Here is an 81,947-nt window from a genome sequence, read left to right on the forward strand (position 1 = left end):
GTTTCAACACGGCCAGTTACAACTGTACCACGACCTGAAATTGAGAATACATCTTCAATAGGCATCAAGAAGTCTTTGTCGATTGCACGCTCTGGCTCTGGGATATAAGAGTCAAGAGCTTCAACCAATGAAAGTACAGCTGGAACGCCGTATTGGTTGTCTTCGCCGTTTAACGCAGCAAGAGCAGAACCACGGATAACTGGAGTGTCATCACCTGGGAAGTCATAAGTAGATAGAAGTTCACGAACTTCCATTTCTACTAATTCGATCAACTCTTCGTCATCAACGATATCGCATTTGTTCAAGAATACGATGATGTAAGGTACACCAACCTGACGTGAAAGCAAGATGTGCTCACGAGTTTGTGGCATAGGGCCGTCAGTTGCTGAACAAACAAGGATCGCACCGTCCATTTGCGCAGCACCAGTGATCATGTTTTTAACATAATCGGCGTGACCTGGGCAGTCTACGTGAGCGTAGTGACGAGTTGGAGAATCGTATTCTACGTGTGAAGTATTAATTGTAATACCACGTGCTTTTTCTTCTGGTGCAGAGTCGATTGCAGAGTAATCTTTCGCTTCACCACCGAATGCTTTTGCACAAACAGTTGCAATTGCAGCTGTTAAAGTTGTTTTACCATGGTCAACGTGACCAATTGTACCCACGTTAACGTGTGGTTTATTACGTTCAAACTTGGCTTTAGCCATGATGATCTTCCTCGTTTACGTCGAACACGGTCAATACAACTCAGCATCGACATTAAGTCTAAAAAAACAGACACCCAATACTTAAAAAGCAGACTAATAAGCCTGCTTTCATAAATCATGTAGATCAAGTCTACCAAACTGTATCTGGAGCTCTTATCGAGATTTGAACTCGAGACCTCTCCCTTACCAAGGGAGTGCTCTACCACTGAGCTATAAGAGCGATTTTTTCTTCGATTGGAGCGGGAGACGAGGGTCGAACTCGCGACATGCAGCTTGGAAGGCTGCCGCTCTACCAACTGAGCTACTCCCGCATTGCGTTGGTATACATACCGTCTTATCGAAGTTAATGGTGGTGGGAGAAGGATTCGAACCTTCGAAACTTACGTGGCAGAGTTACAGTCTGCTCCCTTTGACCGCTCGGGAATCCCACCTATCACACTTAACTAACAGTGCTGTTCTTTTTGCGAAACATTCTTAAAAGTGGTGCCGACACACGGATTCGAACTGTGGACCTACTGATTACAAGTCAGTTGCTCTACCAACTGAGCTATGTCGGCGTTTCTTTTGTTTTCGATGTTTCGCATCGGAACGGTGTGCAGTTTAGCAAAACTTTCAAAGCTTGCAAGTGCTTTTTAAAAAAAAATCGTCAAAAACTCATAAAATCAATCCGTTTGACGATAATTCAACCGCATTGATCACTGCGCGAGCTTTAATTTGGGTTTCATTCCACTCAGAATCAGCAATTGAGTCAGCAACTACACCTGCACCAGCCTGTACAAAGACCTTGTTTTCACGAATCACACAAGTACGAATCGCAATAGACATGTCCATTTCACCATGCCAGCCTAAATATCCAACAGCACCACCAAATATTCCACGCTTAACAGGCTCAACTTCGTCAATAATTTCCATCGCTCGAATTTTAGGTGCACCTGAAAGCGTACCTGCTGGGAATGTTGCTTTAAATACATCGAGTGCATCTACCCCATCAAGCACCTCACCCTGCACATTAGATACAATATGCATAACGTGTGAATAACGCTCGATCACCATTTGATCAGTCACTTGAACTTTACCAATTTTCGAAACTCGTCCGATATCATTACGTCCCAAATCAATCAACATTAGATGTTCAGCAATTTCTTTTTCATCAGAAAGTAAATCTTGCTCTAGTGCTAAATCTTCTTCTTTATTTTTGCCGCGTGGTCGGGTTCCTGCCAAAGGTCGTACAGTTGCAATCCCCTGTTCTAGACGCGATAAAATTTCAGGTGATGAACCCACTACATGAAACGGCTTCTGATCCTCTAAAGTCTGACCTTGTAACAAAAATAAATAAGGCGATGGATTGAGATGACGCAAAGCACGATAAACCTGAAGTGGCTCACCATCAAAATCAGACACCATTCGATGCCCAGGTACAACCTGCATAACATCCCCAGCACGAATGTATTCTTTTACTTTCTCCACCGTTTCAACAAACTTATCTTTACCTGTGAGCGAAACAAAATGGGGAGTCGTGTGTTGCTTAGCAGTCAAACTCACTGGCGTTGCCAGTAGTTGCTCTAAAGCATCAAGTTGCTGTTCGGCCTGCTGGTAGGCATTAGGCTGGTTAGCATCTGCATGTACAATCAAAAACAACGTATCTTTAAGATTATCAAACACAATAACTGTCTTAGATAACATCATCCACAAATCTGGAATACCAACAGGGTCCTCTTGGCAAGCCATTCCCAAACGTGGCTCAATATAACGCACACTGTCATAACCTAAATAACCAACCAAACCACCTGTAAATTTAGGTAATTCTGGAATGACATGATGATCTGGCACATTAAACTGAGCCTGAAAATCACGTATATATTGAAATGGGTCTGCACAAGGCAAAGTTTGTAATTCAGTATTTGGCTGTTGAATACTCAAAACCCCTTGATTACAAGAGAAAACCGTCGTTTCACCCAAACCAATAATTGAGTAGCGTGCCCAGTTTTCCCCACCCTCTACCGACTCAAACAAATAAGCATTTGCATGTTGTTGTAAGCGTGCAAATACTGATAATGGTGTATCTGTATCAGCTAAACGCTGACGATAAATAGGAATAAGGTTATAACCTTGGGCTTTTAACTGTTCAAATTGCTGTATGCTGCTCATAGAAATGCTCATATATTTTCGATAGATCTAAATGATCAAATGGTGTTTTGGCTTACTGAGATACAATTGAGCATCGCCATCGAAAATGTTTGATTTGTTCCATTTCTATACCTTACTTTTCAGCTTAATGAAGCTATTGATTGAGTAATTCAGTTAAATTTGCCACGACTTGTTGTGGCTGACAATCTCGAATATCTTCGCCATGATTATAGCCATAGCTCACCGCAATACAATCCATACCTGCGCGACGTGCAGCTTCAATATCATTGATCGAATCACCGATCATTAGACACTCAGTTATATTTTCTGCAAATTGCCCTGCACAATAAAGTAATTGTATCGGATCCGGTTTACGCAGCTCAAAACGATCTCCCCCAATAACGTCAACAAAATACTCACTCATAGCCAAATCATCCAAGATCTGTCTAGCAGGTAGTTCAGGTTTATTGGTCACACAGATCATTATTTTTTCTTGTTGTTGTCCCCACTGTAAGAACTCCATAATTCCTGGGAATGGTTTTGAATCTACACAAGGATCAGCATTATAAATCTCTAAAAAAGTCGCCAATAATTGTTGTTGTAATAATGGATCAACCTCACCCTTAATGTGCTTCAATACACTCTGACAAAAAATTGCAGTACCTTTTCCAATCCAGACACGGACCTGTGCTTCAGTAACTTGCGGCAAAGCCAAACGTTCTAAACTTAAATTCATTGCACGATATAAATCACCTGCAGAGTCAACTAAAGTTCCATCCAAATCAAATAGTATGACCTTACGCTGTGCTAAATTTGCAATACACATGAACAACTCCACAATCAGATTAGAAGCTACAACAATAAAAATCAGCTGTTTTATTTACAGATAAAAAAGACATGCTATAGCATGTCTTGATTGTACACAGTTCTTTGCTTGATTGATGAACAATTCTATACTTTCCAGTATGTTCACACCAAATAGATCAGTACCTTACTTTAAGAAAAACCAAGCCAATACAGCTAAAATCACCAAAGCAATAATGGTAATTAACCCTACAGAAGTATTTTTCTTTTCTTCTTCAGCTTGTTTCACATCAGATACAGGCTCGGGAATAGCAACAACAGTCGGCTCAGCTTTAACATTAATATCAACACCTTCTGGAATAGGTGCTGGTTTAGGCACAGCAACACGCGTTGGCATTCCTTCATGACTTAATGCAACATCTTGGGCGCGCTCTTGAACACTCGGCATCCCTTGCTCGTTCATTTGTGCCGCAGCACGCTGCACCTCACCATCATGAGTTGCTGATGTTGCTACTGCCTCAGAAGGCTGAACAATGACTTCTTCTAATGCAGTATCTACTGTGTTTGACTCTACATCTTGATGCACCTCAAATTGAAGGCTCGCAAAGACAACTACATCACCTGATTTTAAGGCGACCTCTGTCGTGCTAATCCGCTCACCATTCAGAAAAGTACCATTCGAGGAATTTAAATCTTGTAAATACAGTGCAGCATCTTTTAATAAGAAGGCAGCATGACGGCGAGAAATTTCTGCAGACTGCAACAAAATATTAGCATCTTGATGTCGACCAACAAGCATATCTTGATCAATCTTAATCGACTTTCCAGCAAACTCACCTGTGGTTGCTTGAATTTTCCAAGTCATAATTCATTACCCATGTTCATTTCAGTCATCTTAGCATGGACAACATCATGCGCAATATCATTGATGATTACTTAATCAACATCATATCCCAACAAAATGTTAGGTTAAATAAGGAATGAATGACTCTCCTCACACAATTAAAACCCCAACCAGACATTGTGTTTCTACGGCTCTCTACACACCAATAGACCATGCTTTTACATGGTCTATTGGTCGAGCTCTCAGACTAATTGCACCTGATTTGTTACTTTCCACTTATTAAGGTGCAGGTCGAGTGGTCGTCGTTGTGGTCGTTGATTTGGTTTTTTCCACCTCAGGAGCAGCTGGTATAGCTGGAGAAATCGCTTCCGTAGGCTCAATCGCAACAGGTGTTGCAATTGTTGTAGATGGAGTTGCACCACCTGACGGTAGCTTCTGATAAGTACTATTATTGATTGGTGCTGCTGGGGAACGAATAGGTAATCGTTGTTGATAAATATCCTCAACATGCTCAGGAAGCTTCGAGAAGTTACCATCTTTATCCATAGCCAATTGCAGACTATACAACTGATCATAGCGGCGCTGTGACATGCGACGAACATCTTCACTGTCTCCCACTATAGTAGGATGAATAAATACCAGTAAATTACGCTTTTCACCACTATGATTATCTGATCTAAATAAACGACCAATACCAGGTATAGCCCCCAAACCAGGTACACTTTGTCGGCTTGTCACATTGTTATCCGCAATTAAACCACCTAACACAATAGTTTGACCGTGATCTGCCAATACAGAGGTTTTAATTGCACGTTTACTCGTGACCAAATCAGTTGCTTGTCCCTTACTCGCTTGCACAGCCGATACCTCTTGCTGTACTTCTAATCGAACTGACCCACCTTCACCAATGTGAGGTACAACTTTAAGTGTTACCCCCACATCCTTACGCTCTACTGTTGTATAAGGATTAATTCCCGTGGAACTAGAGGTCACAGATCCTGTAATAAAGGGCACATTCTGCCCCACTACAATATAAGCCTCTTCATTATCTAGAGTCACAATTGAAGGTGTGGAAAGTAAGTTTGTTTTTGTATTACTTTTCAATGCTTGAATTAAAGCACCATAAAACTCACGGGAACCATTAGCACCTTCACGATATTTCCCTATACCAAATGCACCACCAGCACCTTTATTCTCATTTCCAACCAACGCCCCGCCAAGCCCTGCACCCCCACCTGTTAAATAGCCAGAGACCAACCCTGCCAAACTAGACCCAACATTGGTAAAGTTAAGTAACCCAACACCACTACTAATATCGCCCAGTGCCCACTGCACCCCGAGCTGATCTGCATCATCACCTGATATCTCAATAATTGCTGCTTCAATAAGCACTTGTTGACGACGCACATCCAACTGTTGAATAGCAGCATCAATCTCTCGCATTAATTGTGGTTCCGCTTTTACCATTAATGCATTTTGAGAAGTATCTGCAATAATACTCACACCATTAGCATTAAAACTACTAATGCTATTTGAGCTATTACGATTTGAACTACTTCCTAAATTAATACTTGGTGTAGAAATACTGCCATTACTTCCAGTAGTTGAACTACCAGAATTATTATTCACTAGATTATTAATATTATTTGCAGACTGTTGCCCTGATGATGAATCATTAGTCCCCTCAACAGCTTGGCCTGTAACCAGCCCTTGTAAAATCTTCGCTAAATTATCTGCGCTTGCATAACGCAATTTATAAACTTTCAGACCACCCAAACGATCAGCAGAAGGTACATCTAACATCTCGATCATTTGTCGTAGCCGCTTGCGTGAAGTCGTATCGCCTTTAATTAAGATACGATTGGTTCGTGCATCGGCAATAATACGAACCCGTGAACCAATTTGATCTTTCACAGCACCAGTTGCAGACATTGTTTCCAATAAACCGATAAGTTCTTCAGCCTGACTGGAGCGAAGTTCAATTGCTTCAATATCATTTTGACCAGTACCATCTAGATTACGAATAATCACTTCCAGTTGTGCAATATTTGCAGCACGATCCGAAACAATGAGTGCATTCGTACCCTGCACTGCAGCCATGTGTGCAAATTGTGGCATCAGTGGTCGCAGTGCTGGAATCAAATCATTGGGATTGGTGTTTTCCAACCAAATTACACGTGTAACAACCTGATCCCCTTGTGCATTTCGACGTGCATCATAAGGAACACCAGCATTTTTCACATTACTATCTGGCACCAAGCGAATCGTATTGCCCGCTGGAATTGCAACTACGCCATTAACATTCAATACACCCAAGAACAAATCATAAACTTCATTTTTATTCAAAGGCTTATTAGAAATAACTGTTACGTTACCACGTACACGCGGATCCACAGCAAAATTTTTACCTGTGATATCAGCAACTTCATTAATAAATGCTGTTAAATCAGCATCTCGCAAATTTATTTTCCACGTCTGTGCTTGTACAGATGTGCTCATGACAGCCAAAACAGGTGCCGCTGCGACTAGTGCCCACATTGACCGCTGATGATTCAAAAATGCCATAACTTATTGTCTATCCTAATTCTAATCTTAACCTAGCACTCATAAACTTTGTTGAAAGGTCATTACTTGATCACCACGTTGAATCTCAATTTTGACCTGACCTTCACGTTTTGCCTGTTCCAACAATTGAACATCGCTTTGTCCTTGACCCACACTCTTACCATTTAGAGATAAGATCCGATCACCAGGACGTAGCCCTAATTTATTACGAAGTGCTGCAGGTGTTTGCTCAGTTACCTCATAACCTTGCCCACCACCTGTGTTTACACCCATTTTTTTCAAATACTCTTCGCGGTCATCTGACATCTGTTCAATTGCCTGTCCAATTGCACTTTTAGAACCTGGCTCCGCAACAATTGGTGGAGGATTACTAGATTGTGTTTGCGTTTCCTGATTTGGTTGTGGCTGGTATAAATTAGTAATGCCACTAAATTTCAGCACCTTTGTTGAACCACTATTATTTTTTAAGACTACATTATCCCAATATACAGCAGCTAGACGATATGCTGTTCCATCCACCAATTGCCCAATGATATATCGCTCTGCTGTTTCTCCAACTTTAATCACAGCAGTAGAGTTTCGACTTAGTGAAGCCACCATAACACCTTGCAGATGCATATCAATATTGTCATTTGAACTGTTTGTATCTGCTCCAGCTTCATAAAATAAAGCAAAGCTGGAAATATTAGGGACTTGTAGTTGTTTTGAACCCATAATGACTTGTTCTGGCTGCATAAGTTGAGGAGGAGCAATAACCCACCATAACATTGCGGCCAACTTCCAACACAACACTAAAATGAATAATAATAAAACCAATGGAGCAGTACGATCTATTTTTTGCCATTGGATTTTTTCCAATTGTTCACGAATATTCATCTTCAAGAACCACCTTGCATCAGGGGCTTTCTTGTACTAACGACAAAAGTATCTAAACCAGCTTTACCGTCATAACTCGGCACATTCATTAATAATCGTTGTGTGAGTTGAACATCCAACATCATGTTCGGGTCCAACATAATATTCGCCATTTTTTGTTTGCGTTGATCCTGAATATTAAATTGCAACTTACCATCAACATCCTGCAATTGTCCATTTAATGACGGCATATTCATCTGATCTTGCCTATCAGCAAAAGTATAGACTAACTCACCACCCGCCCATTGCAACTCACCTTGAACCGAAGAAAATCCTTGCTGTTTCTTAAAATCAAGTTGCACATCTTTTAATTGAATTTGGTTTGCTGGCCACTGCCAGTTAATTATAGCTTTTAACGTTTCTGGAGATATTTGGCCTTGTAAATCCCTTACAATAACTTTTTTATTTATTCCATATCCCATTATGGCTTTTAACTGTGTTTTACCACTAAAAATTTCGATATTTGCTGCCGCACGAAGTAAAATTAAATCTAACGGCCTGGTCTTCCAAATAATCGAACCTCGCATTTCTCCTTTACGCCAATCTGCTTGTCCTTGCCAAATATTACCACTCACATTTTGCAGCACTTGATTATCTTTATAAAATTTTGAAATTAACCAAGAAGCCGGAACTTGTAACAACACAAAGACCAAGAAAGAGATGACTGCAATCACCAACCACTTCATATTTTTTGGTTTTTTATTCATCGGGGTCATACCACATTAATCACTTATACTTCTCCGCATGATCATACCTGTTGTATATAACCGATTCACCATATTTCTTCCACACCAGCATTGTACATTTATAAAAAAACCAAGCACACGGCTTGGTTTCAAAAATACTAATGCCAACTAATGACAAAATGATGAAATTAGATTAGGAAGTCTTCTAATTTTGCACCTTTTTCAATTTCAGCAACTAACCAACGTGGTTGTTTACCACGACCAGTCCAAGTTTCTGCTGTATTCGATTTATTACGGTAACGCGGCTCTACTGCTTTACGTGTTGTCTTCTTGCGTTTCTGAGCACCATATTCAATAAACTGCTCTAGAGTTAATCCAGCAATATTTGCAATTTCAATAATCTGATTATATGCATCTTCAATTGCTTGATCTTTTTTAGTTTCAATTAAAGCTTCAGCTTCAGCGGTTAAACGCTTTAATTCTTCAACTGATAATTTACTAATATCCGGCATTACATTTACTCCAAAACCATATATTCGTTATTTGAATAATTTCGAGTCCATGATATTTTCATTAACAATAACAATCAATACTTTCATCTCATTTAAATACATAACTCAACAAAAAAAATATGTATAACTTTAAATATTATTGCCAAGATTTAAATCATGATTAACATTTTGTTCAAATCGAATAATATCTTCTCTAATCTGTTTTGGTATTAAAGTCTTTTTCATTTCAACTGGATCAACAAATACCACCACAGCTTCTGCTGTTGCTACAACTTGCTGTTGTTGTTCACTGTATAAAACATAATGCATGCGCACTGCACTATTCCGAATTTCCTCTACACGAGCAGCGACTTTCAATACGTCCGGATAAAATACTGGTTTTAAATATTTACACTGATTTGATGCAATAACAGTTAATACATCATGACCATATGTACCTAACTCATGAAAATACAAAATACGTGAACTTTCAATATACCGATAATACATAACATTATTGACATGCCCATAAGCATCCATGTCACCCCATGCCACGGTTTGCTTTAGTATTACAGGATATTGATCTAACATAATCTAATTCTCACTTAAATCTTAAATTGAACAAATTTAGCATCATTTTCAAATACTAATTTCAACTCATCCAACAAATCATCCTGTCCTTTTAAACTAGACTTAATACGTAAATAACTCATAAATATATTATTTGGAAAATGTGTTAATAATTCATCTGCTTCATTAAACCTTTGAGTTTCCGTATAAATATACCATTGAGCAAAACTTAATACTGGTAAGCTCGGATACTTTTCACCCAACTTATCAATATATAATTCAACTTCTTCATATTGAGGATCTTTTTGCAATAACTGTTGTTGAAACCAAATATAAAAAACATCTTGATCAAATTTAACTTCTAATAAATGTGTCGCTAATACTGCAACATACTGATCCATATTCTGAATACGTAATAACAGCTTCAACCATAAAACTTGTAAAGCATAGTCTAATTTTTTAATATTTTTTTCATTTTCTATATAGTTATTTGCTAACTCTAAAATATTTTCTTCACTTGCTTGATCATAATGCTCTAAAAGTTGAATTAACCACTTTTCCATTGCATCAGTATTTAGATCAATATCAATAGACTGAGCTAAATATAACCATGGATAATTAAAAGCAAAACTTGCCCAAAGTATATCAAGACGCTTATTAAAGCATTCTTCCACGGGTAACAACCAAGGAGACAGCAATTGACTGCTTAAAAACTGCAAATGAGATAAAGCTAGATCAGGTTTTTTTTGCGCCAAGTAAATTTCAATACGTTGAATTTCAGACAACTCAAAAGTTGCTGTTGGGCATCCTTCTAAACATAAAAGTGCAGTCTCATAGTTTTGTTGCAAAGACTCATACTTAGATTGGAAAATTTGCTGCAATAGTCCAGAGTGTTGAAAAATACGCTGCACAAAATCTTGGTTTGCGTCATTGTCTTGTAAAATCCAAATTACCCCTAGTTGTTCATAAGGATGTAATTGTGAAAAATCATGGATATATTTCAGTTTGCGCTTTTCACTATTAATATAGCTTTTAAAACCATACCAAGATAAATGAGTAAGGAAACTGAGTAACACACTAAAAAATATTACAATAGTTAAATTGGACTGAAACTGTATGCCAGACCATAAGATGTAAACATAGCCAGCGCCAGTAAGGTAAAACAACACACTGAATACAGCAAACAAGATCAAAGCAATAAATAAATATAATTGTATAATTTGCTTCATAACTTTAACCCAAAATTGTTCTACTGATTAATTTCGGCACAGGTAATGTAGGAATATTCTTCAGCTGTAAAATTTGCTGCCGCACGTTTTTACTGACAGGATCAGGTAATAGACCCAAACGCTCAACAACTTCATTCAGCATTGCCTGATATACCGACACATCCCCACGTAATAGCGCCTGCTCGGCAAGTAACAGCCTAAATTGAGCTTCTTTAAGCACTAAACTACGCTGATTCAAAGCAACATTGACATGATCCACACGTTCTATTTGAAACCATTTTTGCCAAAAATGTTCTGTCTGCGTTTTAACAGAACTCATTTGTTGATTATTAGATTCAAGCTGAAGACGTTGATCCAACTGACCAATCAAACTGGTCAACCGCTGTTGCTGAGCAGCTTGAGCAGCTACAAATTTTTGAATCGCTTGTTGATCCTGTGCAATTGCCTGATGAAGACTTTGACTTAGGCTGCTCGCAATTTCATATTGCTCCAAATTACGATCTAACTCAGCTAATTTCTCCATTGCATAACTATACTGTTGTTGCTCAAGAGCAAACTGCACCAGATCAAGTTGAGATTCGATCAAATGCTGAGTATTAAACAAGGATGGGGTTGAGGTGGGGCTTGGAGCTACATGTTCAGTTAATGGGGTTTGTTGTTTTCGCTGTAGTGCAACAAGCTGGTCATTTAAATTATCACCGCGTTGCTCATTTTGATATAAGCTTTGCTGTAATACGCTAATCTGTTGATTTACTCGAATATTATCATAGCCAAGTTTTGCTAGGCTCCCAAATACCACAGTAACCAATACTAAAGTAGTTTTTTTCATTGGACTTTAAATATGCAATTGTTGGAGAGTATTCAATACAGTAGGCTCATCTAGTGACTCAACTTGAGTTATATTAAAACAATTCCCTTTTTTTAGGTGGAATTTTTGCAGAATTTGATACAATCGCTCCCCCAAAACCAAATAATGTCCTTGCTCTAGAAACGCTACATGTTGCTCGCACAGTTGACACCAATTATGCCAACTTGCCTCACTACTTATACAGACCACGTAAGGCTGTGGATTAAGTAGATGTTGTTGTAATAAATGCTGAAATTGTTGTAATGCGTTATCAGGACAATGACGTTGATATAACAGCATATTTAATATCTCAAAGCCTTGCTGTTTGCATTGCTGCATCATAAATTGGCGTCCGCCAAGACCACGCCAAAATGCAATCCTTTTAAGATCTTGTCGTTGATTAAATATAGGTAATGCAAGCATCCCTTCCGATGTTTCAAGCTTTGGTACACTCGCATTAATTCCATATTGAACCAATGTATCGGCTGTCTTTCGACCAACAGCAATCCACTCCACCTGATCTAAATCACTTATAGTAAGCTGACTACGCTGCAAATAATCCATTCCAATTTCAACAGCAGTAGGACTCACCGCAACGATTGCTTGGACAAACGGCAATTGCTGAAACTGTTGCTCCAAGTCCACGGTATATGGATATGATTGTAAGGCCAATAAAGGCAACTCAAATACAGTTACACCTGCTTGAGTCAAGCACTGAGTTAGTTCTCTTGCTCGACTTGCAGGTCGTGTATTGATAAATAACATTTAATGTAGTGCTGCCAAAAGTTCTGTCGCCCCTTGGCGAATTAAATCTTGTGCCAATAAAACACCTAATTGTTCAGCTTCGGCTATATCACCTTGCAACTTACTAACTAATAATGTTTGACCATCAACACTGCCAACTCGCCCCTCAATACTTACACGATCACCTTCAAGTGTTGCAAAGCCAGCAATAGGAACCTGACAGCCACCTTCCAGATAAGCATTAAAAGCACGCTCAGCCCGTACACAAGCATCTGTTTCTGCATGCAATAGAGGTTGAATCAAAGCAAGAGTATCTGTATCTAATGTACGACACTCTAGGCCTAGAGCACCCTGACCTACCGCAGGCAAGCTTAATTCAGCAGTTAAATGATGTCTAATCCGATGCGTTAAACCCAAACGCTTTAATCCAGCACTAGCCAAAATAATTGCGTCATATAAACCTTCATCAAGTTTAGCCAAACGTGTTCCAACATTACCTCTTAAATCAATAACATCTAAGTCAGGACGTTGCTTTAAAATTTGGCATTTACGTCTTAAGCTCGATGTACCTAATTTTGCTCCAAGTGGCAATTGGTCAAAGTTTTCATATTGATTAGAAACAAAAGCATCAAAAGGATCTTCGCGTTCACAAATCACAGCTAAACTTAAACCTTCTGGTAAAGCCATAGGTACATCCTTCATAGAATGTACAGCAAGATCTGCACGCCCATCTAACAAAGCAGCCTCTAACTCTTTAACAAAAAGACCTTTACCACCTATTTTAGCTAGCGGTGTATCTAAAATTTTATCGCCCTGAGTGACAAAAGTAACCAATTCAACCTGTAAGCCAGAATGCAGTTTCATCAATTGATTTTGAATATATTCAGCTTGCCAAAGTGCAAGAGGGCTTTGACGTGTCGCAATTTTCAAATTTTTTTTCATTGTATAGAGAGTTAAACCTTAAACACCCTAAACTTAACCTGATCAATTTAAAAAGCAAGTAAATTATTATCATTGAGTAAAGATTGATAATAATACTTGAAGTAACACGATTTATCGTTATTGAAAATATATGCCCTTCAATCTCTAATCAAAAACTAAAAAAATCTAGTCTATTAGCAGTTATAAATGATAAATTCTATTTCTTAGGCTAGATAAATGTCTTCGACTCACAGCTAAGCGCTCATCGATTTCTCGACAACGTACCTGATATTGCCCAGCAGAAACAAGCTCTAATCCATCTAAGTAATCTAATGCTATAAGCGCATTACGATGAATTCGAATAAACCTATTTCCAAATTCCTGTTCCAACTCTTTTAACGTTTCATCAATCAGTACGCTGCCATTTTTATGACGCACTGATACATATTTTTGGTCAGCTAAAAAGTAATAAATATTTTCTGTCGGAATTAACTCGACTCCACGATAAGTCTTTGCAGCAATCTGCTGCCTTTGAATTACTTTATCCATAGTTTCTTTTTTTTCTTAGTTTGGTAACTGCACTCAAGTCAGTTAAGTTAATTTAATTGAATAAATACTGTAAAAGGTTCAATACAACTGATTTCAGCAAATATTCAGTTGGCTTTATTTCATATCAACGAGATTACTTATTAGGTTCTAATATATTCTCCCACTAACTTCACAGTGACTTTCGTAAACATTGTCTAAATTCTATGTAATGTAACGATCACGATTTAATAACTGTGTCAGAGAGAGCCGATTCACCAGAAAAACAATGAAGACATCTTAAGCAAACTGAGGAGAGTATTTTTCCTCCTTGTTTAGACATCACTGTTTTTTTAATAAATTAACTCATCAGAGACAAGACCTTTTGACATTAACTCTATAAAAAAAACACTTCATAAAATTTTAGAATTATTTTTTTACATGAATTATCAATCACTTAAAAAATATCTTTGTTTAAATTTCAGCTCAACATCAGCTAAAATAGATCCCAAAACATTCGTATTTTGATTGCTTATTTTCATTTTATGGTTGTAATGTAAGATATATAATGACTGTAGCGACACACTTTCTAAAATTTTATACAATTGTATAACTAAAATTCTAAATCCATTTTCATTCACCATTACTATTAAACACTTCTCACATCACACAACCCAGCACACAATTAATCGTTTAATTCTTGTGAAATCATAGTTTTTTCTCCCAACACAAGTTCACTGGTGTAATATCCAATGTGCCACTCGACTTTTATTGTCTGACTTCAGCAAATTATGTTGAGTTTGCTATACTCTTTTTTATTTTCCCGAGCTGACATGACTACATCTTCTCACTCTTCTCAATCCTCCACTCAAAACCAAACATCTGGTATGTGGGGCGGTCGTTTTACCGAGGCTACAGATTCTTTCGTAGCTGAATTTACAGCCTCTGTTCAATTTGACCAACGCTTCTATCAACAAGATATCGCAGGCTCAATTGCACATGCTACTATGCTTGCAAAAGTTGGTGTTCTCACTGAACAAGAGCGTGATGACATCATTCAAGGGCTCACCGAAATTCGACAAGAAATCGAAGAAAATCGCTTTGAATGGCGTGTAGATCTTGAAGATGTACATATGAATATCGAAGCACGACTAACAGATCGAATCGGGATCACAGGTAAAAAACTACATACTGGTCGTAGTCGTAATGATCAGGTTGCTACTGACATTCGTCTTTATGTTCGTGATGAAATTGATGTAATTCTTAATCTATTGAATAAATTACAAAAAGGTATTCTTTCACTCGCAGAGCAACACACGGCAACAATTATGCCTGGCTTTACACACTTACAAACAGCGCAACCTGTTACATTTGGCCACCATCTTATGGCTTGGTTTGAAATGTTATTCCGTGATAGTGAGCGTCTAATTGATTGTCGTAAACGGGTAAATCGCATGCCACTTGGTTCTGCTGCACTTGCAGGCACAACCTATCCAATTGACAGAGCTTATACAGCTCAATTGCTTGGTTTTGACGCAGCAACTGAAAACTCACTTGATGCCGTATCTGACCGAGATTTTGCAATTGAGTTTAATGCAGCAGCTTCACTCATCATGATGCATTTATCACGCATGTCAGAAGAACTTATTTTATGGACATCTGCACAGTTTAAATTCGTCAATATTCCTGATCGTTTCTGTACTGGCTCTTCTATTATGCCGCAGAAAAAGAACCCTGATGTACCTGAACTTGTTCGTGGTAAAACGGGTCGTGTTTATGGTGATTTAATTAGCCTACTTACCCTTATGAAGGGTCAACCATTAGCCTACAATAAAGACAATCAAGAAGATAAAGAACCTTTATTCGATGCAATTGATACTGTACGTGGCTCGTTAATGGCCTTTGCAGATATGATCCCAGCTTTAGTACCTAATCAAGCAGAAATGCGTGAAGCAGCTTTACGAGGTTTCTCAACTGCAACAGATCTAGCTGATTATCTTGTTAAAAAAGGGATTGCTTTTCGTGATGCACATGAAATTGTAGGTAAAGCTGTTGCTCTTGGCGTTCAAGAAGCGAAAGACCTGTCAGAACTCAAATTAGAACAGTTACAGCAATTCTCTGCACTTATTGATGCAGATGTATTTGATAAGGCACTCACTTTAGAAGCATCTGTTAGCGCACGTGACCACCTGGGTGGGACTGCACCTAAACAAGTACAAGCTGCGATTGTACGAGCACATCAACGACTTGAACAACTCTATGCTTAAGGAGCATATCTATGACAAAACTTGTATTTTGCCGTAAATATCAACAAGAGCTTGAAGCTTTAGATTTTGCACCATTTCCTGGACCTAAAGGTGAGGAATTACTCAACTCTGTTTCAAAACAGGCTTGGCAAGAGTGGCTAAAACATCAAACAACATTAATCAATGAAAAACGTTTAAATGTTTTTGAAGTTGAAGCAAAAAAGTTCTTAGAAGAACAGCGTGAAAAGTTCTTTAATAATGATGCTGATGTAGAACATGCAGAAGGCTGGAAACCAGAAGCTTAAATAAAGAGGCCTCGTATAATTGCAACAAGGGTAATACGGGGCTTTCTTATTATAATATCAGCCAATTAAAATCTAAGCTTGAAGCAGCTTATTTAAAATCAAAATAAACAAGGCTATGACAATTTAATCGCCATTTTAAAATCTACCATTTTTAGCTAAGAATCAACAATTAAGCACAAAAAATCCAAATGACTCAAGCAAACTTGGATCACGCTATCTTGATGTTGTTTACTTTTTCTTTGGAATGATACCTAGCCGTTTCAAAGCCTTTTGTATACCAGACTTTGAACAATTCAAGCGAACTGCGCGTTGATATTGAAAATCGTTAGGGTAATCTTTGACATCACGCAAAATCAAATCATCGTGTAATTTACGTGGTTTATAATCATGCGATGTCTTCGGCTCTAACTTTTTTTTCCATCTTTGAATGGTTGTCGGACTCAACTCAAACTTAGCTGCAGCCTCTTGAAATGTCATTCCCTGCTCTAGTTTTGCAAGGATCTTTTTACGGAAGTGTACTGGATAAGTCATGTTGCAATTGCGGTACTTTTAAAGAGTTGTAATATAATTTCTTTTTAAAAAAAAGACTACTAATTTAGTCAAGATTAATAAATAAAAAATGTAAACCAATTTATACTACACAGCGCATTTCTATTGGTTATTTTAAATAATTAAATTAATTTATTTACATTACAATTAGTTAATTAATACCACTCAAATAAAGTGAAAATTGCACCAGGGGTCGTCTCTATATTCCTCAAGACCACTACAACTTATCCAAAGTGCAAATTCACCTAGAATTTTAAACAGTAGTATTTACTACACTTCACTTTCAAGTTGCTTATTTTTACGCACAACAAACACCTTTTTTGCTGGAGACCAACTCAAGCGCTTTAATGTACGTCTTATGACCTCATATGCAACAGGATACCCAAAGGTCTTTTCAAATAAAGGAACCAATTCATGTATATTGGTAAAGTTCGATTGTTCAACAAAAGTCTTAAAAGCACCAAGGTCTTTTATACTACTTGGCCGCCCTCCTTTATTTTTTCTGTTTTTAGGATCAAACTCTTCTGTATGTTCGAGTTCAATCCAACGATCTAATGTAGGTCTTGAAATACCAAAAATTTCACAAACCTGAGATTTGTTACCCATTTTTTTCCAAGCCATTAGAGCCCGCTGCCGTAGATCCAAAGAATGAATTTTCATTAATACCGTCATCCAAAATTTGATTTATAAAATATTTTATTTTTAATTCGCCAATATAAATCGCTGTCCTATTCAATGTATTTTCCATCACTAATAAGTATAGAACTATACAAACCAGTAATTAGGCCAACTATATACCATTGAATTTCAATTAAATTCCTGAGAAGCTTTTTCCAAAAGCCGATTGATTACGGTACGAGTCACCGAGTATTCCTTTGCAAGTGAATAAACGCTGTGCCCCTTTTTGAATTTATTAATAACTTCTTTTTTCTGTTCTGGTGTTAAAATTTCAGGACGACCTACTTTCTTAACAAAATTATTAGTTGGATAATTTTTATTAATTTTTTTAAATTTACCCTCAAACTCAAAACATATTTTCAGAAAATGTAGAAAAAAAACCTTCAAATCTCCACTAATCTCATTTTTGGAATAATCAAAACAGACCAATCTGATTTTCTTTTGGTCAACCCTATTGACGATATTAAAAATTTCCTCAAAATTTCGCCCTAAACAATCAATTCCTTTCACGAGTAACAAATCATCTGCTTCTAAACCATAGTTTATTAAATTAATAAATTTATCTCTATATATTATAGAGGTATCTACTGTTACCTCTTCAAATATCAATCTTTGTTTTGGTATCTGATATCCATTTTTATAGAAATAAGAAATATAGTTTATATCATCACACTCATTACCAGGATCATTTCTAACATAAGCATATGTACGCATAAAATCTAAATCCAATGCTAAATTTAAAACAACTATAATTAAATTATATACAATTAAACCCTAAACACAAATTATTGAAATTTAAACAATATGTATTAATTCGTGTTTTAAATCATATTGCTTAAGGTAATATTTCTAATACTTACAACCAGCAACCCAATATTATAAAGTTTAATTTAATAGTATTAATTATAAGCACTCCTTAATTTCCCAATCATTTTAGGAACTAACATGTTTTTGCTATTAAGCACTCCATAATCATTTTCTATTCTATACAGTGAAAAATTATTTAAAAAGCGTATTAAATATATATTAAAAATAATAGATCGATTTCTCATATACAAATTAAACACACCCAAAAGAATAATTTAAACCTACAAATACTTTACATTCTTTTAGCCGATCACACCCTATATCTAAAGTTTTACTTAATTATTGAATGTATCGAATGCGCAGACATTATAATTAAATTTTTTGTAAAAAAAACACAACTCTTAAAATAAATTGAGGTTTTAAGCATACTTAATTTTTCCTCAAGACAAATGCATGGAATTTCAACAAAATAGAACTCATGCAAATAATGAAAAATATAAGCATATAAAAATGAATTATAAATAAAATAAAGTTATGATTCTATTTATTTACCTCAATTATATTAACTCAAGGAGATATATTTGCGAATCATTATCAACAAAAAATATAAACAAAACTCTAATAAATAAAAAAATCAATTAAAATAAATACCTTTCAAGTCACTAATTACAAATTTCATCCAAGGATTAAATACACATAGATCAATTCACTTAAAAAAAATAATAGCTAAAAACTATTACCATACATGTTAAGCTTTCAATCATCACCCCATCATAAATAATAAAAATATTGATCTAGAGTTAGAATTTATTTAACTAAACAACAAAAAGCCACTAAATTAATTTTACATACAACATTAATAGAGTCTAAAACTAAAACTCCTAAAAAGTTAAAACTATTTTTATTTAAAAAAATACTATCTGCGTTCTATTTATTTAATGATCATTTCAATCCACGTTATTTATGTCACCAACGTAAGAGTCTTTTTAAATATTTTTACCAATTGATAAAATTTAGACATTAGAAATAAGAATTATCATTATCAATAATAAATTTTATTTGAACATGAAAATATTTTTGCTCTAAGTTACCATTTCAATATGCAAATAATTTTTGTTTTAAATCATTAAGAAGTAACGGTTAGGTCAAATATCTAGTTATAGTAATGCAATTGTCATTCAAGTATTAAGCAATGGAGTATGACTTTTTTCAGGTTAGATCGACTGAAACAAAAAATAGTATGTGATAACAAGCAGTTTGCTTTTATATATTCGTAGCATGACTTAAGTTTTCCTATTACCATAAGCGAACATTGATTATCCAACATAACCAACAATTTCAATTTCATCGGACCGCATATGAAGTATAAACTGATCAGTTTACTCTCAGCCCTCACCTTTAGTCCCTTAATTTATGCAGACAATAATACTGATCATACTTGGGAGGGGCCCGTTAAGGTTAACCTCAACTTGTATGCCTTTGCTGCTGATGCCAATGGAGAAATTCAAAAAGGAAAAGTGCATTATGATGTTGACCAACCTTTTAAAGACAGTTTGGACTATCTAGATGAAACCTATATGGCCCACCTTGACATTAGTAAGGGCCGCTGGGGAGTATTTTATGATACACAAATGGCTAAACTCAGCACTGAAGAAAGTCTAGCCCATATACCAATTGCTGCTTTTGTAAAACAAAAACGACAAAGCTTAGGTGCGTATTATCAAGCCTACGTTTCTGAAAGAAATGCCAACAACAATTATCCTCGCTTTATTGTTGAACCGATGATTGGTATCCATCGCACAGAACTAAAGTCACAATTAAGTGCCCTTAATCACTCCAGTCAAGTGAATGCAGACTGGGATGAGGTATTTTGGGGAAGCCGCTTCAAATATAACTTTGACTCACCTGTCAATCTTGCTGCTGAAATGAGCTTTGGTGCTGAAGACACTCGTTCAGTACAAATGTATGCTGGGTACCGTCAAGAAATTTTTAAACGTCCTGTTAACTTTCGAATCGGTTATCGCTATTTTGAACAAGATCATCATAGTGGTGATTTTAAATGGCATATCACACAACACGGCCCTGTTATTGGGGTAAACCTTCCTATCTTTTAAAAAATAAGTGAATAGCATGAAAAAAATTATTTGCCAAAGTTTAATTGCGTCAAGTTTTTTACTAACAAGTATTGCGGATGCCTGTACTCGCGCTGTTTATATCGGTAAAAATGAGGTCATGACCGCACGTAGTATGGATTGGAAAAGCGACGTTGGTACAAATATTTGGATTTTACCAAATAAAGTTACACGCCACGGCGTAGCAGGTCCAAACTCCATCAAATGGACTTCAAAATACGGCAGTGTCATTGCGAGTGGTTACGATATATCAAGTACGGATGGTGTTAATGAAAAGGGACTCTCAGCAAACCTACTCTGGTTAGTTGAATCCCAATATCCAAATGTCGAAAAAAATAAAAAACCGACACTCAGTATTTCTCTATGGGCACAATATGTACTCGATAATTTTGCCACTGTAAATGAAGCTGTAACTGCCCTTGAGAAGGAACCATTTATAGTCGTCACCGATATGGTTCCTGGAGAAAAACGCCTCACAACTTTACACCTATCTATTTCAGATAGTAGTGGTGACAGTGCAATCGTAGAATATATTAATGGCAAACAAGTAATTCATCACAATAAAGAATATCAAGTCATGACGAACTCGCCTACATTTGATAAACAGCTTGCTTTGGATGACTACTGGCAGTTAATTGGTGGCACAACCATGCTCCCAGGCACGAACCGTGCTGCTGATCGTTTTGCACGTGCTTCATTCTATATTAATGCCATTCCTAAAGATGCATCGCCAGAACACTCACTAGCAAGCGTATTTAGTGTCATTCGTAATGTGTCTGTACCTTTTGGTTTAAATACTGAAGAACAACCAAATATCTCTTCTACACGCTGGAGAACTGTAGTCGATCATAAGCGTGTACGTTATTATTTTGAATCTGCAGTTTCACCAAATTTATTTTGGGTTGATCTAAAAGATATTAACTTTAACGATGGTAAGACACGAAAACTTGACCTAGGGGCAGATCAAGCGACAATTTATGCAGGCAAAGCCAATGCTGCATTTGTTGAAACAAAACCCTTCCCTTTCCTAGGTATCCAATGAAAATAACGTGATATTACTTGCCATACTTAAGAGGACTTGTATGAAAAAAATCGCTTTACTTTTAGGTAGTTCACTCATACTTAGTGCCTGTGCCAATCCACAGATAACACCAACAACACAAAATGCCACTAAAGGTATTTTACTGTGTGAGTTAGGTGAAATATGCCCAGTTGTTAAAGTAAACTGGAATACTCAAGACAAAAGTCAGGTTCAACTCGACATTTATCTTGATCATCCTGCTAGCTATTATGATATCAAAGCCATTGTGTTTAATAATGGTCAAATATCTTATGCTTATAAGCCAAGTTCAACTAACCAAGAGTTTAGACTTGGCTCTTATCGCTCTGCTGTTAGTATTGACACTCCCTTAGACTTAATGACCAAACTCAAAGGGACAACAGCGCTAAGCATGAATGTTATAACGGATAAAGGTGAAATTAAGCGTTATATCTATAAAGATGGCAAGGAGTCTTCAGCTTATTTACAGTTTGTTCAAGCTTATAGTCAGTAACAGAACTTAAATACAAAAAAAGACGCACTTTAAAGTGCGTCTTTTTTTACTTTCACGACTTAGCGCTTTACCACGATTGAATCAATGCCGCTATTTTGCAAAGTCTTTTGGGCAATCACTGCCGCACTTTGTGACTCATAAGGACCAGAAATTACGCGATACCAAACTTTACCATTATCTGTAGTCTTAATCACATCAGCAGATAAACCATTCAGTAAAATCTCTGCACGACGTGCATCTGCACTATCAGGATCAGCATAGCTACGCACTTGTAAAATATAAGATGGCTTCGTCTCAGCAGGTGCTGTAGATGTCACCTCCGTCGGCTCTTCACCTGTTGTAGGCTGTGGTGCCTGAGGAGCTTCTACTATCGTAGGTTGTGCATTCACAGGTGCTTCTGGCACAGCTTGTTGAGGGATCGGTGTCACTTGCTGCTGAGGCAACAAATCATAGAACCGATAGTCCTTGTTGGTTTCTTCTTTATAGTGCTCTGAACGCACTTCATTACTGTTCGCAGGAACAGGTGCCCATGGCTTCCATAAAATGACTGCAACAGCAGCTGCAATCACGAGCAAAATAACCACCAACATACCTAACCACTTTGGAACCAAAGATGGTTTGGGCTTATTACTGCGCTCTGTCACACCACGTTGTGTTTTACCGAACACGGACTACCCTCTCGTATTACATTTCTGTTGGTGCAGACACACCTAACAATGTTAGACCATTTCTCAAAACTTGCTGTACATTGCTAGACAAGAGTAAACGTGCCTGTGATAACTCAATATTTTGCTCATCAAGCACTTTCACACCATCTAACGCATACCAGCCATGAAATAAGGCTGCCAACTCTTTTAAATAATTCCCGACTTGATGCGGTTCATGTGCGTTTGCTGCACGTAAAACAATTTCGGGATAAGCTGCAAGTTTAGCCAAAATTTCAACTTCAGCCCCTAATTGTAATTGAATAGCAAGTGGACGTGCTGCAATTGCATCAAATGTAATACCAATCTTTCCAGCTTTCTGCAAAACACGTTGAATACGCGCATGTGCATATTGAATGTAATACACTGCATTATCTTTACTTTGCGAAACAGCAAGATCTAAATCAAAGTCAATATGTTGCTCTGACTTACGCATTACATAATAGAAACGTGCTGCATCATTACCAACCTCTTTACGTAAATCACGCAAAGTAACGTACTGCCCTGAACGTGAGGACATTTGCACCATCTCTCCACCACGCCATAAACTCACAAACTGTACTAATAACACCGTAAGCTTCGAAGAGTCATAACCCATTGCATCAATTGCTGCTTTAACACGTGCAATATAACCATGGTGATCTGATCCCCAAACATCAATGAGATCTGTAAATCCACGTTGCAGCTTATTTAGATGATATGCAATGTCGGATGCAAAATATGTTGTTTGGCCATTACGTCGTTTAACAACTCGGTCTTTTTCGTCACCAAACTCTGTCGATTTAAACCAAATATTGCCATCTTTTTCGTACAAATAACCACGTTGATCAAGAGTTTGTAAGGCTTCTTCAATTTTATCTGTAAGTGTTGCCTCACTAAACCACTGATTAAATGTTACACCAAACTCACCTAAATCCTGTTTGATATCTTGTAGGATCGCATGCAAAGCAGCTTGATGGAATACACGATAATCTGCACCAATTAATTGTTGTGCATTAAAAATTAATCCATCAATGTGTTTCTCTTTATCACCAGAAACAACAATCTTATTACCCTCTGCATCTAATTCAGCAGCATATTCGACATCTGCTGGAACATCTTTATAAACATCAGCCACAGCTTGTACATAAGCATCACCATCTTGGTTAATAATGCCTTGTGCAATTTCTTTGACGTATTCGCCTTGATATGCATTTTTAGGGAAAATAAGATCTTGCCCTAATATTTCTAAATAGCGTAAATAAGTTGATGTCGCCAAAATATCCATCTGACGGCCAGCATCATTGACATAATATTCTCGTTCAACACTTGCACCTGTTGCCTCAAGTAAGTTGGCAACAGTCATGCCGTACGCGGCACCACGACCATGACCTACGTGTAGGCTTGATGTCGGATTTGCAGAAACAAATTCTACTTGTACTTTTTTATTCGCATTCGTGGTGGTAAAACCAAATTTTTCTTGTTGTTGCTGAATGTGATCTAAAACTGCAAAACGTTGATCTGCATTTAAAAAGAAGTTGATAAAACCAGGGCCAGCAATTTCAGCCTTACTAATTTCACTCACTGCAGGAAGATGTGCCAAAAATTGTTCAGCGAGATCACGAGGTTTCATTGCTGCAGCTTTTGCTGCAATCATGGCAATATTGGAAGCAAAATCTCCGTGACTTCGATCCTTAGTTCGCGTCAAACTACTGGTGTTTTTCCAATCTGCGGGAAGAACGCCTTGTGACTGTAAAGCTTGAGTTGCGTGATCGAGTGCTGCTTGTATGGCGGTATTCATAATCTATCGAAAATGTAAGTCGTAGAAAAACAGCAAATATAGCAAATTTCACTCGCTTTAGGTGAGGAGATTTCAACATTAAGGTGTATGTTCTGTTTAAAACAGACCAATCTAATCTGCATAAATTTCAAACTTTGCCAACACTAACCTGAATTTTTCAATAAAAGCTATTGAACTTATCATTTCTTTGATATAGAGCCACCACCATTATCACGCAAATAAATACCTATTTAGTCCAAAATAGGCTTAAGCTTGGGTGTATCTGCCCTGATGTGCATATTGAACTTATCATTTTTTGATATCGCACAATCCACGCTTGAGATTGAAAATGACCACTGAAAATATAGAAAACCAACACCCTTTATATACACCTTATGCCGGCTACACCTTATTGGAGCTACCTTTACTTAATAAGGGCTCTGCTTTTTGCGAACAAGAGCGTAATGATTTCAACTTGCATGGGCTCATTCCACAAGTCATCGAAACAATAGAAGAACAGCACCAACGCTCATATCAGCAGTATATTTCTTTCAATGAAGACATCAATAAGCATATTTATTTACGAAATATTCAAGATACAAATGAAACTTTGTTCTATCACCTCATCAGTAAACACCTGTCTGAAATGATGCCAATCATTTATACCCCAACTGTTGGCGAAGCATGTCAGCGTTTTTCTGATATCTATCGACGTCATCGTGGAGTATTTATTTCCTATCCTGACCGCAATCGTATTGATGATATTTTACAAAATGTTAACCGTAAAAATGTCAAAGTCATCGTCATCACTGACGGAGAGCGTATTCTGGGCCTAGGTGATTTAGGCATTGGCGGAATGGGCATCCCAATCGGTAAACTTTCACTTTATACAGCCTGTGGTGGTATCAGCCCTGCTTACACTTTACCTATCACTATTGATGTTGGAACCAACAATCAACAGTTACTCAATGATCCAATCTATATGGGCTGGAGACAACCCCGAGTCGTAGGTGAAGATTATGATAACTTTGTTGAAGATATCTTCAGTGCAATTAAACGTCGTTGGCCAAAAGCGCTTATTCAATTTGAAGATTTCGCACAAAATAATGCAATGCCATTACTTGAAAAATATCGTGATAAATACTGTTGCTTTAATGATGATATTCAAGGTACTGCTGCTGTAGTTGTGGGCAGTTTAATTGCAGCAAGTCGTGCCGCTGGTAAACAGCTCAAAGATCAAACTATTGCTTTTTTAGGAGCTGGTTCAGCAGGATGCGGTATTGCAGAACAAATTATTGCTCAAATGGTTGAAGATGGTCTTAGCGATGCAGATGCACGTAGTCGTGTATATATGGTTGATCGTTTTGGATTAATTACTGAAAACATGCCTACTCTGCGTAGTTTCCAACGTGCATTAGCACAAAAGACTGAAAAAGTTTCAAGCTGGGGAAATGCTGAAGGCATGATTTCTTTACTAGATGTCGTACAATCGGCCAAGCCAAGTATTTTAATTGGTGTTTCTGGGCAAGCTGGTTTATTCAATGAACAAATCATTAAAAGCTTACATAAAAACTGTGCCAATCCTATTGTACTGCCACTTAGCAACCCCACTTCACATGTTGAAGCATTACCTGCTGATATCATTCGCTGGACTGATGGGCAAGCCTTGATCGCTACAGGGAGTCCTTTTTCTCCTGTAAATTATCAGGGTAAAATTCATAACATTTCACAGTGTAATAATGCCTACATTTTCCCAGGCATTGGCCTAGGCGTAATTTCGGTTCATGCAACCCGAGTGACAAACCGAATGATGATTGCTTCTAGTGCAGCACTTGCTGACTGTTCACCTAAACTGCATGACCCTGAAGCTGATCTCTTACCTAATCTAGATGAGCTACAAAGTGTGTCGAAGAAAATTGCTTTTCGTGTTGCAAAAGCGGCTATTGAAGATGGTGTTGCCCCTGCTTTAACTGATGAAGAATTGATTTCTCGTATCGAAGCTAACTTTTGGCAACCAGAATATCGCCACTATAAACGCGTTTCATTTTAAGTCGACTCACTCAACTTTAAGCACTACAACAACATCGCTGTAGTGCTTAATTTATGCTATAACAGACCCTTTCTTATCTTTGATCAAATAACTAGACTCATGACCATGCTGACTTGTTTTAAAGCCTACGATATTCGAGGAAAACTTGGTACAGAACTCAATGAAGAGATTGCCTATAAAATTGGTCGAGCCTATGGGCAGATCTATCAACCGAAACGTGTTGTCATTGGCTGTGATGTACGTTTAAGCAGTGAAGCACTTAAACAAGCCACCATTCGTGGTCTCAATGATGCTGGTGTTGATGTTTTAGACTTAGGTATGACAGGTACCGAAGAGGTTTATTTTGGTGCCTTCCATTTAGATGTACAAGGTGGAATTGAGATTACCGCTAGCCATAATCCAATGGACTACAACGGCATGAAATTGGTTCGTGAAAATTCACGTCCAATTAGTGCCGATACAGGATTAAAAGACATACAAGCATTGGCTGAAAGTGCTGACTTTACAGCAGTAGAACAACAAGGTCATTGTCAAACTTACAATATATTACCAGAATTTATTGAGCATTTATTAAGCTATATTGATCCTGCAAAAATCCGCCCATTAAAGTTAGTAATGAATGCTGGTAATGGTGCAGCAGGACACGTTATAGATGCACTTGAACAAAAGTTTCAACAACTCAATATTCCTGTAGAGTTCATCAAAATTCATAATGAAGCAGATGGTACTTTCCCTAACGGAATTCCTAACCCAATTTTACCTGAAAACCGCGACAGCACACGTCAAGCAGTACTCCTTCACAAAGCAGATATGGGGATTGCGTGGGATGGTGACTTTGATCGTTGCTTTTTATTTGACGAGAAAGGTCAATTTATTGAAGGTTATTATATCGTTGGATTATTAGCGCAAGCTTTTCTGCTCAAGCAAAAAGGTGAGAAAGTAGTACATGATCCACGTTTAGTATGGAATACCTTAGATATTTTGGAACAATATCAAGGGATAGCCGTACAATCCAAATCAGGTCATGCCTTTATCAAAGATGTAATGCGTGAACACAATGCTGTATATGGTGGTGAAATGAGTGCACACCACTATTTTCGCGATTTTGCTTATTGTGACAGTGGTATGATTCCATGGTTATTAGTCATCGCTGTACTTTCTGAAACCAAACTTTCACTCTCTACACTAGTAGAAGACATGATTGCTAAATTCCCTTGTAGTGGGGAAATCAATTTTAAAGTGCAAAATACTGCTAACACAATTCAGAAAATTTTTGACTATTATCAAGCTCAGCATCCTGAAATTGATCATACTGATGGTATTAGTCTAGATTTTGGTGCATGGCGTTTAAACGTTCGTGCCTCAAATACAGAACCTTTGCTTCGCCTGAATATTGAAAGTCGACGTGACCGCCATCCTCAACCTATGCAGCACTATATTGATGAACTAACAAGGATCATCCAAGCTTAAAGATTCGGTATATTTTAGAACAAACCAACCTCCGGTTGGTTTGTTCTTATTTACTGTTATATTAATTTAACGATAGCCCTTTGGATTTGTCTTTTGCCAATTCCAACTGTCTAGAAGCATATCTTCCAACGTATACTGTGGTTTCCATCCCAACTCAGTTATTGCCCTACGATTATCTGAGAATGAGGTAGCAACATCGCCTTCCCGCCGAGGAACAAACTGATATGGAATGTTAATTCCATTAACTTTTTCAAAAGCCTGCACCACTTGTAAAACTGATGATCCAGTTCCTGTGCCAATATTCCAAGCACGACAACCAGTGCTAAGCAAACGATTTTTTAGCGCGCATAAGTGAGCACTTGCTAAATCAACGACATGAATATAATCACGTACCCCTGTCCCATCTACGGTATCGTAGTCATTACCATAAATCGACAACTGCTCACGGCGCCCTACAGCAACCTGAGTCACATATGGCATTAAATTATTAGGGGTACCTTGTGGGTCTTCTCCCATACAACCACTTTTATGTGCCCCAACGGGGTTAAAATAACGCAATAATGCAATTGACCACTTTGGCTCAGCTATAGCTAATTTCTCTAAAAGCTGCTCAATAATTAACTTGGTATAGCCATAATTATTACTTGGCATTCCTGTTGGCATATCTTCATTTAACGGTGAAATATTACTTTCATCATATACTGTTGCAGACGAGCTAAATACCAATTTAAAGACTTGGGCACGCTGCATGGCATTAAATAATGCAATACTGCCAGCAATATTATGTTCAAAATACGTTAAAGGTATTTGTTGACTCTCACCTACGGCTTTAAGTCCAGCAAAATGAATCACTGCATCAATATTATATTTTGCAAATAATTGATCTAAAGTTGCCGCATCACGAATATCACCACGTATAAAAGTTAAGGTTTTATTACTTAAACTTTGTACGCGATGTAAAGACTGTTCAGAGCTATTTGAAAGATTATCTAAAACAATAACCTCATGTCCTGCGTCTAAAAGCTGTACACATGTATGTGAGCCAATATATCCTGCACCACCGGTGACTAGAACTGTAGCCATATTAACGAACCCAATTTATTTATGACATTTGCCATTGATAGTCTTTAAGAAATATCTTCTTGTTTAGCCAATAAAATTTGAATCAAACCTTGAGTTGAAGAATCCAATTGCACTGATGATTGCCCAGTACCATTTAAAATTGGCAAAAGCTGATTTGCAATTTCTTTGCCTTTTTCCACACCCCACTGATCAAATGGATTAATGTTCCATATCACAGATTGCACAAATACTTTATGTTCATATAAGGCAATTAACATCCCTAAGCTATATGGATTTAACTCCGATAACAATATTGTAGTACTTGGCTGATTACCAACATACTGTTTGTATCTAGGCAGTTGTTCAAGCTCATTTGGATCTAATGCTTGATTACCAAATGCAAGTAATCTTGATTGTGCTAAACAATTGGAAAGTGCCAAATGATGCTGTGCAATCAACGTTTCTGCATTTTTAGCATAAGTAAATTGATTTGCATTGTAACGATGTACAGGGGCAATAAAATCACAACTTACTGAATGCGTTCCCTGATGTAACAATTGATAAAATGCATGCTGTGCATTTGGCCCGACTTCTCCCCATACAATTGGACAAGTATTTAAACGCGTCGCCTGTCCATCACGTTGGATAGATTTACCGTTGGATTCCATCTCTAATTGTTGTAAGTATGCTGCAAAATACTTAAGCCGCCCATCATAAGGCAGTACTGCATGCGTTTGGATATTAAGAAAGTTATTATTCCAAATACCCAGTAACCCCATTAGTACTGGAATATTTTTATCAAAATCTGCACTTTGAAAATGCTGATCTATTTGATGTGCACCAGCCAACAGTTGTTTAAAACCTTGAACGCCAATTGTTAAAGCAATGGGTAAACCAATACAAGACCATAAAGAGTAACGACCACCAACCCATTCCCATAATAGGAACTGATTTTCAGCAGCAATACCCCATTGCGTCATTCTCTCTGGTTTGGTTGAAACTGCAACGAAATGACATTTAAGTACTGTCGGTGTTTTACCTAAACTATTTTCTAACCAACAACGAGCTGTTTGGGCATTAGACAAGGTATCAATCGTACCAAATGACTTCGATGAGATAATAAATAATGTCGTTTCTGGTCTAAAAGTATGTAATAAATCAGATAACTGACTACCATCAATAGTAGAAACAAAATGAACCCGTATTGGCTTTTCAGTGTTCACCTGAAAATCTGAAAGCGCGTGGCTGACCATCAATGGCCCAAGGTCTGACCCACCAACACCAATGTTAACCACATCACAAATGACTTCACCCGTTGCACCACGGTATTGGCCTGCATGGATTTTTTCAACTAATGCATACATCCGGTCTAATTGTTGATGTACATCATGAGCGACCATATGCTCTGATTGCAACTGTGGCAAACGCAGTGCCCAATGCATGGCAGCACGCTGCTCTGTTGTGTTAATTGCTTCACTCGAAAATAGTTTTTTAATCCACTGATCTAGCTGCTTTTCTTTAGCAAACTGAATCAAGGCTTCTGATACCTCAGTACCCATCCTCTGTTTGCTAAAATCAAAAGTCAAATGATCAAGCTGCACCGAAAACCGTTTAAATCGATTTGGATTATTTTCAAATAATTCATTCAGATGAGTTTGTTTATACTGCTGAGCCAGCGTAATTAATTTTTGTTCTGTATGATCTAATTTTTCTATATGTTCAAATGTCTGATTCATATGCGACCAACTCCTGTGTACACAAAGCCTTGAGCTTTAACGAAGTTTGGATCATAAACATTACGACCATCTAGAATATAAGGGTGCTTCATAATACGCAGTAATTGTTTAAAATCAGGACTGGCATATTGTGGCCATGCTGTCATTAAACAAAGGGCATCTGCTGCAACTGCTGCTTGATATTGTTCAGTGCATAAAATCAAATCATCACGTTGACCATACAGTTGCTTAATTTCATCAAGTGCTTCTGGATCGTGCAATCGAACAATAACACCCTGTGCCCAAAGTGCTTTTAACATGACATGAATAGGCGCATTTTGAACACTTGAAGTATTTTCCTTAAATGCTGCCCCCCAAATCGCAATTACTTTACCATGTAGATCACCATGATAGTAATTCCACATTTTTCTAAACATCACTTCTTTTTGTTGATCGTTAATCATACAAACTTGTGTGAGTAAACGACTTTGAACACCAGATTCAGATACAGTGCTAGATAGGGTCAAAATATCATGAGAAAAATTTTCCCCACCAAAGCCTACACCAGGGGAAAGATAAGTAGATCCAATACGACTATCTGCGGCTAAGCCATTTTTCACATTTAAAATATCTATACCCAACTTTTCAGCAACCATAGCCATATCATTCATATAACTAATTCTAGTGGCTAACATTCCAGAAATACTGAGTTTGGTAAACTCCGCATCAAGAATAGGCATAAATAAATATTGATGCTTCGCTGGAAAAATAGGTCTCAGCAATTCACGAAATAAAATTTCTGCTTCTTCACTATCTGTCCCAACAATATTTTGCTTAATTTGCAAAACACTCTGTAAAGCATGGCCCTCTTGCACAGTATCTGGAAAATAAACCCAGTGATCTTGTGGAGCAAGCTGTTTTAATCTATCTGTACCGTGTAAACCAAAAGTAGAACCGTTAATCATCAACTTAGGATGAATTAGCGGAGTACGCGCCAAACCTTGCAACACATCAGCCGCAATATCATACTCTGTTGGGCGAAAAGCAAAGAAAAATACGTCAGCATCTAAAGGTGCTTGCCCAAAACTCACCCGTTGTAAAAATTGTTGTTGTATCTGTTTATCTAAAAGGATATTTAAGTATTCATCGATAGCATTAGGAAGTGAATTGATCTCTATTGCATTAGGATCAGGACACCAAAACACTTGATGTCCATATTCCGCTAAAAGCGCTGTGATCACAGCTGCTTGTAAAGTATTGCCAAATACTACTATTTTCATTTTATAATTTGAGCTCTTGAATGAGTTCCTTAAAATCAGTACCTAATTTTGGGTGTTCAATACCATAATGTAATACTGCTTTGAGATAACCCAACTTACTGCCACAATCAAATGTTTGACCTTGCATTCGATACGCTTCAACAGGCTGAGACTGCTGTAGTAAGGCAATCGCATCTGTCAGCTGGATTTCATTCCCTGCACCTTTAGGTGTCTGTGCTAACAACTGCATAATTTGTGCGGGGAGAATATAACGTCCAACAACTGACAAGTTAGATGGCGCCGTACCCACAGCTGGCTTCTCCACAATACCTCGCATTGATACACTTTCACCCTGAAGTGGTGATGTAATAACATCAACAATACCGTATTGATCAACCAAATCATCTGCCACCGCTTCAACCATAATTTGCGCAGCTTGACTATGTGTAAAGTTTTTAATCATTTGAGCTAAATCATTATCTTGTGAAGATTGGGCTTTCACCAATACATCAGGTAATAATACAGCGAAATCATCATGACCAATGATATCCTTAGCACAAAGTACCGCATGGCCTAGCCCCAAAGGCTGTGGTTGTCTCACACTAATAACACTGACATGACTTGGAATGATGTTGCTAATCTCAGCCAATAAATCAAATTTTTGCTTTAACTCAAGCGTTGTTTCTAACTCAAAATTACGATCAAAATAGTTCTCAATAGATGCCTTTGAACTATGAGTTACCAAAATAATCTGCTCTATTCCAGCAGCTACTGCTTCTTTTACTACATATTCAATTGCTGGGCGATCAACCACAGTCACCATTTCTTTTGGAATTGACTTACTTGCAGGTAAAAATCGAGTACCTAGACCTGCAACAGGTAAAATTGCTTTTTTGATCATAATAACAACTTAAAGTGTCTGAATTTAAAGGAGACAATTTCCTAAACTTAATCTTTGTCTTCCTGTGTTGAATTGCCCTTAAACAATGACGGTCCTACATGGCCTGGTGCATTAATCCCATCACGTTTTGACATCACTGTAACTGTTTTAAACATAATCTTAAAGTCGAGCCAAATATTATGATGATCAACATACCAAACATCACATTTAAATCGCTCTTCATACGCCAAATCATTACGTCCATTGATTTGGGCTAAACCTGTCATTCCTGGTTTTACTTCTAAACGTCGGGCCTGTTCTGGTGAATAAAGTGCAACAAACTCTTTTAACATGGGTCTTGGTCCAACCACACTCATATCACCTTTTAAAACATTAATAAGTTGTGGCATTTCATCCAAACTCGTTGAACGTAACTTCTGTCCAAAAGGGGTAATACGCTCCTCATCTGGTAATGGCCGGCCTTGTGCATCCACTGCATCTTTCATAGAACGGAACTTAATCATTTTAAATAATTTACCGTTTTTGCCTGGGCGCTCTTGATAAAAAAAGATAGGTGAGCCTAAATTTCTGCGCACTTTGAGTGCAACATAAATAAAAATCGGCGACAGTATCATTAGTGCGACCAAGGAAATAATAATATCAAAAAATCTTTTCATATTAATTAGTTAACCCCATTATTCCCAGCAATTTATCATTAACTTTTTGTACATCATAAGCACTTAAAGCTATTTTATAACTTTCTTGCCCCATCTGATTTACTTTTTCTGGATTTTCTATAAAAAAGCACATTCGTTCAGCCAACGCACGGGCATCCCATCTAGGTACTAAAAAGCCATTTACACCATCTACTACAGTTTCACGGCAACCAGGGACATCCGTTGTAATGACAGGACGTCCCATCGCCATTGCTTCTTGTGTACTCCTTGGTACGCCCTCACGATAAGAAGGCAAAACAAATACACTGCTTTTACTGATCCACTCCTGAACGCTCGTCACATAGCCTGGATACTCAAATAAATTCTCTTGCAAGAGCTGATCTAAATCTTGTTGTTTTAATGCTCCCATATTTGCATGATCAATCTCACCGAGAACAGTGAATTGTGCTTGGGGATATTTGGATTTGACCAAACGTATTGCATTGATAAATTCAAAAATTCCTTTTTCTTTTAATAATCGGCCAATAAATAAAAAACGTATTGGCTCGATTGGAGCTACAGTGTATGGATATTTTGATAAATCAAGCCCAATTCCACCAAGAATATAAGACTGCGCAACTTTGATATGCTGTTGTTCAAGTAAATCATGACGATCATCGTTATTCAAAAAAATCATCTTATTCAGTTGAGGTAAGGCTAAGCGATATAACATTAATTGAATATTACGAATGACTTTTGTTTTTAAAGATTGGCCTTGGGGCTGGTCGGTAAAGGTATAACCTAGGCCTTCTAACATACCAATGATTAAAGGGACTTTGGCCCATCTAGCAGCAATACTTCCATAAATGACAGGCTTAGCGAAATATGAAAAAACAATATCCGCTTTAATTTGTTTTATTTTTTGGATGAGTTGTAAAAGAGCAGCAATATCTGCCAGTGGATTTAACCCACCTCGACTCAGTTGATAGCAAACAGGTATAGCACCTAATGCACTAATTTTTTCTAGACAATGATCGGTGTATTCTGACGTGAAGGCATATACTACATGTTGTTCTTTCACTAATCTTTTAATCAGGTCTGCCCTGAAACCATAGAAACTCGCACCCGTAGTCCCTATAAGTACAATTGTTTTACTTTGAGGCATAGATTTCCAACCACTTCTGTACTGAATGCGTTAAAGAAAACATATTTTCAACTCGTTGACGTGCTTGAACATTATTTTCATCTATGGCTTGTTGTGACATATTAAATGCAGTGAACAATGCATTTGCCAGAGCTTGAGCATTTTTGATAGGAACACGTATTCCAGTCTCTCCCATCACCTCACTCGCTCCCCCACAATTCGTTGCAACCACAAAAACTTCACAGGCCTGTGCCTCAATTAGAACTGTTGGCAACCCCTCAAAAGAGGATGACAATACAAAATAGTCAGCAATAGACATGAGCTGTCCAATATCTTCACGTCGCCCAAGCAATTGCACATCATTTAAAAGGTCGAGTTTTTCAATTAAGTGCTGTATATGTTGGCGTTGCTCGCCCTCTCCTACAATCAGTAACTTAGGTATACTTCCATCAACTAACTGACTTTTAAAAAGATGAAAACTTTGAATTAAATTTGGGTAATCTTTAGCTTCATGTAAACGGCCAACAGCCAATATTATTTTCTGTTGTGAATCAATACCCAGTTGTTCACGTAACTGTTGGGTTCCAAGCATTTTTCGTTGAAACTTACTTAAATCGATTCCATTATAAACAGTGCATATCCCCCCTTCGGGTACAGCACCTAAACGCTGAAAATTTTCTGCAGCTGACATACTGACATTTGTTGTAATATCGGACCATCGGTGCGTCAGTCGATAAGCCAACATTCGTAATTTCCCCCCTTCATTACTACTATGAGCCGTGCATATTAATCTTTTTGTAGGTTTCACAATACGACTTAAACGTGCAAAGATATTGGCATGTACCATATGTGCATGTACCACATCAGGGGAAAATTGTTTAAGCAAAAGATGGTACTTGGCAAAGGACTTATAACTTGAGGCTATGCCTTCAAGTTCTAAATAGATTAGCTCGATTTCTGGTTGTTGCGGTCTAACCACAACCTCACCCGTTAAATATGCAATTTTAACCTGATGACCCTGTGCATACATTGCATCGGCTAAGTTTACCACTACATTTTCTGCACCACCGCCACCTAGCCCAGTCACCAGAAATAATATACGCATCTTTTAACGCTCTCTTCTTAACATTTGATTGAGAAAGATGATCAGCAATAGGAAAATAACCGTATAAAAGATCAATGGAAATACTGTATTCAATCCTGCACGAGGTAGGAAACACAGAGGAATGACTAGGGAGCTAATAATCACTTTCAAAAAGAGATTCTTATTGACATTATTTTGCATGTAATTAATAAAAACTGAAAACAGCACAATAAAAACTGAATAGAGAATCATGTTTCCAAACGAATAAACATACGCATCAGAAAATAATGACCAACCTAAACCATAGCCCAACCCAAATAAAACTGGGTCCAAAGTATAACTTAAAAATGACCCAAAATTAATATCGTAGGTATTTACACCATATCCAAGTAGTGAAAGAACCAAACTCACTCCAGGAATAAAATTTTGAAAATATGGGACAAGTGGGTAATGACTCACACTCATTGAGTCATTAAAAACCATTAAAGTCACGCCCTGAGTATAAACAAGACCCAAAATTTTATCTGATAAAGTTTCAGTTCCCACCTCACCACGAAAACTGACTAAATTGAAAATAGCCGTTAAAAAAATAAATACACAAATGATGAGCGTAAAGACTTTTAAAAAATTTACTTTTTTTAATCCATAGTTTGAGTTATACCAAAATAACAAAAGCATATAACAAATGAATCCTCCCCTCAGCCCCATAATGAATTGACCAAAATAATAACCACCAAGAATAAATAAAAAAATATTTCTCATTCTTCGGTCATCTTGTACTAAAAACAATCCTACAGAAGCTGCAAGTAGAGTTCTAATAATCGAGCTAAACTCAAATCCATAACTACTATCTTGGGCATCATATAAAGCCAAATACCCCCCTGAAATTACAGATAAAATTCCCTGCTGTACCGAATAATAAATATAGAAAGCGAAGATCAGCAACAATAAGGATAAAATTAATTTATTAACTTTAAAATCAACTGGTTGTATGTTTTTTTCTTTTAATACTAATAATGATAAATATAATCCTATTTCTAAAGAAACAAACCCACTGAAGACATAAAACATCAAATGACTTGCTTCAGCTTCGCCCAAATAACGATTACCAAAAAATTCAACATTAAATAATATGCCATTAAAACCAAAGAAGATAGCAAGTAGACGCCCTGCTATAAACAAAATACTGGTCATATAAAACAGAGAAAAAATTGTTGCTAAGCTAATACGACAGCTATATCTAAAAAAGTAGACGATGACCAAATAGGCCATAAAAAGTACAGACCAAACATAATCTGTAAAAACTAGAACCGTTCCACTAAAATAGATAAGAATTAAAACCGTCTGAAATAAAATAAAAAAAATTAGTGAGTATTTATAATTATTGTATTGTTCATGCATAAAGTCACTCCAAAACTTTTCTCCAAAAACCCATGATATTATTAGAATCAAACCTTAATACATTATTTTGAGAAGATTGAACCATATGCTGATATTGTTGCTGATCCATCTTTGTTGCCCGAAACAACCCCTCAGCTAAATCCTCCACTGAATGACACAAGAAGCCATTTTCACCATTTTGAATAATCTCTGCAGGCCCAGTATCACAATCCATTGAAACTATAGGTAAACCATAAGCCTGTGCTTCAATAAGCACCATAGGCAGCCCCTCAGATCGTGAACTTAAACAATAAAATGAGCATGTTCTATAGTACTGATCTACATTTTTAGTCGCAGCAATAAATTCAATACGGTCATTAATCGCCAAATCTTTTGCCTGTTGTTTTAATTGTTCTTCATCTTCGCCACTGCCTACAATTCTCAATGTCCAATCATCATTCTGCTTACACACCCATGCCCATGCCGTAATTAAACGGTCAAAACCTTTGATCGCTGTTAAACGCCCCAATGACAAAATAACCTTATGTTCTAGACTTGGTAGATGTTGGATATTTTCATAAGGTGAGGGATTGGCAATTGGAATAATCTTCGCTTTTATGTGTTTCAAACCCTTTTCCCACAAAAGCTTATCCCGCTCTGTGAGTGTTACTATCGTATCGCAATATTTAGCCGCCCACTTACGCCCTAAACGCCTAAAGGAGACACCTAAATCAACATTAAAATTAAAATGTTCCCAGCAAATATGCTGAACATGATGAAGACCGATTAATGCGGGTACAGTAAAAACACAAGATATGCTATCAACCACAATCAAATGATCAATTTTATGCTGTTGTACAAATTTTCTGATTTTAAAACAACAAGCAAAAAAGTTCTTTTTCATGGAAACTTTTTGATCAAACAATTGGTGTAATTCAACCTGTTCATGTAAGGGAAAGAAAGCTTGTTTTCCACCAGATATACTCAGCATATAAAGCTGATGACCGTCTTCAGCTAACAAGTTTGCAATTAAAGAGCTCACTCTTTCCGTGCCACCAGATAAACCAATATCTCCAATTAAAAAACATATTCTTTTGGTCATGGCCTAACTTCTTTTTAAGAAAATTTTCTTCATTAATTGCTTAAATTTAAAGAACAAACGGAGACATAAAATCTGCATTGATAATTTAAAATCAATCATTAGTGTTCCAAGTGCATTATCCCAGCAAACTTTAATATAAGCCTTTTTAAATAATGGCTGTTGCTGAAATTCATTCACTACCTGCAAACACCCCAAAGCCATTTTGTAGGGATTTGAATATGTATTTCCACCATGGGCTCTATAATAAGAAAACAATTGATCGGTATATAAAATCTTGCCACCTGATTCCATCAGTTTTAAATACATATACCAATCTTCGACAATCATGCCACTCACAAAACCACCCGTCTTACGTAGCTCGCTTAAACGGATCATTTGTGTTGGTGCTGGTAAAAAACGATCGGTATACATCAGGTCATTAAAAGAAAAAACCTTATCTTCCTGTCTAATCTCGCCTATTATTTTATTGTTATTATCAATTAGTTGAACTGCACCAAATACTGCAACATATTCTGGATTTTTTTGAAGGTATTCAACTTGAATTGCCGATTTATCCTGAAACATTTGATCATCAGAAGCTAAAGTTGAAAAGAACTCACCCTGACACCATTCTAATGCTTCATTTAAAGTTGCACTCAATCCTTTATTGGCACGAGAACGGAATTCAAAACGAGAAAAACGCTGCTCACACGCCTCCACCATCGCATTAATTTTCTCTACAGAGTGATCTGGTGAACCATCATCTATGATTAGAAGTTCAATATTTTCATAGCTCTGATCAATTACACTCTGAATACTATATTGCACAAACTCTGCATGGTTATAGCAAGGAATAACGACTGAGACTAAAGGTTTGTTCATAGAATAGCCTTATAAATAGCTAAAAGTTTTACAAGTAAAAATTGGATCTTACGCTTCAGATCAAACTGACGATACAGACTGTGTTCAGCAATATACTGCATGCCAATCTGAATACTCTGTATCCACTCTGCTTTGTTTTCTAATTTGTCTTTATTTTCTATAAGGTATCTACAAACACCCCAAATCGTTGACATCAAGCTACGTGCAGCTAGAGATATTGCATTACTATCATGTTCAGTGACAAATGCAAATAAAATGACCGAATTCCTAATAATATTATGCTTATTAGGATTTAGCTTCTTAGTAGTCGAATCTACATTATATTTATAAGTATAAGTACTCTGACAAACCTCTATAGACTGTGCGTAGAAAAATAATATACGAGTAATTACCTCATCATTATTTAGGTAATTATACCCTTCTTTATTGTAACGAGCATATTCAGCATAAGCTTGTTCATATAAAGCCTTACTAAAACAGCCATAACCATGCACACCCCAACCATCAATACTATTCAAAAAAGCTTCATAGGCGGTAAAAGGTGTAGTTTTAAACATCTCAAAGGGCTGCCTTCTAATAACACCTTTTTCTAAAACCTCATATTCTAAATTGAATAACACAATATCTGCTGAATGCTGCTGTAATTGATTGATTACAGCTTCAATTGCATCTATAGCAATTTGATCATCACAATCTAATTGCATGATATATTCATTGATGCACTGTGCCACCCCAGCTTGCCTAGCTGCAGCTGCACCACTATTTTTTTGCTGTATTAATTTAATGCTCAAATCAGGATACTGAATAATATAGTTATTAATTATGCTCACCGAAGTATCAGTCGAACCATCATCAATAAAAATTAATTCAAATGCTTTTGAAGTTTGTAAATAAAGGCCCTCTATACATTGAGCCAAATTTTTTTCTTCATTATAAACAGGAATGATAATTGATATTTCATATTCCCTCATACTAATCTCCTACCTAACCTAGGTCATATTTTAGTTTTTTATGTGAAAAGTATGCACATACAATCCAATAAAAGAAGTTATTTATAGCAAAGGCCAGTGCAATTCCCTTAAAGCCATATATATCAGAAAGAAGCATTGTTAACGGTATGATACTGACTAGAAAGAATGTTTCTAAACTAATAAATAATCGCGTCATCGCCTGACTGAGCATCATATAGGTCACAATCCAGCTTCCTATACGCAGTACATCACCAACCAATTGCCAAAATAGTAGCTCTAACATCGGCTTAAATTGAACTGTAAATAAGATTTCAACAACCAGTTCTTTAAACACATATACCATAGCAGCGGATAATGCTGCGATTGGTAAAATGACGAGATAGCCTTTTCTAACCTCTTTTTTAATCTCTATATATTTTTTTAATTCTGATAATTTTGGTAAATAGTAAACACCGATTATTGTTGAAGCAAATAATAAGTAACCTAGACTTAGGCGGTTCATACCATCCCAATAACCGGCAAAGTCCCAACCGTAAGTTTTCACTACATACGAACGCAAAATAAACTGAGTAATATTTCCAACAACAACACTCACTACAGCCATTAATGCAAAGGCCGAGAGCTTTTTTGCTAATGGGCGCTCAATCTTCCCCCAAAACATTTCAGAACGATACCACGGACTTCTTCTAACAATAAACCAAGTCAGAAAAAAAGCCACTGATTGATTAATTGCTAAAGCAACCAATGCACCATACAAACCATAACTCACCACTAATATACAAGTAACTAAAAGGGTGATTAAAGTCCCACCAATATTGGCACTGACCAATTTAACAATTTCTTTTTTACCATTAATAACTGCAAGTAAGAAACCATTTAAATTAAAAAACACCAAAAAAATAGCAAGCCAAATAAACACTGACCAATAGTCACTATGTTTAAAAATGGATTGTGACAGATTAAAACTACAACAAATCAGGATAACTGAAATTAATAGTGTAAAAAGAATAATGAGTTTAGAGGATGTTGCCCAAAGTCGGCGTTGTAATTGCTCATCCTCATGATACTCTGCGGTGTATTTCACTATACCGCTATTAATAAAAGAGCCACCAATACCAGTAACCACCTGTACAAAATTCTGAAATTGCCCAATAAGCGCATAACCAGATGGTCCAACATATATAGCCAATATTTTATTCAGCAATAACATAGTCACTGTCTTAATAAAAACAGCAATGCCATTTAAAATACTGGTATTGAGTAAGTTCATAACAGATTAAGCTCTAAAAGCATTGCATAATTGAGCAATTTTTTCTGCATCTTGTTTGTTTAATGTTGGTCCCATAGGCAAACTCAATACTTGTGCATGTAATTGCTCAGATATTGGGAAACTCAAGTGGTTCCATTGTTGATACGCTGGCTGTTGATGCGGTGGAATTGGATAATGGATGAGAGTTTGTACACCATGATCAGCCAAATACTGTTGTAAAGCCTGACGATTTTGAGTTTGTATTACAAATAAGTGCCAAACATGTTGAGTATAATCATGTGCATTCACATTCTGTAATGGCAACTGTAATAGTGGATTGTTAATTTGAGTTAGATAGATATCAGCGATCGCTCGACGTTGCAGTATTTCATTATCTAAGTGTTTTAATTTCACATCCAACATCGCCGCCTGAATCTCATCTAAGCGGCTATTTACACCTTGTACTAAATTTTTATATTTTTCATGTGAGCCATAATTACGTAACGCACGCAGCATTGTGGCTAGTTCAACGTCATTAGTCGTAATTGCACCTGCATCACCTAAGGCACCCAAATTTTTACCAGGATAAAAGCTAAAACCTGCAGCATCTCCCCATACCCCGGCCTTCTTACCTTGTATCTGCGCGCCATGTGCTTGCGCTGCATCCTCCAAGACGAGAAGCTGATGCTTCTTCGCTATACGCATAATCTCTGGCATATTTGCAAGCTGGCCATACAAGTGTACTGGCAGTATAACCTTCGTTTTTGCCGTAATTGCTGCTTCAATCTTATTTGGATCAAGGTTAAATTGCGAAGGATCTGGTTCAACCAAAACAGGAACTAAATCATTTGCTGAAATAGCTAAAATACTTGCTATATAAGTATTTGAAGGAACCAGAACCTCATCCCCAGCTTGTAGTTTTCCGAGTTCTTTCCATGCACGTAAAGTCAAAATCAGTGCATCTAGACCATTAGCAACACCAATTGCATACTGACTACCGCAATAAGCAGCAAAGTTTTGCTCAAACTGTTCTAGATACTGCCCAGTAATATACCAACCTGAATCAATAACCTGCGTACAAGCCTCAATCAGCTCAGCACGATACTGTTGATTAATACTCTTTAAATCTAAGAAAGGGATCATTTTTCTATATAACCTTTAATCGTTGCTGGATTACCCACGACTACAGCATAATCAGGTACATCTTTGGTAACGACAGCACCAGCACCAATCATTGCTTTTTGACCAATCTTAATACCAGGTAATATTGTTGCGTTTGCTCCAATACTGGCACCTTTTTCAACGATGGTCTGTGGGTAGACATCTATATACTGTTTTGAACGAGGCTTTTTATCATTGGTAAATGCAACACATGGTCCAACAAAGACATCGTCTTCTAAATGGATACCATCCCACAAATACACTCCCGACTTGATCGTGACGTTATTACCGACGACAGCACCATTTTCAATCAAAGTATGCGCGCAAATATTACAATTACGACCAATCTTGGCCCCTTCAAAAATTACACTAAACTGCCAAACTCTGGTGCCTTCTCCAATGTCCTCACTTTTTACATCTGAAAGTGGATGAATGAATACTGTTGATGTCTCAAACATGGCAAGTTATATCCCTATCTCTGATTCAAGATGTAAATATAACTTAATGCTTCAAGTTTAGATGCTACTTTTAAAAAAATTACATCATCAACAGTGTGACCCAAGTATTCAGGTTAAAACTAATGATTTATTCTTTATAATAAAACTCAAACAACATTCGGTGCTGAAAGCATAGAACTATTTTCCTGAATGACTCGTAAGAATTGTTGATAATCGCGAATATAGTCAGCTTCATCATAGTGCTCACTAGCCAAGACCAATAGTACGCAGTCTTCAGAAAAGTCGTGCATTTCTCGCCAGAGCAACCCTTCAATCAGTAAACCTTTAGTAGGTTGATCCAAAACAATATCTTGTTTCTCATGCCCATTGTCCAAAATAAAACGACAATGACCTTTGACACAAATAGCGAGTTGCTGCAAATTTAGATGCGCATGAAAACCACGTGCTTGCTGGTTGGTATTAAAAATATAATACAAACGCTTCACTTTGAATGGCACATTTTCCCCAGACTCAATCGCGACTAAACCACCACGCTCATCTGAGAAATCTGGTAAATCGACTAATTTGACTAAGCTCATTCAACATCACTCAGTAATGATAGTAAATATTGACCATAATCATTCTTCTGCATACTTAGACCGATAGTCCTCACTTGCTCACGATTCAACCAACCGTTATTTAATGCAATTTCTTCTAAACACGCGACCTTATAGCCCTGTCGTTTTTCTAAAGTTTCGACAAATTGTGCAGCCTCTAATAAACTGGCATGTGTTCCTGTGTCTAGCCAAGCAAACCCTCGCCCTAACAATTCAACGTTAAGATCGCCACGCTCTAAATACATTTGGTTAACTGTCGTAATTTCCAGCTCACCGCGCTCAGAAGGTTTTACCTGTTTAGCAATCTCAATGACATCATTGTCATAAAAATATAAACCTGTAACAGCAAAATTTGACTTCGGTTTTTGGGGTTTCTCTTCTAAAGAAACAGCACAACGATTTTCATCAAATTCAACCACACCAAAGCGTTCAGGATCTTTTACTTGATAGCCAAAAACAGTCGCACCAGATGATCGACTTGCAGCCTGACGCAACATTGGGGTAAAGCCTTGGCCATAGAAAATGTTATCGCCTAGAACTAAACAGACAGAACTCTTTCCAATAAACTGTTCACCGATAATAAAAGCCTGCGCTAAACCATCTGGACTAGGCTGTACGGCATACTGTAATTCGACCCCAAATTGCGAACCATCACCGAGCAAACGTTTAAACCCATCCAAATCTTCAGCTGTGGTAATGACCAGAATTTCACGAATACCAGCCAGCATTAATACAGATAATGGATAGTAAATCATTGGCTTATCATAAATAGGCAATAGCTGTTTAGAAACACCCTTGGTAATTGGATATAAACGCGTCCCTGAACCACCTGCTAGAATAATACCCTTTGTGCTCATGATATATTTACACCCAATCGTTGCCCTTGATAACTACCATCTTGTACTCGATCACACCAATCTAAGTGATTTAAATACCACTCTACAGTTTTTCGAATTCCCGTCTCAAACGTTTCTAATGGTTTCCAACCTAATTCATTTGCAATTTTTGTCGCATCAATCGCATAACGCAAATCATGACCTGGTCGATCTTGAACAAACTCAATCAACTCAGCATAAGTCCCACCATCTCTACGTGGCTGTAACTCATCTAAAATTTTGCAAATGCTCTGAACGACTTCAATATTCTGTTTTTCGTTATGACCACCGATATTATAAGTTTCACCCACTTTCCCTTGGGTCATCACGCAATATAATGCTCGAGCATGATCTTCAACAAAAAGCCAATCACGAATCTGATCACCTTTGCCATAAATAGGTAAAGTCTTACCCTGTAAAGCATTCAAAATCACCAGCGGAATCAGTTTCTCAGGGAAATGATAGGGTCCGTAGTTATTTGAACAATTCGTGATAACAACAGGTAACCCATACGTTCGATTCCAAGCACGTACCAAATGATCTGAACTGGCCTTACTGGCAGAATAAGGTGAGCTCGGTGCATAACTCGTTGTTTCTGTAAATAAGTCAGTTGTTCCCTCTAAATCACCATAAACCTCATCGGTTGAAATATGATGCAATCTAAACTGTGACTTCTTCTCTACAGAGAGCGACATATAATAATGGCGTGCAACCTCCAGTAAGGTATATGTGCCAACAATATTCGTTTGAATAAAGGCTGCAGGACCATCAATTGAACGATCTACATGTGATTCCGCTGCCAGATGCATTACTGCATCTGGTTTAAAATCTTTAAATATTTTGGTCAAATATGTAGCATCACAAATATCAGCCTGCACGAATTGGTATCGTGGATCTTGATCAATTTCAGACAACGACTCAAGATTGCCAGCATAAGTTAATTTATCTACATTCAAAACATGATGTTGTGTATTTTGAATTAAGTGTCGTACTACAGCTGAACCAATAAAACCTGCACCACCTGTCACTAAAATATTCATACGATTCCTATTATTAGAATTTTATAGTCGGATATCACTTTGATTTTGATCAAGCACATATTTCAAATCATATAAAACATGTTTTGCTTTACCCAAATTATTAAAGTCTTCTGCACTCATTTTTTGGAATTGCTCATGCGCTAGAGCCAAAACAATTGCGTCATATTGTCCTTGTGCTTCAACATTAATGAGTGGGCGCAGACCATATTCTTTTTCAACCTCATCTGGATCAACCCATGGATCATAAATATCAAGATCCAAATCATATTCTTTTAAGGCATTGACCATATCTACAATCTTAGTATTACGAATATCTGGGCAGTTTTCTTTAAAACTTAAACCCATCACTAAAATCTTCGAACCCACCACCTGAATGCGTTTTTTTACCATTTCTTTAATTAATTGAGTGGCAACATACTCTCCCATACGATCATTTAAGCGGCGTGCTGCGAGAATAATTTCAGGGTGTAAGCCTATAGACTGTGCCTTATGTGTTAAATAGTATGGATCAACTCCAATACAATGGCCGCCAACAAGACCAGGACGGAATCCTAAGAAATTCCACTTCGTTCCTGCTGCCTTAAGTACCTCTTCAGTATCAATACCGATCTTATTAAAAATTAATGCCAGCTCATTGATAAGTGCAATATTTACATCTCGTTGAGTGTTTTCAATCACCTTTGCAGCTTCAGCAACTTTAATACTAGGTGCTCTATATGTACCAGCCTGAATAATTAATTGATAAGTTCTATCAATATATTCAGCTGCATCAATGGTTGAACCTGATGTAATTTTTAGAATATTGGTTACTCGACGTTGTTTATCACCTGGATTAATTCTCTCTGGACTGTAACCAACGAAGAAATCATGATTAAGTTTCAAACCTGAAATTTTCTCTAAGACAGGAATACATACTTCTTCAGTTGCTCCTGGATATACTGTTGATTCATAAACAACAACATCACCACTCTTTAAGACTTTCGCAATCATTTCTGATGCTTTAATCAAAGGATTCAGGTCTGGTTGTTTGAAATCATCAATAGGGGTTGGTACCGTAACAATATAAAAATTACTTACTGAAAGATCATCAACATCAGCACTATAAACCAACTGAGTTGCTTGCATCATTTCTTCAGCATTCACCTCAAGCGTGTGATCTATACCTTGTTTTAATTCTTCGATTCTGTGTTGATTTATATCAAAACCAATTGTCGGTACATGTTTCCCGAACTCTACTGCTAGTGGTAAACCAACATAACCCAGTCCGATAATTGCGATTTTAAGCTGATCTAATTGAAACATATGCCATTAACTCATTAGGTTTTTTCAGGTAAAAAACTTCATTTTCAAGGCAAGAAATATAGCAGAAATTCACAGGCTTGTGTTTGAATGATCAATTCTGCCACTTAAGTCCTACAAAGGAAGGGCAACTTAATGATCAAACAAAATCTTAGCGCTTCACTTCACCAATCAATAGAAGTAATTTAAGCTCTAGCATATGAATATCTTCTATACTATTTCCAGTTAGGATACTGCCTACTTAATCTTCATCTCACCACATTTGCTAAATTCATCACTACTCTATTAATTAATATCCATACTATATAAGTCATAGACAATTGCACGTGCGCCAAATCCCTCTTTCTGACTGATCAAACCATTATTTAAATATCGACCGTTATTTTCATTTGAGATACCAAAATCAAAAATTGATGCATAATCAGAACTCGCAGCAATGACATAATCAATTAGTAAATCTAATGCACGTAGCTCTCGCCCCAACTGATTACTAGCTAAGTATTGTGTATGTACAACATTAATACTTTCAAAAGTAACACACGCAGAAACAATCGCATCTTGGTAAAATGCTGCATAAGCCTTAATGTTTTCAGGAAATTTTTCTTTTAAATAATCAATTTCCGCCTCATTATGGACAGGAGTAGTATGGTGATATTCTTCAAGTACATGGCGGATCACACCCCAAACTAAACTAGGTTGCTGCACTTGTTGACAAACAACCCCTTCTCTTTTTGCCTTATTAATATTTCTCTGCTTACTTTTTGAATAATTATATCCCTTCTCCATCATAATTGAAGAACTAATATCACGGCGTGATAGCTGAGCATCATTCCGAAATAAAGCATATAAATCTTCTTGGGCTGGGTATTGATGATAAATAACAGGTATAGGCTTATAAATGATTTTTTCTATTTTGTTTGTTTTTAAAAATTTTTTTACAGCATCAAATACCTCTATTATATCCATGGCATGAATTTTTTTATCCATTAAGAAACCACCGAATGTTAATCCCTGATGACTATAAAAAATATTCTTATTAATATTTCCAGGTAGCAATGTAATTATCTTTTTATTTTCATTCATGATAATCAATGAAAAATCTTCAAAACGATCTGAATGATAATCCATAAAATCCCGATGAAACATAAAATGTGAATTTTTACAATTTAATATAAAATCATTCCACTGTTTTTTTTCTAAACTTGAATATCTATGGACAATGAATCCCATAGCACCCTCCGATAACAAAATGATTCCTAAAAAAAACAATACTTTTTATTTGAAGTTAAAATTATATCGTTCTTCGTTACTTCCAAATAAAGGAAAGATTGTGTAAATGATCAATATTCTTATATCCACACGATTTAAACCGGCTTTTATACTGTAACAGTCTAACATTAAAGTCACATATAGGAAGCTTATAAACGCTCGACATTTTACGGCGCTTTACATAAAGTTAGATATTTTTTATTTTTCCATTGACCTTATTTTTAAAATTTATTGTGGAAAAACAAAATTAAAATTAAAATTCATAAAATAAAAAAACGATTATTATTGTAAATTAAATTTCGCCCACAGAGCATATTATTATATAAAAACTAATTTTTAAACAGATCTTATCCCTTTAACCATTTTCTAAAACCAACATATTTTACAAGAAAAAACTTTTTTAAAGAAAACTCAACACTAAAATCACTCACCAACGAGGTAAAAAAACAAAATATACGCTATACACCATCAAAAAAAACAGCAAGAAAACTTCGAAATACAAAAAAAAACAGCCTAACTTTAATATACAAATTACTATATACAAGTAAGGTTAAAAAATAATTTAAAAATTAATAAGATTGAAAAAACAAAATTTCACATGCTATTTTTATAAATCTAACGCTTCTATAAATATCAATTAACTTAAATGTGTATTAAATAAATTCGTAAGGAACTCATTATTTATTTTTTACAACATGAATAGATATGATTTCTATTCAATTACAGAAAATATTTTATAAAGAAAGGTTTTTTAATGTGAAGTATTTATGTCCACCAATTCTTATAGCGCTATCCTTATTTGTCACAAGCTGCGCGCTTATCCCTGGTCTTCACACCTATGATCTACCTAAACATGGACAATTTAGTACTGAACAAGGTGCTGTGATTTCTGTGATACAACTCACCCAAGAAAATATTCCATCCATAGCTGTACAAATTCAACAAAGTCCAGAACAAATCCAGCAACTGTTTCATCATCAGCAAGTACTCTATACCCTAAGTCCAGGTGATATTTTATCTATTCAACTGTGGGCGTATCCTGAAATCACTCCCCCCATCCAAATTGACAGTGCAAATGCCAAAACCACTGGATACGCTATCGATCCTAATGGCTATATTCAGCTCCCTCTTATAGGGCGAGTCCAGATTGCAGGTAAGACCTTAGCAGAAACAAATAGTTATCTGCACAAAAAATTCTCTCGCTATTTAAAACATCCCGATGTTGTTGTTAGAGTTATTTCATATGAAGGGCGTCGATATTATGTGAATGGTCAAGTCATTAAAAGTGGCCAATATACTTTAAATGATCAACCCATCAGTGTGTATACAGCATTAGGAATGGCTGGCGGCGTAGACACTAAAACAGGTGATAATACACATGTCCAACTCATTCGTGATGGCCTTGTATACAATCTCAATGTTCTCAATTTAGAAAAACAAGGACTGTCACTACATAAATTATTGATCCAACCGAATGACACTATTTTTGTCAACACTAAGCAAGATCAAAAACTTTATGTTATGGGTGAATCTAGTCGTAGTACAGCTATTGAACTACGAGATCAAGGCATGAGTCTAAGTGATGTTCTTGGTGAAAGTGAAGGTATTAGTGCTTACTCTGCAAGTGCTGCACGAATTTTTGTTATGCGTACAGACCTAATGAATAAAACTTCAACTCTATATCATCTAGATTTGTCCAGCATTGGAAATTTAGCCTTAGCGAACCAGTTCGAAATGCAAAAAAATGACATTGTCTATATTGATGCTACAGGATTAACACGCTGGCAACGTGTCATTAATCAAATTGTTCCCTTTTCCAGCGTCTTATACAGTGTTAATCAGCTAGGTAAACCATGACCATAAATACTCAACACATATTGGTTATTTGCGTTGGGAATATTTGTCGCAGTCCTATGGCTGAATATTTTCTCAAACAACAGTTCCCTCAATTTAATATTCAATCTGCTGGGTTAAATGCTTTAGTTGGAAAATCGGCTGATCCTAAAGCGATACACTGTATGGATCAATACAACATCGACATCCGCTCTCATACGGCTAGACAGGTTACTGATCAGCTCATTAAGTGGGCTGATATCATCTTAGTCATGACTCAGAATCAACAGAACTATATTGAAAACCTTTGGCCTTTTGCTTATGGAAAAACCTTTCGTTTAGGGCATTGGCAACATCAGAACATCAAAGATCCCTATCAACATGATCAAATTTTTTTTAATGAAACATGTTGTCTTATTCGAAGTTTTTTATTGGATTGGCAATATTATCTTTCGCGTTAGCATGAACGGTCAATTATGAATCTAAAATCAAATAATGAAACTATAGACTTAAAAGAATTATTTTTTTCAATTTTAAATCAATGGAAACTGATTATGCTTTGCATGCTGGTCAGTTTCATTATTGCAATACTCTATTTACGTGTGACTTTACCTACTTACTCAACCAATGCATTAGTACAGGTCGAGGATGGAAAAAGTGCTGCCTCCATCGCTTTACTAGGACAGTTGAAAGAACTTTCAGGAAGTGTTGCGGCTAAGTCACCAGCAGATGCGGAAATTGAGATTCTCAAATCCAGATTAATCATTACTCAAGTTATTCACAACTTAAATCTCAATTTATTAATTAAAGATAATCAAGATAGTTTTTTAACCCGACTGGTTTCTTCTGACCGCCTAGAAGTTTTTTATAATTCCAATGCAGTCACTATTCAAAAAAATAATTTTCAATTTCAAATTAAACGATTTGATTTACCGCAATACTATTTAGATAAACCTTTAATTTTAGATTTTATAGGCAATGACCAATTTACAATCCAATTTAAAGATCATGTTCTATTCACTGGCAGACTGAACCAGCTTAATCAATTAAATACTGAGAAAGGTATTTGGAAAATTGAAATTTCAATGCCAGTAGGCCACCCACAGCAGAATTTCACCCTAATCAAACAATCAATCCCTTCAGCAATGGATTCTTTTCTAGAAAATTACTCTGTTTCTGAACGAGGTAAATTAACTGGTGTGATTGGTTTAGAATATCGGGGACATAACAAAGAACATATCACTCATGTACTTAACAATGTATTAGATATTTATCATCAACAGAATATTGAGAGAAAAACCCTAGAATCGAAACAAACGCTTAACTTTTTAGATAAACAACTTCCAGAGTTAAGACAACAGCTCCTTGATTCAGAAATAAAATTTAACCAATTTCGTCGCAAGAATAATACAGTAGATGTCTCTCAAGAATCTGAATTATTGCTTAAACAAAGTGTCGAGCTTGAAAAAACACGTATTGAATTAAAACAAAAACAAGCAGAACTAAAATCTAAATATACTGACGATCACCCACTCATGACTGAGGTTACAGCACAACTAAATGCCATTAATAGTAAGATATCTGAGCTTAATCATACTTTAAGTGCTCTACCTGAGTTACAGCGTTTATATTTACAACTTTACCGCGATGTAAAAGTAAATACTGAACTCTACACATCATTACTTAATAACTATCAACAACTCAAAGTTGCACAAGCTGGTGAAGTCGGTAGTGTACGTATTATTGATACTGCCATTGAACCTGTACAAGCCATTAAACCTCGTAAATTTATTGTGATTTTAATGGCACTTATCATTGGTGGATTTATTGGCACGATGCTTTCACTCTTGCAAAGCATGTTAAAGCAGGGCATTAAAACCTCGACTCAAATTGAAGAAGAACTTGATCTTGCTGTATTTGCCACAATACCTCGCTCTCCGATTCAAGAAAATCGAGCCCACATACTCAAGAAGAAAAAGTCTATTCCAATACTCGCTGTTCGAGACAATGAAGATATGGCAATTGAAAGTTTAAGAAGTATTCGTACTACAATTCACTTTGCCTTAGCACATGCAAAAAATAATGTGATCTCCATTTCAGGACCTGAGCCAGAAGTCGGCAAATCTTTTATATCAGCTAACCTAGCTGTTATTTTTGCACAAAGTAATAAAAAGGTATTGCTCATCGATGCTGACCTAAGACGAGGTTATCTTCATAAATATTTTAATCAATCCATTGGCCCAGGGCTTAGCGACTATTTGCATAAACAGGTTGATTTAAAGCAATGTCTACATACCACCCATGTAGAAAACTTAGATTTTATAAGTCGTGGCAAAAATCTAGGCAATCCGTCTGAAATACTCGTCTCAGATTATTTTCAAACGTTACTCCAAAATCTATCTTCTCTTTATGATCATATTATTATTGATACACCTCCTGTGCTAGCTGTCACGGATGCTATCATCGTTTCACAATACGCTGCCGTAAATCTCATTGTGGTTAGACATGGACAAACTCTGATTAAAACTTTAGATCTTGCTAAAAACCGCTATGAACAAGCAGGCAGTAAAATAAATGGTGTTATTCTCAATGATATTCAGAGAAGCATCGGTTATGGTTCTGGCTATCGCTATAATTATAGTTATCACACGTCAAAGCATGACTGATTATATCTTCACTGTTATTTTAATCTGGGTATTCAACAGATATTTTTAATGTTGAATACCCTAATACTGTATTTATTGTGAAAAATCTATGCAAATGTGATACCTCTTTACTCCATGACAGTATATGCTGAATGCACTAAACTGCATTTCGTTATATTTCTAAAAACATATTGAGACATGTTATGAGTAAAGCTTTACCTATCACCGTTGCCGTACTTTTAGGTGGTGCTGCACTGGTCCCTGTTTACTACGCAACAAAACACCCTGCGGCACCAACAACTTCATCTAGCATGAGTAAAGATGCCAGCCCAATTGAAAAAGTGAGCTATGCACTTGGCCACGAATTTGGCAGCCAAACGCCACCAGAACTGGATATTGATGCTTTTGTTACAGGTATACGCGCAGGTTTTGCTAAACAACCACGTGCTTATACAGATGAAGAACTACAAGCAGCATCAGTTGAGCTACAAAAAGAATTGGAAAAGAAACAAAAGACTGAGTTACAACAATCTGATGCTAGTGCTGAAAAATTCCTAAGTGAAAATGCAAAAAAACCAGGCGTAATTACCACAGCTTCTGGTTTACAGTACAAAGTGATTAAGGAAGGTACAGGTAAACAACCAACAGCAGATTCAATGGTTACTGTACATTACACTGGTAAACTTATTAACGGTACAGAATTTGATAGCTCATACAAACGTAATGAACCTGCAGTTTTCCCATTGAAAGGAGTCATTCCTGGATGGACTGAAGGTTTACAACTCATGAAAGAAGGGGGTAAAGCAACGCTCTATATCCCTGCTAAACTCGGCTATGGTGCTCAATCTTCAGCACAAATTCCAGCCAATAGTACGCTTATCTTTGATGTTGAATTAGTCAAAGTTCAATAAGATTTGATTCGTACAAGGAGAGCATTAGCTCTCCTTTTTTGGGTGACCACATATAACAATACACGCTCACCCACCTCCTCAATTACAACAAAACTCAATGATGAGGCAAAAGTAATGAGATACATTCCTGTAACTCATATGTTTATTTTTGAAATTGAACTGATCAGACTCAAATGACGAAGTCTAAAAAGGCTTGGTTTTTCTGTTTAACACCAACAATATACATACCGCTTATAGTATCACTTTGATTTTTATTGTAGAACTAATCAAGGTAGGTTTAGTTATTTCAACTGGGAGCAAATCTTGTTTCCCGATACAGGATATATCATGAATAAAATATTGCTTTGCTCCGGTCTTTTCTTTCTTTGCTCTGTTAGTGATGCAGCAAGCATCAACAATCGTAGTTCACAACAAGACCAGTTTAGCTATAGCTACGGCTATCTCATGGGACGCAGTTATGCAGAAGTATTGAATGATGTGGATATGAATACCTTTATAGAAGGTGTTAAACAAGGTGCTGCAGGAACAAATGCAAGCCTAACTGAAGCTGAAATGAAAAAAGCACTCATACAGTATAAAAAACGCAATGATGCGCTTCAGCTTGAGAAACTCAAACAAGTTGCTGCTGAGAATGCGCTCAAAGAAAAAACCTTTCTTGAAAGTAACAGCAAAAATGCAGGCATAACTCAAACTAAATCTGGCCTGCAATACCAAGTTATTACAGCTGGTACAGGAAAAACACCAAAAGCTGGATCAAAAGTTTTAGTCAACTATGAAGGCCGCTTGCTTGATGGAACAGTATTTGATAGTTCCATCGCACGAGATCAACCTGTTGAATTTCAGGTTAGCCAAGTTGTTCCAGGCTGGACTGAGGGCTTACAACTCATGAAAGAAGGAAGTAAATACCGCTTCTTTATTCCAGCAAAATTGGCCTATGGTGAAATTGGTTCCGGGGATGCAATTGGCCCGAATAGCACATTGATATTTGATATCGAGTTACTCAAAATTGTGCAATAAAATCTGAATTATTCTAACTGGTTAGCATGTTCAAAAAAGGCTGTCATATAGACAGCCTTGAATTCAATCAATAATTAAACGCATCAAGGTCTTAACTGACGTGGTCTGAAATTACTAAATAATAATCCCATAGCATAAGCCACAACGCCGACTACACATAAAGCAACTACTTGTAAAACACGCATCCACTGCGATGCCTCACCGTTATACCAAGTCAAACCATAAGCTAGTGCACATACCATCACAATATTCGCAATCACAAATTGTAAGAGTAGTTTTTTCCAGTGTTGACCGAAGCGAAAAATATCACGGCGATGCAGGTAATAATAAAGTAAGCCCGCGTTGACCAAAGCTGAACCTGAAGAAGCAATCGCTAATGCCATATGTTCTGCATGCCAATCAATTAACTTGAAAATACCAATAAAAATGACGTTTAAAATTGCATTGGTCGCTACAGCAATTAGGCCAACACGTACTGGAGTTTTTGTATCTTGAATTGCATAAAAACCAGGGGCAAAGACTTTAATTAGCATAAACGCCAATACCCCACCACTCATGCACTGTAATGCCATAGCAGTCATTTGAGTATCACGTAAATCGAACTCACCTCTTTGGAATAATGCTTGAATAATTGGTGTCGATAGCATAAAGAGTGCGATACTTGCTGGCACACCAACCAAGACAATGACTCGTGCAGCCCAATCCAGCATGGCTTTAAATTTCTGTTGGTCATGCTCTGCTTTTTGCGTTGACAAAGAAGGTAAGATAACGGTCCCAATGGCTACACCAATCAAACCAAGAGGCAATTCAGTCATACGTTCTGCACTATACAACCACGACACTGACCCATCTTGCATAAATGAAGCCCAAATCGTATTCAATAAAAGGTTAATCTGAGTAACAGACACACCAAATAGTGCAGGTAACATGAGCTTTAATATTCGCTCTACACCTTCATGTTTAAAATCAACTTTAGGCGGGATGAGTAATTTCTTACGCCATAATTCAGGAACTTGAATAGCAAGTTGTAAAATGCCCGCAGCAACAACTGCCCAACCTAATGCCATAATCGGTTGAGCCATATGGGGTGCTAACCACCATGCAGCAGCGATCATTGTAATGTTTAACAATACTGGAGAAAAAGCAGGAGTCGAGAAAGAACCATAACTGTTTAAGATACTGCTTGCAAAAGCAGTCAAAGACATAAACATTAAATAGGGTATGGTCAATCGAAACATATCAACTGCTAACTCAAACTTAGCTGGATCGGTATGAAAACCAGGAGCATAAGCATAAATAATAACAGGAGCTGCGATCATGGCCACTAAGGTTAGTGCTGACATTGCCAATAATAAACAGCCAAAGACTCTACTAATTAATATTTGTACTTCGGCATGTAAACGCTGCGTTTTATATTCAGTTAATATTGGAATAAAAGCTTGAGAAAATGCCCCTTCGGCAAATAGCCTCCGAAAGAAGTTTGGAATACGAAATGCCACAACAAAGGTATCAAAATCCTTTCCCGCACCAAAGACATTCAGCAAAACCATGTCGCGTACAAGACCTAATACTCGTGAAACCATGGTCATTGCACTGACGATAAATGTGGATCGCCATAGCGCCATCAGAACTACTCATTTTTAAATAAAGTGCTTATTGTAATCAAACTGAAGTGAAAAAACGTGATTGAATGATGATCTTTAACAGCATTTCAACGTTGAACAATAAATTGACTTTATCTACTTCTTTTTAACAGTCTGATTCAACATGATTATCCTGTTTTTTTAGTCTTAATTGTTCACGGAAATATTGCCAATTAAAGTGAGGACCAGGGTCAGTTTTTCGCTGTGGTGCAATATCAGAATGTCCTGCAAGATGCCCTTGTGTTTTAGGATAAGCATGTTGTAATGCCAATACTACATCAGTCAAAGCCTGATATTGTTCATCTTCAAATTCCAAATCGTCACTTCCCTCAAGCTCGATTCCAATTGAATAATCATTACACTCTTGTTTACCTAAATAACTTGAACGCCCAGCATGCCACGAACGATCATTAAAATTAACAAACTGTAAAACCTCTCCAGTCCTTAATATCAATAAATGTGAAGAAACTTGCATTCCTTCAATATGTTTAAAATATGGGTGTAACTCCCAATCTAATTTATTTTGAAAAAACTGCTCAATATAGCCTCCACCAAATTGTGATGGGGGTAAACTTATGTTATGTATAACAATTAACTGAATTTCAGTGCCATCTGGACGTTGATTAAAGTTAGGGGATGCAATCTGCTGAGCACCTTGTAACTGCCCTGCTATAACTTGAAATTTATCTGTATATCGCATTTACCACTCCACTTTAGTGCTTAGATTTAACCAAGCATGATTTTCACCTATAGCTTACTCGTAATCTTAAAAAATAAATACTTCTGCAAAGACAGCGGTGACAATGCTAAAATGCCGCTGTTTTTTTAGCACAATCAATATAGGGATATTCCATGAGCATACCGCAATCCTTGCTTGAACAATCCATTCAGTTGAACATACAACAGGCTTTACAAGAAGATCTAGGCGATGGTGATATTACGGCAATGCTTAGCCCAGAAAATGAATATGCATCAGCGACGGTCTTAAGTCGTGAACACATGATTCTAGCTGGACAACCTTGGGTAAATGCTTTAATTCAAAAGTTTGATCCAACAGTAGAAATTGTGTGGTTAAAACAAGATGGCGAGGCTGTTGCTGCTGGAGAAACCTTCCTTAAATTACAAGGTAAAGCACGCAGCCTGTTAAGTATTGAACGTGCTGCACTTAACTTTATTCAAACGCTTTCTGCTGTTGCAACAAAAACAGCGCACTATGTTCAGCAATTAGAAGGCTTACATACAAAATTATTAGATACTCGTAAAACCCTGCCAGGATTACGTATTGCACAAAAATATGCTGTTACTGTTGGTGGTGGTCAAAATCATCGTCTTGGGCTCTTTGATGCATTTCTAATTAAAGAAAATCATATTATGGCTGCTGGTGGTATAGCTCAAGCAATTGCTCAAGCACGTCAAATTGCACCCAATAAACCTGTAGAAGTAGAGGTAGAAACTTGGGATGAATTAGACCAAGCTATCGAAGCTCAAGCGGATATTGTAATGCTGGATAACTTTAGCCAACAGCAAATGATTGATGCTGTTAAACACGTTGCTGGACGTTGTAAACTAGAAGCATCAGGGAACATTACACTGGATAACCTAGCACTTGTGGCCAGCAGTGGTGTGGACTATATCTCTATGGGTGTATTAACCAAAGATGTTCAGGCCATCGATCTTTCTATGCGCTTTAGTAAATAATTAACGTTTAACTCCGTTGATTATGTTTATGCTTCAGTAAACACAATCAACGGATTTTTACCACTTTCGACCCAAGTTATAAATAAACTAAATTGTAATAACCCGTAATTGGACTATAATCTTTCTACCTTGCCCTTTTATGCCCCAAGCCAATGACGTTGCTCAAACAACAGGCACTTTTCATTGTCGTTGCCTTTATTTCTGTATTCATTTTTTTCTTAACTCAAGAGAATCTACAGCACTTCCTTGCCCTGAATGGTTATGAGCGCAACCTCCGTATCTTCAAATACGTCTTTTCCGCCATTTTAAATTACGCATTCATCTCAGGTTTTTACCTTATGATTCGTAAAACTTGGCTAACACTGATTGTGAGTCAATTTACTGTTTTCTTGCTCACCTTTATTAATATTCAAAAAGAACGTTATCTCTCTACAAGTTTGGTGCCAAGTGACTTTTTATTGGTCAGTGAAACACTCAAAGCGTCCCCTCTTTCTTTGAAACTATTTGTATTTATTAGCTTAGCCTTATTCGTTGCATTATTTATTTGGTTATATAAAAAAGAAAAGCGTGAAAAAGGCCATATCTTCATTACCAATGGTATTTTAGCGATATTTATTATTGGGTTTTTTATTACAGCGAACTTTCAAAATAACTTCGCTACACAATGTGCCAAAAACCCGACTAACTACTTATGTCAATACACACGTTATTTACCACAAACACGTGGAGATTGGGTTGGCGATCACCTCACTATTCGCACTTTGGGAATGAGTACTTTTTTCTTTTCTAAATCGATTGATAACTTAAACGATAAATTATTTAGTACTGAAAAAATTCCTAAAGAACAAATTGAACATATTCTAAAGACACCCCAAGTTCATGCATCCTCAAAGCTTGATCAATTACCTAATATTATATTCATCATGAGTGAATCACATTGGGATGCAACTAAGCTTGATCCCAATATACCCAAAAATTTAACACCAACCATTGAAAAAAATCAGCTTTCACAGCTCCTTTCTCCGAGCTTTGGAGGGGGTACTGCAAACGTAGAATTTGAAGTTCTTACGGGACTCAATGTTTATTTAAATAAAAATGAACTGCTTTATGTCTCTAAAATTAAACGACCGATTTATTCTTTAGCACGCTATTTTAACCAACTTGGTTATACCAGTACGGCTATGCACAATAATGGTAAATATTTTTATAATCGTAGCGCAGTTTACCAAAATCTAGGTTTTCAACGTTTCATCTCTTTAGAGAATATGACAGCCAATCCCCAAAATGTCATCAATCAGGGTGGATGGGCAACAGATGATCTTATTTATGAGAGTATAAAACAACAGCTTCAACAGCATGACCAAGCACAGTTCATTTATGCAATCACTGTCGAAAACCATCCCATGTATAATGATGATCGCTTCGGAAAAGATAAATATATTGTCAATAAAGAAGGCGTGAGTGCTGCTAGCCAACGCCAACTCAATACTTATCTACTCGGTATGCAACGTGCGGATGCAAAGTTAAAACAGCTCATTGAAATGACAAAACAACTTGATCGTCCAACCATGATTGTTTTCTTTGGTGATCATTTACCAAACCTGCAAAAAGTCTATGATGACTTTCAATACTTTGATTCTGAACAAGATAAAATTGATAAGAAACAAACCAAGTATTTTGAGACACCGCTAGCTGTCTGGAGTAACTTCCCTATAGATAAAAAGCAATTCAATGCTGAGTTTATTCCAGCACATTTCCTTGCTAGTCGTGTACTTTCAGCTGCAGGCCTCCCCTTATCTCCTTATTTCCAATTTATTCAAAACTTGAGTAAGTGTTATCCAGCAATTCATCAAATACAACAACAAGCTACCTCACACTGTTATTTTGATGCTGAGAAATTGCTCAGTGACTATAAAAAATTAAATAGCGATGTAATTAATGGAAGTAATTGGACCTATCAATTACTACATCGCCCTGAAGATGATGTACCCACATCTCCTTAACTTGAAACGACTCTAATATCACATAAAAAATAGCGTCAAATGACGCTATTTTTTGAACCATTCATGATTATTTATTCACAGTTTCAATATATCCCATGTATGGATCTGAGATCGAGTCTTGCTCCGTTTCTAGGCGACCAGCAAAACGACGCTGATAACTGGAATCATTATTGAGTGTGACACTAAAGTCGTACCAACCACCAAACTCCGTCATATCCCAATATAACTCTTGTTCTTGTGCAGCCGTTTTTATTTCCCAAGCCTTTTCCGGAGCAAAATAAGCGTTTGCTTTCACCTTTAAATTCACGACTTGTTTAGCATCATTTCTCACTTTTAAATAAAGCTTATTACATTCATCCATACATACCCGAATTTCAGGCAATGCTGCTGTTTGTATGGCTGAATTCAAGTTGCCTTTAAATGAACGATGGAAACCATTAGGGCCTAAAACCCATAAATCATATTCCCCATGGTCTGCTACCCAAATATCATCAAGCTGTTTATTTGCTTCGACCATATAGCGCTTAGGAATCGCGTTTAGATCTTTGCGGTTGTAAACATGAAAGACTGCAGCTGCACGCCCTGTATTTGAAAACATTAATTTTACCTGTTGCTGAGCTGCATCAACTAAAGCACTACAATGTAAAATATAAGGCAAAGCACGTGATGGGCGAATTCCCAATTGCTGCTCAGGTCTTTGTTGTTGTACTGGTCGGCTCACTTGACTCTGACTTTCTTGTAATTGACGAATCCGATCTGCTTCAAGTTTTGTTTTCTGCCCTGCCAATACAGGTAATTGACTATTATTTGGTGTCTTAAAGTTAAATGCTGAACTTAAGTCACCGCAGACAGCACGGCGGTAAGGACTAATATTAGGCTCTTGAACACCAAAACGAGTTTCCAAAAATTGAATCACAGAAGTATGATCAAATACCTCTGAGTTAACCCAACCACCGCGGCTCCACGGCGATAACACATACATAGGTACACGCACACCAGGACCATAAACGCCACCATCCGGTTTAGGTTGATGAGATCCTTCTACTCCCTGATGGTCAAAATATTCATAAGACATTGCTTCTGTTGTCAGAGTCGTTTTACCATGTACAACACCTTGAATATCTCGTGAAGGTGCTGAAGGTGATGGCATATGGTCAAAGAAACCATCATTTTCATCAAAGTTAATAAAGAGAACCGTTTGACTCCAAATTTCAGGATTCTCCGTTAAAGCATTGACCAATTCTTGCGTATACCATGCACCTTGTACTGGGCTTGATGGCCCTGGATGCTCACTATAGGCAGCTGGAGCAATAATCCAACTCACTTGAGGTAACTTACCTGCTGCTATATCTTGTTTTAAGCTGGCTAGAAAACCTTGATCGGGCATTGTATTGGCAATGCCTTTGTACAACGGCTCCTTTGCATCAATACTTTCATCATAAGGTGGGCATTGGGCTGAGTGACTAACAGGTTTACCTGAACGTTCATTGGCAAGACGATATTGTTTAAATCCTGCTAATGGGTTATCTGTAAAGTTATCTGGCATGTTTTGGTACACTTTCCAACTGATGCCTGCTTCTTGTAGACGCTCTGGATAAGTTTTCCAATGATAGCCTGATTGTGATGAACCAATTGCATCAAATTCATTCACAACACTTGCAACATTAGCAGCTTTAGGTCCATTACTACCCGTCCAAATAAACTTACGGTTAGGGTTAGTACCAGCATGCATTGAACAATGGTAAGCATCACAGATCGTAAAAGCATTTGCTAAAGCAAATTGATACTCTACTTCTTGCTGCTTAAAATAACCCATAGATTGAGTTCTTTTATGTGCTACCCAATCTCCCATTCGACCACAATTCCATGCGGCCTGACCATCGCTCCATGAATGTGGAGTACCAGATACTCGCTGAGCATTTCCTAAACGACTGTCTAAGTGATAGGGTAATATTTTATTTTTCTGCTCATCATATTGCTGCCAAACTTGGCGACCATCAGATAAAGGAATAGTAAAACGATCGCCAAAACCACGCACACCTTTTAAAGTGCCGAAGTAATTATCAAAAGAGCGATTTTCTTGAGTAAGAATAACCACATGCTTAACATCTTGAATACTACCTGTTTCAACTTTTGCATCAATAGCCAAAGCCTTTTGAATGCTCGCTGGAAAACTCGCCAATGCAGCGGTAGCAAAAACACCTTTACCTGAATTTAAAATAAAATCACGACGGTTCATTATTCTTTCCTTTTATTATTATGGTGCACAGTGGACTTTACAGCTTGAGGTCACTGTATTATTGGTTTCATTGTCATCATCATTACAAGCGCTAAGCACTAATCCACTTCCTAACACCAATAAAAGTAAAACTGCCTTAAACATTACCATTTCCATTGATTTTTCGTTAGGCGTAGTAAATACCAGTAAAATGACGTTTGTATGATAGTTTTATGGCAGGGTAATGACGCTCACAATTCGCTGTACGCCTTTATTTCCAACAAGTTGCTAAAAAATCAATGAGTAAACGTGTTTTTGCAGGAACATAAGCTTGATTTGGAAAAACAGCATACACACCCTGTGTCTGCATTTGATAATCTGAGAATAAGTGGGTTAAGCGACCATCTGCTATTTCCTCAATGACCATCCACTGTGGAATAACAGCAACGCCTAAACCAGCGAGTAACATCTGTTTAATTGTTTGAATGTTATTCGCGGCATATTTCCTGTTTTCATACAATGTGATCTGTTGTTGCCCCTGAAAAAATTGCCAAGGTTGAGTATTTAAATTTAGGTTCGATATCCAATCACATTGTTCAAGTTGCGAAAGCTCTGTAAATGTCTTCCCTTCTAAATACTGTGGGGATGCCACTACTACAGTTTCGTATTCAGTCAATTTACGTGCCTTATAGGATGAATCATTGAGTTGGCCTAAACGAATCGCAACATCAATTTGCTCATGTATCAAATCATAAGGACGCGCATCAAATAAACACTGCAAATATATTTGAGGATGCTGCTGACAAAAGTCAGATAATAATGGCCATAACATCTGATGACCAAACTCATAAGTTGAAGCAATCCGTAAAACCCCAACACTCTCTACCTGTTTTTTTCTTATATTTTCAATTGATTGAGTAATACTCAATAAAATATCCTTAAATTGAAGATAAAACTCCTTACCGACCTCTGTCAAAATCAGTTTACGTGTGTCTCGAACCAAAAGCGTGACGCCAAGCTGTTGTTCTAAACGTTTAACTCTCATACTCACTAAAGCCCGACTAAGACTTAAAGCACGAGCAGCTTGGGAGAAGGAATGTTTCTCTACAACAGTAATAAACGTTTCAATTAATTCAAAATTTGGCATGTCACGGTCCTTAAACCTCACAACAATGTTCAATATATTTGAACAATCATTTAAATAAAAGCCAACTTCTCTTTAAATACTAAACTCGAAATAATAATTCAACATTCAATCATGTCTTTAACTGATTTTTCACTTTTGCTCATTTTTACAATGTCAGTGATCAACCCATCAGTGTTGTACAAGTAGGGTCTCATGCAATATCGCAGCAAAGTCGCCTGTATTTTTTTACTGGGTTTTTTTATCGACTGCATTAACATCTTTATGAGTGCCATTGCCTTTCCTGCAATAAGTACTTTATTTCAGCTCTCTCAAATGGAAGTTACCTGGATTGCAAATAGCTATATTTTAGGTTTGTGTTTAATCATTCCTTTAAGCACTGAGCTAACCAAACAACTTGGCATACGCCATGCCTTGTTGTTATCAACAGCTACATTTGCACTTGCAAGTTTTATGGTGGGATCCGCGGACTCATTTTCTAGTTTACTTGCTTGGCGTTTTCTTCAAGGATTCAGTGGTGGCCTAATTATTCCAATAGGACAAGCGCTTACTTTTAATTTGTATCAGGGCAATGATCGACTGAAGATTTCCACACTCATCATGATGACCGCATTAATTGCCCCTGCTTTATCACCAATGTTTGGTGGTTGGATCATTGATATCAGTTCATGGCGTTGGATTTTTTATAGTCATATTCCCCTGACTTTATGCCTTCTACTATGCATTTTTCTCTGGTTAAAACCCGAACAACAAAGTTTATCCCAACCTACTGATTATTTAGGAATCTTTCTTGTATCAACTGCTTTAACTAGCCTGCTCATTAGTTTAACACTCATTGGCCAATCAACATTTTTGCTCTACTCGATTTTCGCTTTAATCGTGACATGCTTCATTAGTATGGCCTATGTTTATCATGCTAAACGACATGATTCCCCTATTATCAAACTTGATTTATTGAAAAATACCCAACTTAAAGTCTCTATCTGGGTTTACTTAGCTGTGCCAGGTATTTGTACTGGGGTCAATATTCTTAGCATATTTCTGCTACAACAGGTTTTGCAGCTCACAGCAGCTCAGACTGGAAGTTTCATGTTGCTATACGCACTTATGGCATTTACAGCAATGCTCTTAGTCCGCTTTTATTATCAAAAAATCTCAGCCAAAACGTTTTTTTATGCCGCCATTATTATTCATAATTTAGGCATTTTAATGTTGGTTTGGGTGGCTATCAATCCATCTATTTTATGCATAAGTGTTGCTTATTTAGCCATGGGTTTTGGTGGAGGTTTGGCAGCGAATACAGCACAAAGTACGGCTTTACTCGACTTTCCAAAGCAACTCATGCCACAAGCCAGCGTAATTTGGAATATTAACCGTCAAATAAGTTTCAGTTTAGGTAGTGCTTTATTGCTTATGTTGTTCTCTATCTTGCAGCAACTCTCTATTCATCAAGCATATGCCTTCATTTTTATACTTGCTGCGCTTATTGGCAGCCTACCACTTTTAATACTTCACCAACTTAGGACTTAAATGATGTCTGTCACTCAAGCAATTCAGCTACTTGAAACTTCAATTCAAGATATTCAATCTCTATTTAACCAGCCAGCACAACCAGAAAAACTGTCTCAGTTTATGCGTTGTTTTTCTAAGGATTTTGAGATGATTGCTGTAAGTGGAACGCAAATGAATCTGAACCAATTAGAAGATATGTTTAACTTAAACATGGGGGCTTTTCCTGATCTAACGATTGAAATCGAAAATATTACTGTGATCATGCACACTCCAGATTTAGTCTTATTACGCTATCAAGAAAACCAACATAAAGCAGGTCATTCGCATTATCGTATCGCAACTGCTTGTATGGAGTTCCATGTGGAACATTGTGTCTGGCGCTATTTACATGAGACACCAATCAACAATAGCTAATGTACACCCTAAAAAAATACCAGCTCAATATGAACTGGTATTTTTAATCATAAAATCAACAGCTAATGAAAATTAGCCTTCATGACTTATGTTATACATGGCAGATTACCATCCCAAAGCTTGCTGTTGCTTCTGAATCAATTCATTGATCCCTTTTTCTGCTAGCTCTAACATGGCATTCGATTGTGCACGAGTAAATGGTTTATCTTCAGCAGTTCCTTGAATTTCAATAAATTCACCAGACTGTGTCATCACAACATTTAAATCTGTTTGACAGTTAGAATCTTCTTCGTAGCATAAGTCTAGAAGTGCTTCATCTTGATACATACCCACAGAAACTGCTGCAACAAGTCCTTTAAGAGGATCATGTTTAATTTTTTTCTGCGCCAACAAATAGTTCATTGCATCAATAAGCGCTACAGCTGCACCAGTAATTGATGCTGTACGTGTACCACCATCAGCTTGGATTACATCACAGTCAATACTAATCGTATTTTCACCGAGTTTTTTCAAATCCACCATCGCACGTAAACTACGGCCAATTAAACGCTGAATTTCTTGGGTACGCCCACTTTGCTTACCACGTGCCGCTTCACGGTCACTACGAGTATGTGTCGAACGTGGTAGCATGCCATATTCTGCTGTTACCCAACCTTGTCCTTGACCTTTTAAAAAGCGTGGAACTGAATTATCCACACTAGCCGTACACAATACTTTAGTGTGACCAAATTCTACGAGAACAGAACCCTCAGCATAGCGTGTATAGTTACGTGTAATTTTAATTTCACGCAGTTGATCCAATGCACGTTGGTCTATACGCATAATTCATCCCTATTCAGGTTCAATTTAATTGCGAACTATTATAACAGATGTATTTTAAAGGGTGAGGTGATTCAATAGATTGAATACGTATTAATTTAGCCAAAAGATCAAGCCTTATAATATAGTCCGTATTATTCATTATTTTTCTATAAAACTTTTGTTAGACTCAAACTAATTTATCTTTAGCCGAAGTATTAATGTCAATTCGTGATGAACGTAAACAGCAAAGTCGACAAGCGCTATTAGATGCAGCATTAAAATTAAGTATCTCGGGTCGCTCATTTTCAGCAACCAGTCTGCGTGAAATCACACGTAGTGTTGGTTTAGTCCCTGCAGCTTTTTACCGACATTTCCAAAATATTGATCAACTTGCTGAAGAGCTTGTAGATCAAGTAGGGTTACAGTTCAAAAGCATACAACATCAATTTCATCAAATTTATTTTCGTGACCCCCAAAATGGCATTTCACGAGGTTTAGAATATTTTTTATTTGCCGTAGAACAACATCCGCAGATTTGGACTTTCTTCATTACAGAGCGTTGGGGAGGATCCCATACCCTACGTCAAGCCATTGCTAGGGAAATTGATTTTCTTATTCAAGATCTAGCTCAAGCATTACAACACCTAGACCAATTACGCCAACACACCTCCCTAGATCCTGATGAGTGCTATCAAATCGCAAATATTCTAATTAATTTATCCTTTACCTGGGCAGTCACATGGATTACGGCGAGCCAGCAAAATAGCTGTCCAGCACTGCAACAAGAAAAAGAGCAACTACATACTCAAATGGAAAAACAAATAAAATTAATTTTTCGTGGTCGGATAAAAAATAAAAACCAAGACCAATAATGAAAAAACTGCAGCAAAGAACTCAACGTATAAATTAGATTAAATATCTTACTTTAAGGTTCAGTTCAAAGCGCAGTTTTTTTAAATTCTTTATTTTGCTTTGCGTTCTTGTTCTACCAAGTAAGTGATTACTTGTGGTACTTTTTCAGCATCGCCTTGTACAACATACTTACCATTCACGACAACGGCCGGCACCCCAGTCAGCTGGTATTGCTGTGCTAATTTATTTGACTCAGCAATTTTTGCAGTTACAGCAAATGAGTTAAATAAACTATTGAATTTCGCTTCAGGTACACCAAACTTAGTAAAGAATTTTGCTTGAGATTGTTGATCGTAAAGCTGCTGTCCTTGCTGATGAATTGCATTAAACATTGGAATATGAGTACGTTTACGAATGCCTAAAGCCTCTGCAACATAATAGCCACGAGCACTTTGTTCCCAAGTTTTATTCATCGCCGCTGGTGTACGTACAAAATATACATCTTTAGGTAATGTCTTCAACCATGCTTGCATTGGTTTTTCTAAACTATAGCAATGACCACAACCATAGAAGAAAAATTCACGTACTTCAATTTTACCAGCAACTTCGCTTTTTCCAGGATTTGCTAAAACAGTATAGTCCTTGCCCGCAACAAAATTCGCAGCCATTGTTTGCATTGATAGCGCAGTTAAGGCGATTGTTATTCCACTTAATATATACTTTTTCATTGACTTAATTTTCCTCAAGGTCATGGGCACTAGCATATGCACTAACTATAAAACAAATATAGGAAAATCGTTTTTATTCTGTGAACTTTTTTACATGATAGATCGCTTTTTTTTGAATAATCGCTACACTAACAAGGCTTAATGATGTTTTTAACGATAAATGAATGATTATAGGGTGAGTGCTATGACGCAACTTAATGTCGATCCACAAGAAATTGCAAAATTTGAAGCCCTAGCTGCATTATGGTGGGATCAGCATTCTGAGTTTAGACCACTTCACCAAATTAATCCTTTACGTCTCAATTGGATCGATGAACATGCTGCTGGCTTAAGTGGCAAAAAAATTCTTGATGTCGGCTGTGGTGGTGGAATTTTAGCGGAAAGTATGGCACGTCGTGGTGCACAAGTTCTTGGTATTGATATGGGTGAAGCACCCTTAAATGTTGCCCGTCTGCATGCAGAACAAGAAAATGTAAGTAATATTGAATACCGTCAAGTACCAGTTGAGCAACTCGCAGAAGAACAAGCAGGACAATATGACATCGTAACATGTATGGAAATGTTAGAGCACGTACCTGATCCTGCATCAATTATTCAAGCTTGTCAAAAACTCGTTAAACCAGGTGGTCACGTCTTTTTCTCAACAATTAACCGTAATCCTAAAGCTTATTTATTTGCCATCATTGGTGCTGAATACGTATTACGCTTACTGAAAAAAGGCACTCACGATTATCATAAGTTCATTAAGCCCTCTGAGCTTGCTCATGATATTCGACAAGCAGGTCTTCAGCTAAAAGATATGACTGGCTTACATTATAATCCACTTACTAAGCATTATTGGCTTGCACCAAATGTCGATGTTAACTACATGGTTTACACTGTAAACAAGGATGCCTCATGAAAGCCGTATTGTTCGATTTAGACGGCACACTTATTGACACTGCTGCAGACTTTATTCGTATTATCCAGAAAATGTGCCTTGAAGAAGGCCGTGATATTGTGCCTGCAGACTTGATTAGAACTCAAGTCTCTGAAGGTGCACGAGCAATGGTTCAATTGGTCTATCCAGAATTGAACAGTACTGACCCAGTATTTCTTGCACATCGCCAACGTTTTTTGGATATTTATGGAGAAAATATCGCAGTAGATACTGATTTGTTTGAGCATATGCCAGCATTGCTGGCTCAACTTGAAGCACATCATATTCCTTGGGGAATCGTCACAAACAAACCACGGGGATTATCAGAATCATTGTTACAAGCGTTAAATCTAACCGAACGCTGCGCTGTTTTAGTATGCCCTGAAGATGTTCGTCATACTAAACCTGACCCTGAGCCTATGTATCTTGCTGCTCAACAGCTTGGCATAGACCCAATGCACATTATATACGTAGGTGATCACCCACGAGATATTGACGCTGGGCGAAATGCGAAAATGTACAGCATATTAGCAGCCTATGGTTATTTACCAATGGCTTATAAAGATGATTTGGCAGCATGGCAAGCAGACTGTATTATCCATACTGTGCCAGAATTACAGCTACAGCTACAAAATCTCTTACAACTGCACTAAATGAAAAAAACCTAACTTATCACAACAACATTTTTCGGAGCTTTTATGACATTTTCACAATATCAACCACGCCCGGATTTACTTAAAGACAAAATCATTTTAATTACTGGTGCTGGTGACGGTATTGGCCGTGCTGCTGCAATCAGCTATGCCCTACATGGTGCAACCGTTGTTTTACATGGTCGTACTTTAAATAAATTGGAAGTTATCTACGATGAAATTGAAGGTTTAGGTGCGCCTCAACCCGCGATTTTACCATTACAACTTTCAACTGCCACTGCTCACGACTATGAACTTCTACTCAATACATTAGAAAAACAATTTGGCCGTCTAGATGGCATTTTACATAATGCGGGTATCTTAGGTGATCGTACTGAACTCGCATACTACCCCACTGAAACTTGGGATGATGTAATGGCTGTTAATTTACGTGCGCCGTTTATTTTAACTCAAGCCCTATTACCCCTATTACAGAAATCAGAACAAGCTTCTGTAATCTTTACAAGTTCAGGTGTTGGCCGAGAGGTTCGTGCCCAGTGGGGAGCTTATTCCATATCAAAAATAGCACTTGAGGCGACCAGTAAATTATTTGCAACTGAGCATGTCCATCCGAACATCCGTTTTAATTGTATTAACCCAGGTGGAACACGGACAGCAATGCGAGCCAAAGCCTATCCAGAAGAAGATCCAAAAACCCTACCAACTCCAGAGCAAATCATGCCTGCTTATCTGTATCTCATGGGTGAGGACAGTTTATCTATGAATGGTACAAGTATTGATGCTCAAGGTTAAAAATATGGTTTGTCTAGATATAAATTTAGACAAACCAACTTCACCATTCATCTACCATTATATAAATATAAAAACAAAGTTAAGTGCCGCTTGGTGTAAATGTTATAATATGCCCAAAATTATTCAGCGCTAAAAAATCAAACATCAAATGCATGTTGTAAATACATTTTTTTCTAAAACTGCATGCCTTTTTTGTAGAGTCTTCACAGTTTCTCTGCATTTACGCAGTACAGTATGAACGTGAAAAAACTTAGTTTTTAACACAGGAGGATCATCATGAATAAGCTATTGCTAGTATCTGCAGTGATATTAAATTTACTGTTGGTCAACCAAATCTCCTATGCAGACCCAGGTAATGGCCACAAAAGAGACTATCGTGATCGAGATGCTCGCAGTTATGCACAGGGCAATGATAATGACGATAATTTGCAAGAAAAACGTCGTTTACGCGAAGAGCGTGGCTTTAGACGACTACAACAACACCAATGGCAACCTGGTTATGTGATGCCGCAACACTATCGTGGTAATGGCTATAAAGTAGATTATCGTGAGCAAAACTTACCTAAGCCAGCAGCTAACCAACAGTGGTATAAAATCAACAACGATTTTATTTTGATTGACTCCGATAGTAATAACATCATCAAAATACTAGGGCTATAGCTTATCTTCTCCATAGAAGCTCCACGCTATTCACAATTGGTAAATTATGCACCCATTTTATATCTGCAATGCAGTATTAGTCTGACTATCTAAATTCACGACATACATGCATTGGAGTAAAAAATGAAGAAGATGATCACGAGCCTACTGTTGCTAAGTAGTATTTTCACTGCCACTACAACCATGGCACGATCACACGATAACCACCACTCATATAACCAACACGGCCAATCTTACGGTCATTCAGAACAGTATCTACCTAGACATCATCATTATGTTGCTGTAGATCATCGTAAAATTCGTCATTTACCACAACCAGGCCGTTATCAACGTTGGTATCGAGCTAACCAACAATACCTTCTAGTTGATATGCGTGATCACCGTATTATTAAAACCTATCGTTAAATAGCGGTATGTCCACGACCTTTATGCCTCCAAATACAGCATCATCTTCATGTATTTTGGGGGCTATTCATCATCGTTTAAGCGATTTACTCTCTTTTCCTCACACTGAATGAAAAGTTTTTAGTTTTGTTCAGTATAATCAACTCATACAGGCTTTCAGTTGATTCACTCATGCAAACGGACCTACAGACTTCTAATCACAAAATCACTCAGCAACATGTACATTGGTTTCGTAATTCAGCACCATATATTAATGCACATCGAAATAAGACTTTTGTGATCATGTTTGCTGGAGAGGCCGTACAGCATGATAACTTTCAACATATCATTCATGACATTGCCTTATTACATTCCTTAGGAATTCGTCTAGTTTTAGTACACGGCGCTCGTCCACAAATCAATCGTCAGTTAGAAATTGCAGGAATTGATACTCCTATTCACCTCAATCGCCGTATAACAACACGACAAGCCATTCCAAGTGTAATGCATGCAATTGGTTCAATTCGTCTTGAAATTGAAGCACTGCTTTCTATGGGCTTAGCTAACTCTCCAATGTACGGAGCACGCATTGATGTGGTATCTGGTAACTTTGTTACTGCAAAACCTTATGGCATTCGTAATGGTATAGATTTTCAACTGTCAGGAGAGGTTCGCTCCATTGATATCGAAGCCATAACCAGCCATTTAAATCATCATAATATTGTTTCACTTAGCCCTATTGGCTATTCAACCACAGGTGAAGTTTTCAACCTTTTAGCAGAAGAAGTTGCAACCAAAGCTGCTGTTGAACTTAAAGCTGAAAAATTGATCTTCTTAGGTAACCAACAAGGCTTACTGGATGAGTTTGGTCAGTTATTACGTGAACTTTCACCACATCAATTAGATCAGCACATTGCTAAATATCAAGACTCCAATCCAGACTTTGCACTCTATCTAAATAATGCCAAGAATGCGAGTTTGAATGGTGTGCATCGTGTGCATCTTATTTCTTATAGTTATGATGGTGCTTTAATAGAAGAATTGTTTACTCGTGATGGCTTTGGCACCATGATTACCGAAGCACATTATGAAGAAGTGCGCATGGCAAATATTCATGATGTAGGTGGGCTGATTAATTTACTGCGCCCACTCGAAAAAGAAGGTATTTTGGTTTATCGCTCTAGAGAATTACTCGAAAATGAGATTGATCAATTTGCTGTAATCGAACGTGATGGCATGATACTCGCCTGTGCTGCATTATATCCAATCCCTACTGAGCCAGGCCAAATTCAATCTGCAGAAATTGCATGTATTGCAGTACACCCTCAATACCGCAAATCTAATCGCGGTACACAAATTTTACATTTTCTTGAAGCAAAAGCATTACAACAAGGTATTCAACAAGTCTTTGTACTCACCACACGGACTTCTCATTGGTTTATTGAACATGACTTTCATCCTGTCAGTGTTGATGAACTACCTGCAGCACGGCAAGCACTTTACAACTTCCAGCGCAACTCACTCGTTTTTAAGAAATCCTTAACTTAATACTCATATACCCATGGTTTAAATCATGGCAAACGAGTGATTGAAGTAACGTAACCATTTGTTCCACGTGAAGCAAAGTTGTTCTGTATATTTTACTTTTTACAAGTGAGTAAAACACTCAAATGCACAAGTAAAAAACATCAATCACTCGAATAGACTTTCAATGAATATTGACTTAACCACTGTAGTCCTAATCTTCATTTTAAAAATAAAATTCACTCAATATAGATCATAATTTTGATCTCAAAATTAATCCTAAAATTTGCAAATTTTGTTGTGTACAAAATAAAAAAACAGCTTGTTGTATGTTGCATAAAATAATTGCTATTTTAGGTGATGAAATATAGAGTATTTATTATTTATGTACTGTAACTCGCTCTTTTGTTTTTAAAATGCATAGTAAGTATAGTCACGTCACATTGTATAAATAATTTTAACAATTGACTAAACAACAAATAAAAAAATGGAATAATGTAGCATAAATAACAGATCACGTATTTTTTGATATCAACAATTATCTTACCTACCCTATAGAATGCCTAAAATACAAACACAAACTATACAGTATAAAAAAATCATTCCTTCTTTTCATATAAAGGAATATACATTTAATTAATTTTACTTCACAATTGATTTAAAACTCGGTTGCTTGCCTGTCAACAAATCAAGCATTTTACCGTACAATTTAGCCACCAATTTTTCAATGTAATGAGCTGCAATGGAACAGAAAAAAAGCACCCAAAAACGGCAACAGCTACTCGCTGCTGCACTTGATGTATTTTCTTTATATGGATTTAGTGGAGCAAGCTTAGACGAGATTGCTCAATTAGCAGAAATGCATAAATCTAATATTTTCTACTACTATGAAAATAAAGAAGCCCTCTACATCGAAGTACTCACCAGTGTCATGCAAAAATGGTTAATTCCTCTGCATGAGCTCAAAGCTGAACTCGAACCAGCTGAAGCAATTTCACTTTATTTGATGCAAAAAATTGAAGTTTCACGTACCCAGCCGAAGGCTTCCAAGCTCTATGCATTAGAAGTTATTCAAGGCGCGCCTCATATTCACGCAATTTTAAAAGGTCCCTTGAAGAAATTATTTAAGCGTAAGGCAAAAGTAATCTTAAATTGGCAGGAACAAGGTAAGATTTCGCCTCTTATTGATCCAGAACTACTGCTGATTAACCTTTGGGGAATTACTCAAAACTATGCTGATTTTAGTACTCAGATCGAATTCCTTGTAGGAAAAACTCTGCGCAATCGTAATTTATATCAACGTAGTATCGAACATACTGTTCATCTTGTTTTATACGGTATGATACCACGTAGCTAACTTATGACTCACATGCAATATAAGTAAGTTTTGGCACACGGCCATAGCACTCACTATGGTCGCCTAAAACAACTCAACAACCATCATGATAATAATAATCGTTGAGTCTACAAATTAATGTCTTGATAAATTGATAATAACTTTTTAGCACCAATCAGCAAATTGTCCTGCCATTCAATATGTGCTTCTTGATTAGCCCCATCACTAATATATTTTACAGAAATCAAATTCACCCCCAGTTTTTTACAAACCTTGGCAATTGCATACCCCTCCATATCAACTAAATTACATGCAAGAGGAGAAATTGTAGTCGCAAAATTATCCCCTGTTCCGCAGATTCCTTTACGTAATTGTGGAAAGTGAGCGTCTAAGTCAATATGACTAGGATACTCTTCATCCATTGGCGTCATACCCAATTCGAATCCTAAAGCTGAAACATCCATATCTCTTTGTACAAAACGAGTTACTTCTACTAACTCATGTGCATCAAATACATGGCTGCCTGCTGTTCCTAAATTAAGTAGCGTTGTACAACCCGTTTCCATAATAACTTGGTAGGCTTTAAAAGCAGCATTAACCTTACCTATACCACTGTAATGTACTTTAATTTGTTGTTGTTCAAAAAGTCCTTGCGATTCGCTTGGCAAAGCCATCATCAATGCCACATCAGCCTTATTACTCATTTCACTCAATATTCAATTGCTATTTTGGATATTGTATATGATACAAAATTTGGCCCAACAACATTGGGCCATTTAATATCTCATCTATTATTTATTATATTTGATTCGTTAACTTAGTTTGTTGATCCAAATAATGTTTTAAACATGGTGAAAAGAATAAATCTCCGCGATAAATACCTAAGATAGTTCTTCCAATGACCATAGCCCATAATAAACATAATAAAGTAGCCAAACCTAATCCAATGCTATGAATGACTTGTATATTCGTTTGTATTGCCAATTGCAGTATCGCTAAAGTAAAAACACCTAATGGAAAGGTCAAAGCCCACCAACCTAAATTAAATGCTAACTGCTTGACATGACTAAGCGTAGTAAGAAGTGCTATAGCAAGCCACCATACTCCAAACCCAAGTAAAATTACACTTGCTAACCAGCCAGCATGCTTTAAGAAAATACCCAATGAAGATAGATCAAAATATGTCATTAACGGCTGACCTGCTGCACCTAAGACCAGCAATGCTAAAGCACCTGTACCAATTGGACCTAAAGCCAGCCAACTACTCATCGCAAGTTCACGCCCAGGCAATTGATGCAGCGCTAAACGTAGCATCAAGATGCTTAATACTGCAAAAGCGGGTAATACAGACATCCCCCAAAGCACATAACTCACGATCAGTATTGCTAAACTTTCAGCACTATAAGGAAGATGCTGCAATAATAGACCACCAGAGCTCGCTGCAACCTCACAAGCGACAATAGGTAATAACCACATTGCTGTCATGTTTTGTAATTGATGCTCTTGCCGACTGAACATACAAAAAGGGACGATAATTCCAATCAATACTGCAAGTAAAATGTCGATGTACCATAAAACATGTGCAATTTGAATTGCGACATCACCATATAAGTCTATTCCGTATTTTAAAAAACCATTGAGCAACGTTGCCAAAGCCATTGGAATAGCGCCCAAAAATAAAGCCATACTTGAATGAGAAAAAATTTGTCGAGCTTCTACTGGATAAATCATCCACCGCAAAATATAAAGCACACTAAAAACAAGGAAGAAAATAATATTTAAATGCCATAATGCCTGAGCAATCCATAATAAGAATTCAGATTGTTGTGCAAACTCAGGTAAAATCAGGGATACAACACCTGTTCCCATTACCATGGTGAACCAGTTTGGGGTAAATTGACGAATCAATTCCTGCGGCTGTTGCAATTGATAAAATGGCTTTTTCATAGCGCCTTCCTTTAACAATCCATTTTCTAAATTGATGTTCAAATTATATAAAGGACTTTTAATTTATAAAATTGATTTATTCACATATAATTCATCATTAAAATTGATATAAATTGATGATTTTTTTTTGAGTAAAAACAGAACAACAAGACGAAATTATGAGATTATGGCAGAATACTCCTTTTAAATGTTAAGCCGATTTTGAAATCATGAAGCTGTTGCGCTTAAATGCTTTATCTCCAAATCTAAAATTACCTGCTACTGCGGTGACCATAGGCAATTTTGATGGCGTTCATCTTGGACATCAGGCCATGATTTCGCAGCTTAAAAATATTGCAGAACCCCTTCAACTCAAGACATTAGTGATTGTTTTTGAACCACAACCGCTTGAATTTTTTAAAGGTGCTGAAGCACCACCACGTATTAGTTCACTCAGAGAAAAAGTTGAATATCTGACAGAACTAGGTGTTGACTACATTGCAATTGCCAAATTTAATAATGATTTTCGTAGTCTCAGCGCACATGCTTTTGCCGATTTATTAAAAAATCAACTAAATACACAAAACCTTGTCTTAGGTGACGACTTCCATTTTGGTAAAGATCGTCAAGGGAATAGTCAATTTTTAAAAGACTATGGTTTTCAAGTTACTAATTTACCTACAATTGAACATTTAGGTGAGCGTGTTAGCTCTACCCGTATTCGACAGGTTTTAGCATCTGGCGATTTAGCTTTAGCCGCACAATTATTAGGTCGACCTTATAGTATGATTGGTCGAGTACAATATGGTGATCAAATTGGCCGTACACTAAACTTCCCGACAATCAATGTTGCAGTTAATCGTCATAAGCCTTGTCTTAAAGGAATTTATGCGGTTGAAGTTATTTGTGAAACTCAATCACTAAGCACTAAAGTTGTCACCGATCAACCGAATAAACCGGGTATTGCGGGCTATCAAGCTCATGCCTTATTCGGTGCGGCTAATGTGGGAACCCGCCCTGCAATCAAACAACATCAGCCAGAATGGCGATTAGAAGTTCACTTTCCTGAAGTTTCTGCTAATCTGTATGGCTTATTAATGCGGGTAAGATTCCTCCACCATTTACATGGTGAACGTAATTATCCGTCTCTTGAGGCGCTTCAAGAAGGTATAGACAATGATGTCTTAGAATTGCTCGAATATAGACGCAATACATCAGAATCACCTTTTTAATTTAAATTTACTGTAAAACAACGTGTCAGCACAGCGGCTGATAAAAACTTGGATGACATCTTGCATGAGCGATAAGCAAACTTCTGAAAATGTAGTGGACTACAAAGCCACCCTGAACCTCCCAGGTACTGAATTTGCCATGAAAGCAAATCTCGCAGTACGTGAAGAGAAATGGATCGAACAGTGGTATGCCGACAACATTTATCAGCAGATTCGTGAATCGCGAATTGGTAAGAAAAAATATGTCCTACATGACGGCCCTCCATATGCAAACGGTACACTTCACTTAGGTCATGTGGTTAACAAAGTTCTCAAAGATATTATTGTAAAAAGTAAAACTTTAGATGGTTTTGATGCTCCGTATGTACCTGGCTGGGACTGCCATGGCTTGCCTATTGAACTAAAAGTTGAAGAAAAAGTTGGTAAAGTTGGTGTCAATATTGATGCCTCAAGTTTCCGTAAAGCATGTCGTGAATACGCTCTCACTCAAATTGACATCCAGAAAAAAGATTTTATTCGTATGGGTGTTGTAGGAGATTGGGACAATCCGTATCTCACAATGAACTTCAAACAAGAAGCAGACATCGTTCGTACTTTAGGCGCAATCCAAAAAGCAGGACATATTCAACCAGGTCTAAAACCAGTGAACTGGTGTATGGACTGCGGTTCTGCACTTGCTGAAGCTGAAGTCGAATATGAAGATAAAAAATCAGATGCAATTGACGTTGGCTTTAGTGTTGTTGACCTTGAGGAACTCTCAAGCCGTCTTGGGATAAAAGTAGATACAGCAACTGATGTTGTTATTTGGACCACAACCCCTTGGACACTCGCTGCTAACCAAGCTGTGAGTTTCCATGCCGAACTTGAGTATCAATTGGTTCAGGTGCAAGCTGAACATGGGGTATACAACCTTATTTTAGCCAAAGACCTAGTTGCCTCTGCATGTGAACGTTATAAATTAGAATCTTTCACGGTCTTGGCAGAATTTGCAGGTCAAGCATTAGAGAACCTCAGCTTACAACACCCATTAATTGCAGAACGACATGTTCCTGCCATTTTAGGTGAACATGTTACAGCCACAAGTGGTACAGGTGCGGTACACACAGCACCAGGTCATGGTGTAGACGACTATAAAGTTGGTTTACTCTATCAACTTGCTGTAGACAATCCGGTTGGTGGCAATGGTGTTTATCTCCCTTCATCACCACTTTTTGCTGGTGTACATATTTATAAGGCCAACCCACAAGTTATTGAGGCATTACGTGCCGTAAATAAATTATGGGCTCACCAAGTTATCGTACATAGTTACCCACACTGCTGGCGTCATAAAACACCAATTATTTTCCGTGCTACACCACAATGGTTTATTAGCATGGATGCTCAAAACTTAAGACAGCAAGCTTTACATGCAATCGAAAATGACATCCAATTCGTTCCTGATTGGGGTAAAAACCGAATTGAGTCAATGATTGATGGTCGTCCTGACTGGTGTATCTCACGTCAAAGAACTTGGGGTGTTCCTATTCCATTCTTTGTACATAAAGATAGTAATGAGTTACACCCACGTACATCTGAATTACTAGAAGAAGTCGCTCAACTGATTGAAGTTGAAGGTATCGATGCTTGGTATAATCGTGAAGCGAAAGACTTCTTAGGTGATGATGCTGAACACTATAATTGTGTACGTGACACACTTGATGTTTGGTTTGACTCTGGGACTACACACTATGCAGTGTTACAACAACGTCCAGAACTACAAGCACCAGCAGATCTTTATCTTGAAGGCTCAGATCAACACCGTGGTTGGTTCCAATCTTCTCTGCTTACCTCAGTAGCTATTAGTGGTAAAGCACCTTATAAAGCGCTCTTAACACACGGCTTTACTGTAGATGAAAAAGGAAGAAAGTTGTCTAAATCATTGGGCAACTTTATTCCATTAGATGACATCATTAAACAATTAGGTGCTGATGGTCTACGTCTCTATGTTGCTTCAAGTGACTACCGTTATGAAATTGCAGCAAGCAAGGAAATCTTTAGCCGTGTAAGTGACAGCTATCGACGTATTCGTAATACATTACGTTTCTTACTTGCCAATCTTAATGGTTTTAAACCGAGTACAGATGCGCTTAAAGTTGATGAACTCATTGCATTAGATCAATATATTCTTCAACGTGCCAACGAAGTACAAAAGACAATTCAAGCAGCTTATGCTGACATGAATTTCCACCAAGTGTGTAGTGCTTTAACTGGGTTCTGTATCAATGACTTAGGTGGTTTCTATCTAGATATCATTAAAGATCGTCAATATACAAGTAAAGCTGATTCACAAGCGCGTCATTCGGCACAAACTGCACTGTATCATATCGTTCAAGCATTTGTACGTTGGATGAGCCCTATTCTAAGTTTCACAGCACAAGAAGCATGGCCGTTAATTCCTGAACAAGATCAAGCTTATGTCTTTACTGCTGAATGGTATGATATTCCAGTTGCCTCACAAGAGAATCTTCTCTCAGAAGCAGATTGGCAAACATTGATTCAAGTAAAATCAGCAATTAACAAACAAATCGAAGCTGCACGTAATGCTAAGATTATTGGTAGTAACTTGTCTGCTAAAGTAGAACTATGGGCTAGCCCAGAACTACAAAAAGTACTTAATCAATTGGGCGATGAACTTCGCTTCGTACTCATTACTTCTATCGCAGTTGTTTATGATGCAGCTAATGAAGGTGAAGCAACAGATCTCGAAGGTTTACGCGTTCGTGTCTCTGCTGCTGAAGGTGAAAAGTGTGTACGTTGCTGGCATGTCCTTCCTGACGTCAATAGCCATGCTACACACCCTGGTCTATGCGGACGTTGTATTATAAACGTCACTGGCAGTGGCGAAGTGAGAAAATATGCCTAACCCTCAAAATAAAAAGGGCTTATTTCAATTTTATCCTCGTAACATTATGTGGCTTGGACTTTCAGTCCTTGCCATCATTTTGGATCAGTGGACTAAATCGATTGCCAGCACACATTTAATTTATGCCCAGTCTGTAGATGTCTTACCATTTTTAAATTGGACTTTGCTGCATAATTATGGTGCTGCCTTTAGTATGCTTTCTGATGCTGGTGGCTGGCAACGATACTTCTTTACTTCCCTAGCTGCAGGGGTTTCTGTTGTTTTTGTTTTTTGGCTCATGCGTATGCCAAAAAATACCTTCATCTTACCTGCTGCGATTGCCCTAATTTTAGGTGGTGCTGTTGGCAACCTAATTGACCGTATAACCCTAGGGTATGTTGTTGATTTTATACACGTATACTACCAACAACACAATTTTCCAGCATTTAATCTTGCGGATAGTGCGATTACCCTCGGTACCATTTTATTGTTAGTGGATACTTTCTTCTTAGAAAAGAAACGTGTTCAAAATGCGGAAAAAAAACATGACTGATATTGTCTACCCTAACGAGGAAATTCGCATCAGCAATGGTGCTCAAGTTGATTTACACTTCTCAGTTTCCATTGAAAATGGTGTAGAGATTGATAATACACGTGGTCGAGAAAACCCTGTCAGTCTAGTCATTGGTGATGGGAGCTTGCTCCCTGGCTTTGAGAAAGCGTTATTTGGATTACGTGCAGGTGATCGTCGTACAGTGAGTCTGCCACCAGAAGATGCCTTTGGGCCTTGGAATCCTGAAAACATTCAACGTTTTGATACTGTCAAGTTTGAGCAAACACCTGTTGTTGGTCATATGATTGAATTTGAAGATAAAGCCAAAACTAGTTTATTTGGAGTTGTTCAATCTGTTAATGATGACATTACGGAAGTTGATTTCAACCACCCTCTAGCGGGCAAAAATATTACCTTTGAGGTCGAAATCTTTAAAGTGACTCCTGCTGGACAACAAGGCATTAAACTAATGTAAATCATATAGTTATTTTATAATAAAGCTCCTTCGGGAGCTTTTTTATATCGAGTAAAAATATTTTTTGTACGTAATTACCTACAAGATAAACCGTTTATAGCGGATAGATTCATTTAACACAATTTACTATTCTTAACACATCAGGAAACAGGAAGTTTCCAAACAAAAATAATAATAAAAGAGATAGGACAAGGATGCAAAAGCATAAACAGGATGTTTATCGCTATGATCAAATATAAAAAGGTCTCATCAGGATGATGAGGCCTTTTTTAATATGTGCATATGATCTATTGTTCTTTAATTGAACATTGCCATTTTTCAATACGAGAGTATTTATTCCAAGACATTCACAATCCATCAAAATAATCAGCATCAACTTACATATACTTAAAGTAAGATTGATCAATATATTTTTTATCTCATATTTTCAAGCTGAGCCATAATAGATTGTGCTTTTTGTTTTCCTTGCTGCCGTTGTGATTCATTTAAAATTACATCAAAATTTTTTTAGATTTAACTTTGCCTGAGTATTATTTTGTTGAGATGCTAAGGAAATCCATGCATAAGCTAAAATATAATCTTGCTGTACCCCAGCCCCTTGTGCATATAGCAGCCCAATTTCATTATAAGCTGGAACATAAAATTGTTGAGCAGCCTTCAAATACCATTGATAGGCTATTTTAAAATTTTGTTGAACATATGCACCTGTTCTATATCTTTGCCCTAAATTTAATTGTGAATGAGAATCCCCTGCACGGGCAGCTCTATATTCATATTTTCTAGGAAGATATTTTCCCCCGATAAAAAAAAATCCCCCAGCATTTAAACTGGGGGATTTTAGAATAATGAGCTGGCGATGACTTACTCTCACATGGGTAACCCCACACTACCATCAGCGCGAAGA

74 protein-coding genes, 4 tRNA genes and 3 pseudogenes are annotated in these 81,947 nt (G+C 37.2%); 28 read left to right on the top strand and 53 right to left on the bottom strand.

Going from position 1 to position 81,947, the window contains the following annotated elements; translation table 11 throughout:
* The 18 genes and pseudogenes from RFH42_RS11550 to RFH42_RS11635 all read right to left on the bottom strand — a co-directional run.
* The coding region (locus RFH42_RS11550) for a GTP-binding protein (protein ID WP_308975782.1) at window positions 1-707 on the bottom strand (707 nt) is incomplete at its 3' end.
* A gap of 145 nt (window positions 708-852) precedes the next feature.
* Window positions 853-927 (bottom strand) — tRNA-Thr (locus RFH42_RS11555).
* A gap of 15 nt (window positions 928-942) precedes the next feature.
* Window positions 943-1,018: transfer RNA gene (locus tag RFH42_RS11560), tRNA-Gly, on the bottom strand.
* 36 nt (window positions 1,019-1,054) lie between these two features.
* Window positions 1,055-1,138 (bottom strand) — tRNA-Tyr (locus tag RFH42_RS11565).
* A 50-nt stretch (window positions 1,139-1,188) separates the two neighbouring features.
* Window positions 1,189-1,264 (bottom strand) — tRNA-Thr (locus RFH42_RS11570).
* 97 nt (window positions 1,265-1,361) lie between these two features.
* Window positions 1,362-2,855, bottom strand: coding sequence for an anthranilate synthase component I (gene trpE / locus RFH42_RS11575; protein WP_308975783.1), 1,494 nt, complete (start codon window positions 2,853-2,855; stop codon window positions 1,362-1,364).
* A 133-nt stretch (window positions 2,856-2,988) separates the two neighbouring features.
* Window positions 2,989-3,660, bottom strand: coding sequence for a phosphoglycolate phosphatase (locus RFH42_RS11580; protein WP_308975784.1), 672 nt, complete (start codon window positions 3,658-3,660; stop codon window positions 2,989-2,991).
* 165 nt (window positions 3,661-3,825) lie between these two features.
* Window positions 3,826-4,503: an FHA domain-containing protein gene (locus RFH42_RS11585; RefSeq protein WP_308975786.1), complete on the bottom strand. Its 678-nt coding sequence runs from the start codon at window positions 4,501-4,503 to the stop codon at window positions 3,826-3,828.
* A gap of 258 nt (window positions 4,504-4,761) precedes the next feature.
* Complete coding sequence (gspD, locus tag RFH42_RS11590; protein ID WP_308975788.1) at window positions 4,762-7,047, bottom strand: type II secretion system secretin GspD; 2,286 nt, start codon at window positions 7,045-7,047, stop codon at window positions 4,762-4,764.
* A 39-nt stretch (window positions 7,048-7,086) separates the two neighbouring features.
* Window positions 7,087-7,923 carry a type II secretion system protein N gene (locus tag RFH42_RS11595; protein WP_374990767.1) on the bottom strand — a complete coding sequence of 279 codons (837 nt, stop codon included), beginning with the start codon at window positions 7,921-7,923 and terminating at the stop codon, window positions 7,087-7,089.
* Between the two features lie 2 nt (window positions 7,924-7,925).
* The gene (gspN, locus tag RFH42_RS11600; protein ID WP_308975790.1) at window positions 7,926-8,669 is read right to left on the bottom strand and encodes a type II secretion system protein N; all 744 of its coding nucleotides are present in this window, start codon (window positions 8,667-8,669) and stop codon (window positions 7,926-7,928) included.
* A 167-nt stretch (window positions 8,670-8,836) separates the two neighbouring features.
* On the bottom strand, window positions 8,837-9,160 hold the full coding sequence (locus RFH42_RS11605; RefSeq protein WP_308975791.1) for an H-NS histone family protein: 324 nt from the start codon (window positions 9,158-9,160) through the stop codon (window positions 8,837-8,839).
* A 129-nt stretch (window positions 9,161-9,289) separates the two neighbouring features.
* Window positions 9,290-9,730 (bottom strand): acyl-CoA thioesterase, encoded by a 441-nt coding sequence (locus RFH42_RS11610; RefSeq protein ID WP_308975792.1) that lies wholly within the window; start codon window positions 9,728-9,730, stop codon window positions 9,290-9,292.
* Between the two features lie 14 nt (window positions 9,731-9,744).
* Window positions 9,745-10,938 (bottom strand): heme biosynthesis protein HemY, encoded by a 1,194-nt coding sequence (locus tag RFH42_RS11615; protein WP_308975793.1) that lies wholly within the window; start codon window positions 10,936-10,938, stop codon window positions 9,745-9,747.
* Window positions 10,939-10,942: 4 nt separating this feature from the next.
* Complete coding sequence (locus RFH42_RS11620) at window positions 10,943-11,767, bottom strand: hypothetical protein (protein ID WP_308975795.1); 825 nt, start codon at window positions 11,765-11,767, stop codon at window positions 10,943-10,945.
* A 6-nt stretch (window positions 11,768-11,773) separates the two neighbouring features.
* A complete protein-coding gene (locus RFH42_RS11625; RefSeq protein ID WP_308975796.1) occupies window positions 11,774-12,550 on the bottom strand; it encodes a uroporphyrinogen-III synthase in 777 nt (258 codons plus the stop codon).
* Window positions 12,551-13,471, bottom strand: coding sequence for a hydroxymethylbilane synthase (gene hemC / locus RFH42_RS11630; protein ID WP_308975797.1), 921 nt, complete (start codon window positions 13,469-13,471; stop codon window positions 12,551-12,553). It abuts the gene before it with no gap.
* 180 nt (window positions 13,472-13,651) lie between these two features.
* Window positions 13,652-14,014: pseudogene (locus tag RFH42_RS11635) on the bottom strand (LytR/AlgR family response regulator transcription factor); the annotation flags it as partial.
* Window positions 14,015-14,808: 794 nt separating this feature from the next.
* Between RFH42_RS11635 and argH the strand changes: the two are divergent.
* Window positions 14,809-16,242 (top strand): argininosuccinate lyase, encoded by a 1,434-nt coding sequence (gene argH, locus RFH42_RS11640; RefSeq protein WP_308975798.1) that lies wholly within the window; start codon window positions 14,809-14,811, stop codon window positions 16,240-16,242.
* A gap of 11 nt (window positions 16,243-16,253) precedes the next feature.
* Window positions 16,254-16,526: an oxidative damage protection protein gene (locus tag RFH42_RS11645; protein ID WP_308975800.1), complete on the top strand. Its 273-nt coding sequence runs from the start codon at window positions 16,254-16,256 to the stop codon at window positions 16,524-16,526.
* A 228-nt stretch (window positions 16,527-16,754) separates the two neighbouring features.
* Here the strand turns inward: RFH42_RS11645 and RFH42_RS11650 are convergent, their stop codons facing one another.
* The 3 genes from RFH42_RS11650 to RFH42_RS11660 form a co-directional block, all read right to left on the bottom strand.
* A complete protein-coding gene (locus tag RFH42_RS11650; RefSeq protein ID WP_308975801.1) occupies window positions 16,755-17,057 on the bottom strand; it encodes an IS630 transposase-related protein in 303 nt (100 codons plus the stop codon).
* A 288-nt stretch (window positions 17,058-17,345) separates the two neighbouring features.
* Window positions 17,346-17,735, bottom strand: a complete 390-nt coding sequence (locus RFH42_RS11655) for a helix-turn-helix domain-containing protein (protein WP_308975804.1) — start codon at window positions 17,733-17,735, stop codon at window positions 17,346-17,348.
* A gap of 147 nt (window positions 17,736-17,882) precedes the next feature.
* Window positions 17,883-18,467 carry a recombinase family protein gene (locus tag RFH42_RS11660; RefSeq protein ID WP_016657975.1) on the bottom strand — a complete coding sequence of 195 codons (585 nt, stop codon included), beginning with the start codon at window positions 18,465-18,467 and terminating at the stop codon, window positions 17,883-17,885.
* 1,451 nt (window positions 18,468-19,918) lie between these two features.
* Here RFH42_RS11660 and RFH42_RS11665 point away from each other — a divergent pair.
* From RFH42_RS11665 to RFH42_RS11675, 3 genes are read left to right on the top strand one after another with little or no spacing between them, the layout of a single operon-like run.
* Entirely contained in the window at window positions 19,919-20,674 is a 756-nt protein-coding gene (locus RFH42_RS11665) for a hypothetical protein (protein ID WP_308975806.1), read from the top strand.
* Between the two features lie 16 nt (window positions 20,675-20,690).
* On the top strand, window positions 20,691-21,734 hold the full coding sequence (locus RFH42_RS11670) for a linear amide C-N hydrolase (RefSeq protein ID WP_308975808.1): 1,044 nt from the start codon (window positions 20,691-20,693) through the stop codon (window positions 21,732-21,734).
* Window positions 21,735-21,774: 40 nt separating this feature from the next.
* The gene (locus RFH42_RS11675; protein ID WP_308975809.1) at window positions 21,775-22,245 is read left to right on the top strand and encodes a hypothetical protein; all 471 of its coding nucleotides are present in this window, start codon (window positions 21,775-21,777) and stop codon (window positions 22,243-22,245) included.
* 59 nt (window positions 22,246-22,304) lie between these two features.
* On the opposite strand, the gene RFH42_RS11680 is transcribed toward RFH42_RS11675, so the two are convergent.
* Both RFH42_RS11680 and argS read right to left on the bottom strand, forming a co-directional pair.
* Window positions 22,305-22,913 carry an SPOR domain-containing protein gene (locus RFH42_RS11680; protein ID WP_308975810.1) on the bottom strand — a complete coding sequence of 203 codons (609 nt, stop codon included), beginning with the start codon at window positions 22,911-22,913 and terminating at the stop codon, window positions 22,305-22,307.
* A gap of 16 nt (window positions 22,914-22,929) precedes the next feature.
* A complete protein-coding gene (gene argS / locus RFH42_RS11685) occupies window positions 22,930-24,729 on the bottom strand; it encodes an arginine--tRNA ligase (RefSeq protein ID WP_308975812.1) in 1,800 nt (599 codons plus the stop codon).
* Window positions 24,730-25,057: 328 nt separating this feature from the next.
* Between argS and RFH42_RS11690 the strand changes: the two genes are divergently transcribed.
* Complete coding sequence (locus RFH42_RS11690) at window positions 25,058-26,758, top strand: NAD-dependent malic enzyme (RefSeq protein ID WP_308975813.1); 1,701 nt, start codon at window positions 25,058-25,060, stop codon at window positions 26,756-26,758.
* A 99-nt stretch (window positions 26,759-26,857) separates the two neighbouring features.
* Window positions 26,858-28,228, top strand: a complete 1,371-nt coding sequence (locus RFH42_RS11695) for a phosphomannomutase CpsG (protein ID WP_308975815.1) — start codon at window positions 26,858-26,860, stop codon at window positions 28,226-28,228.
* 66 nt (window positions 28,229-28,294) lie between these two features.
* Here RFH42_RS11695 and galE read toward each other — a convergent pair whose 3' ends face one another.
* From galE to RFH42_RS11790, 20 genes and pseudogenes are all read right to left on the bottom strand, one after another.
* On the bottom strand, window positions 28,295-29,311 hold the full coding sequence (gene galE, locus RFH42_RS11700; RefSeq protein ID WP_308975816.1) for a UDP-glucose 4-epimerase GalE: 1,017 nt from the start codon (window positions 29,309-29,311) through the stop codon (window positions 28,295-28,297).
* A gap of 44 nt (window positions 29,312-29,355) precedes the next feature.
* The gene (gene pgi, locus RFH42_RS11705) at window positions 29,356-31,026 is read right to left on the bottom strand and encodes a glucose-6-phosphate isomerase (protein ID WP_308975817.1); all 1,671 of its coding nucleotides are present in this window, start codon (window positions 31,024-31,026) and stop codon (window positions 29,356-29,358) included.
* On the bottom strand, window positions 31,023-32,285 hold the full coding sequence (locus RFH42_RS11710) for a UDP binding domain-containing protein (protein ID WP_308975818.1): 1,263 nt from the start codon (window positions 32,283-32,285) through the stop codon (window positions 31,023-31,025). The genes pgi and RFH42_RS11710 overlap by 4 nt, the downstream gene beginning before the upstream one ends.
* A gap of 1 nt (window position 32,286) precedes the next feature.
* The gene (gene galU, locus RFH42_RS11715) at window positions 32,287-33,165 is read right to left on the bottom strand and encodes a UTP--glucose-1-phosphate uridylyltransferase GalU (protein WP_308975819.1); all 879 of its coding nucleotides are present in this window, start codon (window positions 33,163-33,165) and stop codon (window positions 32,287-32,289) included.
* Window positions 33,166-33,212: 47 nt separating this feature from the next.
* Window positions 33,213-33,821 carry a sugar transferase gene (locus RFH42_RS11720; protein ID WP_308975820.1) on the bottom strand — a complete coding sequence of 203 codons (609 nt, stop codon included), beginning with the start codon at window positions 33,819-33,821 and terminating at the stop codon, window positions 33,213-33,215.
* A 1-nt stretch (window position 33,822) separates the two neighbouring features.
* Window positions 33,823-34,965, bottom strand: a complete 1,143-nt coding sequence (locus RFH42_RS11725; RefSeq protein WP_308975821.1) for a glycosyltransferase family 4 protein — start codon at window positions 34,963-34,965, stop codon at window positions 33,823-33,825.
* Window positions 34,952-36,049, bottom strand: coding sequence for a glycosyltransferase (locus RFH42_RS11730; protein ID WP_308975822.1), 1,098 nt, complete (start codon window positions 36,047-36,049; stop codon window positions 34,952-34,954). The genes RFH42_RS11725 and RFH42_RS11730 overlap by 14 nt, the downstream gene beginning before the upstream one ends.
* A gap of 3 nt (window positions 36,050-36,052) precedes the next feature.
* On the bottom strand, window positions 36,053-37,480 hold the full coding sequence (gene wzy, locus RFH42_RS11735; protein ID WP_308975823.1) for an O-antigen polysaccharide polymerase Wzy: 1,428 nt from the start codon (window positions 37,478-37,480) through the stop codon (window positions 36,053-36,055).
* On the bottom strand, window positions 37,434-38,510 hold the full coding sequence (locus RFH42_RS11740) for a glycosyltransferase family 4 protein (RefSeq protein ID WP_308975825.1): 1,077 nt from the start codon (window positions 38,508-38,510) through the stop codon (window positions 37,434-37,436). The genes wzy and RFH42_RS11740 overlap by 47 nt, the downstream gene beginning before the upstream one ends.
* A 3-nt stretch (window positions 38,511-38,513) precedes the next feature.
* Window positions 38,514-39,371, bottom strand: a complete 858-nt coding sequence (locus RFH42_RS11745; protein WP_308975826.1) for a glycosyltransferase — start codon at window positions 39,369-39,371, stop codon at window positions 38,514-38,516.
* Complete coding sequence (locus RFH42_RS11750; RefSeq protein ID WP_308975827.1) at window positions 39,368-40,342, bottom strand: glycosyltransferase family 2 protein; 975 nt, start codon at window positions 40,340-40,342, stop codon at window positions 39,368-39,370. The genes RFH42_RS11745 and RFH42_RS11750 overlap by 4 nt, the downstream gene beginning before the upstream one ends.
* 13 nt (window positions 40,343-40,355) lie before the next feature.
* Entirely contained in the window at window positions 40,356-41,612 is a 1,257-nt protein-coding gene (locus RFH42_RS11755) for an O-antigen translocase (RefSeq protein WP_308975828.1), read from the bottom strand.
* Between the two features lie 6 nt (window positions 41,613-41,618).
* The gene (locus RFH42_RS11760) at window positions 41,619-42,734 is read right to left on the bottom strand and encodes a DegT/DnrJ/EryC1/StrS family aminotransferase (RefSeq protein WP_308975829.1); all 1,116 of its coding nucleotides are present in this window, start codon (window positions 42,732-42,734) and stop codon (window positions 41,619-41,621) included.
* Between the two features lie 23 nt (window positions 42,735-42,757).
* Window positions 42,758-42,877 (bottom strand): annotated as a pseudogene (locus tag RFH42_RS16940) (DapH/DapD/GlmU-related protein); the annotation flags it as partial.
* A 171-nt stretch (window positions 42,878-43,048) separates the two neighbouring features.
* A pseudogene (locus tag RFH42_RS16945) lies at window positions 43,049-43,210 on the bottom strand (N-acetyltransferase); the annotation flags it as partial.
* A gap of 146 nt (window positions 43,211-43,356) precedes the next feature.
* On the bottom strand, window positions 43,357-43,788 hold the full coding sequence (locus tag RFH42_RS11770; protein WP_308975830.1) for a sugar 3,4-ketoisomerase: 432 nt from the start codon (window positions 43,786-43,788) through the stop codon (window positions 43,357-43,359).
* Window positions 43,785-44,663, bottom strand: a complete 879-nt coding sequence (gene rfbA / locus RFH42_RS11775; RefSeq protein ID WP_308975831.1) for a glucose-1-phosphate thymidylyltransferase RfbA — start codon at window positions 44,661-44,663, stop codon at window positions 43,785-43,787. The genes RFH42_RS11770 and rfbA overlap by 4 nt, the downstream gene beginning before the upstream one ends.
* On the bottom strand, window positions 44,660-45,721 hold the full coding sequence (gene rfbB / locus RFH42_RS11780) for a dTDP-glucose 4,6-dehydratase (RefSeq protein ID WP_308975832.1): 1,062 nt from the start codon (window positions 45,719-45,721) through the stop codon (window positions 44,660-44,662). The genes rfbA and rfbB overlap by 4 nt, the downstream gene beginning before the upstream one ends.
* 21 nt (window positions 45,722-45,742) lie before the next feature.
* Window positions 45,743-47,023, bottom strand: a complete 1,281-nt coding sequence (tviB, locus tag RFH42_RS11785; protein WP_308975833.1) for a Vi polysaccharide biosynthesis UDP-N-acetylglucosamine C-6 dehydrogenase TviB — start codon at window positions 47,021-47,023, stop codon at window positions 45,743-45,745.
* Between the two features lie 282 nt (window positions 47,024-47,305).
* A complete protein-coding gene (locus tag RFH42_RS11790; RefSeq protein ID WP_308975835.1) occupies window positions 47,306-48,250 on the bottom strand; it encodes a GNAT family N-acetyltransferase in 945 nt (314 codons plus the stop codon).
* A gap of 795 nt (window positions 48,251-49,045) precedes the next feature.
* Here RFH42_RS11790 and RFH42_RS11795 point away from each other — a divergent pair.
* The 5 genes from RFH42_RS11795 (at window position 49,046) to RFH42_RS11815 (ending at window position 54,695) form a co-directional block, all read left to right on the top strand.
* Window positions 49,046-50,146 (top strand): polysaccharide biosynthesis/export family protein, encoded by a 1,101-nt coding sequence (locus tag RFH42_RS11795; protein WP_374990766.1) that lies wholly within the window; start codon window positions 49,046-49,048, stop codon window positions 50,144-50,146.
* 2 nt (window positions 50,147-50,148) lie between these two features.
* Window positions 50,149-50,583 (top strand): low molecular weight protein-tyrosine-phosphatase, encoded by a 435-nt coding sequence (locus RFH42_RS11800; RefSeq protein ID WP_308975874.1) that lies wholly within the window; start codon window positions 50,149-50,151, stop codon window positions 50,581-50,583.
* A gap of 15 nt (window positions 50,584-50,598) precedes the next feature.
* Window positions 50,599-52,788, top strand: coding sequence for a polysaccharide biosynthesis tyrosine autokinase (locus tag RFH42_RS11805; RefSeq protein WP_308975837.1), 2,190 nt, complete (start codon window positions 50,599-50,601; stop codon window positions 52,786-52,788).
* 182 nt (window positions 52,789-52,970) lie between these two features.
* The gene (locus tag RFH42_RS11810) at window positions 52,971-53,678 is read left to right on the top strand and encodes an FKBP-type peptidyl-prolyl cis-trans isomerase (RefSeq protein ID WP_308975839.1); all 708 of its coding nucleotides are present in this window, start codon (window positions 52,971-52,973) and stop codon (window positions 53,676-53,678) included.
* A gap of 327 nt (window positions 53,679-54,005) precedes the next feature.
* On the top strand, window positions 54,006-54,695 hold the full coding sequence (locus tag RFH42_RS11815; protein ID WP_308975840.1) for an FKBP-type peptidyl-prolyl cis-trans isomerase: 690 nt from the start codon (window positions 54,006-54,008) through the stop codon (window positions 54,693-54,695).
* 83 nt (window positions 54,696-54,778) lie between these two features.
* Here the strand turns inward: RFH42_RS11815 and murJ are convergent, their stop codons facing one another.
* Together murJ and ampD are read right to left on the bottom strand one after the other, a co-directional pair.
* The gene (murJ, locus tag RFH42_RS11820; protein WP_308975842.1) at window positions 54,779-56,320 is read right to left on the bottom strand and encodes a murein biosynthesis integral membrane protein MurJ; all 1,542 of its coding nucleotides are present in this window, start codon (window positions 56,318-56,320) and stop codon (window positions 54,779-54,781) included.
* 124 nt (window positions 56,321-56,444) lie between these two features.
* Window positions 56,445-57,038, bottom strand: coding sequence for a 1,6-anhydro-N-acetylmuramyl-L-alanine amidase AmpD (gene ampD, locus RFH42_RS11825; RefSeq protein WP_308975843.1), 594 nt, complete (start codon window positions 57,036-57,038; stop codon window positions 56,445-56,447).
* 152 nt (window positions 57,039-57,190) lie between these two features.
* Between ampD and nadC the strand changes: the two genes are divergently transcribed.
* Both nadC and RFH42_RS11835 read left to right on the top strand, forming a co-directional pair.
* The gene (gene nadC / locus RFH42_RS11830; RefSeq protein ID WP_308975844.1) at window positions 57,191-58,036 is read left to right on the top strand and encodes a carboxylating nicotinate-nucleotide diphosphorylase; all 846 of its coding nucleotides are present in this window, start codon (window positions 57,191-57,193) and stop codon (window positions 58,034-58,036) included.
* Between the two features lie 152 nt (window positions 58,037-58,188).
* The gene (locus RFH42_RS11835; protein ID WP_308975845.1) at window positions 58,189-60,039 is read left to right on the top strand and encodes an LTA synthase family protein; all 1,851 of its coding nucleotides are present in this window, start codon (window positions 58,189-58,191) and stop codon (window positions 60,037-60,039) included.
* A gap of 67 nt (window positions 60,040-60,106) precedes the next feature.
* On the opposite strand, the gene RFH42_RS11840 is transcribed toward RFH42_RS11835, so the two are convergent.
* The 3 genes from RFH42_RS11840 to RFH42_RS11850 all read right to left on the bottom strand — a co-directional run bounded on the left by RFH42_RS11840 (window position 60,107) and on the right by RFH42_RS11850 (window position 63,404).
* Complete coding sequence (locus RFH42_RS11840; RefSeq protein WP_308975846.1) at window positions 60,107-62,278, bottom strand: phosphocholine-specific phospholipase C; 2,172 nt, start codon at window positions 62,276-62,278, stop codon at window positions 60,107-60,109.
* An 18-nt stretch (window positions 62,279-62,296) separates the two neighbouring features.
* Window positions 62,297-62,422, bottom strand: a complete 126-nt coding sequence (locus RFH42_RS11845) for a hypothetical protein (RefSeq protein ID WP_308975847.1) — start codon at window positions 62,420-62,422, stop codon at window positions 62,297-62,299.
* 106 nt (window positions 62,423-62,528) lie between these two features.
* A complete protein-coding gene (locus RFH42_RS11850; RefSeq protein WP_308975849.1) occupies window positions 62,529-63,404 on the bottom strand; it encodes a LysR family transcriptional regulator in 876 nt (291 codons plus the stop codon).
* A 192-nt stretch (window positions 63,405-63,596) separates the two neighbouring features.
* Between RFH42_RS11850 and RFH42_RS11855 the strand changes: the two genes are divergently transcribed.
* Window positions 63,597-64,931 (top strand): MFS transporter, encoded by a 1,335-nt coding sequence (locus RFH42_RS11855; protein WP_308975850.1) that lies wholly within the window; start codon window positions 63,597-63,599, stop codon window positions 64,929-64,931.
* A 3-nt stretch (window positions 64,932-64,934) separates the two neighbouring features.
* Window positions 64,935-65,327, top strand: coding sequence for a hypothetical protein (locus RFH42_RS11860; protein ID WP_308975851.1), 393 nt, complete (start codon window positions 64,935-64,937; stop codon window positions 65,325-65,327).
* A gap of 105 nt (window positions 65,328-65,432) precedes the next feature.
* Here the strand turns inward: RFH42_RS11860 and rph are convergent, their stop codons facing one another.
* Window positions 65,433-66,149, bottom strand: coding sequence for a ribonuclease PH (rph, locus tag RFH42_RS11865; protein WP_308975853.1), 717 nt, complete (start codon window positions 66,147-66,149; stop codon window positions 65,433-65,435).
* 197 nt (window positions 66,150-66,346) lie between these two features.
* Here rph and RFH42_RS11870 point away from each other — a divergent pair, with 197 nt between their 5' ends.
* Window positions 66,347-67,000: a TetR family transcriptional regulator gene (locus RFH42_RS11870; RefSeq protein ID WP_308975854.1), complete on the top strand. Its 654-nt coding sequence runs from the start codon at window positions 66,347-66,349 to the stop codon at window positions 66,998-67,000.
* 90 nt (window positions 67,001-67,090) lie between these two features.
* Here the strand turns inward: RFH42_RS11870 and RFH42_RS11875 are convergent, their stop codons facing one another.
* Window positions 67,091-67,708 (bottom strand): thiol:disulfide interchange protein DsbA/DsbL, encoded by a 618-nt coding sequence (locus tag RFH42_RS11875; RefSeq protein WP_308975855.1) that lies wholly within the window; start codon window positions 67,706-67,708, stop codon window positions 67,091-67,093.
* Between the two features lie 184 nt (window positions 67,709-67,892).
* On the opposite strand from RFH42_RS11875, the gene ubiG reads away from it, so the two are divergent.
* From ubiG to RFH42_RS11910, 7 genes are all read left to right on the top strand, one after another.
* The gene (ubiG, locus tag RFH42_RS11880; protein ID WP_308975856.1) at window positions 67,893-68,609 is read left to right on the top strand and encodes a bifunctional 2-polyprenyl-6-hydroxyphenol methylase/3-demethylubiquinol 3-O-methyltransferase UbiG; all 717 of its coding nucleotides are present in this window, start codon (window positions 67,893-67,895) and stop codon (window positions 68,607-68,609) included.
* Window positions 68,606-69,280: an HAD family hydrolase gene (locus tag RFH42_RS11885; RefSeq protein WP_308975858.1), complete on the top strand. Its 675-nt coding sequence runs from the start codon at window positions 68,606-68,608 to the stop codon at window positions 69,278-69,280. Before ubiG ends, RFH42_RS11885 begins: the two co-directional genes overlap by 4 nt.
* A gap of 45 nt (window positions 69,281-69,325) precedes the next feature.
* Window positions 69,326-70,072 carry a YciK family oxidoreductase gene (locus RFH42_RS11890; protein WP_308975859.1) on the top strand — a complete coding sequence of 249 codons (747 nt, stop codon included), beginning with the start codon at window positions 69,326-69,328 and terminating at the stop codon, window positions 70,070-70,072.
* 276 nt (window positions 70,073-70,348) lie between these two features.
* Window positions 70,349-70,732: an RcnB family protein gene (locus RFH42_RS11895; protein ID WP_308975860.1), complete on the top strand. Its 384-nt coding sequence runs from the start codon at window positions 70,349-70,351 to the stop codon at window positions 70,730-70,732.
* A gap of 123 nt (window positions 70,733-70,855) precedes the next feature.
* Window positions 70,856-71,137: an RcnB family protein gene (locus tag RFH42_RS11900; RefSeq protein ID WP_308975861.1), complete on the top strand. Its 282-nt coding sequence runs from the start codon at window positions 70,856-70,858 to the stop codon at window positions 71,135-71,137.
* A gap of 171 nt (window positions 71,138-71,308) precedes the next feature.
* Window positions 71,309-72,664, top strand: a complete 1,356-nt coding sequence (gene argA / locus RFH42_RS11905) for an amino-acid N-acetyltransferase (protein WP_308975862.1) — start codon at window positions 71,309-71,311, stop codon at window positions 72,662-72,664.
* 718 nt (window positions 72,665-73,382) lie between these two features.
* On the top strand, window positions 73,383-73,997 hold the full coding sequence (locus tag RFH42_RS11910; protein ID WP_308975863.1) for a TetR family transcriptional regulator C-terminal domain-containing protein: 615 nt from the start codon (window positions 73,383-73,385) through the stop codon (window positions 73,995-73,997).
* Window positions 73,998-74,104: 107 nt separating this feature from the next.
* Here the strand turns inward: RFH42_RS11910 and RFH42_RS11915 are convergent, their stop codons facing one another.
* Together RFH42_RS11915 and RFH42_RS11920 are read right to left on the bottom strand one after the other, a co-directional pair.
* Window positions 74,105-74,680: a 5'-methylthioadenosine/S-adenosylhomocysteine nucleosidase family protein gene (locus tag RFH42_RS11915; protein WP_308975864.1), complete on the bottom strand. Its 576-nt coding sequence runs from the start codon at window positions 74,678-74,680 to the stop codon at window positions 74,105-74,107.
* A 94-nt stretch (window positions 74,681-74,774) separates the two neighbouring features.
* Window positions 74,775-75,923 (bottom strand): TDT family transporter, encoded by a 1,149-nt coding sequence (locus tag RFH42_RS11920; protein WP_308975865.1) that lies wholly within the window; start codon window positions 75,921-75,923, stop codon window positions 74,775-74,777.
* A 209-nt stretch (window positions 75,924-76,132) separates the two neighbouring features.
* On the opposite strand from RFH42_RS11920, the gene ribF reads away from it, so the two are divergent.
* The 4 genes from ribF (at window position 76,133) to RFH42_RS11940 (ending at window position 81,043) form a co-directional block, all read left to right on the top strand.
* Window positions 76,133-77,134: a riboflavin biosynthesis protein RibF gene (gene ribF / locus RFH42_RS11925; protein WP_308975866.1), complete on the top strand. Its 1,002-nt coding sequence runs from the start codon at window positions 76,133-76,135 to the stop codon at window positions 77,132-77,134.
* Window positions 77,135-77,198: 64 nt separating this feature from the next.
* Window positions 77,199-80,036, top strand: coding sequence for an isoleucine--tRNA ligase (ileS, locus tag RFH42_RS11930; RefSeq protein WP_308975868.1), 2,838 nt, complete (start codon window positions 77,199-77,201; stop codon window positions 80,034-80,036).
* On the top strand, window positions 80,029-80,568 hold the full coding sequence (gene lspA, locus RFH42_RS11935) for a signal peptidase II (RefSeq protein WP_308975870.1): 540 nt from the start codon (window positions 80,029-80,031) through the stop codon (window positions 80,566-80,568). Before ileS ends, lspA begins: the two co-directional genes overlap by 8 nt.
* The gene (locus tag RFH42_RS11940) at window positions 80,561-81,043 is read left to right on the top strand and encodes an FKBP-type peptidyl-prolyl cis-trans isomerase (RefSeq protein WP_308975871.1); all 483 of its coding nucleotides are present in this window, start codon (window positions 80,561-80,563) and stop codon (window positions 81,041-81,043) included. The genes lspA and RFH42_RS11940 overlap by 8 nt, the downstream gene beginning before the upstream one ends.
* Before the next feature lie 496 nt (window positions 81,044-81,539).
* Here RFH42_RS11940 and RFH42_RS11945 read toward each other — a convergent pair whose 3' ends face one another.
* A complete protein-coding gene (locus tag RFH42_RS11945) occupies window positions 81,540-81,914 on the bottom strand; it encodes a tetratricopeptide repeat protein (RefSeq protein ID WP_308975872.1) in 375 nt (124 codons plus the stop codon).
* Window positions 81,915-81,947: the final 33 nt, after the last annotated feature.

Origin of the sequence: Acinetobacter rudis (genome assembly GCF_031157835.1) — a bacterium.
In the GTDB taxonomy this organism is placed as follows: Bacteria; Pseudomonadota; Gammaproteobacteria; order Pseudomonadales; family Moraxellaceae; genus Acinetobacter; species Acinetobacter rudis_A.

Excerpts from the sequence above, each read along its gene's own strand:
- trpE (WP_308975783.1), bottom strand. The coding sequence starts at position 2,855 with ATGAGCAGCATACAGCAATTTGAACAGTTAAAAGCCCAAGGTTATAAC.
- RFH42_RS11580 (WP_308975784.1), bottom strand. The coding sequence starts at position 3,660 with ATGTGTATTGCAAATTTAGCACAGCGTAAGGTCATACTATTTGATTTG.
- RFH42_RS11585 (WP_308975786.1), bottom strand. The coding sequence starts at position 4,503 with ATGACTTGGAAAATTCAAGCAACCACAGGTGAGTTTGCTGGAAAGTCG.
- gspD (WP_308975788.1), bottom strand. The coding sequence starts at position 7,047 with ATGGCATTTTTGAATCATCAGCGGTCAATGTGGGCACTAGTCGCAGCG.
- RFH42_RS11595 (WP_374990767.1), bottom strand. The coding sequence starts at position 7,923 with ATGAATATTCGTGAACAATTGGAAAAAATCCAATGGCAAAAAATAGAT.
- gspN (WP_308975790.1), bottom strand. The coding sequence starts at position 8,669 with ATGAATAAAAAACCAAAAAATATGAAGTGGTTGGTGATTGCAGTCATC.
- RFH42_RS11605 (WP_308975791.1), bottom strand. The coding sequence starts at position 9,160 with ATGCCGGATATTAGTAAATTATCAGTTGAAGAATTAAAGCGTTTAACC.
- RFH42_RS11610 (WP_308975792.1), bottom strand. The coding sequence starts at position 9,730 with ATGTTAGATCAATATCCTGTAATACTAAAGCAAACCGTGGCATGGGGT.
- RFH42_RS11615 (WP_308975793.1), bottom strand. The coding sequence starts at position 10,938 with ATGAAGCAAATTATACAATTATATTTATTTATTGCTTTGATCTTGTTT.
- RFH42_RS11620 (WP_308975795.1), bottom strand. The coding sequence starts at position 11,767 with ATGAAAAAAACTACTTTAGTATTGGTTACTGTGGTATTTGGGAGCCTA.
- RFH42_RS11625 (WP_308975796.1), bottom strand. The coding sequence starts at position 12,550 with ATGTTATTTATCAATACACGACCTGCAAGTCGAGCAAGAGAACTAACT.
- hemC (WP_308975797.1), bottom strand. The coding sequence starts at position 13,471 with ATGAAAAAAAATTTGAAAATTGCGACACGTCAAAGCCCTCTTGCACTT.
- argH (WP_308975798.1), top strand. The coding sequence starts at position 14,809 with ATGACTACATCTTCTCACTCTTCTCAATCCTCCACTCAAAACCAAACA.
- RFH42_RS11645 (WP_308975800.1), top strand. The coding sequence starts at position 16,254 with ATGACAAAACTTGTATTTTGCCGTAAATATCAACAAGAGCTTGAAGCT.
- RFH42_RS11650 (WP_308975801.1), bottom strand. The coding sequence starts at position 17,057 with ATGACTTATCCAGTACACTTCCGTAAAAAGATCCTTGCAAAACTAGAG.
- RFH42_RS11655 (WP_308975804.1), bottom strand. The coding sequence starts at position 17,735 with ATGAAAATTCATTCTTTGGATCTACGGCAGCGGGCTCTAATGGCTTGG.
- RFH42_RS11660 (WP_016657975.1), bottom strand. The coding sequence starts at position 18,467 with ATGCGTACATATGCTTATGTTAGAAATGATCCTGGTAATGAGTGTGAT.
- RFH42_RS11665 (WP_308975806.1), top strand. The coding sequence starts at position 19,919 with ATGAAGTATAAACTGATCAGTTTACTCTCAGCCCTCACCTTTAGTCCC.
- RFH42_RS11670 (WP_308975808.1), top strand. The coding sequence starts at position 20,691 with ATGAAAAAAATTATTTGCCAAAGTTTAATTGCGTCAAGTTTTTTACTA.
- RFH42_RS11675 (WP_308975809.1), top strand. The coding sequence starts at position 21,775 with ATGAAAAAAATCGCTTTACTTTTAGGTAGTTCACTCATACTTAGTGCC.
- argS (WP_308975812.1), bottom strand. The coding sequence starts at position 24,729 with ATGAATACCGCCATACAAGCAGCACTCGATCACGCAACTCAAGCTTTA.
- RFH42_RS11690 (WP_308975813.1), top strand. The coding sequence starts at position 25,058 with ATGACCACTGAAAATATAGAAAACCAACACCCTTTATATACACCTTAT.
- RFH42_RS11695 (WP_308975815.1), top strand. The coding sequence starts at position 26,858 with ATGACCATGCTGACTTGTTTTAAAGCCTACGATATTCGAGGAAAACTT.
- galE (WP_308975816.1), bottom strand. The coding sequence starts at position 29,311 with ATGGCTACAGTTCTAGTCACCGGTGGTGCAGGATATATTGGCTCACAT.
- pgi (WP_308975817.1), bottom strand. The coding sequence starts at position 31,026 with ATGAATCAGACATTTGAACATATAGAAAAATTAGATCATACAGAACAA.
- RFH42_RS11710 (WP_308975818.1), bottom strand. The coding sequence starts at position 32,285 with ATGAAAATAGTAGTATTTGGCAATACTTTACAAGCAGCTGTGATCACA.
- galU (WP_308975819.1), bottom strand. The coding sequence starts at position 33,165 with ATGATCAAAAAAGCAATTTTACCTGTTGCAGGTCTAGGTACTCGATTT.
- RFH42_RS11720 (WP_308975820.1), bottom strand. The coding sequence starts at position 33,821 with ATGAAAAGATTTTTTGATATTATTATTTCCTTGGTCGCACTAATGATA.
- RFH42_RS11725 (WP_308975821.1), bottom strand. The coding sequence starts at position 34,965 with ATGCCTCAAAGTAAAACAATTGTACTTATAGGGACTACGGGTGCGAGT.
- RFH42_RS11730 (WP_308975822.1), bottom strand. The coding sequence starts at position 36,049 with ATGCGTATATTATTTCTGGTGACTGGGCTAGGTGGCGGTGGTGCAGAA.
- RFH42_RS11740 (WP_308975825.1), bottom strand. The coding sequence starts at position 38,510 with ATGACCAAAAGAATATGTTTTTTAATTGGAGATATTGGTTTATCTGGT.
- RFH42_RS11745 (WP_308975826.1), bottom strand. The coding sequence starts at position 39,371 with ATGAACAAACCTTTAGTCTCAGTCGTTATTCCTTGCTATAACCATGCA.
- RFH42_RS11750 (WP_308975827.1), bottom strand. The coding sequence starts at position 40,342 with ATGAGGGAATATGAAATATCAATTATCATTCCTGTTTATAATGAAGAA.
- RFH42_RS11755 (WP_308975828.1), bottom strand. The coding sequence starts at position 41,612 with ATGAACTTACTCAATACCAGTATTTTAAATGGCATTGCTGTTTTTATT.
- RFH42_RS11760 (WP_308975829.1), bottom strand. The coding sequence starts at position 42,734 with ATGATCCCTTTCTTAGATTTAAAGAGTATTAATCAACAGTATCGTGCT.
- RFH42_RS11770 (WP_308975830.1), bottom strand. The coding sequence starts at position 43,788 with ATGAGCTTAGTCAAATTAGTCGATTTACCAGATTTCTCAGATGAGCGT.
- rfbA (WP_308975831.1), bottom strand. The coding sequence starts at position 44,663 with ATGAGCACAAAGGGTATTATTCTAGCAGGTGGTTCAGGGACGCGTTTA.
- rfbB (WP_308975832.1), bottom strand. The coding sequence starts at position 45,721 with ATGAATATTTTAGTGACAGGTGGTGCAGGTTTTATTGGTTCAGCTGTA.
- tviB (WP_308975833.1), bottom strand. The coding sequence starts at position 47,023 with ATGTTTCAATTAGATCAGCTTAAAATCGCAATTATCGGACTGGGTTAT.
- RFH42_RS11790 (WP_308975835.1), bottom strand. The coding sequence starts at position 48,250 with ATGGGATTCATTGTCCATAGATATTCAAGTTTAGAAAAAAAACAGTGG.
- RFH42_RS11805 (WP_308975837.1), top strand. The coding sequence starts at position 50,599 with ATGAATCTAAAATCAAATAATGAAACTATAGACTTAAAAGAATTATTT.
- RFH42_RS11810 (WP_308975839.1), top strand. The coding sequence starts at position 52,971 with ATGAGTAAAGCTTTACCTATCACCGTTGCCGTACTTTTAGGTGGTGCT.
- RFH42_RS11815 (WP_308975840.1), top strand. The coding sequence starts at position 54,006 with ATGAATAAAATATTGCTTTGCTCCGGTCTTTTCTTTCTTTGCTCTGTT.
- murJ (WP_308975842.1), bottom strand. The coding sequence starts at position 56,320 with ATGGCGCTATGGCGATCCACATTTATCGTCAGTGCAATGACCATGGTT.
- ampD (WP_308975843.1), bottom strand. The coding sequence starts at position 57,038 with ATGCGATATACAGATAAATTTCAAGTTATAGCAGGGCAGTTACAAGGT.
- nadC (WP_308975844.1), top strand. The coding sequence starts at position 57,191 with ATGAGCATACCGCAATCCTTGCTTGAACAATCCATTCAGTTGAACATA.
- RFH42_RS11835 (WP_308975845.1), top strand. The coding sequence starts at position 58,189 with ATGACGTTGCTCAAACAACAGGCACTTTTCATTGTCGTTGCCTTTATT.
- RFH42_RS11840 (WP_308975846.1), bottom strand. The coding sequence starts at position 62,278 with ATGAACCGTCGTGATTTTATTTTAAATTCAGGTAAAGGTGTTTTTGCT.
- RFH42_RS11845 (WP_308975847.1), bottom strand. The coding sequence starts at position 62,422 with ATGTTTAAGGCAGTTTTACTTTTATTGGTGTTAGGAAGTGGATTAGTG.
- RFH42_RS11850 (WP_308975849.1), bottom strand. The coding sequence starts at position 63,404 with ATGCCAAATTTTGAATTAATTGAAACGTTTATTACTGTTGTAGAGAAA.
- RFH42_RS11855 (WP_308975850.1), top strand. The coding sequence starts at position 63,597 with ATGCAATATCGCAGCAAAGTCGCCTGTATTTTTTTACTGGGTTTTTTT.
- RFH42_RS11860 (WP_308975851.1), top strand. The coding sequence starts at position 64,935 with ATGTCTGTCACTCAAGCAATTCAGCTACTTGAAACTTCAATTCAAGAT.
- rph (WP_308975853.1), bottom strand. The coding sequence starts at position 66,149 with ATGCGTATAGACCAACGTGCATTGGATCAACTGCGTGAAATTAAAATT.
- RFH42_RS11870 (WP_308975854.1), top strand. The coding sequence starts at position 66,347 with ATGTCAATTCGTGATGAACGTAAACAGCAAAGTCGACAAGCGCTATTA.
- RFH42_RS11875 (WP_308975855.1), bottom strand. The coding sequence starts at position 67,708 with ATGAAAAAGTATATATTAAGTGGAATAACAATCGCCTTAACTGCGCTA.
- ubiG (WP_308975856.1), top strand. The coding sequence starts at position 67,893 with ATGACGCAACTTAATGTCGATCCACAAGAAATTGCAAAATTTGAAGCC.
- RFH42_RS11885 (WP_308975858.1), top strand. The coding sequence starts at position 68,606 with ATGAAAGCCGTATTGTTCGATTTAGACGGCACACTTATTGACACTGCT.
- RFH42_RS11890 (WP_308975859.1), top strand. The coding sequence starts at position 69,326 with ATGACATTTTCACAATATCAACCACGCCCGGATTTACTTAAAGACAAA.
- RFH42_RS11895 (WP_308975860.1), top strand. The coding sequence starts at position 70,349 with ATGAATAAGCTATTGCTAGTATCTGCAGTGATATTAAATTTACTGTTG.
- RFH42_RS11900 (WP_308975861.1), top strand. The coding sequence starts at position 70,856 with ATGAAGAAGATGATCACGAGCCTACTGTTGCTAAGTAGTATTTTCACT.
- argA (WP_308975862.1), top strand. The coding sequence starts at position 71,309 with ATGCAAACGGACCTACAGACTTCTAATCACAAAATCACTCAGCAACAT.
- RFH42_RS11910 (WP_308975863.1), top strand. The coding sequence starts at position 73,383 with ATGGAACAGAAAAAAAGCACCCAAAAACGGCAACAGCTACTCGCTGCT.
- RFH42_RS11915 (WP_308975864.1), bottom strand. The coding sequence starts at position 74,680 with ATGAGTAATAAGGCTGATGTGGCATTGATGATGGCTTTGCCAAGCGAA.
- RFH42_RS11920 (WP_308975865.1), bottom strand. The coding sequence starts at position 75,923 with ATGAAAAAGCCATTTTATCAATTGCAACAGCCGCAGGAATTGATTCGT.
- ribF (WP_308975866.1), top strand. The coding sequence starts at position 76,133 with ATGAAGCTGTTGCGCTTAAATGCTTTATCTCCAAATCTAAAATTACCT.
- ileS (WP_308975868.1), top strand. The coding sequence starts at position 77,199 with ATGAGCGATAAGCAAACTTCTGAAAATGTAGTGGACTACAAAGCCACC.
- lspA (WP_308975870.1), top strand. The coding sequence starts at position 80,029 with ATGCCTAACCCTCAAAATAAAAAGGGCTTATTTCAATTTTATCCTCGT.
- RFH42_RS11940 (WP_308975871.1), top strand. The coding sequence starts at position 80,561 with ATGACTGATATTGTCTACCCTAACGAGGAAATTCGCATCAGCAATGGT.